Source organism: Spiroplasma endosymbiont of Eupeodes luniger (assembly GCF_964019525.1).
In the GTDB taxonomy this organism is placed as follows: Bacteria; Bacillota_I; Bacilli_A; order Mycoplasmatales; family Nriv7; genus Nriv7.
The window spans coordinates 980,412-1,095,754 of sequence record NZ_OZ026453.1 but is presented as its reverse complement, the minus strand read 5'-3'; the positions used below and the strand labels follow the sequence as shown (position 1 = coordinate 1,095,754).

The following is a 115,343-nucleotide window of genomic DNA, read 5'->3' as shown; positions in this document are numbered from 1 at the left end:
AAAACAGACCGTGAGTTAACCAACACGGACGGCGAATAAAAAGGTAGGTTTTTAAAATGTTTAAATTAATAATTTTATTTATTCTTGTTGCTGTTTTTTCTATTTTTGCTTTAAACGACTTTTTAGGTTTATGAGCCTATGTGCGTGAAGGTTTAGAATATTTTAATAAAGTTTTATCAAATAATATTAAAATTTTAGATTTGTTTAAACCAATGATAAGGTTATTTTCTCAACATCCAATTTTCCAAATTTTAGGAACGATTTGTATTTTATCAACAATATACTTTATTTTAAGAAGTTAAACGCAAAAGAAAGGACAAATAGATATGTATAAATTTATGTCGTGGTTAGTTATCGTTTTTATTGGTTTAGTCCCTCTAGGCGCCTTCTTTGATACAAAACAACCACCAAAACCTAATATGGAACATTCCTTTATGAAAAGACAAAAACGAGCCACCAATCCTAGTCAATGTGTCGATAATTGTAAATTAGAGTTTTCCGAAATTTCAAATAGTTATTTAACTATAGTTCCTAGTTTTAATTCAACCGCTATAGATATTAGCAATGTTAAAAATCAATTGCCCTCTGATATTGTTGTCCCTAATTCCGGTTTTGAAGGTTTTGAATATGGTTTTAGATATGATGATTCTTCAACTAAAAAAGCGGTTCAAGACTTTTATAAATCTAATGCAACAAAAGTTGTTAAGGGCAATGTTCCTGGCGGTTCTTATTATGAGAGATATAATATTGATAAACTCGTTGATGTTAAAATTACATTTTCTAATCAAAATTACTCACAGAGATGAAATATAATATCCTTTTCCGCAACAGTATATATTTCTCCTCCTCTACCTGAAAAACATAACGAACAACCATTACCAACTGAAATGACTAAAAAGGATGGTGAATATCAGTATAATCAGTTTCAAAATAAATTAGATTATTTAATGATACAACGGCGAGATTTTGATAAATTTAATTATAGTTATTTATATTGAGTTCCGATTTTTAATTTCTTTGATGATAATTTTAAATATATGAGTGAAATTTCAATTAAATTAAATGGTTTTAAACAAAATAGTAAATTTAATTTAAGTCGCAAAAATTCATATCCGCCCGGTTTCATTGAAGAAGTTATTTTTAGAGAGCTTTCCTTTTCCAGTTTTGGTGATGTTATTACTATAAAAACTGAGCATGGTAGCATTGTGGGTTATAATGAGTTTTTAGAAAATGGTAAATCACTTTGAAAATCTGGCTCACAAACAAGTTTTGGAATAGATTTTATTAACACCTTTTTTGGGCAAGTTAATTATTATGGTAATACCTTCCATTTTTTACGCTATGATGATAAATTAAAATCAGATTTTAAAGATTTTATGCTTTATTACCAAAAAGATTTAACTATTGATTTCATTAATGATTTATTTAATAAAATTTATAAAGTTTTAGGTGAGTTTTTTGTACAATTCTTTTATGCAAGTTTTGATATGGATGCTTCTACTTATGTAGAATTAGATTACAAAGGAACGCAACAAATTCCTAAAAATGTTTTACAAATGGGCTTTTTCTATCGCTCCTTAATTACTTTTTATCCCAAACAATATTTGATTAACTTTGGTTCAACAATCGAAAATAGTAAGAATATGATTTTTCGTTCTTATTTCTTTGTTAAAGATAAACAAACTGCCAATGGTTTTAAAACTGGTAAAAGTTCTTATCAAATAGATTTTAACGTTTTAAAAGCATATGATAACCAATTATGGAATGCTACTAGTAATAAACTGCATTTTTACAATGCTAAAGTTGATGTCATGTATGGGATTAATATTTTTACACTCACTTTTCCACTATATAAAAATAAAAATGAAAGTACTGAATATCATTATTCTTTATACGATTTTAACATTTTGAATTCAACAGCTTTTATTGGTGGTGGAATAAATGGTAATACCGATTTTAATTCCTACGCCCAACTGTTCTTATTGGGGCTTATTTAGTGCAATATCTTGTGGCATTCAGCACGCTTCTGTTAGTGTGTTAAATTGATTACTTGGTCTTTCGGGGATTAATCTTTTAATTCGCCCCCTTGCGGACATTGCCAAAACAACGATTAATTTTACCAAAACTGCCTTTCCGGTGTTTGAAGTTATTCCGGCATTTCAAATGCTATTTGAGTTTGTAGTGCCCTTAGCAATTTTATTAATGTTAATTAAAAAGTTCTCTTAAAATATTTTTAATATTCTTAGTATAATATAATCTCTTTGAAAGGAGGATTTTCTTTATGCGAAAATTTTTATCAGCTTTAAATTTAGTCTGTGTAATGCTTATTTCGGGATGCAATAAAAATAGCAGTAATTTTAAAAAATATGATTTCTCATTTTCTGAGATTTCAAATAGTTATTTAACTATAGTTCCTAGTTTTAATTCAACCGCTATAGATATTAGCAATGTTAAAAATCAATTGCCCTCTGATATTGTTGTCCCTAATTCCGGTTTTGAAGGTTTTGAATATGGTTTTAGATATGATAATTCTTCAACTAAAAAAGCGGTTCAAGACTTTTATAAATCTAATGCAACAAAAGTTGTTAAGGGCAATGTTCCTGGCGGTTCTTATTATGAGAGATATAATATTGATAAACTCGTTGATGTTAAAATTACATTTTCTAATCAAAATTACTCACAGAGATGAAATATAATATCCTTTTCCGCCGTTGTGTCTCATTAATTTAGTAATTTAATAAATATTCTTGAAAATCGTATTTTTTGTAATGCGATTTTCTTAATTTAAGGAGTTTAAAAATGAAATATATTATTTCCCAAGCTGATTTAGCAGATTTAAAAGCAAAAATCCAAAGTTGACTAAGTGCTAACTGCCGTAATCCTTATTACTATAAAACTAAAAAACGCATTACTGCATATTTAAATTTATGTACTTATTTCTATATTGAAGAAACCACCTTAACAAAACTTATTAAAAAATATTTTAAGAATGCAACGAAAAGCTTTTATCGTTGGGCACAAAAAATTATGACCGCTTATTATTCTGATAATTTAAATTTGTTATTGTTTAAAACTACAAAACCACAAAATCTTAATTATCAATATAGTTTAAATTCTCGCAAAAAAGTATGTGATTTATATTTTGATTACAAAAATCTTCAAGCCGGTGGAATTTGGTCTTTATTTAATAATTTAAAAATCGGTTTTCACCATGTTGAAAATTCAAAAATTCCAAAAAATATCAAAACTTTTTATCGCTGAATTAAATCTGACCCTCGTTGAAAAGAATTAAAACAACAAATCAAACAAACAAAACGCCATTTTAAGCGTTACGAAGTCTCCGAGATTGGTCTTTTACAAATGGATGCCAAAATTATTACCCCATCAAATTTTCCGGTTGATAAAAAATATTACATTTATGATTTCATTGACGAAATGACACGCATAGTATTTGGCTATGTTTATGATAGTTTAGGAACTAACAATGCCATTAATGCTGTGCAAAGAGCAATGAAAGATTTTCGTGAACTTGGCATAACTATTAAACGCCTTCGTACTGACAACGCTCCTGAATTTACTACTACTAATTGAAGCAATAAAAAATCGTACAAAGTAAAAGAAAGGCCTTTTACAACCTTTCTTTCGAGGAACGGAATTGTCCATGAAACCACACCAATTCGCTCGCCTCAATCCAATGGGAAGATTGAACGATTCCATCAACATTATAATAAATTATTTTATGCTAAGGATAATTAAACAAATATTATTACTTTTATAACTTTGAACGCCATCATTCATCTTTAAATAATAAAACTCCTTTTCAAACATTACAAGGATTTTCAATAAAATAATTTATTTACACTTTGTGTTATTTTCTTTTTACAATAAATTAAACTTATTGATTACAAAATCAATATTAACTATTTACAATAGAACAAACAGCAGAAGCAATTGCAAGAACATCATTACAACCCACTAAACTGGTTGATTTGTTCCAATTAAAGTGATTGTTACCAAAAAAATTAATTTCTTTTTTCATTACTTAATTAATTTATAAATTAAATATTTTGCACCCAGTTACAGTTATACTTTTTAAAACTCCTGTTATTGTTGAATATACTGGAATTGGAGAAAATACATCATTAACATCTCCCATTAGTTCATTCACTTCACACGTTTTAGATTGATTTTTATCTAATTCTTCTTTCGTTTTATCTATTCTTGCATTTAAGGAATCAATATTTTCATAAATTTTATTAATTTCATTTTTTAAATTTAAAATAATATTATTCATTTTGTTTATTTCATCGTGGTTTTTTATAATATTTAATTTATCCTTTAAAAGAGAAATTTGAGTTCTTAATTGAAAATTTTTATCATCTTTTCAAGTTCTTTTTTGTGCTTCAGTAAACTTTGGGACATCTTGTTCAATTTGCCGGTTAACATCATTTTCTCATTTGTTATAATCATTTTTTCATTCATTTAATAAATTTACAACATTATTATCATTTAAATATTTAATAAGAAAATAATCATAAACCTTGTTATCATCAATAATTAAAGAAAAATGATCTTCATAAATTTTATAATATAAGAAAGAAGAATTTATGTTAAAAAACAAATTATTTTTTCCGCTATTTAAATCATGTTCATAAATTTTTCCATCATTAGAAACTAAATAAATTTTTTCATCAAAGTAAAAAGAATCAATTATATTTTTATTATTAAATTCTGATAATTCTTTAAGATTTCTATCTTTTTCAACAATACCTTCAAAGCCTAGCCCTCCTCTTTCTAGTAAACCATGATAAACTTTATTGTTATTTGTAACTAAAATCACACCAGGAAAAGTTTTGTTATTTTTTTGGTATAAAAATATTTTTTTACTATTTAATAAATGAAAAGAAATTCCATTTATACCTATATATATTTTTGATCTACGATAATTCTTAATCTCGCCGTGAAAAAGTATATCACAGATATTTTGAATGGATCCTGAAAAATATCCCGAATTATATATTTCATTATCTGAATTATTCATAATCTCTCTTTTTTTAAAAATTCCATATTCATTTATAAAAATATTATCCGATATTTTTTCTCAATTTAATAATTCAATATCTGCACTATTTCTTTTATTTCTAATTAAATTTTCTAAATTATTTATTTGTTGATAATTAATATTATTTTTTGCTGGAGCTGGTGCATTGCCAACAAGTCCCGCCATTCCACTTCCAGCTATTGTGATTGTTCATAAGATTCCTAGTATTTTTTTCATATTAATTAATTTCCTTTTCATGAATTTTTAATAATAGACTTCTTGCGATACCTTTTTTATTAAAATATTCTTATAAAATATAATTTATGAGGATATCAAAATATGAAAAATAATAAATTTAATACTCTTAATGATAAAGAATGGTTAAGATTAACAGGAATAAAAAAATCCACTTTTAATAAAATGTTAGATATTTTACAAGTAGCTGAAATAGAAAAATTTAAAAAAGGTGGTAAAACTAATAAATTATCACTAGAAAATAGATTATTGATGACTTTATCATATTGACGAGAATATCAGACTTATTTTCATCTTGGTAAAAATTTCGGAATTAGTGAAGCTAATTGTTATCGGAATATCAAGTGAATTGAAGATATTTTAATTAAAAACTCTGATTTTCAACAACTTGCTGGTAAAAAAGCACTAATAAATGATTATTTTAATGATAAAACTATTATTATTGATGCTACCGAAACTCCAATCCAACGCCCAAAAAAAGACAAAAACAATCTTATTCTGGTAAAAAGAAAAAACACACCATTAAAACACAAGTAATTATCGAACAAGAAACCAGAAAAATTATTGCAACAAGTTTTTCACTTGGGAAAAAACATGATTATGCTTTATTTAAAGAATCAAAAATCTCAATTTTAAAAAATACCAAATTAATAGTTGATAGTGGTTATCAAGGAATACAAAAAATTCACAATAATGTTCTAATACCTACAAAGAAAACAAAGAAAAACCATTTAAATAAAGCACAAAAACAACATAATAGACTAGTTTCAAAAATGAGAATTATTATTGAAAATATTTTTGCTATTCTTAAAAAATTTAAAATTATGACAGAAAAATATCGTAATCGTAGAAAAAGATTTGGTTTAAGATTTAATTTAATTGCCTCAATTTATAATTTGCAATTATTAATTTAACATAAAAGATTTATTTAAAATTAAAGAATTTAAATAATAAATTCATTTTTTGTTGTGGCAAAATATTAATTTTTTAGATAAAAGACATAATTAATTAAAATTATATTTTTCTATTACTGTCTTTTTACAAATATTTGTAATTTTTTAATAGGTTATGCAAGAAGTCTAATTAATAAATTTTCTAAACAATCAAACATCCTTTCTTAAATTTATAAAGTTTAATTAATACAAAATAATTATAAATAATTAAATCAAGATGTCTACCAAAATTAAATCCTCCCGTAGTTGTTTATAAAAATTTTAAATAAAAAAATAAATTTACCCCTTTTTAAAAAAACTTCTTGTTCTTGTCATAAGTCTGTGGTATATTACATACTTTTGATAATGATGTAGAAACCATATACATATGACAAGATTTTGTTTTCTACAAACTTTTAGGGGGTGTTTTCTTTTGGCAGTAATATTTTGTATTGAATGCGACAACGAAAGTTATGTTGTTGGTAATAAAAATACAGTTGGAATCTGTAATTCTTGCGATGAAAAGGGTTTTTAAATTTTGAAAGGAACGATAGATTATAAAATATGTCGCTGGTGTTTACATCTATTTAGTGATAAACGACATTTGCATGTTGCTTGTGAGAAAAAAATTATTAATCATATTAAAAAAATTTTAAAAAATAAAAGTAAAAGGAATTTAAAAAATAATGTTTAAAGTTAAATTAGTTAGTATAAAAAGAAAAATATTTAAAAATAAAGATGGCTCTATGATGTCAGGTTATTCTGCCGAATTTTTGCGTTATGAAAATGACTTATTTGAGCCTACCGGCGAACAAAAGGCTTTATGAATTGATGATAACAATCTAGAACAACAAGAAATTTATAAACTGTTAAAAGAAAATGTTAAATCATTTTTTAGTTGCGAATTAACTTTTGAAAAAACCCCCAAAATAGTTAACTTGCAAAAAATTGAATTATCAAAAAATCAAAAAAACTTGTCCAGTTAATTGATAATCACTTCGGTCTGCGAAGCGGTGCGGAAGGCGTATGCCCCGCCCGCTAGCGGGTTAGTCGGCGAAGCCGACTATTACTTGATTAAATAACACAACTGGCGAAAATCTAAAACTGGAGCATAAAATATGAATTTACAACCTCAAAATCCGACTGATTTTTATATGAAAAACATTTATTACGGTCAATATATTCGCAATATTGTTATACCTTTAGAACGCATCAAAGCAAATAACCGCAATGCTAGCGGTTTAAAAAATAAGGGTAATTGTGATACAAAACTGCTTAATAGCAATATTCGTGCAAAATCTAATGTCATTCGGAAGGCATATCATAATTTTTGAGACTGTAAAAAACTTACATTCTTAACTCTTACTTATGCTGATGTTAATGAATTTGATATTAGAAAATGTAAGCGTGATTTAAATAAATTTTTTAAAAAATTAAAATACTGATTTAAAGTTAAAAATAAAAATATTAAGTACTTGTATACCTATGAATATCAGAAACGAGGCGTTATTCATTTTCATATTTTAATCACCGAAAAAATACCTCATAAAATTATTTTACAATTTTGACCTTATGGAATTAATAAAAATATTAGAGTTCGTGAAAACACTAATGAAATGGTTGTAAAATATTGCTCTAAATATATAACTAAAAATGTCCTGAACGAAAAATCATTAAACCAGTATGACTTAAATATCAAGGCTTATCAATTCTCATATAATTGTCAAAATCCCATTACTAGAAAACAAGTATTTACCGATACTTTGAATAATATTGTTAATCGAACTGTAAATTCTGAATTTGTAAAATACTTAAAATCAACAGTTAATAAATTTAAAACCAAAATGTGTGGAGCAATCTATGAATTTAAAAATACTAATTATATAGACTTTGAAAGTGCAAATTATGCTTCATTAGAAAGTTTAAGAATTAGAAATCAACTAAGAAAAATGAAACATTAGGAGTTAAAAAATGAAAGAAAAATTGCAATTTAAAATAAGAATTAAAAATTAAAAAATTAGAAAATTAAGGAGAAAAGAAAGATGAGTATATTTGGCCTAGTGTTCTTTACGATTTTAACATTATTACTAGCATACTATATTGCGGTTAATATTTATCGTTTTTTTAAAGATAAAAAGAAATATGGTAGTGAAGCAAAGCAGTTGCCAAAAGATTTTACTTATGCACAACGAATATTTATTGCAAAGTTTAAGCGAAATTTATTAGAACAAGATGAAAAAGAAATTAAAAAGTAGGTTTAGAAAATGTTTAAAAAAATAATTATTGAGTTAATTGAATTAATTTATCCAACAGCCGATTTACCACCCCAAGTTGTATTTTTGTTTTCAATTTTAATAATTGTAATGCTATTTTCGGCAATTATTTTTCTACTCTTTTGACCTTTTAAGCGGTAATTATTATGTTTTTAGTTGCTTGAAAAGATTTAGATTGAGAAATGACAAAATTGTATTTTTGAGATTTATTTATTCAAATTACAGTTATTCCAGCTCGTATTACTGGTGGTAAAGAAATTGATTTAACCCAGAAAACACTTTGACTTTTAATAGCGAATATTGCCTTTTGAATGATATTAGTATTCATTATCTTATTTATGGTTATTTTATTTTATAAGGTTAAATCATATTTTGTTTAGAAAGGGGGTGATTATATGTTTAGAACTTTTCTTGATGCAACAATACCACCAGTAGCAATTACTGGCGAACAAGCGGTTACTAACTTATGAAAAGCATTAATTAAAGCGTTCGGTAATATTTGAACTGACATTATTGGTGGTAATATGCCAAATGTCGTTAATTTCTTTGCTACATATTGAGTTTTCTTACTTGGTGTGATTATTGGTTTATTTTTAATCGCTTTCAAAATGTTTGAAAAATTAATGCCCGGCAGATAATAATAAAAATAAAGAAAGTGTGATTTAAGTGATGCTATTGTTTAAAAAAATAAATTTAAGATTATATGATTTTGTTGCTTTAAATCGCACTTTATTTATTATTGCGTGATTTTATGGTGCGATTTTGCATTATTATAATCCCCAAAGTTGACGAATGTTACTTGATATTATTTATTTATTAATTGCTTTGTATATTTTGTATACTAAAATTTCTCATTTCTTTGCACGGCGTAGTTTTATTAATTTCTTATTAAATTCGCCTTTAAATTTAGTAATTGGTGCCTTAGGAACTGGGAAAACTGCTTTAATGGTTTTGGCTTCTTACTTATTAAGTGGTTGAAAAACGACTTCTACTTTTCCGATTACAGATAAACAAATGCTTTCATTAGGGCATATGTCACTTTTAGATTATAATTATCCAATTTTAGATGAAAAACATTTACTGTTATGAGATGAAACTAACTTATTTTTAGAAGGAACTGATTATAAAGAAAATGATAGAGTAACCCAAGGTTTACAAGAATATTTCGCTTCGGCTCGCCAATTTACCCATATCGTATTAGCAAGCGGGCAACGAGCTGAACATATATGAGTTAAAGTTCGTGATATTGCGAATTCAATAATTGTTGGTATTAGAAAAAAACCAGTTAGTATTTTCCGACCCTATTTACAAGTTATTTACGGCACTTTTAAATCGGTAAGCGAATACGAACAATGACGATTAACGCTAATTAATGCAAAAAATGATAAAAAAGGTCGCAAAATCAAATATCGTAGCATTCCGGAATTAGACATTTATTTTTTTAAATTGAAAATTCCGATGTCAATTTTAAACCTTTATGATAATAAATATTTATCATTCTTGCGTGAATTAAGTAATCGTGCTTTGAATGATAATTATCAGCATAAATTTTGAAATGATAATGTAATGGATATTGAAGCATTAGAATATTTAAAAATGGAAAAATTTAGCAAGATACTTACTAAGTTAAAAAATAATTTGAATAAAAAAAATAAGTAAAGAAGTTTCTTCGGCGGTTGGACTATTTATCATATTTCACCTCCTTTCTAATATTGTCGCTACTAAAAACGCAATCAACCACAACATTATTTTACTCTATGAAAGGAACAATAAAAAATGGAAAACTTAGAAAAAATGGCTAGTTTGATTGGCGATATGTTTTATAAAGTTTTTGATTTAATTTGAACTTTAACCATTCCTGGAACAGATATTCGCATTATTATTTTTCCGCTAATTATGCTTGTGATAAATCTTGTAATTGGTGGCATTTTAGGTATTCATATTGAACGACCAAAAGTTGGTTTTCGTAAAAAATATCGAAAATCAGTTACTAATTGAGGAACTAAGAAACAATCATTTAGTGGTCCAATTAAGAAATTTAGTGGTAATAGCCCTAAAAACAGACCGTGAGTTAACCAACACGGACGGCGAATAAAAAGGTAGGTTTTAGAAAATGTTTAAATTAATAATTTTATTTATTCTTGTTGCTGTTTTTTCTATTTTTGCTTTAAATGACTTTTTAGGTTTATGAGCATATGTGCGTGAGGGTTTAGAATATTTTAATAAAGTTTTATCAAATAATATTAAAATTTTAGATTTGTTTAAACCAATGATAAGGTTATTTTCCCAACATCCGATTTTCCAAATTTTAGGAACGATTTGTATTTTATCAACAATATATTTAATTTTAAGGAGTTAAAAAATGAAAAAGTTAAAGAAAATATTAAGTATTAAATGATTTAAAAGCGTTTTAGGTTTTATGCATTTTTTTATTATATTTCATACTGTTATGGTTATGATTTGAGTGTTTTTAACAAGAATTAGAACTAATACAGATGAGTTTTTTAAAGATTTTATATTGTTTGATTTTCAAAATGTATTTTTTAAGGTGTATTTTTGATTATTAATGGTTTATTTGTTAATAACTGCTATTAAGTTATTTATTAGGGGTTATTACTTTAATAAAGTTTTTAGAAAGCATCAAATGCAAGTTACTAATTGTGAATGTCCACAACATAATCATTATAAATTTTCTGATGCTTTTAAAGCGATAAAAAATAGTTTTAAGGCGTGATGTGATGCATAAGATTATTTCTTGATTTATTGTAATGTTTATTGGTTTAGTCCCTCTAAGCGCCTTCTTTGATACAAAAAAATCACCAAAACCTAATATGGAACAATCTTTTATGAAACGACAAAAACGAGCTACTAATCCTAGTAATGGTGAAATTTATGAATTTTCTTTATCTAAAGCAACTATTAATTGAATGTGAGATGGATTTAGGCAAAACTTTAGCATAGCCCTAAGTGAATTTAATAAAAATGAAAGCGGATTAAGTAAATTGCCAATTGAATTTAAAAATACATTAGCTATGAAAAATAGTTATATTTATTTAGATGAAGAAGGAATCAGTACATTAAAAACTGGTAATTTTGCAAGAAGTGGTAATTTAGAAGTAGTGGATATCAAAGGTAAAATAATTAAAACGCATAGTTTTTATAATTGATTACAATTAATGTTTACTTCTCCCCCTTTGCCTGAAAAAGATAACGAACAACCATTACCTACCGAAATAACTAAAAATGATGGCGAATATCAATATAATCAGTTTCAAGATAAACTTGATTATTTAATGATACAACGCCGAGATTTTGATAAATTTAATTATAGCTATTTATATTGAGTCCCAATTTTTAATTTCTTTGATGATAATTTTAAATATATGAATGAAATATCAATTAAGTTAAATGGCTTTAAACAGAATAGCAAATTTAGTTTAAGTCGTAAAAATTTATATCCTGAACCTGATATGATGGAAAAAGTTATTTTTAGAGAACTTTCCTTTTCTAGTTTTGGTAATGTTATTACTATAAAAACTGAACATGGTAGCATTGTTGGCTATAATGAGTTTTTAGAAAATGGTAAATCACTTTGAAAATCTGGCTCGCAAACAAGTTTTGGAGGAAATTTTATTAATACCTTTTTTGGACAAGTTAATTATTATGGTAATACCTTCCATTTTTTACGCTATGATGACAAATTAAAGACTGATTTTAAAGATTTTATGCTTCATTATCAAAAAAATTTAACTATTGATTTCATTAATGATTTATTTAATAAACTTTATAAAGTTTTAGGTGGTTTTTTCGTACAATTCTTTTATGCCAGCTTTGATATGGATACTTCTACTTATGTAGAATTAGATTACAAAGGGATGCAACAAATTCCTAAAAATGTTTTACAAATGGGCTTTTTCTATCGCTCCTTAATTACTTTTTATCCTAAACAATATTTAATTAATTTTGATTCAACAATGGAAAATAGTAAAAATATAATTTTTCGTTCTTATTTTTTTGTTAAAGATAAACAAATTGTCAATGGTTTTAATGCCGGTAAAAGTTCTTATCAAATAAATTTTAATGTTTTAAAAGCATATGATAATCAGTTATGGAATGCTACTAGTAATAAACTGCATTTTTATAATGCTAAAGTTGATGTGATGTATGGAATTAATATTTTTACACTAACTTTTCCGCTATATAAAAAGAAAAATGAAAGCACTGAATATCATTATTTTTTATACGATTTTAACATTTTGAATTCAACGGCTTTTATTGGCGGCGGCATAAGCGGTAATATGGATGACTTAATTCCAACACCTAACTGTTCTTATTGGGGTTTATTTAGTGCCATATCTTGTGGTATTCAACACGCTTCTGTTAGCATGTTAAATTGATTACTTGGCCTTTCTGGAATTAATCTTTTAATTCGCCCCCTTGCGGATATTGCTAAAACAACAATTAACTTTACTAAAACTGCTTTTCCGGTGTTTGAAGTCATTCCGGCATTTCAGATGTTATTTGAATTTGTAGTTCCTTTAGCAATTTTATTAATGTTAATTAAAAAGTTTTCTTAAATTTGGTAGAATACTCTATTAAATGTATAATTTCTTCTTAAAGAAAGGAGGTTTTTTGTTATGTGAAAAAAGAGTTTATTAGTGTTAAGTTTAGCAAGCGTGATGTTTGCCCCGGCTTGTAAAAGTAATAATATTTCAATTGCTGATAATTTTAAAGAATATGAATTTTCTTTATCTAAAGCAACTATTAATTGAATGTGAGATGGATTTAGGCAAAACTTTAGTATAGCCTTAAGTGAATTTAATAAAAATGAAAGCGGATTAAGTAAATTGCCAATTGAATTTAAAAATACATTAGCTATGAAAAATAGTTATATTTATTTAGATGAAGAAGGAATCAGTACATTAAAAACTGGTAATTTTGCAAGAAGTGGTAATTTAAAAGTAGTGGATATCAAAGGTAAAATAATTAAAACGCATAGTTTTTATAATTGATTAGAATTAATGTTTACTTCTCCCCCTTTGCCTGAAAAAGATAATGAGCAAGCATTACTTAATCAATTAAAAAATTAATAAATATTTTTGAAAATCGTATTTTTTGTAATACGATTTTCTTAATTTAAGGAGTTAAAAAATGAAATATATTATTTCCCAAGCTGATTTAGCAGATTTAAAAGCAAAAGTCCAAAGTTGGCTAAGTGCTAATTGCCGTAATCCTTATTACTATAAAACTAAAAAACGCATTACTGCCTATTTAAATTTATGTACTTATTTTTATATTGAAGAAACAACTTTAACAAAACTTATTAAAAAATATTTTAAAAATGCAACGAAAACCTTTTATCGTTGGGCACAAAAAATTATGACCGCTTATTATTCTGACAATTTAGATTTGTTATTGTTTAAAACTACAAAACCACAAAATCTTAATTATCAATATAGTTTAAATTCTCGTGAAAAAATATGTGATTTATATTTTGATTACAAAAATCTTCAAGCCGGCGGAATGTGGTCTTTATTTAACAATTTAAAAATCGGTTTTAACGATGTCAACAATTCAGAAGTTCCTAAAAACATCAAAACTTTTTATCGTTGAATTAAATCTGACCCTCGCTGAAAAGAATTAAAACAGCAAATCAAACAAACAAAACGCCATTTTAAGCGTTACGAAGTCTCCGAGATTGGTCTTTTACAAATGGATGCTAAAATTATTACCCCATCAAATTTTCCGGTTGACAAAAAATATTATATTTATGATTTCATTGACGAAATGACACGCATAGTATTTGGTTATGTTTATGATAGTTTAGGAACTAACAATGCCCTTAATGCCGTACATAGAGCAATGAAAGATTTCGGCGAACTTGGCATAACCATTAAACGCCTTCGTACTGATAACGCACCAGAATTCACTACTACTAACTGAAGTAATAAAAAAGCATACAAAGTAAAAGAAAGGCCTTTTACAACCTTTCTTTCAAATAATGGGATTGTTCACGAAACTACACCTATTCGTTCGCCACAGAGTAACGGCAAAATCGAGCGATTTCATCAACATTATACCAAATTGTTTTATGCTAAGAATAAAAAATTAAATCAAAATGAACTACAACATTATTTAAATCAATATTATTATTTTTACAACTTTGAACGCCGTCATTCATCATTAAATACTAAAACCCCATTTCAAAAATTACAAAATTTTTAATCTTTTTAAAAATTTTGTAGAATTATAAAATTAACTAAGCTTTATTCCCTCACCAATCCATATTCAACTAGCACCACCAGAATTTGAATTTCAAATATCAACTCAAACAATAGAAGGAATTTGTATATGTCATTTTCTTGTGTTTTCGTTTCAATAAAATGTTATACCTACAGATTGAGTAAAACACATTCCAGCAATAAAATCTTTATCACATTTATCATTTAGTGTAGCTAATTTTATTTTATCTGATCATTCTCTTGCAGCGAAATCTCTTAAATTTTTATTTACAATATAATTTTTAAAATTTTTTCTTAAATCGCTTTGGTTTATTTTTGTTCCAGAATATGGATCATTACCCCAACTAAATTTAGTTAATTGTTCACCGAAAAAATCAATTTTATTATATTTTAAAGGGGAAATATCTCCTATTTCAGTTTCAGAAAAATCATAATGAAAAAAACCTTTTGAAGTATGAGCATTACCATCGATTCATTGATCAATATTGTGCTTTGAAACTTTATAATCATCTCTAAAATATACAATCTTTTCTGGGATATTAAAACAATATTCATCATTACCATTTAAATCTCTTACTTGTTTTCTATTACAACTATTTAAATGAGCATCCATTCTACCCGAAAACATTAAAATAGTAGCCGCTGCTAAAAATCCATTTAAAGTTCCATGTTGGTCCACATAAACAATAGCTTGATTAGTTAAATTATCTCAATTTGTTATGTGGTTATGAAAAAAACTTCATGTTGCCTCAGTTGGATTATAATTAATAATTGAACTTCTCACTACTCTAAATCTAATACTTTCAGATGTAGCTAAAATAACACGAGCTAATGCACCTCTAATTACTGAAACATTACCTGAAGAGCTGGGATTATCTCCATAGTTAATAATATCTCAAAATGCTTGAGTTATATTATTGTCTCATCTAACTACCGCTTCACCTGAATCGGGTATAGGCATAAGATTATTATAATTAGCAGAAAATCCAAAACTTCTAGAAAAATATCCACTTAATTCTGTTATAGTTGAGTCAGAAAAATGATAATACAAGTTTAAAGGAACTTCATTGTTTGTGACAACCGAAACCCCCTCTAAGTAAAAATCACTTGATCTAAAAACTAACTGAATGTCTCTTCCCTCAAACAAAATGGGTATAATAAAATATCTATAGTTTGAATTTGAATTTACAGAAAAATAATTTGAATTACAAACAGTTTCGTTCCCACTTAAAGAATCTGAAACATTCAGAATAATTCCTTTTTCTAATAAATCTTTTATAACTTTACATAAATTTTTAAAATATTCTTTAACATCAAAATCAAAATTTAATGTCCCTGTTGTAAATATATTATTATTTTGTCTTTTATTTCTTTTTAAAGTTTCTAAATTATTTTTTTGTTGATAAGGAGCTGCAGCAATGACCATCGGCATTGTTGCGCCACTAATTGTTAGTATACTCAATAAACTGAGTATTTTTTTCATATTAATTAAATTCCTTTTTGTGAATTTTTACTAAATTAATAAAATTTATTCAACAATCAACCAGTCTTTCTACCAAAAAAATAATCTGTAATCTTTTTCCCTTGGAATTTAATTATAAACTGCTTTTAAAAATTTTCTTAGAATTTGTCGTTATTTATAAAAATTTTAAATAAAAATTAAATTTGCCCCTTTTTTAAAAAACTTCTTGTTCCTGTCATAAGTCTGTGGTATATTACATACTTTTGATAATGATGTAGAAACCATATACATATGACAAGATTTTGTTTTCTACAAACTTTTAGGGGGTGTTTTCTTTTGGCAGTAATATTTTGTATTGAATGCGACAACGAAAGTTATGTTGTTGGTAATAAAAATACAGTTGGAATCTGTAATTCTTGCGATGAAAAGGGTTTTTAAATTTTGAAAGGAACGATAGATTATAAAATATGTCGCTGGTGTTTACATCTATTTAGTGATAAACGATATTTGCATGTTGCTTGTGAGAAAAAAATTATTAATCATATTAAAAAAATTTTAAAAAATAAAAGTAAAAGGAATTTAAAAAATAATGTTTAAAGTTAAATTAGTTAGTATAAAAAGAAAAATATTTAAAAATAAAGATGGCTCTATGATGTCAGGTTATTCTGCCGAATTTTTGCGTTATGAAAATGACTTATTTGAGCCTACCGGCGAACAAAAGGCTTTATGAATTGATGATAACAATCTAGAACAACAAGAAATTTATAAACTGTTAAAAGAAAATGTTAAATCATTTTTTAGTTGCGAATTAACTTTTGAAAAAACCCCCAAAATAGTTAACTTGCAAAAAATTGAATTATCAAAAAATCAAAAAAACTTGTCCAGTTAATTGATAATCACTTCGGTCTGCGAAGCGGTGCGGAAGGCGTATGCCCCGCCCGCTAGCGGGTTAGTCGGCGAAGCCGACTATTACTTGATTAAATAACACAACTGGCGAAAATCTAAAACGGGAGCATAAAATATGAATTTACAACCTCAAAATCCGACTGATTTTTATATGAAAACCATTTATTACGGGCAATATATTCGTAATATTGTTATGCCTTTAGAACGCATCAAAGCAAATAACCGCAATGTTAGCGGTTTAAAAAATAGAGGTAATTGCGATACAAAACTGCTTAATAGTAATATTCGTGCAAAATCTAATGTTATTCGGAAGGCATACCATAATTTTTGAGACTGTAAAAAACTTACATTCTTAACTCTTACTTATGCTGATGTTAATGAATTTGACATTAGAAAATGTAAGCGTGATTTAAATAAATTTTTTAAAAAATTAAAATATTGATTTAAAGTTAAAAATAAAAATATTAAGTATTTGTATACCTATGAATATCAGAAACGAGGCGTTATTCATTTTCATATTTTAATCACCGAAAAAATACCACATAAAATTATTTTACAATTTTGACCTTATGGAATTAATAAAAATATTAGAGTTCGTGAAAATACTAATGAAATGGTTGTAAAATATTGCTCCAAATATATAACTAAAAATGTCCTGAATGAAAAATCATTAAATCAATATGATTTAAATATCAAGGCTTATCAATTCTCTTATAACTGTCAAAACCCCATTATTAGAAAACAAATATTTACCGATACTTTGAATAATATTGTTAATAGAACCGTAAATTCTGAATTTGTAAAGTACTTAAAATCAACAGTTAATAACTTTAAAACTAAAATGTGCGGAGCAATCTATGAATTTAAAAATATTAATTATATAGAATTTGAAAGTGCAAATTATGCTTCCTTAGAAAGTTTAAGATTTAGAAATCAACTAAGAAAAATGAAACATTAGGAGTTAAAAAATGAAAGAAAAATTGCAATTTAAAATAAGAATTAAAAATTTAAAAATTAGAAAATTAAGGAGAAAAGAAAGATGAGTATATTTGGCCTAGTGTTCTTTATGATTTTAACATTATTAATAGCATACTATATTGCGGTTAATATTTATCGTTTTTTTAAAGATAAAAAGAAATATGGTAGTGAAGCAAAGCAGTTGCCAAAAGATTTTACTTATGCACAACGAATATTTATTGCAAAGTTTAAGCGAAATTTATTAGAACAAGATGAAAAAGAAATTAAAAAGTAGGTTTAGAAAATGTTTAAAAAAATAATTATTGAGTTAATTGAATTAATTTATCCAACTACCGATTTACCACCCCAAGTTGTATTTTTGTTTTCAATTTTAATAATTGTAATGCTCTTCTCGGCAATTATTTTTCTACTCTTTTGACCTTTTAAGCGGTAATTATTATGTTTTTAGTTGCTTGAAAAGATTTAGATTGAGAAATGACAAAATTATATTTTTGAGATTTATTTATTCAAATTAAAGTTATTCCGGCGTGAGTTTCTGGAAAAGAAATTGATTTAACCCAAGAACTACTTTGACTTTTAATAGCAAATATTGCGTTTTGAATGGTATTAGTATTCATTGTCTTATTTATGGTTATTTTATTTTATAAGGTTAAATCATATTTTGTTTAGAAAGGGGGTGATTATATGTTTAGAATTTTTCTTGATGGAGCAATAACACCGGTAGCAATTACTGGTGAACAAGCGGTTACTAACTTATGAAAAGCATTAATTAAAGCGTTCGGTAATATTTGAACTGATATTATTGGTGGTAATATGCCCAATGTTGTTAATTTCTTTGCTACATATTGAGTTTTCTTGCTTGGTGTGATTATTGGTTTATTTTTAATCGCTTTCAAAATGTTTGAAAAATTAATGCCCGGCAGATAATAATAAAAATAAAGAAAGTGTGATTTAAATGATGCTATTGTTTAAGAAAATAAATTTAAGATTATATGATTTTATCGCTTTAAATCGCACTTTATTTATTATTGCGTGAGTTTATGGTGCGATTTTGCATTATTATAATCCCCAAAGTTGACGAATGTTATTTGATATTATTTATTTATTAATTGTTTTGTATGTTTTATATACTAAAATTTCTCATTTCTTTGCTCGTCGTAGTTTTATTAATTTCCTATTAAATTCGCCCCTAAATTTAGTCATTGGTGCCTTAGGAACCGGGAAAACTGCTTTAATGGTTTTAGCTTCTTACTTATTAAGTGGTTGAAAAACGATGTCTACTTTTCCGATTACAGATAAACAAATGCTTTCGTTAGGGCATATGTCACTTTTAGATTATAATTATCCAATTTTAGATGAAAAACATTTACTGCTATGAGATGAAACTAACTTATTTCTCGAAGGTACTGACTACAAAGAAAATGATAGAGTAACCCAGGGTTTACAAGAATATTTCGCTTCGGCTCGACAATTTACCCATATCGTATTAGCAAGCGGACAACGAGCCGAACATATATGAGTTAAAGTTCGTGATATTGCGAATTCAATAATTGTTGGCATTAGAAAAAAACCAGTTAGTATTTTCCGACCCTATTTACAAGTTATTTATGGCACTTTTAAATCGGTAAGCGAATACGAGCAATGACGATTAACGCTAATTAATGCTAAAAATGATAAAAAAGGTCGCAAAATTAAGTATCGCAGCATTCCGGAATTAGACATTTATTTCTTTAAATTGAAAATTCCGATGTCAATTTTAAACCTTTATGATAATAAATATTTATCATTCTTGCGTGAATTAAGTAATCGTGCTTTGAATGATAATTATCAGCATAAATTTTGAAATGATAATGTGATGGATATTGAAGCATTAGAATATTTAAAAATGGAAAAATTTAGCAAGATACTTACTAAGTTAAAAAATAATTTGAATAAAAAAAATAAGTAAAGGAGTTTAAAAAATGGAAAACTTAGAAAAAATGGCTAGTTTGATTGGCGATATGTTTTATAAAGTTTTTGATTTAATTTGAACTTTAACCATTCCTGGAACAGATATTCGCATTATTATTTTTCCGCTAATTATGCTTGTGATAAATCTTGTAATTGGTGGTATTTTAGGTATTCATATTGAACGACCAAAAGTTGGTTTTCGTAAAAAATATCGAAAATCAGTTGCTAATTGGGGAGTTAAGAAAAAATCATCTAGTGGTCCAATTAAGAAATTTAGTGGTAATAGTCCTAAAAACAGACCGTGAGTTAACCAACACGGACGGCGAATAAAAAGGTAGGTTTAGAAAATGTTTAAATTAATAATATTATTTATTCTTGTTGCTGTTTTTTCTACTTTTGCTTTAAATGACTTTTTAGGTTTATGAGCCTATGTGCGTGAGGGTTTAGAATATTTTAATAAAGTTTTATCGAAAAATATTAAAATTTTAGATTTGTTTAAACCAATGATAAGGTTGTTTTCCCAACATCCGATTTTCCAAATTTTAGGAACGATTTGTATTTTATCAACAATATACTTTATTTTAAGAAGTTAAACACAAAAGAAAGGATAAATAGATATGTATAAATTTATGTCATGATTAGTTATCGCTTTTATTGGTTTAGTCCCTCTGGGTGCTTTCTTTGATACAAAACAATCACCAAAACCGAATATGCAAAAATCATTTATGAAACGAGAAAAACGAGCCACAAATCCTAGTCAATGTGGTAATAGTTGTGAGTTGGAGTTTTCTAGTATTTATAATAGTTTTTTAATTCCTAGTAAAATTGGTGGTGGTGCTAAAATTAAATTTCAAGATAACATAGATTTGCCCCTTGAAATTAAACGAACTCGCATTTTTGGCTTATCTCTTGGAAATAAAAATAAAGATTGAATTAATTTTTATAAAAATAACGGTGTTAAAAAAAATTATGATGATTTTAGTTATTTAGATTCAGATTTTGGTTATGAAATTTCTGAGATAATTAAGGTTAAGATAACATTTACTAAATCAATAGGATTATCTTATAGTATAACTTCTTTCTATGCCGAAATGCCCTCTTTACCAGAAAAAGAAAACGAGCAACCATTACCTACCGAAATAACTAAAAATGATGGTGAATATCAATATAATCAGTTTCAAGATAAACTTGATTATTTAATGATACAACGCCGAGATTTTGATAAATTTAATTATAGTTATTTATATTGAGTCCCCGTTTTTAATTTCTTTGATGATAATTTTAAATATATGAATGAAATATCAATTAAGTTAAATGGCTTTAAACAGAATAGTAAATTTAGTTTAAGTCGAAAGACTTTGTATGATGATTATATAGCACAAGCTATTATTTTTACAGAACTTTCTTTTTCTAGTTTTGGTGATGTTATTACTATAAAAACTAATGGTGTTGACCTTATAGGTGATATTGAGTTTTTAGAAAATGGTAAATCAATTTTAAAATTTGGGTCGCAAACAAGTTTTGGAAGAGATTTTATCAATACCTTTTTTGGACAAATTAATTATTATGGTAATACTTTCCATTTTTTACGCTATGATGATAAATTAAAGTCTGATTTTAAAGACTTTATACTTTATTATCAAAAAGATTTAACTATTAATTTTATTAATGGTTTATTTAACAAAATTTATAAAGTTTTAGGTGAGTTTTTTGTACAATTCTTTTATGCGAGTTTTGATACAGATGCCTCTACTTATTTAGAATTAGATTATAAAGGGATGCAACAAATTCCTAAAAATGTTTTACAAATGGGGTTTTTCTATCGTTCCTTAATTACTTTTTATCCCAAACGGTATTTAATTAACTTTGGTTCAATCATCGAAAATAGTAAAAATATGATTTTTCGTTCTTATTTCTTTGTTAAAGATAAACAAATTGCCAATGGTTTTAATACTGGTAAAAGTTATTATCAAATAGATTTTAATGTGTTAAAAGCATATGATAACCAATTATGAAACGCCACTAGTAATAAACTGCATTTTTATAATGCTAAAGTCGATGTAATGTATGGAATTAATATTTTTACACTGACTTTTCCATTATATAAAAAGAAAAGTGAAAGCACTGAATATCATTATTATTTATACGATTTTAACATTTTGAATTCAACGGCTTTTATTGGTGGTGGAATAAGTGGTGATATGGATGATTTAATTCCTACGCCCAATTGTTCTTATTGAGGTTTATTTAGTGCAATATCTTGTGGTATTCAGCACGCTTCTGTTAGTGTGTTGAATTGATTACTTGGTCTTTCTGGGATTAATCTTTTAATTCGCCCTATTGCTGACATTGCCAAAACGACGATTAATTTTACGAAAACGGCATTTCCGGTATTTGAAGTTATTCCGGCATTTCAGATGTTATTTGAATTTATAGTACCATTAGCAATATTACTAATGCTATTAAAAAAGTTCTCTTAAAATATTTTTAATATTTTTATATAATATAATTTCTTTGAAAGGAGGATTTTTTGTTATGTGAAAATTTTTATCAACTTTAAATTTAATAAGTGTAATGTTTATTTCTGGGTGCAATAAAAATAGCAGTGATTTAAAAAAATATGATTTAGAGTTTCCTGGCATTTATAATAGTTTTTTAATTCCTAGTAAAATTGGTGGTGGTGCTAAAATTAAATTTCAAGATAACATAGATTTGCCCCTTGAAATTAAACGAACTCGCATTTTTAGCTTATCTCTTGGAAATAAAAATAAAGATTGAATTAATTTTTATAAAAATAACGGTGTTAAAAAAAATTATGATGATTTTAGTTATTTAGATTCAGATTTTGGTTATGAAATTTCTGAGATAATTAAGGTTAAGATAACATTTACTAAATCAATAGGATTATCTTATATTATAACTTCTTTCTATGCCAAAATACCTAATTAATTAGCAATTTTAATAAATATGTTTGAAAATCGTATTTTTTGTAATACGGTTTTCTTAATTTAAGGAGTTGTAAAAAATGAAATATATTATTTCCCAAGCTGATTTAGCAGATCTAAAAGCAAAAATCCAAAGTTGATTAAGTGCTAATTGCCGTAATCCTTATTACTATAAAACTAAAAAACGCATTACTGCCTATTTAAATTTATGTACTTATTTCTATATTAGACTTCTTGCATAACCTATTAAAAAAATTACAAATATTTGTAAAAAGACAGTAATAGAAAAATATAATTTTAATTAATTATGTCTTTTATCTAAAAAATTAATATTTTGCCACAACAAAAAACGAATTTATTATTTAAATTCTTTAATTTTAAATAAATCTTTTATGTTAAATTAATAATTGCAAATTATAAATTGAGGCAATTAAATTAAATCTTAAACCAAATCTTTTTCTACGATTACGATATTTTTCTGTCATAAGTTTAAATTTTTTAAGAATAGCAAAAATATTTTCAATAATAATTCTCATTTTTGAAACTAGTCTATTATGTTGTTTTTGTGCTTTATTTAAATGGTTTTTCTTTGTTTTCTTTGTAGGTATTAGAACATTATTGTGAATTTTTTGTATTCCTTGATAACCACTATCAACTATTAATTTGGTATTTTTTAAAATTGGGATTTTTGATTCTTTAAATAAAGCATAATCATGTTTTTTCCCAAGTGAAAAACTTGTTGCAATAATTTTTCTGATTTCTTGTTCGATAATTACTTGTGTTTTAATGGTGTGTTTTTTCTTTTTACCAGAATAAGATTGTTTTTGTCTTTTTTTGGGCGTTGGATTGGAGTTTCGGTAGCATCAATAATAATAGTTTTATCATTAAAATAATCATTTATTAGTGCTTTTTTACCAGCAAGTTGTTGAAAATCAGAGTTTTTAATTAAAATATCTTCAATTCACTTGATATTCCGATAACAATTAGATTCACTAATTCCGAAATTTTTACCAAGATGAAAATAAGTCTGATATTCTCGTCAATATGATAAAGTCATCAATAATCTATTTTCTAGTGATAATTTATTAGTTTTACCACCTTTTTTAAATTTTTCTATTTCAGCTACTTGTAAAATATCTAACATTTTATTAAAAGTGGATTTTTTTATTCCTGTTAATCTTAACCATTCTTTATCATTAAGAGTATTAAATTTATTATTTTTCATATTTTGATATCCTCATAAATTATATTTTATAAGAATATTTTAATAAAAAAGGTATCGCAAGAAGTCTAATAAATATTTTTGAAAATCGTATTTTTTGTAATACGGTTTTCTTAATTTAAGGAGTTTAAAAAAATGAAATATATTATTTCCCAAGCTGATTTAGCGGATTTAAAAGCAAAAATCCAAAGTTGACTAAGTGCTAATTGCCGTAATCCTTATTACTATAAAACTAAAAAACGCATTACTGCCTATTTAAATTTATGCACTTATTTTTATATGAAAGAAACTACTTTAACAAAACTTATTAAAAAATATTTTAAGAATGCAACAAAAACTTTTTATCGTTGGGCACAAAAAATTATGACCGCTTATTATTCTGATAATTTAGATTTGTTATTGTTTAAAACTACAAAACCACAAAATCTTAATTATCAATATAGTTTAAATTCTCGCAAAAAAGTATGTGATTTATATTTTAATTACAAAAATATCAAAGCCGGTGGAATGTGATCTTTATTTAACAATTTAAAAATTGGTTTTCACGATGTTGAAAATTCAAAAATTCCAAAAAATATCAAAACCTTTTATCGCTGAATTAAATCTGACCCTCGTTGAAAAGAATTAAAACAACAAATCAAACAAACTAAACGCCATTTTAAGCGTTATGAAGTTTCTGAGATTGGTCTTTTACAAATGGATGCTAAAATTATTACCCCATTAAATTTTCCGGTGGATAAAAAATATTATATTTATGATTTCATTGACGAAATGACGCGAATAGTATTTGGCTATGTTTATGATAGTTTAGGAACTAATAACGCGATTAATGCCATTCAAAGAGCAATGAAAGATTTTCGTGAACTTGGCATAACTATTAAACGCCTTCGTACTGATAATGCTCCTGAATTTACTACTACTAATTGAAGCAATAAAAAAGCATACAAAGTAAAAGAAAGTCCTTTTACAACCTTTCTTTCGAGGAGCGGAATTGTTCACGAAACTACACCAATCCGTTCTCCGCAGAGTAACGGAAAAATTGAACGCTTTCATCAACACTATACCAAATTATTTTATGCTAAGGATAAAAAATTAAATCAGAATGAACCAATCATTGCCTACGCAAATAACTAAAAATAATGGCGAATGTCAATATACTCAGTTTCAAGATAAATTAGATTATTTAATGATACAACGCCGAGATTTTGATAAATTTAATTATAACTATTTATATTGAGTACCCATTTTTAATTTCTTTGACGATAATTTTAAATATATGAGTGAAATTTCAATTAAATTAAATGGTTTTAAGCAAAATAGTAAATTTAATTTAAGTCGAAAGACTTTGTATGATGATTATATAGCACAAGCTATTATTTTTACAGAACTTTCCTTTTCTAGTTTTGGCGATGTTATTACTATAAAAACTAATGGTATTGACCTTATGGGTGATATCGAGTTTTTAGAGAATGGTAAATCAATTTTAAAATTTGGTTCACGAACAAGTTTTGGAGAAGATTTTATTAATACCTTTTTTGGACAAGTTAATTATTATGGTAATACCTTCCATTTTTTACGCTATGATGATAAATTAAAGGATGATTTTAAAGATTTTATACTTTATTATCAAAAAGATTTATCTATTGATTTTATTAATGGTTTATTTAATAAAATTTATAAAGTTTTAGGTGAGTTTTTTGTCCAGTTCTTTTATGCAAGTTTTGATATGGATGTTTCTACTTATGTAGAATTAGATTACAAAGGGATGCAACAAATTCCTAAAAATGTTTTACAAATGGGTTTTTTCTACCGTTCCTTAATTACTTTTTATCCCAAACAATATTTAATTAACTTTGATTCAACAATTGAAAATAGTAAGAATATGACTTTTCGTTCTTATTTTTTTGTTAAAGATAAACAAATTGCCAATGGTTTTAGTTCTGGTAAAAGTTCTTATCAAATAGATTTTAATGTTTTAAAATCCTATGATAACCAATTATGGAATGCTACTAATAATAAACTGCATTTTTACAATGCCAAAGTTGATGTGATGTATGTAATTAATATTTTCACACTAACATTTCCACTATATAAAAAGCAAAATCAAAGTACTGAATACCATTATTCTTTATACGATTTTAACATTTTGAATTCAACGGTTTTTGTTGGTGGTGGAATAAGTAGTAATATGGATGACTTAATTCCTATGCCCAACTGTTCTTATTGAGGTTTATTTAGTGCTATATCTTGTGGTATTCAGCATGCTTCTCTGTTAGCGTGTTAAATTGATTACTTGGTCTTTCGGGGATTAATCTTTTAATTCGCCCTATTGCCGACATTGCCAAAACGACAATTAATTTTACGAAAACAGCATTTCCGGTGTTTGAAGTTATTCCAGCATTTCAGATGTTATTTGAATTTGTAGTGCCGTTAGCAATCTTATTAATGATATTAAAAAAATTTTCTTAAATAGTTCCAAATATTATTATATAATATAGTTTCTTTTTTGAAAGGAGGACTTTTCTTTATGAAAAAATTTTTATCAGCTTTAAATTTAATATGTGTAATGTTTATTTTTGGATGTAGTAAAAATAGTAATGATTTAAAAACATATAAATTACAATTTTTTAAAATTGATAAAAGTGCTTGAGTAATTAGTGATTACGGCCAGGGTTCATATCATTTAGAAATTGATGCTACTGATTTAAAGCTTTCTAGTGATTTTGATATTCAAATAGGTAATGGCGATTTTGTTCAAAGACCAGCCCTTCAATTATTTGTTGATAAAGACAGTGCTGGTTATAATCAAATTAATAACTTTTATCGTTTTAATGGTTCTTATAAGTCCAAGCCTTTTAGAGAATTTTATTTTATTGATAATTTAATTAATTTTAAAATATTTCTTATTAAGAAAGTTCCACAAGGTCTTAACACAAAAATGTTTCATATCACTTCATTCTCAGGTGAAATACCTAATAAAAAAAATTAGTAATTTAATAAATATTTTTGAAAATCGTATTTTTTATAATGCGATTTTCTTAATTTAAGGAGTTTAAAAAAATGAAGTATATTATTTCCCAAGCTGATTTAGCTGATTTAAAAGCAAAAATCCAAAGTTGATTAAGTGCTAATTGCCGTAATCCTTATTACTATAAAACTAAAAAACGCATCACTGCCTATTTAAATTTATGTACTTATTTTTATATTGAAGAGACAATTTTAACAAAACTTATTAAAAAATATTTTAAAAATGCAACGAAAACCTTTTATCGTTGGGCAGAAAAAATTATGACCGCTTATTATTCTGACAATTTAGATTTGTTATTGTTTAAAACTACAAAACCACAAAATCTTAATTATCAATATAGTTTAAATTCTCGCGAAAAAGTATGTGATTTATATTTTGATTACAAAAATCTTCAAGCCGGCGGAATGTGGTCTTTATTTAACAATTTAAAAATCGGTTTTCACGATGTCAAAAATTCAGAAGTTCAGAAAAATATCAAAACTTTTTATCGTTGAATTAAATCCGACCCTCGTTGAAAAGAATTAAAACAACAAATAAAACAAACAAAACGCCATTTTAAGCGTTATGAAGTCTCCGAGATTGGTCTTTTGCAAATGGATGCAAAAATCATTACCCCATCAAATTTTCCGGTTGATAAAAAATATTACATTTATGATTTCATTGACGAAATGACGCGAATAGTATTTGGCTATGTTTATGATAGTTTAGGAACTAATAACGCGATTAATGCCATTCAAAGAGCAATGAAAGATTTTAGTGAACTTGGCATAACCATTAAACGCCTTCGTACTGATAATGCTCCGGAATTTACTACTACTAACTGAAGTAATAAAAAAGCATACAAAGTAAAAGAAAGGCCTTTTACAACCTTTCTTTCGAAGAACGGAATCGTTCACGAAACTACGCCAATTCGTTCACCACAAAGTAACGGTAAAATTGAGCGATTTCATCAACATTATACTAAATTATTTTATGCTAAGGACAAAAAATTAAATCAAAATGAACTTCAACATTATTTAAATAAATATTAGACTTCTTGCGATACCTTTTTTATTAAAATATTCTTATAAAATATAATTTATGAGGATATCAAAATATTAACAATAGACTTCTTGCGATACCTTTTTTATTAAAATATTCTTATAAAATATAATTTATGAGGATATCAAAATATGAACAATAATAAATTTAATACTCTTAATGATAAAGAATGGTTAAGATTAACAGGAATAAAAAAATCCACTTTTAATAAAATGTTAGATATTTTACAAGTAGCTGAAATAGAAAAATTTAAAAAAGGTGGTAAAACTAATAAATTATCACTAGAAAATAGATTATTGATGACTTTATCATATTGACGAGAATATCAGACTTATTTTCATCTTGGTAAAAATTTCGGAATTAGTGAAGCTAATTGTTATCGCAATATCAAGTGAATTGAAGATATTTTAATTAAAAACTCTGATTTTCAACAACTTGCTGGTAAAAAAGCACTAATAAATGATTATTTTAATGATAAAACTATTATTATTGATGCTACCGAAACTCCAATCCAACGCCCAAAAAAAGACAAAAACAATCTTATTCTGGTAAAAAGAAAAAACACACCATTAAAACACAAGTAATTATCGAACAAGAAACCAGAAAAATTATTGCAACAAGTTTTTAACTTGGGAAAAAACATGATTATGCTTTATTTAAAGAATCAAAAATCCCAATTTTAAAAAATACCAAATTAATAGTTGATAGTGGTTATCAAGGAATACAAAAAATTCACAATAATGTTCTAATACCTACAAAGAAAACAAAGAAAAACCATTTAAATAAAGCACAAAAACAACATAATAGACTAGTTTCAAAAATGAGAATTATTATTGAAAATATTTTTGCTATTCTTAAAAAATTTAAAATTATGACAGAAAAATATCGTAATCGTAGAAAAAGATTTGGTTTAAGATTTAATTTAATTGCCTCAATTTATAATTTGCAATTATTAATTTAACATAAAAGATTTATTTAAAATTAAAGAATTTAAATAATAAATTCGTTTTTTGTTGTGACAAAATATTAATTTTTTAGATAAAAGACATAATTAATTAAAATTATATTTTTCTATTACTGTCTTTTTACAAATATTTGTAATTTTTTTAATAGGTTATGCAAGAAGTCTAATAATAAATTTAATACTCTTAATGATAAAGAATGGTTAAGATTAACAGGAATAAAAAAATCCACTTTTAATAAAATGTTAGATATTTTACAAGTAGCTGAAATAGAAAAATTTAAAAAAGGTGGTAAAACTAATAAATTATCACTAGAAAATAGATTATTGATGACTTTATCATATTGACGAGAATATCAGACTTATTTTCATCTTGGTAAAAATTTCGGAATTAGTGAAGCTAATTGTTATCGGAATATCAAGTGAATTGAAGATATTTTAATTAAAAACTCTGATTTTCAACAACTTGCTGGTAAAAAAGCACTAATAAATGATTATTTTAATGATAAAACTATTATTATTGATGCTACCGAAACTCCAATCCAACGCCCAAAAAAAGACAAAAACAATCTTATTCTGGTAAAAAGAAAAAACACACCATTAAAACACAAGTAATTATCGAACAAGAAACCAGAAAAATTATTGCAACAAGTTTTTCACTTGGGAAAAAACATGATTATGCTTTATTTAAAGAATCAAAAATCCCAATTTTAAAAAATACCAAATTAATAGTTGATAGTGGTTATCAAGGAATACAAAAAATTCACAATAATGTTCTAATACCTACAAAGAAAACAAAGAAAAACCATTTAAATAAAGCACAAAAACAACATAATAGACTAGTTTCAAAAATGAGAATTATTATTGAAAATATTTTTGCTATTCTTAAAAAATTTAAAATTATGACAGAAAAATATCGTAATCGTAGAAAAAGATTTGGTTTAAGATTTAATTTAATTGCCTCAATTTATAATTTGCAATTATTAATTTAACATAAAAGATTTATTTAAAATTAAAGAATTTAAATAATAAATTCATTTTTTGTTGTGGCAAAATATTAATTTTTTAGATAAAAGACATAATTAATTAAAATTATATTTTTCTATTACTGTCTTTTTACAAATATTTGTAATTTTTTTAATAGGTTATGCAAGAAGTCTATTATTACTTTTATAACTTTGAACGCCATCATTCATCATTAAACACTAAAACTCCTTTTCAAAAATTACGAGAACTTTTAACAAAGTAATTTTAATAGTTAACTATATTCACCCGGTCACAAATAAGTAGTGTTACTTCTTCCACTAAAGAAAACAACTAAATCGCCTTCATATCGGTTATTTCCTGCTGGAACATAAAGTCTTGCACTACTATTTGTTATATCTCGAACTCTTAAAATATTTATCAGTTCATTTGGCAAATGTTGATTATTAAACATAAATGTTTGAATAATGCGTTCTTCACTTGTACCGAGAATATTACCTAAATTTCTATTTAAATTCGGTAAAGTAGATAAACTTAATCTACTACCTCAATTTGAAGGCAGACCAAATGAATAATTATCTTGTGTTGGTGTTTGTCCACCATTAAAAGTTACTTGAACACTACCCGTATATGAAGTTCCTGAGTGAACATCAATAATAGCTCTATCCCCATAATTTACTGAAACATATATTATTCTGTTTCTTCCGGCTGTAGCTCTTAATTCGTTTGGTAAATTTGGATTTGCTCTTACAAATGCATTTAAAATCCTCAAATCAGATATTCTCCCCCCAGAACTGCTTCCTGGACGGATTGTTCCCAAATCAGTTTGTGTAACATAAGTAGAAATATCTGTTTGATATTGTCTTTTTACTCTGCTAAATTTTTTTAAATTACTTGTTTGTTGATAAATAATATTATTTTTTGCTGGGGCATTGCCAAGAAGTCCCGCCATTCCGCTTCCTGCTATTGTTATTGTTCCTAAAATTGATAGTAATTGTTTCATACTAATTAATTTCCTTTTCATAAATTTTTTAGTAATTAATAATAGACTTCTTGCGATACCTTTTTTATTAAAATATTCTTATAAAATATAATTTATGAGGATATCAAAATATGAAAAATAATAAATTTAATACTCTTAATGATAAAGAATGGTTAAGATTAACAGGAATAAAAAAATCCACTTTTAATAAAATGTTAGATATTTTACAAGTAGCTGAAATAGAAAAATTTAAAAAAGGTGGTAAAACTAATAAATTATCACTAGAAAATAGATTATTGATGACTTTATCATATTGACGAGAATATCAGACTTATTTTCATCTTGGTAAAAATTTCGGAATTAGTGAAGCTAATTGTTATCGGAATATCAAGTGAATTGAAGATATTTTAATTAAAAACTCTGATTTTCAACAACTTGCTGGTAAAAAAGCACTAATAAATGATTATTTTAATGATAAAACTATTATTATTGATGCTACCGAAACTCCAATCCAACGCCCAAAAAAAGACAAAAACAATCTTATTCTGGTAAAAAGAAAAAACACACCATTAAAACACAAGTAATTATTGAACAAGAAACCAGAAAAATTATTGCAACAAGTTTTTCACTTGGGAAAAAACATGATTATGCTTTATTTAAAGAATCAAAAATCCCAATTTTAAAAAATACCAAATTAATAGTTGATAGTGGTTATCAAGGAATACAAAAAATTCACAATAATGTTCTAATACCTACAAAGAAAACAAAGAAAAACCATTTAAATAAAGCACAAAAACAACATAATAGACTAGTTTCAAAAATGAGAATTATTATTGAAAATATTTTTGCTATTCTTAAAAAATTTAAAATTATGACAGAAAAATATCGTAATCGTAGAAAAAGATTTGGTTTAAGATTTAATTTAATTGCCTCAATTTATAATTTGCAATTATTAATTTAACATAAAAGATTTATTTAAAATTAAAGAATTTAAATAATAAATTCATTTTTTGTTGTGGCAAAATATTAATTTTTTAGATAAAAGACATAATTAATTAAAATTATATTTTTCTATTACTGTCTTTTTACAAATATTTGTAATTTTTTTAATAGGTTATGCAAGAAGTCTAATAAAATTTATTCAATAATCAACAGCCTCTCTACCAAAAAACAATCTATAATCTTTTTGTCTTGGAATTTAATTATAAACTATTTTTAAAAACTTCCTTAGAATTTGTCGTTATTTATAAAAATTTTAAATAAAAAATTAAATCCACCCCTTTTTTAAAAATCCTCTTGTTCTTGTCATAAGTCTATGGTATATTACATATTTTTGTAGAAACTGTGTAAAGCACACACTTATGTTAGTTTTACACAAAATCAATAAATAAATATGAGCTCATTTATTTATTGCAAGAAATATAAGGTTAAATTAACACTTATTATTTTTAATTATGTCTTATATTTTTTTGCACCCATAAAATCAAACTAAGTTAATTAGTAAACGAAGTTTACTAACAAAACTTGTTAAACATTCAAATCTGCGATATATAAATGTTTAAAAAACTTAGTTAAATAACTTATTTTATAGAAAGGTAATTTACTATGAAAAACATTGAAAACATTTTCTTAAATACTAAAAAATATCTCTTAAAAGAAACTCAAAACGCCATTTTAATCAAAGCACCAAAAATTCCCTGATTTAATAAACAAATCGGTATTTGATTTCCAAAGCGATTTGTTTATAAAGGAAAATATGAAAATTCCATTTGCATCGGAATAATCAAGAATAATGAATACCAAGTAATTTCAATTAATCAATCTGAGCAAGAAACCAAGTTAATTAAAGGACAAGAATTATTAAGTTTCTTCATTACCGAAAAAGAAAACAACAAAAAAGATACAAATTATAACTATTTTAAAGGAGTTTAAAAATGAATACTACAATTGGACTAATATTTATAATCATTTGCATAATGTTACGGGCATATTTTGCTTATAAAATTTATGCAAAAATAAAAACGCGAATTAAATACAAAAATGCCATTAAAAATAATACTGGTAATTTTACAAAAGACGAAAAAGTATTTATTGCTCGCTTTGAAGAATGAGTTAAAGCTCCTAATTCAAAAGAAAATAATGAGAACAAAAAATAATGTTTTGAGAAATTATTATGGAATTCTTAAAACTGTTTGTTCCGATAGAAAAAATGCCTGCACAAGTGGCGTTTATTGCCGGATTAATTATTATCATTACTTTTCTTTTCACATTAATTTCAATTATGTATTTACCAATAAAAATGATTTTTGGGAGATAAAAAATGACAGTAAATTTAAAAGAATTTAATTGAGAACAAATTAAACAAACTTTCTGAGATTTATTTATTCAAATTACAACTATTCCGGCTCATATTAGTGGTGGTAAAGAAATTGATTTAACCCAAGAAACACTTTGACTTTTAATAGTAAACATTGCCTTTTGATTACTAACAGCGATTATAGTGTGATTTATTCTAATGTTATTTTGAAAAACCATATCAGTATTTAGATAGAGACAAAATTAATGTCAAGAAGTTATATTGTGATGCATTTCCAAAGAAATTCAAAATTAATTAGGAAAAAATACAGTCGTGTTAAGGTTAACCGTGGTTTTAACAAATTTAAGAAAAACTTTGAATATAAATGATGAATGCTTTAAAAAGAAAGGGGGTGATTATATGTTTGGAACTTTCTTGGCCGATACACCAGTAACAGTAGAAAAAATAACAGCTAGTGACGCAATGACTAAATTGTGAAATGCAATTATAACGGCGTTTACTAAAATGTGAGAAATTATTGCTGTTAATATGCCACAAGTCGGTAACTTCTTTGCTGACTACTGAATATTCATTTTTCCATTTATTTTGGCAATATTCTTTATTTGCTTTAAAATGTTTGAAAAATTACTTGGAGCAGTCCGCTAATAAAAAAATAAAGTGAGGTGAAAGATGAAATTTTGCAAATGAATAATAGAAAAAAATAACCATTTTATTGAATTAAATCGCACCTCATTTTTAATTTTATGACATTGGGGAGCAATTTGATATATTTACAACGGTTATTTTAAAAACATTGTGAGCTATTTATTTTTAGCGGGTTGTATTTTAATTTTTCTTTTTAAAATCAGTAATTTAACACAAATTAACAAAGTTATTAACTTCTTAAAAAACTCACCATTAAATATTGTTATTGGTTCATTAGGAACTGGAAAAACTGCTTTTCTAGTATATGCATCAAAATTACTAAAAAAGAAGAAATATCACATCGCCTCAACCTTTCCATTGCTAGAAACCCAAAAATTAAGTTTAGGGCATATGGGATTATTAGACTTTGATTATCCGGTATTGCCAGACAAAACCTTACTTTTATGAGATGAAACCAATTTATTTTTAGAAGGAACCGATTGAGAAAAAAATAATGCCAAAAACGAAGAAACCGGTATCCAAGAATATTTTGCCTTAGCACGCCATTTTGGTCATATTGTGCTCGCTAGCGGTCAAAGAGATAAACATATTTGAGTTAAAGTTCGTGATATTGCCAATAATGTGATTGTGGGCATTCGTAAAAAGCCCGTTAATATTTTTCGCCCCTACTTAAAAGTCATCTATGGTACCTTTACGAGCATTGAAGAATATGAACGCTGACGAAACACCTTAATTGATGCTAAAAATAGTAAAAAGGGTCGTCGTATTAAATATCGTGATATTCCTGAACTTGATATTTATTTTTTTAAACTAAAAATTCCTCTACCAATACTTAACACTTACAATTCTTTTTACTTAGCATTTTTAAGAGATTACTTAAATTCAAAAGTAAATCCTGACTATAAAGACAAATACTATAATGACACCGCAATTGATTTAGAAGACTTAGAATACTTAAAAATGGATAAATTTAGCAAATTTTTAAGAAAAATGAAAGAAAAGGAACAATAAAAAATGGCAAATCTTGCAAAAATGGCTGACTTTCTCGCTCAAATGCTTTATAAAGTTTTTGACTTAATTTGAAGTTTAGAAGTTCCGGGAACGAATATTCAACTGATATTTCCTTTATTCTTAACGCTGGCTGTAGAATTTCTTATGGCAATTATTCTTGGATTTGGTAGTCAACAAGTTAATTTAGAAAAACAACGCCAATATGCGGTTAAAAATAGTGGTCGTTTAAGTGCATGAGGAAAAGTCAAAAAACAAATAAAACCAATAAAAACAAAACAAGGTAACTAACAATGTTTAAACTAATTATTATTTTTATCTTAATAACTGTTCTTGGACTTTTAGCTGGTAGCCATTTTGAAACTTTAACTAACTATATTAGCGAAGGCCTTGCCAATTTCCAAAAATTTATTACTAGCAATTTAAAAATTTTAGAACTATTTAAACCAATGGCTCGGACATTTTCTCAACATCCAATCTTTACCATTCTTGGTGTTACTTGTGTACTTATTGCTTTATTTATTGTGATTAAAGGACGGTAAAAAATATGAAAGGAGAATTAAAATGAAAAAACTTTTAAGAAAATTATTTAAAAAAGATAATTCAAAAGAAAAATTGCCGTTAAAATTAAGAATTAAAAATTCTTTTAAAAAACAGTGGTTAAAGATAGCATTAAGTATCATTTTCATTTTTATAAGCTTATTAATTTGTGCATTAACAGCAATCAATACTAAATGAATAACCGGAACAAGTGAAGAATTTAATAAATTTATGAATGAAGAGATGGTTAAATTCTTTGGCAAATTTAATAGTGGCATTATGCTCGCAGGAATATTTATTTTCTGATGAGGCGGAGCAATATATTTTGCAATTAAATTTGAAAAATTAATCCGCTTGATTATTCAGAAAGTTAAAGCAAAAAGAGCCTTAAAAAATGAAAATAAACAAGTTAATTAATTTTTTAAAAAGATATTGATGAATAATACTTAATTACATTATATTCATATCTTTAAGTATAGTTTTATTATTACATACAGATATTGAAAATTTGCAACAATTTATTAAAAATTTTGGAGCAATTGGTAAGTTAATGATTATAGGTTATTCATTAGTATTAGTAACCATATCAGAAATAGTAAACTGCTTAATTCGTTTTATATTAAAAAAGATTAAAAATAAAATAATAATGAAAAATAAAATATTTTAAAAAGGAATGATAAAAATGTTTATGAAAATATTTACCGTGTTAATTATTAGTTTCAATAACATTTTTACTATTCCCCAAAACATTAACAATGACGAAATAACAACACAATCATTAATTAGAAATAAAAGACAAGGTAATAAAGTTTATGATTTTGAAATTAGAAACTTAGAAAAAGTAAGATTTTTAACAGAAAGGCAAGACCATGACCTTTTAAAAGTTGAGATAAGAACAGAAGAAAATATAAATGCAAATATAGATAAACAATTACCAAATTTAAAAAATGTAAAAACTTTTAGTTTAGAGTTTAATGCAGAGCTTGTAAATAATATAATTAAACAAAAAGACTTTCAAAAAATAACAAATACTTATGGAACAAAAATAGATACTTCGGGTTTAAATTTTTATACCTGAATGATTAATATACCCAATAAAACAATTAGAATTAAAGCACAAGGAACAGAATTATTAACTTTTGAACATGATGATACTAACAATTATAGATTAAACAAAACAAATAATTTTGAAATTGAAATTGAAAAAGATAGTACTGATATTGAATTGCCAACAACAAACACCAAATTTGACGGTAACCATAACTATAACGATGTTATTGATAATCTTGACTATTTAATGATTCACCGTGGTGATTTTGATAAATTTAATTACTCCTACCTCTATTGAACGCCGGTATTTAATTTCATTGACACCTTAGAAAAAGGTTACTATAAAGAATTTATGATTAAAAATCACGGCTTTAAAGATGAAAGCTATTTTTATCATAAGACCTCTAGTGATAAAAATGTAGTAAATGAGAATGTTTTGAAAATTAAGGCATTTAACAAAACTTTAATTGCAGGTAATAACTATTTACAATTATTACATGGTGAAAAGAAAATCTGAAAATATGACCCTGCGAGCGCTAACGATTATTACTTAATTAAGTATCTTTTTGGTACCTTAAATTACCTCAATGTTAGATTTAGTTTTTTGAGATACGACCCTGACTTGCGGAATGACATTTACATTTATTTTAAAAACAACATTCCTAGTATTAACAACAGCGATTACAAAAATATTTTTGACGAAATCTATGAAATCCTTGGTAACTTCTTTGCTAGTTTATTTTATGCCACTTTCGATATGGATGAAAAAACTTACACTGAAATTGTTTTTAAAGGAGTAGACAACTATAACAAAGATTACTTTATTCAAATTGGTTTCTTTTATCGCTCGTTAATTACCTTTTATCCCAAAAAATACTTAGTAAATATTAGACTTCTTGCATAACCTATTAAAAAAATTACAAATATTTGTAAAAAGACAGTAATAGAAAAATATAATTTTAATTAATTATGTCTTTTATCTAAAAAATTAATATTTTGCCACAACAAAAAATGAATTTATTATTTAAATTCTTTAATTTTAAATAAATCTTTTATGTTAAATTAATAATTGCAAATTATAAATTGAGGCAATTAAATTAAATCTTAAACCAAATCTTTTTCTACGATTACGATATTTTTCTGTCATAATTTTAAATTTTTTAAGAATAGCAAAAATATTTTCAATAATAATTCTCATTTTTGAAACTAGTCTATTATGTTGTTTTTGTGCTTTATTTAAATGGTTTTTCTTTGTTTTCTTTGTAGGTATTAGAACATTATTGTGAATTTTTTGTATTCCTTGATAACCACTATCAACTATTAATTTGGTATTTTTTAAAATTGAGATTTTTGATTCTTTAAATAGACTTCTTGCGATACCTTTTTTATTAAAATATTCTTATAAAATATAATTTATGAGGATATCAAAATATGAACAATAATAAATTTAATACTCTTAATGATAAAGAATGGTTAAGATTAACAAGAATAAAAAAATCCACTTTTAATAAAATGTTAGATATTTTACAAGTAGCTGAAATAGAAAAATTTAAAAAAGGTGGTAAAACTAATAAATTATCACTAGAAAATAGATTATTGATGACTTTATCATATTGACGAGAATATCAGACTTATTTTCATCTTGGTAAAAATTTCGGAATTAGTGAAGCTAATTGTTATCGGAATATCAAGTGAATTGAAGATATTTTAATTAAAAACTCTGATTTTCAACAACTTGCTGGTAAAAAAGCACTAATAAATGATTATTTTAATGATAAAACTATTATTATTGATGCTACCGAAACTCCAATCCAACGCCCAAAAAAAGACAAAAACAATCTTATTCTGGTAAAAAGAAAAAACACACCATTAAAACACAAGTAATTATCGAACAAGAAACCAGAAAAATTATTGCAACAAGTTTTTCACTTGGGAAAAAACATGATTATGCTTTATTTAAAGAATCAAAAATCTCAATTTTAAAAAATACCAAATTAATAGTTGATAGTGGTTATCAAGGAATACAAAAAATTCACAATAATGTTCTAATACCTACAAAGAAAACAAAGAAAAACCATTTAAATAAAGCACAAAAACAACATAATAGACTAGTTTCAAAAATGAGAATTATTATTGAAAATATTTTTGCTATTCTTAAAAAATTTAAAATTATGACAGAAAAATATCGTAATCGTAGAAAAAGATTTGGTTTAAGATTTAATTTAATTGCCTCAATTTATAATTTGCAATTATTAATTTAACATAAAAGATTTATTTAAAATTAAAGAATTTAAATAATAAATTCATTTTTTGTTGTGGCAAAATATTAATTTTTTAGATAAAAGACATAATTAATTAAAATTATATTTTTCTATTACTGTCTTTTTACAAATATTTGTAATTTTTTTAATAGGTTATGCAAGAAGTCTATTCAAATTAAAATTATTCCGGCGTGAGTTTCTGGAAAAGAAATTGATTTAACCCAAGAACTACTTTGACTTTTAATAGCGAATATTGCCTTTTGAATGGTATTAGTATTCATTGTCTTATTTATGGTTATTTTATTTTATAAGGTTAAATCATATTTTGTTTAGAAAGGGGGTGATTATATGATTAGAATTTTTCTTGATGGAGCAATAACACCGGTAGCAATTACTGGTGAACAAGCGGTTACTAACTTATGAAAAGCATTAATTAAAGCGTTTGGTAATATTTGAACTGATATTATTGGTGGTAATATGCCAAATGTTGTTAATTTCTTTGCTACATATTGAGTTTTCTTGCTTGGGGTGATTATTGGTTTATTTTTAATCGCTTTCAAAATGTTTGAAAAATTAATGCCCGGCAGATAGTAATAAAAATAAAGAAAGTGTGATTTAAGTGATGCCATTGTTTAAGAAAATAAATTTAAGATTATATGATTTTGTTGCTTTAAATCGCACTTTATTTATTATTGCGTGATTTTATGGTGCGATTTTCCATTATTATAATCCCCAAAGTTGACGAATGTTATTTGATATTATTTATTTATTAATTGCTTTGTATGTTTTATATACTAAAATTTCTCATTTCTTTGCTCGTCGTAGTTTTATTAATTTCTTATTAAATTCACCCTTAAATTTAGTAATTGGTGCTTTAGGGACTGGAAAAACCGCTTTAATGGTTTTAGCTTCTTACTTATTAAGTGGTTGAAAAACGATTTCTACTTTTCCAATTACCAATAAACAAATGCTTTCATTAGGTCATATGTCTTTATTAGATTATAATTATCCAATTTTAGATGAAAAACATTTACTGTTATGAGATGAAACTAACTTATTTTTAGAAGGAACTGATTATAAAGAAAATGATAGAGTAACCCAAGGTTTACAAGAATATTTCGCTTCGGCTCGCCAATTTACCCATATCGTATTAGCAAGCGGACAACGAGCTGAACATATATGAGTTAAAGTTCGTGATATTGCGAATTCAATAATTGTTGGTATTAGAAAAAAACCAGTTAGTATTTTTCGACCCTATTTACAAGTTATTTACGGCACTTTTAAATCGGTAAGCGAATACGAACAATGACGATTAACTCTAATTAATGCAAAAAATGATAAAAAGGGTCGCAAAATCAAGTATCGTAGCATTCCAGAATTAGACATTTATTTCTTTAAATTGAAAATTCCGATGTCAATTTTAAACCTTTATGATAATAAATATTTATCATTCTTGCGTGAATTAAGTAATCGTGCTTTGAATGATAATTATCAGCATAAATTTTGAAATGATAATGCAATGGATATTGAAGCGTTAGAATATTTAAAAATGGAAAAATTCAGTAAAATACTTACTAAGTTAAAAAATAATCTAAATAAGAAAAATAAGTAAAGGAGTTTAAAAATGGAAAACTTAGAAAAAATGGCTAGTTTGATTGGCGATATGTTTTATAAAGTTTTTGATTTAATTTGAACTTTAACCATTCCCGGAACAGATATTCGCATTATTATTTTTCCACTAATTATGCTTGTGATAAATCTTGTAATTGGTGGCATTTTAGGTATTCATATTGAACGACCAAAAGTTGGTTTTCGTAAAAAATACCAAAAATCAGTTGCTAATTGAGGAACTAAGAAAAAATCATCTAGTGGCCCAATTAAGAAATTTAGTGGTAATAGTGCTAAAAACAGACCGCGAGTTAACCAACACGGACAGCGAGTAAAAAGGTAGGTTTTTAAAATGTTTAAATTAATAATTTTATTTATTCTTATCGCTGTTTTTTCTATTTTTGCTTTAAACGACTTTTTAGGTTTATGAGCTTATGTGCGTGAGGGTTTAGAATATTTTAATAAAGTTCTATCAAGTAATATTAAAATTTTAGAACTCTTTAAACCAATGATAAGGTTGTTTTCTCAACATCCAATTTTCCAAATCTTAGGGACTATTTGCATTTTATCAACAATATACTTTATTTTAAGAAGTTAAATACAGAAGAAAGGATAAATAGATATGTATAAATTTATGTCGTGGTTAGTTATTGCTTTTATTGGTTTAGTCCCTCTAGGTGTTTTCTTTGATATAAAACAACCACCAAAACCTAATATGGAACAATCCTTTATGAAACGAGAAAAACGAGCTACTAATCCTAGTAACGGTGAAATTTATGAATTTTCTTTATCTAAAGCAACTATTAATTGACAAGATAGTAGTTCCAAAAGATATCTTGTCGGATTTTCAAATTTTAATAAGGCCGAATTAGTAAACTTGCCAGAGAATATGATTTATAGTATTACTTGATATCCATCTTTTAGGTTTACGAAAAAAACTATTAGTGATTTGTTAACTAATGTTTATGATTTAACAAAACCGGGTAAGATTGACGCAATTAATATTAAAGGTAAAATTCATAGCTATAATACCGGGACAAGTGAGACCGGCATTGGAGCTGATTGACAATATGATTGATTAGAATTAATGTTTATTTCTTCCCCTTTGCCAGAAAAAGATAACGAGCAACCATTACCGACTGCAATAACTAAAAATGATGGTGAATATCAGTATAATCAGTTTCAAGATAAACTTGATTATTTAATGATACAACGTCGAGATTTTGATAAATTTAATTATAGCTATTTATATTGAGTCCCAATTTTTAATTTCTTTGACGATAATTTTAAATATATGAGCGAAATTTCAATTAAATTAAATGGTTTTAAACAAAATAGTAAATTTAATTTAAGTCGAAAGACTTTGTATGATGATTATATAGCACAAGCTATTATTTTTACAGAACTTTCCTTTTCTAGTTTTGGTGATGTTATTACTATAAAAACTAATGGTTTTGACCTTATGGGTGGGGTGATATTGAGTTTTTAGAGAATGGTAAATCAATTTTAAAATTTGGGTCACGAACAAGTTTTGGAATAGATTTTATTAATACCTTTTTTGGACAAGTTAATTATTATGGTAATACTTTCCATTTTTTACGCTATGATGACAAATTAAAAACTGATTTTAAAGATTTTATGCTTTATTACCAAAAAGATTTAACCATTGATTTTATTAATGGGTTATTTAATAAACTTTATAAAGTTTTAGGTGAGTTTTTTGTACAATTCTTTTATGCCAGTTTTGATATGGATGCTTCTACTTATGTAGAATTAGATTACAAAGGGATGCAACAAATTCCTAAAAATGTTTTACAAATGGGGTTTTTCTATCGCTCCTTAATTACTTTTTATCCCAAACAGTATTTAATTAACTTTGGTTCAACAACGGAAAATAGTAAGAATATGATTTTTCGTTCTTATTTCTTTGTTAAAGATAAACAAATTGCCAATGGTTTTAATACTCGTAAAAGTTCTTATCAAATAGATTTTAATGTTTTAAAAGCATATGATAAACCAATTATGAAATGCCACCAGTAATAAATTGCATTTTTACAATGCAAAAGTTGATGTCATGTATGGAATTAATATTTTTACACTGACTTTTCCACTATATAAAAAGAAAAATGAAAGTACTGAATATCATTATTCTTTATACGATTTTAACATTTTGAATTCAACAGCTTTTATTGGTGGCGGAATAAGTAAGTGTTAATATGAATGACTTAATTCCTACGCCCAACTGTTCTTATTGAGGTTTATTTAGTGCAATATCTTGTGGTATTCAACACGCTTCTGTTAGTGTGTTGAATTGATTACTTAGTCTTTCTGGGATTAATCTTTTAATTCGCCCTATTGCTGACATTGCTAAAACAACGATTAATTTTACCAAAACTGCCTTTCCGGTGTTTGAAGTTATCCCGGCATTTCAGATGTTGTTTGAGTTTATAGTGCCTCTAGCAATTTTACTAATAATAATTAAAAAGTTTTCTTAAATTTGGTAGAATACTCTATTAAATGTATAATTTCTTCTTAAAGAAAGGAGGTTTTTTGTTATGTGAAAAAAGAGTTTATTAGTGTCAAGTTTAGCAAGTGTGATGTTTGCCTCGGCTTGTAAAAGTAATGATTTTCGGTTTGTCAAAAGTAGAATTTATGAATTTTCTTTATCTAAAGCAACTATTAATTGAGAAAATAGTAGTTCCAAAAGATATCTTGTCGGATTTTCAAATTTTAATAAGGCCGAATTAGTAAACTTGCCAGAGAATATGATTTATAGTATTACTTGATATCCATCTTTTAGATTTACGAAAAAAACTATTAGTGATTTGTTAACTAATGTTTATGATTTAACAAAACCGGGTAAGATTAACGCAATTAATATTAAAGGTAAAATTCATAGCTATAATACCGGGACAAGCGAGACCGGCATTGGAGCTGATTGACAATATGATTGATTAGAATTAATGTTTACTTCTTCCCCTTTGCCAGAAAAAGATAATAAACAACCATTATCTAATCAATTAAAAATTTAATAAATATTCTTGAAAATCGTATTACAAAAAATACGGTTTTCTTAATTTAAGGAGTTTAAAAAATGAAATATATTATTTCCCAAGTTGATTTAGCAGATTTAAAAGCAAAAATCCAAAGTTGGCTAAGTGCTAATTGCCGTAATCCTTATTACTATAAAACTAAAAAACGCACTACTGCCTATTTAAATTTATGTACTTATTTCTATATTAGACTTCTTGCATAACCTATTAAAAAAATTACAAATATTTGTAAAAAGACAGTAATAGAAAAATATAATTTTAATTAATTATGTCTTTTATCTAAAAAATTAATATTTTGCCACAACAAAAAACGAATTTATTATTTAAATTCTTTAATTTTAAATAAATCTTTTATGTTAAATTAATAATTGCAAATTATAAATTGAGGCAATTAAATTAAATCTTAAACCAAATCTTTTTCTACGATTACGATATTTTTCTGTCATAATTTTAAATTTTTTAAGAATAGCAAAAATATTTTCAATAGACTTCTTGCATAACCTATTAAAAAAATTACAAATATTTGTAAAAAGACAGTAATAGAAAAATATAATTTTAATTAATTATATCTTTTATCTAAAAAATTAATATTTTGCCACAACAAAAAATGAATTTATTATTTAAATTCTTTAATTTTAAATAAATCTTTTATGTTAAATTAATAATTGCAAATTATAAATTGAGGCAATTAAATTAAATCTTAAACCAAATCTTTTTCTACGATTACGATATTTTTCTGTCATAATTTTAAATTTTTTAAGAATAGCAAAAATATTTTCAATAATAATTCTCATTTTTGAAACTAGTCTATTATGTTGTTTTTGTGCTTTATTTAAATGGTTTTTCTTTGTTTTCTTTGTAGGTATTAGAACATTATTGTGAATTTTTTGTATTCCTTGATAACCACTATCAACTATTAATTTGGTATTTTTTAAAATTGGGATTTTTGATTCTTTAAATAAAGCATAATCATGTTTTTTCCCAAGTGAAAAACTTGTTGCAATAATTTTTCTGGTTTCTTGTTCGATAATTACTTGTGTTTTAATGGTGTGTTTTTTCTTTTTACCATAATAAGATTGTTTTTGTCTTTTTTTGGGCGTTGGATTGGAGTTTCGGTAGCATCAATAATAATAGTTTTATCATTAAAATAATCATTTATTAGTGCTTTTTTACCAGCAAGTTGTTGAAAATCAGAGTTTTTAATTAAAATATCTTCAATTCACTTGATATTGCGATAACAATTAGCTTCACTAATTCCGAAATTTTTACCAAGATGAAAATAAGTCTGATATTCTCGTCAATATGATAAAGTCATCAATAATCTATTTTCTAGTGATAATTTATTAGTTTTACCACCTTTTTTAAATTTTTCTATTTCAGCTACTTGTAAAATATCTAACATTTTATTAAAAGTGGATTTTTTTATTCCTGTTAATCTTAACCATTCTTTATCATTAAGAGTATTAAATTTATTATTGTTCATATTTTGATATCCTCATAAATTATATTTTATAAGAATATTTTAATAAAAAAGGTATCGCAAGAAGTCTAATTAATTAAAATTATATTTTTCTATTACTGTCTTTTTACAAATATTTGTAATTTTTTTAATAGGTTATGCAAGAAGTCTATTGTTCTACTTTTAAAGGTTCATTATCATTAGAAGTTATTGTTCATAATTTACCTTCTGCTTTTGCTTCACCATTAAGGCCTTCATCATCAAATGTTTTAATAACCTTTATTGTTTGACCAATTAATAAATCAACATTAGTTTTTGTTATTTGAATTTTTTTCATTGTTTTACTAATTAATGGTTTTAAACTAAGCAAACAAATAACACTAATAACAGCAAAAACAAAAATTTGTCAATAAAATGGAATTTGAAAGGCAGCACTAAATAAACTTGCCATCGCACGAATAGAAAATCAAATTGATGTTAAGTCTAATGATACTAGTTCAAAAACTAAAAATGAAATTGCAATTATTAATCATCCCACCATAAAGATACTATTTATAATTTCCATATTAGTTTCCTCCATTTGCTTTTCTATAATTTGAATTATATCATTATTTTTAAAAATCTATAATTATATAAGGTACCTAATTATTATTAATAAATATTCTAACTATTAAATACCTGTATTTTAGTTATCATATATATAACAAGAAAATAATAACTTTATGTTATAATGGTTTTGATTTTATTTTTATAGAGGTGAATTAAATGCAATTTAAAAAAATATTGAGTATTAAAAGCAGTTTTATTTTAACAATATTACCTATAATATCTGTTACTGCGTGTAATAGCAATTATGATGAAATAATATTAAAAATTAAAAATAAAGAAACATTTATTGGTTATATTGGATCAGAAAATTGTCCAGGATGTCAAACATTATCAAAACAATGAGATCTTTGAATGCAAGAAAAAGATTGAGACAAAGATATTTTGGATTTAAAAGATGAAAATTTAAAAATTAATCGTTATGCTTTTGTTAGTGATTATGACTTTAAAGGTGCTAATGATAATACTTGAAATAAAACTTTTTTTGAAACTAAGTGAGTTAAGAATACTTTTGAATGATTAAAAAAATCACAAAAAAACTTATGAGCAACCAACGAAAACATTAAGAACGGATTTGAACCAGATTATCTCCCTGGAAATGGTATTCCCACAATATTTTTTGTTAAAAATGGTGAATATCGCTGATTTATTAATAAATGAGGTGACGCTGTTGATGGTATTAATGATATGTTAACTAGCAACAGCGATTTTAAACAAAAACCAGCATATAACCGTAGTACTTTAATACGACTAACTCGTGACTTTATAATTAATGATTTTAAAGATTTTTATACATTAAATTAAACAAAAAACTGGTAATTCAATTACCAGTTTTTTTAATTTTGTAAATAATCTTTACCTTTCTGAATTTCATTTAAAGATAAATCCAAATAATCTAATTGCCGTAAAACCTCATAACTTACAGTACAAACAACATTAGCGACATTAAGACTGCGAGTATTAATACTCATTGGTAAATGAAAACATTGATGCAAATGCTCTTGTAATATCGTTTTTGGAATACCAGACGATTCTTTACCAAATACTAAATAGACTTCTTGCGATACCTTTTTTATTAAAATATTCTTATAAAATATAATTTATGAGGATATCAAAATATGAACAATAATAAATTTAATACTCTTAATGATAAAGAATGGTTAAGATTAACAGGAATAAAAAAATCCACTTTTAATAAAATGTTAGATATTTTACAAGTAGCTGAAATAGAAAAATTTAAAAAAGGTGGTAAAACTAATAAATTATCACTAGAAAATAGATTATTGATGACTTTATCATATTGACGATAATATCAGACTTATTTTCATCTTGGTAAAAATTTCGGAATTAGTGAAGCTAATTGTTATCGCAATATCAAGTGAATTGAAGATATTTTAATTAAAAACTCTGATTTTCAACAACTTGCTGGTAAAAAAGCACTAATAAATGATTATTTTAATGATAAAACTATTATTATTGATGCTACCGAAACTCCAATCCAACGCCCAAAAAAAGACAAAAACAATCTTATTCTGGTAAAAAGAAAAAACACACCATTAAAACACAAGTAATTATCGAACAAGAAACCAGAAAAATTATTGCAACAAGTTTTTCACTTGGGAAAAAACATGATTATGCTTTATTTAAAGAATCAAAAATCCCAATTTTAAAAAATACCAAATTAATAGTTGATAGTGGTTATCAAGGAATACAAAAAATTCACAATAATGTTCTAATACCTACAAAGAAAACAAAGAAAAACCATTTAAATAAAGCACAAAAACAACATAATAGACTAGTTTCAAAAATGAGAATTATTATTGAAAATATTTTTGCTATTCTTAAAAAATTTAAAATTATGACAGAAAAATATCGTAATCGTAGAAAAAGATTTGGTTTAAGATTTAATTTAATTGCCTCAATTTATAATTTGCAATTATTAATTTAATATAAAAGATTTATTTAAAATTAAAGAATTTAAATAATAAATTCATTTTTTGTTGTGGCAAAATATTAATTTTTTAGATAAAAGACATAATTAATTAAAATTATATTTTTCTATTACTGTCTTTTTACAAATATTTGTAATTTTTTTAATAGGTTATGCAAGAAGTCTATTAAATTACTAATTTTTATTAGGCATTTCCGCTGAGAATGAAGTAATTTCATATCCATAACTGCCATAGTCAATTTTATTAAGAGAAATTTCTAATTTAAGTAGTTTTTCAATCATTAAAATCTCACCATTTTTAACACCATTATCTCTATAAAAAGAATAAATTGTTTCAAAAAGAACAAAATCATTTATGTTAAAAACACTACTATGAACATCACTAGGAAAATTTAAATTTGGCAAAGAAAGAGACCCGGAAAACACAGAACCATTAACAAAATCTAAAACAAGCGAACTATTTAAAACTTCAGAAAATGATAAATCATATTTTTTAAAATTACTGCTATTTTTATTGCATCCCGAAATAAAAATTACACAAACTAAATTTAAAGCTGATAAAAATTTTCGCATAAAGAAAAATCCCCCTTTCAAAGGAATTATATTAGACTTCTTGCATAACCTATTAAAAAAATTACAAATATTTGTAAAAAGACAGTAATAGAAAAATATAATTTTAATTAATTATGTCTTTTATCTAAAAAATTAATATTTTGCCACAACAAAAAATGAATTTATTATTTAAATTCTTTAATTTTAAATAAATCTTTTATGTTAAATTAATAATTGCAAATTATAAATTGAGGCAATTAAATTAAATCTTAAACCAAATCTTTTTCTACGATTACGATATTTTTCTGTCATAATTTTAAATTTTTTAAGAATAGCAAAAATATTTTCAATAATAATTCTCATTTTTGAAACTAGTCTATTATGTTGTTTTTGTGCTTTATTTAAATGGTTTTTCTTTGTTTTCTTTGTAGGTATTAGAACATTATTGTGAATTTTTTGTATTCCTTGATAACCACTATCAACTATTAATTTGGTATTTTTTAAAATTGGGATTTTTGATTCTTTAAATAAAGCATAATCATGTTTTTTCCCAAGTGAAAAACTTGTTGCAATAATTTTTCTGGTTTCTTGTTCGATAATTACTTGTGTTTTAATGGTGTGTTTTTTCTTTTTACCAGAATAAGATTGTTTTTGTCTTTTTTTGGGCGTTGGATTGGAGTTTCGGTAGCATCAATAATAATAGTTTTATCATTAAAATAATCATTTATTAGTGCTTTTTTACCAGCAAGTTGTTGAAAATCAGAGTTTTTAATTAAAATATCTTCAATTCACTTGATATTGCGATAACAATTAGCTTCACTAATTCCGAAATTTTTACCAAGATGAAAATAAGTCTGATATTCTCGTCAATATGATAAAGTCATCAATAATCTATTTTCTAGTGATAATTTATTAGTTTTACCACCTTTTTTAAATTTTTCTATTTCAGCTACTTGTAAAATATCTAACATTTTATTAAAAGTGGACTTTTTTATTCCTGTTAATCTTAACCATTCTTTATCATTAAGAGTATTAAATTTATTATTGTTCATATTTTGATATCCTCATAAATTATATTTTATAAGAATATTTTAATAAAAAAGGTATCGCAAGAAGTCTATTATTCAAAGTGTCGGTAAATACCTGTTTTCTAGTAATGGGATTTTGACAGTTATATGAGAATTGATAAGCCTTGATATTTAAGTCATACTGGTTTAATGATTTTTCGTTCAGGACATTTTTAGTTATATATTTAGAGCAATATTTTACAACCATTTCATTAGTGTTTTCACGAACTCTAATATTTTTATTAATTCCATAAGGTCAAAATTGTAAAATAATTTTATGAGGTATTTTTTCGGTAATTAAAATATGAAAATGAATAACGCCTCGTTTCTGATATTCGTAGGTATACAAGTACTTAATATTTTTATTTTTAACTTTAAATCAGTAGTTTAATTTTTTAAAAAATTTATTTAAATCACGCTTACATTTTCTAATATCAAATTCATTAACATCAGCATAAGTAAGCGTTAAGAATGTAAGTTTTTTACAGTCTCAAAAATTATGATATGCCTTCCGAATAACATTAGATTTTGCAGGAATATTGCTATTAAGTAGTTTTGTATCACAATTACCCTTATTTTTAAATCCATTAGCATTACGAGTATTTGCTTTGATGCGTTCTAAAGGCATAACAATATTGCGAATATATTGACCGTAATAAATGGTTTTCATATAAAAATCAGTCGGATTTTGAGGTTTTAAATTCATATTTTATGCTCCAGTTTTAGATTTTCGCCAGTTGTGTTATTTAATCAAGTAATAGTCGGCTTCGCCGACTAACCCGCTAGCGGGCGGGGCATACGCCTTCCGCACCGCTTCGCAGACCGAAGTGATTATCAATTAACTGGACAAGTTTTTTTGATTTTTTGATAATTCAATTTTTTGCAAGTTAACTATTTTGGGGGTTTTTTCAAAAGTTAATTCGCAACTAAAAAATGATTTAACGTTTTCTTTTAACAGTTTATAAATTTCTTGTTGTTCTAGATTGTTATCATCAATTCATAAAGCCTTTTGTTGGCCGGTAGGCTCAAATAAGTCATTTTCATAACGCAAAAATTCGGCAGAATAACCTGACATCATAGAGCCATCTTTATTTTTAAATATTTTTCTTTTTATACTAACTAATTTAACTTTAAACATTATTTTTTAAATTCCTTTTACTTTTATTTTTTAAAATTTTTTTAATATGATTAATAAATTTTTTCTCACAAGCAACATGCAAATATCGTTTATCACTAAATAGATGTAAACACCAGCGACATATTTTATAATCTATCGTTCCTTTCAAAATTTAAAAACACTTTTCATCGCAAGAATTACAGATTCCAACTGTATTTTTATTACCAACAACATAACTTTCGTTGTCGCATTCAATACAAAATATTACTGCCAAAAGAAAACATCCCCTAAAAGTTTGTAGAAAACAAAATCTTGTCATATGTATATGATTTCTACAGGTTATGCAAGAAGTGTAATATACCACATACTTATGACAAGTACAAGAAGTTTTTTTAAAAGGGATGGATTTATTTTTTTATTTAAAATTTTTATAAATAACGACAAAATTATAAGGAAGTTTTTAAAAATTGTTTATAATTAAATTCCCAGGTAAAAAGATTGTATATTAGACTTCTTGCATAACCTATTAAAAAAATTACAAATATTTGTAAAAAGACAGTAATAGAAAAATATAATTTTAATTAATTATGTCTTTTATCTAAAAAATTAATATTTTGCCACAACAAAAAACGAATTTATTATTTAAATTCTTTAATTTTAAATAAATCTTTTATGTTAAATTAATAATTGCAAATTATAAATTGAGGCAATTAAATTAAATCTTAAACCAAATCTTTTTCTACGATTACGATATTTTTCTGTCATAATTTTAAATTTTTTAAGAATAGCAAAAATATTTTCAATAATAATTCTCATTTTTGAAACTAGTCTATTATGTTGTTTTTGTGCTTTATTTAAATGGTTTTTCTTTGTTTTCTTTGTAGGTATTAGAACATTATTGTGAATTTTTTGTATTCCTTGATAACCACTATCAACTATTAATTTGGTATTTTTTAAAATTGGGATTTTTGATTCTTTAAATAAAGCATAATCATGTTTTTTCCCAAGTGAAAAACTTGTTGCAATAATTTTTCTGGTTTCTTGTTCGATAATTACTTGTGTTTTAATGGTGTGTTTTTTCTTTTTACCAGAATAAGATTGTTTTTGTCTTTTTTTGGGCGTTGGATTGGAGTTTCGGTAGCATCAATAATAATAGTTTTATCATTAAAATAATCATTTATTAGTGCTTTTTTACCAGCAAGTTGTTGAAAATCAGAGTTTTTAATTAAAATATCTTCAATTCACTTGATATTGCGATAACAATTAGCTTCACTAATTCCGAAATTTTTACCAAGATGAAAATAAGTCTGATATTCTCGTCAATATGATAAAGTCATCAATAATCTATTTTCTAGTGATAATTTATTAGTTTTACCACCTTTTTTAAATTTTTCTATTTCAGCTACTTGTAAAATATCTAACATTTTATTAAAAGTGGATTTTTTTATTCCTGTTAATCTTAACCATTCTTTATCATTAAGAGTATTAAATTTATTATTGTTCATATTTTGATATCCTCATAAATTATATTTTATAAGAATATTTTAATAAAAAAGGTATCGCAAGAAGTCTATTGTTTCTTGGTAGAGAGGTTGTTGATTTTTGAATAAATTTTATTATTAATTACTAAAAATTCACGAAAAGGAAATTAATTAATATGAAAAAATTACTATCAATTTTAGGAACAATAACAATAGCAGGAAGTGGTATGGCAGGACTTGTTGGTAATGCCCCAGCAAAAAATGAAATTAATTATTCACAAACAAATAATTTAGAAACTTTAAAAAGAAAGAAAAGAAGTAAAATTACTATGTCAAAAGATTTAATTTTTACTTCTGGGAAAAAAAGAACTATTGATAAAGTTGAAAATAATTATTGTTTTTTATGCCCTAATCGTTTAATTTTACAAATTGATAAAATTGAATTAGAAGATATAGTTTTTTTCAAAGATACTCATCCAAATGATAAAGATGCTTTACATAATAAAATTTTTAGAACAATAAATCAATTTGAAAAAGAAAATCATTCGGCAGTAGGAGACGATGATTATATAAGTAATAGTGATATATCAATTATTACAAATGTTATGATTAATCATTTTAAAGAAATTAGAGAAACTTTTGAAAAAGATACAACAAAAGGAGTAACAATTCGTACTAATAGAAATTCATATTGGGTAGAAAATAATAGTGATGATTGATGAGGGGTTCATACACAAAAATAGTTAATGAATCTCATAATAATAGTTTAATTTTTTAAAAATTAAAAATTAAATGAAAGGAAAAATAAAAAATGAAGAAACTTTTAAGTTTATTAAGTGTAGTAACAATTACTGGAACGGCGATGCCGATAGTCGTTGCCACAGCACCTCATTAAAAAGAAGAAATTAATTTAGAAAAATTAATTAGAAGTAAAAGAGATAATCATGAAATAGTAATTGATATAGAAGGTCATGATGATTTACTTTTTCAATCAAATGATATTAATGTTCAATGATATTCAAGTTATGGTTTAAATTGAATATTAAAGATTGGTGCAAATTCATGTAATACTATTTTAAATTTATGAAAAAATGACCCCAGTTCTCCTGAAAATAAAATTAATAAATTTGCAATAATTTTAGGAATTCTTGTTAGTGCGGCAGGGACAGATTATCTTTCACAATTAGGTTACCAGTGGCCAACTTTAACTGCTACAACGGTGGGGCTTACCACGGGAGCTTTATGAACTAAAGCATCAGAAAAACAAGTATTAAGAAAAATTATTGATTTAATAGTACTATCAGGAACTATTGCGACAAGAAATGTTGGAGTTTGAATTTCATTTAATTCAGTTTATCCTGTTTTTAATATTGGAAATTTAAATTCTGATAATGCTAAAACTGGTTTAATTGTAAGACCATAATATATTTTTTTATATTAGACTTCTTGCGATACCTTTTTTATTAAAATATTCTTATAAAATATAATTTATGAGGATATCAAAATATGAACAATAATAAATTTAATACTCTTAATGATAAAGAATGGTTAAGATTAACAGGAATAAAAAAATCCACTTTTAATAAAATGTTAGATATTTTACAAGTAGCTGAAATAGAAAAATTTAAAAAAGGTGGTAAAACTAATAAATTATCACTAGAAAATAGATTATTGATGACTTTATCATATTGACGAGAATATCAGACTTATTTTCATCTTGGTAAAAATTTCGGAATTAGTGAAGCTAATTGTTATCGGAATATCAAGTGAATTGAAGATATTTTAATTAAAAACTCTGATTTTCAACAACTTGCTGGTAAAAAAGCACTAATAAATGATTATTTTAATGATAAAACTATTATTATTGATGCTACCGAAACTCCAATCCAACGCCCAAAAAAAGACAAAAACAATCTTATTCTGGTAAAAAGAAAAAACACACCATTAAAACACAAGTAATTATCGAACAAGAAACCAGAAAAATTATTGCAACAAGTTTTTCACTTGGGAAAAAACATGATTATGCTTTATTTAAAGAATCAAAAATCCCAATTTTAAAAAATACCAAATTAATAGTTGATAGTGGTTATCAAGGAATACAAAAAATTCACAATAATGTTCTAATACCTACAAAGAAAACAAAGAAAAACCATTTAAATAAAGCACAAAAACAACATAATAGACTAGTTTCAAAAATGAGAATTATTATTGAAAATATTTTTGCTATTCTTAAAAAATTTAAAATTATGACAGAAAAATATCGTAATCGTAGAAAAAGATTTGGTTTAAGATTTAATTTAATTGCCTCAATTTATAATTTGCAATTATTAATTTAACATAAAAGATTTATTTAAAATTAAAGAATTTAAATAATAAATTCATTTTTTGTTGTGGCAAAATATTAATTTTTTAGATAAAAGACATAATTAATTAAAATTATATTTTTCTATTACTGTCTTTTTACAAGTATTTGTAATTTTTTTAATAGGTTATGCAAGAAGTCTAATAAAGCATAATCATGTTTTTTCCCAAGTGAAAAACTTGTTGCAATAATTTTTCTGGTTTCTTGTTCGATAATTACTTGTGTTTTAATGGTGTGTTTTTTCTTTTTACCAGAATAAGATTGTTTTTGTCTTTTTTTGGGCGTTGGATTGGAGTTTCGGTAGCATCAATAATAATAGTTTTATCATTAAAATAATCATTTATTAGTGCTTTTTTACCAGCAAGTTGTTGAAAATCAGAGTTTTTAATTAAAATATCTTCAATTCACTTGATATTCCGATAACAATTAGCTTCACTAATTCCGAAATTTTTACCAAGATGAAAATAAGTCTGATATTCTCGTCAATATGATAAAGTCATCAATAATCTATTTTCTAGTGATAATTTATTAGTTTTACCATCTTTTTTAAATTTTTCTATTTCAGCTACTTGTAAAATATCTAACATTTTATTAAAAGTGGATTTTTTTATTCCTGTTAATCTTAACCATTCTTTATCATTAAGAGTATTAAAATTATTATTGTTTATATTTTGATATCCTCATAAATTATGTTTTATAAGAATATTTTAATAAAAAAGGTATCGCAAGAAGTCTATTATCATATTTATATAAATAATTATTCTCTGGTTCAATAATAGTTAAGTATAGTATTTTACTACCAACAGTTGTTGATTTAGAAATCCGTATGCAGTTCAAGTTAATTTTTGTTTCCCTATGTAAGAGCAAAAAATAAATCTTTTAAAATTTAATAAAGAGAATTATATAAAAAATAATTATTCAAACTTCTAGAAATTACTTTGTTAAAAATTTTTGTAATTTTTGAAAAGGAGTTTTAGTGTTTAATGACGAATGACGGCGTTCGAAGTTATAAAAGTAATAATATTTGTTTAAATAATGTTGAAGTTCGTTTTGATTTAATTTTTTATCATTATCATAAAATAATTTGGTATAATGTTGATGGAATCGTTCAATCTTCCCGTTACTCTGCGGAGAACGGATTGGTGTGGTTTCATGGACAATTCCGTTCCTCGAAAGAAAGGTTGTAAAAGGCCTTTCTTTTACTTTGTATGATTTTTTATTACTTCAATTAGTAGTGGTAAATTCCGGAGCATTATCAGTGCGAAGGCGTTTAATGGGTATACCAAGTTCACCAAAATCTTTCATTGCTCTTTGTACGGCATTAACTGCATTATTAGTTCCTAAACTATCATAAACATACCCAAATACTATGCGTGTCATTTCGTCAATGAAATCATAAATATAATATTTTTTATCAACCGGAAAATTTGATGGGGTAATAATTTTGGCATCCATTTGTAAAAGACCAATCTCAGAAACTTCATAACGCTTAAACTGGCGTTTTGTTTGTTTGATTTGTTGTTTTAATTCTTTTCAACGAGGGTCGGATTTAATTCAACGATAAAAGGTTTTGATATTTTTTGGAACTTCTGAATTTTTAACATCATGGAAACCAATTTTTAAATTGTTAAACAAAGACCATATTCCACCGGCTTTGATATTTTTGTAATCAAAATATAAATCACATACCTTTTCACGAGAATTTAAACTATATTGATAATTAAGATTTTGTGGTTTTGTGGTTTTAAACAATAACAAATCTAAATTATCAGAATAATAAGCGGTCATAATTTTTTGTGCCCAACGATAAAAGGTTTTCGTTGCATTCTTAAAATATTTTTTAATAAGTTTTGTTAAGGTAGTTTCTTCAACATAAAAATAAGTACATAAATTTAAATAGGCAGTAATGCGTTTTTTAGTTTTATAGTAATAACGATTATGGCAATTAGCACTTAATCAACTTTGGATTTTTGCTTTTAAATCTGCTAAATCAGCTTGGGAAATAATATATTTCATTTTTAAACTCCTTAAATTAAGAAAATCGCATTACAAAAAATACGATTTTCAAAAATATTTATTAAATTACTAATTTTTTTTATTAAGTATTTCCGCCGAGAATGAAGTGATATGAAACATTTTCGTGTTAAGGCCTTGTGGAACTTTCTTATTAAGAAATACTTTAAAATTAATTAAATTATCAATAAAATAAAATTCTTTAAAAGGCCTGGACTTATAAGAACCATTAGAACGATAAAAGTTATTAATTTGATTATAACCAGCACTATCTTTGTCAACAAATAATTGAAGGGCTGGTCTTTGAACAAAATCGCCATTACCTATTTGAATATCAAAATCACTAGAAAGTTTTAAATCAGTAGCATTAATTTCTAAATGATATGAACCCTGGCCATAACCACTAATTACTAAAGCACTTTTACCAATTTTAGAAAATTGTAATTTATATATTTTTAAATCATTGTTATTTTTACTACATCCAAAAATAAACATTACACACACTAAATTTAAAGCTGATAAAAATTTTCGCATAAAGAAAAATCCTCCTTTCAAAGGAATTATATTATAAAAAATATTGGTAATATTTAAGAGAACTTTTTTAATATCATTAATAAGATTGCTAATGGAACTACAAATTCAAATAACATCTGAAACGCCGGAATAACTTCAAATACCGGAAAGGCAGTTTTGGTAAAATTAATCGTTGTTTTAGCAATATCGGCAAGGGGGCGAATTAAAAGATTAATCCCTGAAAGACCAAGTAATCAATTCAACACACTAACAGAGGCGTGCTGAATACCACACGATATTGCACTAAATAAACCTCAATAAGAACAGGTGGGTGTTGGAATTAAGTCGTCCATATTACCATTTATTCCACCGCCAATAAAAGCCGTTGAATTCAAAATGTTAAAATCGTATAAAGAATAATGATATTCAGTACTTTCATTTTTCTTTTTATATAGCGGAAAAGTCAGTGTAAAAATATTAATCCCATACATCACATCAACTTTAGCGTTATAAAAATGCAGTTTATTACTAGCAGCATTTCATAATTGGTTATCATACGATTTTAAAACATTAAAATCTATTTGATAAGAACTTTTACCAGTATTAAAACCATTGATAATTTGTTTATCTTTAACAAAGAAATAAGAACGAAAAATCATATTCTTACTATTTTCGATTGTTGAACCAAAGTTAATTAAATACTGTTTGGGATAAAAGGTAATTAAGGAGCGATAGAAAAAACCCATTTGTAAAACATTTTTAGGAATTTGTTGCATTCCTTTGTAATCTAATTCTACATAAGTAAAGGCATCCATATCAAAACTCGCATAAAAGAATTGTACAAAAAAATCACCTAAAACTTTATAAAGTTTATTAAATAACCCATTAATAAAATCAATGGTTAAATCTTTTTGATAATGAAGCATAAAATCTTTAAAATCAGTCTTTAATTTGTCATCATAGCGTAAAAAATGGAAAGTATTACCATAATAATTAATTTGTCCAAAAAAGGTATTGATAAAATCTATTCCAAAACTTGTTCGCGAGCCAGATTTTCAAAGCGATTTACCATTTTCTAAAAACTCATTATTGCCCACAATGCTACCATGCTCAGTTTTTATAGTAATAACATCACCAAAACTAGAAAAGGAAAGTTCTCTAAAAATAACTTTTTCAATAAAACCGGCCGGGTATGAATTTTTGCGACTTAAATTAAATTTACTATTTTGTTTAAAACCATTTAATTTAATTGAAATTTCACTCATATATTTAAAATTATCGTCAAAGAAATTAAAAATTGGGACTCAATATAAATAACTATAATTAAATTTATCAAAATCTCGGCGTTGTATCATTAAATAATCTAGCTTATCTTGAAACTGAGTATATTGATATTCGCCATCATTTTTAGTTATTTCCGTAGGTAATGGTTGTTCGTTATCTTTTTCTGGTAAAGGAGGCATTTCCGCCGAGAATGAAGTTATATGAAACATTTTCGTGTTAAGACCTTGTGGAACTTTCTTATTAAGAAATACTTTAAAATTAATTAAATTATCAATAAAATAAAATTCTTTAAAAGGCTTGGACTTATAAGAACCATTAGAACGATAAAAGTTATTAATTTGATTATAACCAGCAGTATCTTTGTCAACAAATAATTGAAGGGCTGGTCTTTGAACAAAATCGCCATTACCTATTTGAATATCAAAATCACTAGAAAGTTTTAAATCAGTAGCATTAATTTCTAAATGATATGAACCCTGGCCATAACCACTAATTACTCAAGCACTTTTACCAATCTTGGAAAACTCTAATTCACAACTTTCACCACATTGACTAGAATTTGTGGCTCGTTTTTCTCGTTTCATAAAAGATTGTTCCATATTAGGTTTTGGTGGTTGTTTTGTATCAAAGAAAGCGCCTAACGGTACCAAACTAATAAACATTATAATAAATCAAGAAATAATCTTATCCATCTCATCACGCCTTAAAACTCTTTTTTATCGCTTTAAAAGCATCAGAAAATTTATATTGATTATGTTGTGGACATTCACAATTAACAACTTGCATTTGATGCTTTCTAAAAATTTTATTAAAGTAGTAACCCCTAATAATTAACTTAATACCAGTTATTAAGAAATAAATAATTAATAATCAAATATAAACATTAAAAAATACACTTTGAAAATTTAATGGTATAAAATCTTTAAAAAATTTATCCCCTTTAATTTGAAGGACCGTTAAAAATATTCAAATTATAACCATAACAGAACAGTATGAAGTATAATAAAAAAATGTATAAAACCTAAAACGCTTTTAAATCATTTAATACCTAATATTTTCTTTAATTTTTTCATTTTTAACTCCTTAAAATTAAATATATTGTTGATAAAATACAAATCGTTCCTAAAATTTGGAAAATCGGATGTTGAGAAAATAACCTTATCATTGGTTTAAATAAATCTAAAATTTTAATATTACTTGATAGAACTTTATTAAAATATTCTAAACCCTCACGCACATATGCTCATAAACCCAAAAAGTCATTTAAAGCAAAAATAGAAAAAACAGCAACAAGAATAAATAAAATTATTAATTTAAACATTTTAAAAACCTACCTTTTTATTCGCCGTCCGTGTTGGTTAATTCACGGTCTGTTTTTAGAGCTATTACCACTAAATTTCTTAATTGGACCACTAGATGATTGTTTCTTAGTTCCTCAATTAGCAACTGATTTTCGATATTTTTTACGAAAACCAACTTTTGGTCGTTCAATATGAATCCCTAAAATGCCACCAATTACAAGATTTATCACAAGCATAATTAGAGGAAAAATAATAATACGAATATCTGTTCCGGGAATGGTTAAAGTTCAAATTAAATCAAAAACTTTATAAAACATATCGCCAATCAAACTAGCCATTTTTTCTAAGTTTTCCATTTTTTAAACTCCTTTACTTATTTTTTTTTATTCAAATTATTTTTTAACTTAGTAAGTATCTTGCTAAATTTTTCCATTTTTAAATATTCTAATGCTTCAATATCCATTACATTATCATTTCAAAATTTATGTTGATAATTATCATTCAAAGCACGATTACTTAATTCACGCAAGAATGATAAATATTTATTATCGTAAAGATTTAAGATTGACATTGGGATTTTCAATTTAAAGAAATAAATATCTAATTCCGGAATGCTGCGATACTTAATTTTGCGACCTTTTTTATCATTTTTAGCATTAATTAGCGTTAATCGTCATTGCTCGTATTCGCTTACCGATTTAAAAGTGCCATAAATAACTTGTAAATAGGGTCGAAAGATACTAACGGGTTTTTTTCTAATGCCAACAATTATTGAATTCGCAATATCACGAACTTTAACTCATATATGTTCGGCTCGTTGTCCGCTTGCTAATACGATATGGGTAAATTGTCGAGCCGAAGCGAAATATTCTTGTAAACCTTGGGTTACTCTATCATTTTCTTTATAATCAGTTCCTTCTAAAAATAAGTTAGTTTCATCTCATAACAGTAAATGTTTTTCATCTAAAATTGGATAATTATAATCTAATAAAGACATATGCCCTAATGAAAGCATTTGTTTATCCGCAATCGGAAAAGTAGAAATCGTTTTTCAACCACTTAATAAGTAAGAAGCTAAAACCATTAAAGCGGTTTTTCCCGTCCCTAAAGCACCAATGACTAAATTTAAGGGTGAATTTAATAAGAAATTAATAAAACTACGACGAGCAAAGAAATGAGAAATTTTAGTATATAAAATATACAAAGCAATTAATAAATAAATAATATCAAATAGCATTCGTCAACTCTGAGGATTATAATAATGCAAAATCGCACCATAGAATCACGTAATAATAAATAAAGTGCGATTTAAAGCAACAAAATCATATAATCTTAAATTTATTTTTTTAAACAATAGCATCACTTAAATCACACTTTCTTTATTTTTATTATTATCTGCCGGGCATTAATTTTTCAAACATTTTGAAAGCGATTAAAAATAAACCAATAATCACCCCAAGCAAGAAAACTCAATATGTAGCAAAGAAATTAACGACATTTGGCATATTACCACCAATAATGTCAGTTCAAATATTACCGAACGCTTTAATTAATGCTTTTCATAAGTTAGTAACCGCTTGTTCACCAGTAACAGCTACTGGCGTAACCACTTCTGTTAAGAAAGTTCTAATCATATAATCACCCCCTTTCTAAACAAAATATGATTTAACCTTATAAAATAAAATAACCATAAATAAGATAATGAATACTAATACCATTCAAAAGGCAATATTCGCTATTAAAAGTCAAAGTAGTTCTTTAGTTAAATCAATTTCTTTACCAGAAACTCACGCTGGAATAATTTTAATTTGAATAAATAAATCTCAAAAATACAATTTTGTCATTTCTCAATCTAAATCTTTTCAAGCAACTAAAAACATAATAATTACCCCTTAAAAGGTCAAAAGAGTAGAAAAATAATGGCCGAGAACAGCATTACAATTATTAAAATTGAAAACAAAAATACAACTTGGGGTGGTAAATCGGCAGATGGATAAATTAATTCAATTAACTCAATAATTATTTTTTTAAACATTTTCTAAACCTACTTTTTAATTTCTTTTTCATCTTGTTCTAATAAATTTCGCTTAAATTTTGCAATAAATATTCGTTGTGCATAAGTAAAATCTTTTGGCAACTGTTTTGCTTCGCTACCATATTTCTTTTTATCTTTAAAAAACCGATAAATATTAACCGCAATATAGTATGCTAGTAATAATGTTAAAATCGTAAAGAACACTAGCCCAAATATACTCATTTTTCTTTTCTCCTTAATTTTCTAATTTTTAATTCTTATTTTAAATTGCAATTTTTCTTTTATTTTTTAACTCCTAATGTTTCATTTTTCTTAGTTGATTTCTAAATCTTAAACTTTCTAATGAAGCATAATTTGCACTTTCAAAGTCTATATAATTAATATTTTTAAATTCATAGATTGCTCCGCACATTTTGGTTTTAAAGTTATTAACTGTTGATTTTAAGTATTTTACAAATTCAGAATTTACAGTTCGATTAACAATATTATTCAAAGTATCGGTAAATACTTGTTTTCTAGTAATAGGATTTTGACAGTTATATGAGAATTGATAAGCCTTGATATTTAAGTCATACTGGTTTAATGACTTTTCGTTCAGGACATTTTTAGTTATATATTTAGAGCAATATTTTACGACCATTTCATTAGTGTTTTCACGAACTCTAATATTTTTATTAATTCCATAAGGTCAAAATTGTAAAATAACTTTATAAGGTATTTTTTCGGTGATTAAAATATGAAAATGAATAACACCTCGTTTTTGATATTCATAGGTATACAAGTATTTAATATTTTTATTTTTAACTTTAAATCAATATTTTAATTTTTTAAAAAACTTATTTAAATCACGCTTACATTTTTTAATATCAAATTCATTAACATCAGCATAAGTAAGAGTTAAGAATGTAAGTTTTTTGCAGTCTCAAAAATTATGATATGCCTTCCGAATAACATTAGATTTTGCACGAATATTGCTATTAAGCAGTTTTGTATCACAATTACCCTTATTTTTTAAACCGCTAGCATTACGAGTATTTGCTTTGATGCGTTCTAAGGGTATAACAACATTACGAATATATTGACCGTAATAAATGGTTTTCATATAAAAATCAGTCGGATTTTGAGGTTGTAAATTCATATTTTATGCTCCCATTTTAGTTTTTCGCCAGTTGTGTTATTTAATCAAGTAATAGTCGGCTTCGCCGACTAACCCGCTAGCGGGCGGGGCATACGCCTTCCGCACCGCTTCGCAGACCGAAGTGATTATCAATTAACTGGACAAGTTTTTTTGATTTTTTGATAATTCAATTTTTTGCAAGTTAACTATTTTGGGGGTTTTTTCAAAAGTTAATTCGCAACTAAAAAATGATTTAACATTTTCTTTTAACAGTTTATAAATTTCTTGTTGTTCTAGATTGTTATCATCAATTCATAAAGCCTTTTGTTCGCCGGTAGGCTCAAATAAGTCATTTTCATAACGCAAAAATTCGGCAGAATAACCTGACATCATAGAGCCATCTTTATTTTTAAATATTTTTCTTTTTATACTAACTAATTTAACTTTAAACATTATTTTTTAAATTCCTTTTACTTTTATTTTTTAAAATTTTTTTAATATGATTAATAAATTTTTTCTCACAAGCAACATGCAAATATCGTTTATCACTAAATAGATGTAAACACCAGCGACATATTTTATAATCTATCGTTCCTTTCAAAATTTAAAAACCCTTTTCATCGCAAGAATTACAGATTCCAACTGTATTTTTATTACCAACAACATAACTTTCGTTGTCGCATTCAATACAAAATATTACTGCCAAAAGAAAACACCCCCTAAAAGTTTGTAGAAAACAAAATCTTGTCATATGTATATGGTTTCTACAGGTTATGCAAGAAGTCTATTGAAAAATAAATTTTATATACTATAATTAATGTGATTATCTAAATTTAAAAAGGAGGATTTAAGTTGATGTTTAATCAAAAAAAAGCTAACTTCCTATCACTAGATCTGGGAACGGCTAATTCATTAGCATACGTATCTGGACAAGGTGTTATTTATAACGAACCTTCAGTAATGGCATATGATGTTCGTACTAATAAATTAATTGCTGTTGGAAGTGCCGCATACGAAATGGTGGGAAAAACTCATAGCAATATTCGTATGGTAACACCATTAGTTGATGGTGTTATTTCTGATTTAGGAGCAACAACAGATTTACTGCGCTACATCTTTGATCGCATTCGTTTAACTAATGTTTGAAAAAATTCTATTGTCCTATTGGCTTGTCCATCTGGCGTTACTGAATTAGAACGAGCAGCTTTAAGAAAAGTTGCATCGGAAATGGGAGCAAGTCATGTTCTTGTTGAAGAAGAAGTAAAAATGGCGGCCATTGGTGCTGGAATAAATATTCATTTACCTGTTGGTAATTTAGTATTAGATATTGGTGGGGGAACTACTGATATTGCCGTTATTGCCTCTGGTGACATTATTGTTTCTGGTTCTATTAAAGTTGCTGGCAGATACATTGATGAAGAAATTCAAAAATATTTAAGATCAGAACAAAATGTTGTTATTGGTGAAAAAACTGCTGAAGAAATCAAATGTGAAATTGGCTCTTTAATTAAATTTCCTAATGAAAAGAAAACTGAAAAATATGGTCGTGATATTGTTTCTGGTTTACCGAAAAGAATTCTTGTTAATCCTGAAGAAATTCGCAATGTAATGTTACATGTTTTTTCTAAAGTTATTGATTTAACAATTAATGTTTTAGAAAGTGCCCCTCCTGGGTTAGCTGGCGATATTATTAAAAATGGTATTACGATTTGTGGCGGTGGAGCATTAATCAAAGGCATTGATAAATACTTTGAAAGTATTTTTGAATTTCCTGTAAGAATTTCTAATGATCCATTAATGTCGGTAATCAATGGCACAAAAAGTTTTGAAAAAAAACTTACTGATACTTTAGCAAGAGCAATTATTGAAGAAAACCAAAATGATAATGAATTTCAAGTATCACAAAAAAGAAATCGTCGTTTTGGTTAAAAATATCAAAATAATTGATATTTCTAATTTATTATTACAATAACAAAATTATTAATAATGTCTAAAAAGTTTTGAATGTCCTATTTTATAAAATAGGACGTTTCTTCGTTAGAATTACTTTAAAATTTGATAAAATAAATTCAGAAGAAAAGGAGTATCCATATGACAAACATTTTAGAAAAATTTAAGCGCTTCTTTAAAAGCACAAAGCGTAATTATATTGCTTTAGACTTAGGAACAGCAAATACATTAGTTTATATAGCAGGACAAGGAATTGTTTATAACGAACCTTCAATGATTGCTTATGATTTATCAAAAAATAACCAATTATTTGCTTTAGGACACAAAGCCTTTGAAATTATTGGTAAAACTAATGACAATATTAAAATTATTGAACCACTAGTTGATGGGGTTATTAGTGATTTAGACGCAGCTTTAGATTTACTACAAGCTATTTTTAAAAAATTGCAATTATCAAATATGTGAAAAAATGCCATTGTTGTTTTAGCTTGCCCATCAGGGGTTACACAATTAGAGCGCGATGGTTTAAAAAAAGTTGCTTACAATATGGGAGCAAAAATTGTTATTGTTGAAGAAGAAGTAAAAATGGCGGCCATTGGAGCTGACATTAATATTAATTTGCCAAGTGGTAACTTAGTATTAGATATTGGTGGCGGAACTACTGATATTGCCGTTATTGCATCAAAAGGCGTTATTATTTCTCGCAGTATTAAAGTAGCAGGTAACTTATTAGATGATGAAATTAAAAAATATATTCGTGGTCAATATAATATTTCTATTGGTATTAAAAGTATTATTGAATTAAAACATGCAATTAGTTCTTTAAGTGAAACGAAAGAAAATAAAAAATTCATTGCTTATGGTCGTAATGTTCTTTCGGGAAGACCCGAAGAAATTAATATTACTGCTGACGAAATTAGACCTGTAATTATTACCCAATTTAATCGCATTTCAGAAGTTTTAACTGAAGTTTTAGAATCAACCCCACCAGAATTAGCTGGTGATATTATTAAAAATGGCATTACAATTTGTGGTGGTGGTGCCCTAATAGCAGGGATTGATGAATATTTTAGTAGTAAGTTTAATATTAAAGTTAAAGTTGCTAATGACCCCTTAAAATGTGTTATTGAGGGTACAAAACGGATTGAAAAAGAAATTTATCAAGGGTTATAAATAGTTTTTACAAAAATATATACTTAATTTTATTTAATGATAAAATTAAAAAATAAGTAAAAAAGGAGAATTGTATGATTAAAAACTATGTATCAATTGATCTCGGCACAGAAAACCTTATCATATATTCATCAAACCGTGGAATTGTTTTTAACGAACCCTCAGTAATGGCATATGACATTAAAAAGAAATCCTTAGTCGCTTTAGGAAATGATGCTTATAGTTTAATTGGTAAGGAACATAAAAATATTCGCTTAGTGCGTCCGATTAGTGATGGGGTTATTAGTGATTTAAAAGCAACTCAAGAACTATTAAAGGCGATTTTTGAGAAAATTAAATTATTTAAAATATGAAAAAATGCCATTATTTTATTAGCAGCTCCATCATCAGTTACAGAATTAGAACATAATTCTTTAAAAGAAATGGCAAATAAATTAGGTGCTAAAAGTGTCTTTATTGAAGAAGAAATAAAAATGGCAGCTGTTGGTGCTGGTATTAATATTAGTAATCCCGAAGGTAATCTTGTTGTTGACATTGGTGGGGGGACTACTGATTGTGCTGTTCTTTCATCAGGAGATATCGCTGTTTCTAGTTCAATTAAAGTTGCTGGCAGACATATGACAACTGAAATTCAAAAATATTTACGAGCTCGCCATAATATTATTATTGGTGAAAAAACTGGTGAAACCTTAAAAAGAGCCTTAGGCACATTAGATAAAAATGCTACTGAAGTTTATTTAGAAGTTTATGGCCGCGGTATGGTTGACGGAATGCCAAAACAAATTCGTGTAAATAATAGTGAAATCAGAGAAATCTTACTGCCATTTTTTAACAATATTGCTAACTTAATTGCTGAAGTATTAGAAAAAACTGATCCAGAATTAGTTGGTGACATTTTCCGCAATGGGATTTACTTTTGTGGTGGGGGTGCTTTAATCCCAGGAATTGAAAACCATTTTAAAGCTTTATTTACTATTCCTGTTAATATTGCTAATAATCCATTACTATGTGTTATTGAAGGTACTAAAGCTTGAGAAAATTCAATTCGTGAAGAAATTGCATTTCAAGGGCGAAAGTGTCGTTTTGGTTAAAAAATATCAAAATAATTGACATTTTCAATTTATTATTACAAAATTAAAATAGTAATAATAGACTTCTTGCATAACCTATTAAAAAAATTACAAATATTTGTAAAAAGACAGTAATAGAAAAATATAATTTTAATTAATTATGTCTTTTATCTAAAAAATTAATATTTTGCCACAACAAAAAATGAATTTATTATTTAAATTCATTAATTTTAAATAAATCTTTTATGTTAAATTAATAATTGCAAATTATAAATTGAGGCAATTAAATTAAATCTTAAACCAAATCTTTTTCTACGATTACGATATTTTTCTGTCATAATTTTAAATTTTTTAAGAATAGCAAAAATATTTTCAATAATAATTCTCATTTTTGAAACTAGTCTATTATGTTGTTTTTGTGCTTTATTTAAATGGTTTTTCTTTGTTTTCTTTGTAGGTATTATTAGAACATTATTGTGAATTTTTTGTATTCCTTGATAACCACTATCAACTATTAATTTGTTATTTTTTAAAATTGGGATTTTTGATTCTTTAAATAAAGCATAATCATGTTTTTTCCCAAGTGAAAAACTTGTTGCAATAATTTTTCTGGTTTCTTGTTCGATAATTACTTGTGTTTTAATGGTGTGTTTTTTCTTTTTACCAGAATAAGATTGTTTTTGTCTTTTTTTGGGCGTTGGATTGGATTTTCGGTAGCATCAATAATAATAGTTTTATCATTAAAATAATCATTTATTAGTGCTTTTTTACCAGCAAGTTGTTGAAAATCAGAGTTTTTAATTAAAGTATCTTCAATTCACTTGATATTGCGATAACAATTAGCTTCACTAATTCCAAAATTTTTACCAAGATGAAAATAAGTCTGATATTCTCGTCAATATGATAAAGTCATCAATAATCTATTTTCTAGTGATAATTTATTAGTTTTACCACCTTTTTTAAATTTTTCTATTTCAGCTACTTGTAAAATATCTAACATTTTATTAAAAGTGGATTTTTTTATTCCTGTTAATCTTAACCATTCTTTATCATTAAGAGTATTAAATTTATTATTGTTCATATTTTGATATCCTCATAAATTATATTTTATAAGAATATTTTAATAAAAAAGGTATCGCAAGAAGTCTAATAAATATTTACTAGTAGCAGTTTAAACTTGATATTTTAAATTAGTTAATTTTTAAAAAGGCAATGAGTTACAACTTATTGCCTTCATTTATTTATCAGTTTAATTATAAAAAATTATTATTCGCGGTAACTTACCTTTAAAAATAAAATACTACTATAAGTGTACTATAATAATACCCTTGTTAGTAATATCACAAATCTAATAGCATATTACTAAATACTTTGTTAAAATGTATTTAGGTTAAAATGCTATTAAATAGCATTTTAGTTTTAATAGAAAATGGATCGTAAGAAAGGAAATAAATCGTATGAACATACTTAGTTTCAAAGGAAAAAGGCAAAAACCTAAATATATTTCAATTGATTTAGGCACAGCAAATACATTAATTTATATTTCAGGAGAAGGCATTGTTTATAATGAACCTTCAATCATTGCATACAATATTAATCGTAATGAAATTATTGCAGTAGGCGAAGATGCTAGAAAAATGGTAGGAAAAGGTAATAAAAATATTCGTGTTATCAAACCAATGATCAATGGGGTTATTAGTGATGTTAAAGCTACAGAAGCCCAATTACAATATATTTTTATGAATTTAAAAATTTTAAACCGTATTAATGACGCCGCATTATTACTGGCTTGTCCTTCAGCGGTTACTGATTTAGAAAAGAAAGCTTTAAAACAAATTGGTCACAATTTAGGTGCTAAAAAAGTATTTATTGAAGAAGAAATAAAAATGGCAGCTATTGGTGGTGGAGTAAATATTAATAATCCTCATGGACAACTAATTATTGATATGGGGGGTGGAACGACTGATATTGCGGTTATTGCCTCTGGTGACATTGTATTATCTAAATCTATTAAAGTTGCAGGAAACTATTTTAATAATGAAATTCAAAAATATGTTCGTACTCAATATGAAATTGAAATTGGTAGCACGACAGCAGAAAATATTAAAATTAAAATTGGTTCTTTAACCCAATATGATGATGAAAATAATTTTGAAATTTATGGTCGGCACTATGTTAATGGTAGACCCCAAGCAGCAATCTTAAAACCAGAAGAAATTCGGCAAGTTTTACAACAAACTATGCTACCAGTTATTGAAGTAATTACGCAAACATTAGAAATAACTCCAGCGGAACTATCTGGTGATATTTATAAAAATGGCATTACGATTTGTGGTGGTGGGGCATTATTAAAAGGAATGGCTAAATACATTACAGAAAAGTTACAATTACCGGCTAAAATTGGTGAATATCCTTTATTAGCAGTTATTAATGGTACTAAAAAATTTGAAACTGATATTTTTGAACAAATTCAAAATTCTTACTAAGATTTTTATAAAAAAATAAAACTACAAATATAAAAAATTCTCTTATAAAATTTAAGAGCATTTTTTATTTAATTCCTAAAATTCGTTTCGCATTATTTGTTGTTGTCATAATAACATCATTTAAGGATATTTTTTTTAAACTTGCTAATTTTTTAGCAGTAAAAATAATATTTTTTGGATAATTTTTTGTTCCTCGATAAGGAACAGGTGTTAAATACGGAGCATCAGTTTCTAAAACAATTTTATTTAAGGGAATCTCTTTAGCAACTTGTTGCAAATCTTTAGCATTTTCAAAAGTAAGAATTCCTGAAAAAGAAATATAATATCCTAATTCAATAAACTTATTAGCAGTTTTTGTATTTGCTGAAAAGCAATGCATAATGCCAACAACATCATATTGTTTTAAAATTTCATAAGCATCATCAAAAGCATCACGAATGTGAACTAAAATTGGTAATTGATATTTTTTAGCTAATTTAATTTGTTTAATAAATCATTCTTTTTGTAAATCGCTACTATCTTGATTGCGATAGTAATCTAATCCAATTTCACCAATAGCACAAACACTTCCTGTTTTAATTAGTTCTTCCAATTCATAAAGATCGTGTTCTTGATGATTACTAACATCGTTAGGATGAATGCCAACAGCGGCAAATACATCGGGTGAAGAAAATGCTTGGTCAACTGCTAATTTACTAGTTTTTAAATCATAACCAACATTACAAATTAAATTAACACCAATTAATTTTGCTTCTTCTAAAATATTATTTATATCTTCATCTTGATATGAATCTGAGACTAAATGACAATGCGTATCAAATAAACCATTCACTAATTAAACTCCTTATTTACCTAGACAAAAGCGACTAAACATTTCATCTAAGAGATTATCTTTAATTATTTTACCATTAATTTCTTGTAAATAATCTCACGCTTCTTGAAAATGAAGGACTACTAAATCTAACGGCATACTATTGTTTAAAGCTTGAATTGCTTCATCAATTGTCATTGTAATTTTATCTAATAACATTTGATGATGGGTTGATGTCAAAATTAAATTATTATGATAATTAATTTTTTCTTGTAAAAACATCTCTTTAATTTTATCTATTAAGGGATTAAAATCATTGTTTAAAGCACTTATGGGTACTGAACTTAATGGCAAAAGCGAAAGAGATAGTTTTTGTTGTAAATCAACTTTATTAATAACAATAATACAATTTTTATCTTTAACTATTTCTAATAATACCATATCATTATCATCTAAAATATTGCTACCATCAAGCACTAATAAAATTAACTGGGCTTTTTCTAAATACTGTTTTGATTTTTGAATTCCTAATTGTTCAATAATATCATTAGTATTTCTAATTCCCGCAGTATCAATTAGGTTTAATGAAATATTATCAATATTTATTTTTCCCATAACTATATCTCTAGTTGTTCCGGCAATTGTTGAAGTAATCGCGCGATTTTCTTTTAATAAAGCATTTAATAAAGTTGATTTTCCTACATTAGGTTTACCAATAATTACAGTATCAATGCCATCATTAATAACCTGAGCAATTCTACTTTGTTTAGTAATCGTTAATAAATCACTATAAAGTTCATTTGTACGAGTTAAAACTAATTTTTGAGTTAAGTTTTCAACGCCATCATATTCAGGATAATCAATATTAACACTAATATTAGCTATTAATTCTAATAATCTTGTTTCAAGTTCTTTTAATAATTTGCTATTATTACCATTTAAACTGTTCATTGCCAATGCTAACGCTTCATCATTAGGCGCATTAATTAAATCATTAACCGCTTGCGCTTGTAATAAATCAATTTTTCCATTTAAAAATGCTCTTTTTGTAAATTCACCCGCAGTTGCTAACCGAATATTATCATTTTTCATAATTGTTAATAATAAATGAATAATTTTATTAACAATTAACATACTGCCATGACAATTAATTTCAATAGTATCTTCACCAGTAAATGAACTACTTTTATAGTAGCAAACTAAAACTACTTCATCAATAATTATCTTTGTATTAGGATTAATAATCCTTCCGAAATATTTTTCTTTTGAAGAATTTAAAATATTTCTACTAAATACTTTATTAATAAGTGAAAATGTTTCTGGACCACTAACTCTAATAATAGCAATGGCTTGTTTAAGGGGAGCACTTGCTAAAGCAATAATCGTATCATTAATCATAAATATCACCAAATTTCTTTTTTTAAAATAAAAATCTAGACATTAACGACTAGATTTCACTGCTTTCAAGATATTTAATAACAATATGTCTTTTATTACCTGAACCCTGAGATTCACTAATAACCTTATCGAATTTTTTTAATTCATTATGAATAATTCTTCGCTGATTATTAGGCATTGGTAATAATGCCATATCATTTTTAGTAAACAATACTTTTTTAGCAGTGATTTTTGCTAAATTAATTAAATTACTCTCTTGTCTTTGAAAATAGTCATTAACATCAACTTTAACAATATAACGACGATGAAACTTACTTGATAAATAACAGTTAGATAAGTTTTGTAAAGAACTTAATACATAACCATTTTTACCAATTAATAACGCATTATTATCACAATTAATATTAACTTTAATCATTTCATAGTTAATTTGTGAAATTTTAATTTCAATATCATTAAAGTCTAACTCTGTTAAAAGTCCTTGCAAAACAACAACTAAATAGGTTTTAACATCACTCATATTATATATTAAGGCAATTACTTGTTTTTTTAAAAATGTTTTAATTTCTTCTTTAATAATGTAAAAATGGGGTTCATCTTGTTGCTCAATAAAAGTTTTTAAATCTTCGCGTTTCTTAAATATTTTTTTTTCCATTTAATTCAACTCCAACTTTATTTTTTCTTTTTATACTTAGCATTCTTATTTATATAATGAAATAAAACTGTTTGTCCAATTTGCAATGCCCCAGAAAAAATTCAATATATTGCAACTCCTGAACCAATTGTAAAGACCAGTAACATAAACACCCCCGTCATAATTAACTGTGTAATTAATTGTTTCTTTTGCGCTGCTTTCGATTCTTTAGTAAAAACTTTTTTCTTACCACGATTTAAATACATTGGTAATAACATTGAAATAATTTGAATTGGTAAATAAACAAAAACAATTGCTAAATATGATCAGTCTCCTGCTTTTAATCCTTCTCACGGCGTTATTGTAAAAGAAATTGCTCCAAACTCTTGTTCTTTCAAAATTCTCATTGAACGAACAACCATAAACATCGCATATAAAAATGGCATTGATAAAAATAAACTTGCAAATGATGCTAAAGGTTTAACCCCTTCTTTTTTATATAATCCCATTAATTCTAATTGCATTTTTTGTCTTGCTTGAGGATCAGTTGAACCTTTATATTTGGCTTGAATCTCGCCTTGTTTTAATTGAATTGCTTGCATTTTCTCCTGATTTTTTTGGGATTTTCAAGAAAAGGCTAAAGTAATTAATTTAATTATTAAAGCGGTAACAAACATTGCTCCAATTGCTGCCGCTGCTGTTGGTTCAGCAGCAATTCCACCACTAAAACCTTTTAGTAATACTCATAATAATGCAGCAATTGGATAAACAAATAAACCAAAAAATGGTGATTTAGTAACCGTTCAAGCTTCACTTCAACTAGAAATACCATTAAAAGGTAATTCTTCTTCACCATTTATAAAATGTGTCTTATTGCCATCACCAGCGAAAAGTAATTCAAAATAAGTACCAAATATTGAACCTGTACCCGTAGTTTTTCCACTTGTTGACACATTAGGATCAAACATCTGTCCACAACCTCATAAAAAGGTAACAATAAAAAAGGTATAAATGAAAATTTTACCAAATTTTCAAACTTGTTTTCACCATGGAGTTTGTGGCTTATTAGGTGCAAATAAATATTTTTTATAGTCCATAATTTTTCTCCATTATTTAATAATTTTTTTTAATAAAATATCTAAAAGATTTTGATTTTTACTATATTCCTTTTTTAAATAAGGCGCTCTTACTAAAATAATAATATCCTTATTATTATTTTTTAAGCATCAAACCTTTTGTAACATTGAGCGAATTTGGCGACGAATCCGATTACGATTAACAGCATTCGCATTTTTTTTACTAACTGATATTCCAAAACGACAATGATCTAATGAATTATTTGCATAATAAATAACAAATGAATTATTATGAATTTTTTGTTTTCCATTAATAATTCTTTGAAAATCATAATTCTTTTTTAAACGAAATTTCTTTTGCAAGGTGTATTTAAATCCTTTTATACTGTTAACTTAGCGCGTTGTTTCCTGCGTCGGTTTTGTAAAACTTTTCTTCCTGCAACTGTTGCCATTCTTGAACGGAAACCATGAACTTTTTTTGTCTTTTCTTTTGATGGTTGGTAGGTTCTTTTCATTGTCATTCTCCTCTTTAAAAATAAGTTACTGTTTTTAAACTAAAATAAAAAAACTTTAAAAAAGTAATTATAGTTCCAATTAATTTTACAGACATATCCTTATTAAGTCAAACTAAATAACAAGATAGGTCGCGTTTAGTTTTCTTAGGTATTTTTAAAAAAAGAAAAAATAATTGTTTACTATAAATTATTTCAATAGACTTCTTGCATAACCTATTAAAAAAATTACAAATATTTGTAAAAAGACAGTAATAGAAAAATATAATTTTAATTAATTATGTCTTTTATCTAAAAAATTAATATTTTGCCACAACAAAAAATGAATTTATTATTTAAATTCTTTAATTTTAAAAAAATCTTTTATGTTAAATTAATAATTGCAAATTATAAATTGAGGCAATTAAATTAAATCTTAAACCAAATCTTTTTCTACGATTACGATATTTTTCTGTCATAATTTTAAATTTTTTAAGAATAGCAAAAATATTTTCAATAATAATTCTCATTTTTGAAACTAGTCTATTATGTTGTTTTTGTGCTTTATTTAAATGGTTTTTCTTTGTTTTCTTTGTAGGTATTAGAACATTATTGTGAATTTTTTGTATTCCTTGATAACCACTATCAACTATTAATTTGGTATTTTTTAAAATTGAGATTTTTGATTCTTTAAATAAAGCATAATCATGTTTTTCCCCAAGTGAAAAACTTGTTGCAATAATTTTTCTGGTTTCTTGTTCGATAATTACTTGTGTTTTAATGGTGTGTTTTTTCTTTTTACCAGAATAAGATTGTTTTTGTCTTTTTTTGGGCGTTGGATTGGAGTTTCGGTAGCATCAATAATAATAGTTTTATCATTAAAATAATCATTTATTAGTGCTTTTTTACCAGCAAGTTGTTGAAAATCAGAGTTTTTAATTAAAGTATCTTCAATTCACTTGATATTGCGATAACAATTAGCTTCACTAATTCCGAAATTTTTACCAAGATGAAAATAAGTCTGATATTCTCGTCAATATGATAAAGTCATCAATAATCTATTTTCTAGTGATAATTTATTAGTTTTACCACCTTTTTTAAATAGACTTCTTGCATAACCTATTAAAAAAATTACAAATATTTGTAAAAAGACAGTAATAGAAAAATATAATTTTAATTAATTATGTCTTTTATCTAAAAAATTAATATTTTGCCACAACAAAAAATGAATTTATTATTTAAATTCTTTAATTTTAAATAAATCTTTTATGTTAAATTAATAATTGCAAATTATAAATTGAGGCAATTAAATTAAATCTTAAACCAAATCTTTTTCTACGATTACGATATTTTTCTGTCATAATTTTAAATTTTTTAAGAATAGCAAAAATATTTTCAATAATAATTCTCATTTTTGAAACTAGTCTATTATGTTGTTTTTGTGCTTTATTTAAATGGTTTTTCTTTTTTTTCTTTGTAGGTATTAGAACATTATTGTGAATTTTTTGTATTCCTTGATAACCACTATCAACTATTAATTTGGTATTTTTTAAAATTGGGATTTTTGATTCTTTAAATAAAGCATAATCATGTTTTTTCCCAAGTGAAAAACTTGTTGCAATAATTTTTCTGGTTTCTTGTTCGATAATTACTTGTGTTTTAATGGTGTGTTTTTTTCTTTTTACCAGAATAAGATTGTTTTTGTCTTTTTTTGGGCGTTGGATTGGAGTTTCGGTAGCATCAATAATAATAGTTTTATCATTAAAATAATCATTTATTAGTGCTTTTTTACCAGCAAGTTGTTGAAAATCAGAGTTTTTAATTAAAATATCTTCAATTCACTTGATATTGCGATAACAATTAGCTTCACTAATTCCGAAATTTTTACCAAGATGAAAATAAGTCTGATATTCTCGTCAATATGATAAAATCATCAATAATCTATTTTCTAGTGATAATTTATTAGTTTTACCACCTTTTTTAAATTTTTCTATTTCAGCTACTTGTAAAATATCTAACATTTTATTAAAAGTGGATTTTTTTATTCCTGTTAATCTTAACCATTCTTTATCATTAAGAGTATTAAATTTATTATTGTTCATATTTTGATATCCTCATAAATTATATTTTATAAGAATATTTTAATAAAAAAGGTATCGCAAGAAGTCTATTGAAGCATTAGAATATTTAAAAATGGAAAAATTCAGTAAGATACTTACTAAGTTAAAAAATAATCTGAAGAAGAAAAACAAGTAAAGGAGTTTAAAAAATAGAAAACTTAGAAAAAATGGCTAGTTTGATCAGCGATATGTTTTATAAAGTTTTTGATTTAATTTGAACTTTAACCATTCCTGGAACAGATATTCGTATTATTATTTTTCCACTAATTATGCTTGTGATAAATCTTGTAATTGGTGGTATTTTAGGTATTCATATTGAACGACCAAAAGTTGGTTTTCGTAAAAAATATCGAAAATCAGTTGCTAATTGAGGAACTAAGAAACAATCATCTAGTGGTCCAATTAAAAAATTTAGTGGTAATAGTCCTAAAAATAGACCGTGAGTTGACCAACATGGACGGCGAATAAAAAGGTAGGTTTAGAAAATGTTTAAATTAATAATTTTATTTATTAGACTTCTTGCGATACCTTTTTTATTAAAATATTCTTATAAAATATAATTTATGAGGATATCAAAATATGAACAATAATAAATTTAATACTCTTAATGATAAAGAATGATTAAGATTAACAGGAATAAAAAAATCCACTTTTAATAAAATGTTAGATATTTTACAAGTAGCTGAAATAGAAAAATTTAAAAAAGGTGGTAAAACTAATAAATTATCACTAGAAAATAGATTATTGATGACTTTATCATATTGACGAGAATATCAGACTTATTTTCATCTTGGTAAAAATTTCGGAATTAGTGAAGCTAATTGTTATCGCAATATCAAGTGAATTGAAGATATTTTAATTAAAAACTCTGATTTTCAACAACTTGCTGGTAAAAAAGCACTAATAAATGATTATTTTAATGATAAAACTATTATTATTGATGCTACCGAAACTCCAATCCAACGCCCAAAAAAAGACAAAAACAATCTTATTCTGGTAAAAAGAAAAAACACACCATTAAAACACAAGTAATTATCGAACAAGAAACCAGAAAAATTATTGCAACAAGTTTTTCACTTGGGAAAAAACATGATTATGCTTTATTTAAAGAATCAAAAATCCCAATTTTAAAAAATACCAAATTAATAGTTGATAGTGGTTATCAAGGAATACAAAAAATTCACAATAATGTTCTAATACCTACAAAGAAAACAAAGAAAAACCATTTAAATAAAGCACAAAAACAACATAATAGACTAGTTTCAAAAATGAGAATTATTATTGAAAATATTTTTGCTATTCTTAAAAAATTTAAAATTATGACAGAAAAATATCGTAATCGTAGAAAAAGATTTGGTTTAAGATTTAATTTAATTGCCTCAATTTATAATTTGCAATTATTAATTTAACATAAAAGATTTATTTAAAATTAAAGAATTTAAATAATAAATTCGTTTTTTGTTGTGGCAAAATATTAATTTTTTAGATAAAAGACATAATTAATTAAAATTATATTTTTCTATTTCAGCTACTTGTAAAATATCTAACATTTTATTAAAAGTGGATTTTTTTATTCCTGTTAATCTTAACCATTCTTTATCATTAAGAGTATTAAATTTATTATTGTTCATATTTTGATATCCTCATAAATTATATTTTATAAGAATATTTTAATAAAAAAAGTATCGCAAGAAGTCTATTATCATTTACGATTAAAGAAGGTGAAAAATGATTGGTGCAAGGTTATAATGGGATTGGAAAAACAACATTACTAGAAACTTTAACTGGTAATATTAAACCAATATCAGGGATAATTACGATTGGTGATAATGTTACGATTGGTTATTTTAAGCAGTTTTATAATTTTCCTGAATTATCGCCAATACAATATTTAAAATCATTAAATCCGGAAATGGATGATGCTGAAATTAGGAAAATATTAGCTAGTTTTGGAATTAAGCGCGAGTTAGCGATGCAATCCCTTAATAAATTATCAGGGGGAGAACAAACTAAAGTTCGGTTAGCAGTTTTATCTTTAGTTCCTTGTAGTTTGTTAATTTTGGATGAACCAACTAATAATTTAGATGATTTAGCTAAGGATTCATTATTAGAAGCAATAACCAATTATTCTGGAACAGTATTATTGACTAGTCATGATATTAAATTTAATACTTCTTGAGTTGATAAAACATTAAATTTTGTAGATTTTATGATAAAATAAAGTAATTAAAATAATTGATAATTAGGGAGGATAACAATGATTAAAAAAACACCATTAGTTGTTAATATTATTATCATATTGTTTTTATTAGTAGGATGTAACGCTTTTAATTTTTATGATTATCAATTATCTAATGATAATGATTCGTTAATTAATTATAATTGTGCTTTTGAGGGTAAGAATGCTAATCTTAAAAGTAAACTGTTAAAGTTAGAAGATACTTTGCATCGTTGGAGTTTAGATTTTGAATCACCATTTGATGATGGTGATTCACAATATATGAAATATTTAGCAACTATTAATAGAAAGAAAAACAATATTGCTGAAAAAACAGCATTACAATCTTGTTATAATGAGATTTTAAAAGTTTCTAATAAAAGTAGAGAGCAATATAATAAGTATGAACAAAGTTCATTATTGTTAAGAGATTATTATTCAAGTTATGATGATTTAGTAAAAAATCTTGAAAATACTGACTTAAGAGATGGACAAAAACCAATGCTTGATTTGAAACTATTGGAACAAAAAATTGGTAATAATTCAAAGTATTTGTTAGCAATGTATAATTATTTAAGTAAATATTATGGTAAAAAAAATGTTGCTAAGTTATTAGTTGCCCTTTTGGTTACTAATAGTTTTGATCCACAGATTGATTCAGAAAGTACCTTAGGGGTTACGGTTTTAAATTGAAAATATGGTTATCAGTTTATTGCTTTGCGACCAAGTATTGTTGATGAAGATCATATTAAACCCCAATATTTTAATGGTCAACTTTCAACTATTAATGTTACTACTGGTGTTATTCATGAGTATGGCCATGCGTTAGAAAACTTGTTAAATTTTTTTCCTGAACAGTTAAATACTAATATTTTACCAGATAAAATTAATGGTGCTGATGAGGTTCGTTTAGATAAATGATTTAAAAATGGATTACAAAAATCTACTAATAAAAATCAAGCGTGATATAAAATGGGGTGAAAATTAAATAAAACAAAAATTTCTGCATCCGAAGAATTTGTTCGTTTTATTGCTAGTAAATTGGGGTATCTTCCAAGTAAGATTAAATTTATTGATAAAAATGACAAAATATATTTTTCTAATTCAGAAACAAAAATTAGTGTTTTAGTATCAAAATTATTTGTTGATAGTAACTATGGTAAGTTTGTTAGTTTAAAAGAACAGTTTGCGGAGTTATTTAGTCAATGGTTGTTACAACCGATTAGTATGTCAAGGGATCAATTATCAGTTCGCTGAACAATACTCAATGAGTTTTTCTTGGAATACTTACCTAATAAGTATTATCAGGTTATTGGAACAAAATTGCTTGCGTAAGCGATAATGTTGTTGCCAAAAAGATAGGTTAAAAAATACTTTCGCCGATTTTGTAATTAACATAATATATGTTATTATTTTATAGTGAAAATATTTTAGAGGTGAAATAATGAATAAAAAAGGTCAAGAGAATGATATTAACTATTATGAAGCAGAAATTACTTGTATAACATGTTCTAATGTCTTTACTGTTGGTTCAACTAAGGGAAAAGAAATTAGAGTAGATGCTTGTTCAAAATGCCATCCTTTTTATACTGGTCAACAACAATCAATGCGTGCTGATGGCCAAGTAGAAAAGTTTGCTAAGCAACAAGCAAAACAACAAGAAATTTTAAAGCAACAAATTGCAGATGCTAAAAATCAAAAACCAATCGTTAAAAATGCAAGTAAAAAAAGTGATAAGTTAAAAGAGGTATCATTAGAAGACTTGAAAAATTCTTTAAACAAATAGTTTAAAACTCACTATAATTTGTTTTAGTGAGTTTTTTCCTATTATTTTTACTTTATCGTATAATGTAATGAGACTAAGAAATAGGTGATTTTGTGATATTAGAACTTAGGGATATTGTTGTTAAACAAAAAGATATTGTTATTTTGAAAAATATTTCCTTTAATATTTCTAATAATGATGTTTGTGTTTTACTTACTAATTCTTATGAAGAAAAAAGTGCTTTATTTAAAGCTTTTAAAGATGGTAAGAATTTAGAAACTGGGCAAATAATTTTTAATGAAGAAAATATTACAACACAATTACCAAAAAAACGCCCGTTAGCATTAATTTTTCCACAAAAATTTCTTTTTTCAATTTTTTCAATTCCTTGAAAATTAACTAGTTTATATTTAAAAAATAAAAATTTTTATTTACAAGCTAAACAAGATTATTGTGATGCTAAACATCATTTAAATGATTTAATTGATAATGGTATTAATCTTGATAAGAAAAAATATAAAGACCAGTTACGAGATTTTAATGAGAATTTTCTTAAAAATAGTCGGATTCTTGAAGAAACACGGATTAATAAATATTATGAGTTTATTAACAAATTTCATCAAACAGCAATTAAACAAATTATGAATGATGTTAATGCTAATAATACTTCAATTTTAATGCAGAGATTTCAAAGTTGAGTTGTAGAAGAGGAAAAATTAACTATTTTAAATAGTCGGTTAACTTTTTTACAAGCTTTATGAGATAAAATTTTTATTTTAACAAGAATGGAAAAAAGTTGTCATTGTCATCAAGGGCATAAGGAAAATAAGCGTTCATTTAAGATGAAAGAAGTAACATTTGTTGCTAATGAGTTTTTAGAAACTTTAGATGGGGAAATTACTGAGTTAAGAAAAAATATTTTACAAGCGGAAATTGATACGAAAGCATATGCGAAAAACTTTTTAAAGTTAGTTAAAAGCATTGAATATCAACATAAAAATGCTGATTTTATTCGGTTAAAAAAAAGTAATAAGTTTAAGCAGTGAAAACAGGCAACAAGAGAATATCGCAATGAATTTTATTTTCAACAAGGACAAATTATTAGTGAAATTTTAGTTTCAGAAATTAAGATGCTTCAAGGAAAAATTATGAATGAAACTTATATTTATCATCAATTGCTTTTAAATGGTTTTGATAAAATTAGTGTAAAAAAGTTTAAAAATGAAGTTCATACTGCTAGTAGAGCAGTTATTAGGGTTCGTCAGCAAGCTTGATTACAAGTAAAGAATATTATTGATGATATTGAGTTAAAAGGCTTAAAGTTTAGTTTTATTTGACAATTTACGGGTTGAGATCGCATTAAGTTGCAAATTGCTATTGCTCTTATTCAACAAAAACGGTTACTTATTATTGATGATACTTTAGCTAAACAATCTAAACAGTATAAAAATGAGTTTGGTCATTTAATTGAAAAACTTCAAAAGAATTATAATTTAACGATTGTTATTATTAGTAAATATGGTTATCGTGTTATTGATGTTGCTCAAAAAGTTATTATTTTACAAAATGGTGATATTGTTCAGCAAGATACAAAAGAAAATATTATTGTTCAACCTTTTAATAAGGATGTTTTACAGGCGATTAGTTCACCACATTTAAATTGGTTTGCGTATTTTAATTATACTGAATCATGATTATTAATTAATAATATTAATATTGTCAGTTTGAAGACACTTTATATGGAAAATAAAAATTTTAGTTTTAATGTTGCTATTTTACCAGAAAAAATTGTTCCTGATTTTTACAAACATAAAGTAAAAGTTATTAATAAGCAACCCCTTTATGGATGAGTTATTAAGTTAAAAAAAATGCGTAAAGGTGATTGATTACTTGATGTAATTTTAAATGATAATAAAATTATTAAAGTAATAATTCCACCATCAAATAATAAAAAATTTTTAAAAGAAGAAATTAAATTTGATATTTTGTTAGGGGGTATTTATTTATTTGATAGTAAAACCGATCAATTAATTAAGAGATGATAGAGGAGATTAATAAAAAATGACAAAGCAAATCTGAGATAAGATAAAAGAATATTCCACGGTAATAATTTTACGCCATATTAGTCCTGATGGTGATGCGTATGGTGTCCAATTTGGTTTAAAACATTTAATTGTTGCTAATTTGCCTCATATTAGAGTTTTAACTGGGGGTGTTAGCTTATTAGACTTGAATTATATTGGTATCTGTGATGATGTTAAGGAAGAAGACTATCGTGATGCTTTAGTAATTATTGGTGATTGTGCTAATGCCGAGCGAATTGATGGTGTTGGTTGAGAAAAAGGAAAATATAAGATTAAAATTGATCATCATCCATTTTATGAACAATATGGCGATTTAGAGTGAATTGATGATGTGGCACCATCAGCAAGTGAAATGGTAGCAAAGTTAGCTTTAGATAATAACTTGCAAGTTACAAAGGAAGCTGCTAAAGCGATATTTCATGGAATGGTAACTGATACGGGAAGGTTTCTTTATGGTAATTTACGACCAGAAACTTTTTTATTGGCAAATTTTTTAATGACAACGGGTTTTAATATTGAACAACTTTATAATAATTTGTATCAACGGCCAATGAATATTATTAAATTTCAAGCATTTGCTTTGAGTAATTTTACGGTTACTGATAATGGTGTTGCTTTTTTAAAGTTAACACCAGATATTTTGAAAGAATTTTTAATTACTAAAGAAAAAGCTAATAATTTAGTTAATCTCTTAGGGAGGATTTTGGGAATACATATATGAGCATTTTGTAGTCAAGATGAAAATGATGAGTTTATTAAAATTAGTATTCGGAGTACTGGTTTGAAAATTAATGATTTAGCAGCACAATATGGTGGTGGGGGTCATCATCGTGCAGCGGGTGTAAAAACTAATTCTTGACATACTGTTGATGCCTTATTAAATGATTTAAATTTGTTAGCAAAAAATATTAATCAAAGTGAGGGGAAATAATGTATGTGCGTTATAAAGATGGATGAATTGAAGTAATTAGTGGTTGTATGTTTGCTGGTAAAACTGAGGAATTAATTCGTCGAATAAATATGTTATCATTTGCTAATAAAAAAATTCAAATATTTAAACCATTAATTGATAATCGTTATGAAGAAGAAGAAATTGTTAGTCATAATAATAGAAAAATTAAAGCAATAAGAATTTGTAATGCGCAACAATTAATTGAATTTTTGGATAATGATACCGAGGTTATTGCGATTGATGAAATTCAGTTTTTTACAAGTGATATTTTAATAGTTTTAGAACAATTAGCAGATCAGGGCAAGAGGATTATTGTTGCTGGTTTAGATAAAGATTTTCGTGGTGAACCTTTTAAATGTATGCCAGAACTATTAACGCGAGCTGAATTTGTTACTAAATTAGAAGCAATATGTGTTAAATGTCATTCGCCGGCAACAAGAACTCAAAGAATAATTAATGGGTTGCCTGCTAGTTATTATGACCCGATTGTTTTAATTGGTGCTAATGAATTTTATGAGGCGCGTTGTCGTCATTGTCATATTGTTAATGATTATCCACAAACTAATATTAAGGAGAATAAAAATGAATGCCAAAACCCGAGAACGATTGGAAACAATGAAACATCGTTATAATGAAATTAATAGTTTACTAAGTCAATCCGATATTAATAATAATATTGAATTATTAACTAGGTTATCTAAAGAAAGAGCTAAACTTAATGATACAGTATTGCTATATATGAAATATCTTAGTATTGAAAGCAATCTTCAAGAAATTAAAAATATTTTTCAAAATGAAAAAGATGCTGATTTGCTAAGTTTAGCAAAAGAAGAATTAAAAGGTAATGAAGAATCATTATTATTTGTTGAACAGCAGTTAACAGTTGCATTATTGCCGGCGAACCCTAATGATGATAAAAATGTTATTATTGAAATTCGTGGTGCTGCTGGTGGTGATGAAGCTAATATTTTTGCTGGTGATTTATATCGGATGTATTTACGATATTGTGAATCACAAAATTGAAAAACAGAACTTTTGGATGCACGAATATCAAATTCTGGTGGTTTTTCGCAAATTTCATTTTTGATTAAAGGTGAAAAAGTCTATGCAAAAATGAAATTTGAAGCTGGTAGTCATCGAGTGCAAAGAATTCCTAAAACCGAATCACAAGGAAGAGTTCATACTTCTACAGCTACGGTTGTTGTCTTACCCGAAGCTAGTGCTTTAGATGTTGATGTTAAACCGTCAGAATTAAAAATTGATACTTATCGGGCTTCTGGTGCTGGGGGGCAACATGTTAATACTACTGATTCAGCAGTCCGTATTACTCATTTACCAACTGGAATTGTGGCAACTTCACAAGATGGTCGTAGTCAACATGATAATAAGGATAAGGCTTTAAAAGTGTTACTTGCTAAAATTTATGAAGCTAAACTTGAAACTCAACAAAGTGAAATGGGCACATTACGAAAAAGTGCTGTCGGTAGTGGCGTGCGGGCAGAAAAAATTCGAACATATAATTATCCTCAAAATCGTGTTAGTGACCATCGGATTAATTTGACATTAAATAAACTTGATCGAATTATGTTGGGTGAACTTAATGAGATTATTAATGCTTTAATTGATGATGAGCAAAAAAGAAAAATGGGAATGGAAGATTAGTTGTGACCTATCATCAGTTATTACAAAAGGGTGAAAAATTATATGCTGATTATCGTAGTCACCATTGTAAATGATTATTAGCTCATTTAGCACACTATTCATTGCAAGAATTATATGCCAATTTAGATGTTGAAAGTAAAGTTAGCGAAGAAGACTTTTATGCTTTAATTAATATTAATTTAAAGGGAAAACCGTTGGCATATATTTTAGGTTATCAAAATTTTTTGGGGCGTGATTTCATTGTTAACCCCAATGTTTTTATTCCGCGTACTGAAACGCAAGAATTAGTAGAAAATCTTTTGTATTATGTTGATGACTATTTTCAAGATGTAAAGCAAATTAAAGTACTTGATGTTGCTACGGGTAGTGGTGCGATTGCTATTAGTTTAGCGTTAGAAGAAGCAAAAGTTTTTGTTGTTGCTAGTGATATTAGTAGTGAAGCTTTAAAAGTTGCAAAAGCTAATGCGCTAAATCTTAATTGTCAAAATATTAAATTTGTTAATAGTAATTTGTTAGCGTCCTTTGTTAATAATGATGATAAGTTTGATATTTTAGTATGTAATCCCCCTTATATTGGAATTGATGAACAGATTGAAAATATGGTTAAAGACTATGAACCGCATTTAGCATTATTTGCTACTGATAATGGTTTATTTTTCTATAAATTAATTTTTAAACAAGTAAAAACAATAATGAATAATAAATATTTATTAGCCTTTGAATTTGGTTATTCACAAAAAGCGACTTTAGAAGTATTAGTAAAGGAATATTTTGCAACTAGTGAATATGAATTTATTAAAGATATTAGTGGTCGATGAAGAATGCTTTTTATTTACAATGAATAATAAATAATTTTATAGTAAAATAATGACATTAGAAAATAAAGAATTGGGTGAAATGAAATGAAGGGTAAAGCAACAAAACCATTGTTAATATCACTTTTTTTAATTCTTTTGTTAGCACCGGGAATTGCTTTTCTTATTGTCTTGGTTAATGATTCATTAGTTACAACTTTTACTAATGATCTTAATGTTTTTACAAGAGAAGAATATTACTTACAATATTTTCAACACGATTATAATTTTTCTTTGGAAAATACTAAAATCCTTTTGCAATATTTATCTGATTTTTATGATTTTAAAATAATTTCCAGTATAAATGCGCAACTTGCTTATACAATTACGGGAACTTCATTAGTATTTTTAGGAATTTTTATTATTTTAGGGGGAGCATTTTTTTTAAATAAAAAGTGAAAAACCACAAGGGCATTAGTAGTTGTTTTATTAATTTTTTGAATTATAACAATTGTTGGTTTTGGATTATTAGCTTTGGGGCAATATAAATATCAATGAACTAATGAAACAACTTTAAATTCGCTAGTAAAAGTTAAGGATGCTAAAGATATTAGCATTATTCCCAATTCTTATCATTTTGCGATTGAAGAATTTCATGAATTTTTAGTGGTGTTATCGGGTAAAAAAATTCATTCTGAAGCTATTGAGTGATTTAAAAATTTTCTTTTTAAAGAATTTTATCAAAAGTTAATTAATTTAAAAGGAAATACTAATGATTGAATTAGTGAAGTTGGTATTTGATGAGTTTTTCTTATTCAAGCAACATTAGTTTCTTTAATTGTTGCTTTTGATTATACTAGTTATGCTAGTCATTTAGTGAAACCGGTTTTTGTTTTTAATAAACGGGAAAAAATTTTATTATTTGGTCAAAATTGGTTTCGAAAAACTTGGGTTTCTTTTAAACAACCAACAATTTGAAATGTTTTGCGAATTTCAATTTTTTTAATTTCAATATTTATTTTAATTGAAGTTATTTTAATTATTGCTAATTTTCTGAATAAAGATTTAGTAAATCTTTATGATTTGTTATCAAAATTTCCTTATGGTCATAATAATCCTGGAAATATTCTTGAAATTCCTGAACAACCACAAGAAATTATTCGTAAGACTTTTTTGATTGAAATTTTAGCACCAATTTATTATTATCCTAATTTACCAACTGTTTTTGTTGTGCAATTTGTGCCAATTTTAGGTTTAACATTTTTAATAATTATTTGAAGTGTATCTTTTGTTCTTATTAAAAGGATATCTTATTTATCTCGTGGTTCAATAATTTTATTTTATACTTTTTTTCTGCCAATTCTTTTTGCTGGTTTATTTCTTTTTACATATTCACAAACTAATAATAATAATTTAATTGCTGTTGCTAATGATATGCTTTATAAACTTAAAGAAAAATATCCTGATTTTCATATATCATATTATAAATCATCATTATTTGGGGGCGCTATTTCTAATACTGGTGAGTGAATTGTGTTTAGTGTTGAAATTATTGTTCTTGTTGTGTTTTCAATTATTATTTCAATTTTGTTATGGAAAATTTATCAACAAGATAATTTAAAAATAAAAATGACAATTCCTAATTTTATTTTAGAAAAGAAAAAAAGAGTTAAGAAAGTAAAAAAAATATCTAAAAAATAAAGGGGAAAATAAAATGTTTTTTGCATATAATCGTTCAATGTTAATTTGATTTTTGACTAATATATTAGACTTCTTGCGATACCTTTTTTATTAAAATATTCTTATAAAATATAATTTATGAGGATATCAAAATATGAACAATAATAAATTTAATACTCTTAATGATAAAGAATGGTTAAGATTAACAGGAATAAAAAAATCCACTTTTAATAAAATGTTAGATATTTTACAAGTAGCTGAAATAGAAAAATTTAAAAAAGGTGGTAAAACTAATAAATTATCACTAGAAAATAGATTATTGATGACTTTATCATATTGACGAGAATATCAGACTTATTTTCATCTTGGTAAAAATTTCGGAATTAGTGAAGCTAATTGTTATCGCAATATCAAATGAATTGAAGATATTTTAATTAAAAACTCTGATTTTCAACAACTTGCTGGTAAAAAAGCACTAATAAATGATTATTTTAATGATAAAACTATTATTATTGATGCTACCGAAACTCCAATCCAACGCCCAAAAAAAGACAAAAACAATCTTATTCTGGTAAAAAGAAAAAACACACCATTAAAACACAAGTAATTATCGAACAAGAAACCAGAAAAATTATTGCAACAAGTTTTTCACTTGGGAAAAAACATGATTATGCTTTATTTAAAGAATCAAAAATCTCAATTTTAAAAAATACCAAATTAATAGTTGATAGTGGTTATCAAGGAATACAAAAAATTCACAATAATGTTCTAATACCTACAAAGAAAACAAAGAAAAACCATTTAAATAAAGCACAAAAACAACATAATAGACTAGTTTCAAAAATGAGAATTATTATTGAAAATATTTTTGCTATTCTTAAAAAATTTAAAATTATGACAGAAAAATATCGTAATCGTAGAAAAAGATTTGGTTTAAGATTTAATTTAATTGCCTCAATTTATAATTTGCAATTATTAATTTAACATAAAAGATTTATTTAAAATTAAAGAATTTAAATAATAAATTCATTTTTTGTTGTGGCAAAATATTAATTTTTTAGATAAAAGACATAATTAATTAAAATTATATTTTTCTATTACTGTCTTTTTACAAATATTTGTAATTTTTTAATAGGTTATGCAAGAAGTCTATTATTGTTTTTTAGTCATTTGAACACTTTATTATTTTACATATAGATTATAAAGCAGCCCCATTGGAGTTTTCAGCGTTAATTTGAGCTATTGGTATTAGCATTGTTGCTGTTCTTTATTTAAGTGAAGTATTATTTATTATGATTAAGTTTTATCGGCTGTGGAACCGGCCATTTTTAACTGTTAGTGATTATTATCAATGATATCTTTTGAATCGTTTTCTTATTTATACTACTTTTATTTTGTTAATGATAACGACTTTTTTTAGTTTAAGAAAATTGCCGATTAGTGTGGGAAATGCTGTTTATCAGAATGAGGATTATTTAGTTTTTTTAATATTTATTCCGATCTTAATATTTAATGCAATTGTTGTGTGATATAATTACAAATATAAAAAAATTATTAGAACGCGAAAAAAAGCATCTAATAAAGTAGAATTAGTTTCTAGTGTGAGGTAGAGATAATATGATTAGAAAAGAAAAATGGTTTTATTTAATTGCTAATGTAATATTAATATGAAACCTTGTATATTTTATTATTGCTAATTACCTAAGTAGTGAATTTGTTCTTTGAAGTGATGTTTTTAAAGATTCTTTATTATTGTCTTCAACAAAAATTCTTTTGTTACCATTGTTATCGCTACTTATTAGTTTAATAAGTATTGCTGTTGCTTTATTTTTAAATTTTAAAAATTATAAAACTAAACAAAGTAAATATCTTATTGCTTGAATTTTTTTATTATCATTATCAATGGTAATATCTTTAATGTTATCTTTTTATTCGCAAATATCATTAGCAATGGATGGTGGTAATAGTGGTTTAAGTATTTCGTGGTTAAATAGTTGTTCAATTTGAATTATCGGCGGAGTAATAATCCTTGCTAAAATTATTGCTATTATTGATTTTGCAATGAATTATAATTCATTATTAAAATATAACTTGCTATTAAAAAATAGTTTTGAGGATGGAACACCGTTTAGTTTAAATTCTAATTTACAAAATATGAAATATAATAATAAAGAACCAAAAACGGAATATATTCCTAATATTAATAATGTTTATGCTGGTTATGTAAATCATCCGAGTTATAATGATAGTTTAAGTGCCACAATGAATATTAAAAACGAAGATATTAATGACTTTTATGCTAAAGAAAATTTATTACAGGATAATAATATTAAATCATTAATAAAAGAAAATGAAGAATTTAATAGTTTGGGAGTTGTCAATCCGTTACCAACTATTACACCAGCAACAATGGGATTTACACAGCAAATTAAAAATGAATATGAAAAGGATTTTGTTTTAGTTCAGGAATTGCATCGTATTAATATGGCACAAAGTAATTCTCGCGTTGCCAAGTTAATTAATATTTTTTATAATCGCTATGACCATGGTTTTGATCTTGAGATTGATCAGATAATGCTTTTAATCTATCCTGTGGCGTTAGAACACGAACCGCTTTTTGGATATTTAAAAGATGCTATTTTATATAAATTAGATAGTAAATTTATTTCTGATTTAGCTCGTAAATGATTTAATTCTTATGCTAATAATGTAAATAAGTTTTATAGTACTAATCGTTCTGCTTTTAAGAAAAGTCTTAATGAAGGAATAACTATTATGAATAATGATATTAAAAAGTATTTGCAAGAAACGGCGTTGAGATAGTTTTATTAGTTTATGCAAATATTATCATTAGAACAAAAAAATCTTGTTATTCATAATTTATTAAACGAACAAGTTGGTATTGTTCCTACCGATACAGTATATGGTTTAGTGGGAATTTATTCTTCGCAATTTGTCGCTAAAAGAATTTCGCATTTAAAATTAAGAGATAAAAATAAACCATTGGCAGTTATTGTTAGTGATATTGCAATGGCAAAAGATATTGGGGTTATTACTTCGCAAGTTGAACAGTTATATGAATTGTATCCTCAGGGGAAAATAACAATTATTGTTAAACAAAAAGTGAATGCCACAGAAACGATAGCGATTAGAATTACCAATTATCGCTGGTTACAAGATATTATTTATCAAACAGGACCACTATTTGCCACTAGTGCTAATATTCATAATGAAAATCCAATTATAACTGTTAATGAGAATAAACTTGAAGTTGATTTTATTGTTGATCGGGGTATTATTGACCAAAAGGCTTCAACAATTATTGATGCTACAAGTAGCGAGATTGTTATTATTCGTTCATAAGTTATATTAGGTGTTATTGTATTAATATTTTTTATATATTAATTTAATTAATAATAGACTTCTTGCATAACATATTAAAAAAATTACAAATATTTGTAAAAAGACAGTAATAGAAAAATATAATTTTAATTAATTATGTCTTTTATCTAAAAAATTAATATTTTGCCACAACAAAAAATGAATTTATTATTTAAATTCTTTAATTTTAAATAAATCTTTTATGTTAAATTAATAATTGCAAATTATAAATTGAGGCAATTAAATTAAATCTTAAACCAAATCTTTTTCTACGATTACGATATTTTTCTGTCATAATTTTAAATTTTTTAAGAATAGCAAAAATATTTTCAATAATAATTCTCATTTTTGAAACTAGTCTATTATGTTGTTTTTGTGCTTTATTTAAATGGTTTTTCTTTGTTTTCTTTGTAGGTATTAGAACATTATTGTGAATTTTTTGTATTCCTTGATAACCACTATCAACTATTAATTTGGTATTTTTTAAAATTGGGATTTTTGATTCTTTAAATAAAGCATAATCATGTTTTTTCCCAAGTGAAAAACTTGTTGCAATAATTTTTCTGGTTTCTTGTTCGATAATTACTTGTGTTTTAATGGTGTGTTTTTTCTTTTTACCAGAATAAGATTGTTTTTGTCTTTTTTTGGGCGTTGGATTGGAGTTTCGGTAGCATCAATAATAATAGTTTTATCATTAAAATAATCATTTATTAGTGCTTTTTTACCAGCAAGTTGTTGAAAATCAGAGTTTTTAATTAAAATATCTTCAATTCACTTGATATTCCGATAACAATTAGCTTCACTAATTCCGAAATTTTTACCAAGATGAAAATAAGTCTGATATTCTCGTCAATATGATAAAGTCATCAATAATCTATTTTCTAGTGATAATTTATTAGTTTTACCACCTTTTTTAAATTTTTCTATTTCAGCTACTTGTAAAATATCTAACATTTTATTAAAAGTGGATTTTTTTATTCCTGTTAATCTTAACCATTCTTTATCATTAAGAGTATTAAATTTATTATTGTTCATATTTTGATATCCTCATAAATTATATTTTATAAGAATATTTTAATAAAAAAGGTATCGCAAGAAGTCTAATAATTTTTTTATAAAATGGTGTATAATTTAATAAAATAAAAGGAAAATAATGGTTTATTTCTTGAATTTAAGTAAATGTATATTAAGGGGAGAAAAGCAATGACATTAATGATTATGGGAGCAATAATGATATTTTTAGCTACGCTTTTAGGGATATTTTTATTAGTGTTATCAATGCCAATTATTTTTAATTTTATTACTAACGAGATTTGGTTAGAAAAATTATTTTTAAGATTTGGTAAAGAAAATTTTTCTTTTGCATTAATTAAATTAAAAGATAATTTAATGAGTAATCTTGTAATTTATGTATTTTTTGGAATTTTAATTACTCTATTTTTTGTTTTAGTAACAATAGTAATATCACAAATTCGTCATCGTAAAAATTATAAAGTGGCAATTAGACTATTTTATACAAATTTTGCTTTAACGGGAATTATTTTTACTATTTTGATTTTAATGATTATTTTTACGGGAATATGATGATTTTCATTTATTTTAGCAGTTTTAGCAATGGGGTTATTTTTTTTACAAAATTCTTTCTTATCATTAATTAAAAATTCTATTAATCATAAAGAATACCAAATTGGTAATATTGTTACTGTGGGTGCTAGAGAAATTAGTAATGAAGATCATTTAGATATTAATAACGAAATTGCAAATATTAGAAAAAATAATATTCAAGCACAACAATCATTGTTTTTAGTAAAAGAAAAGTTACATTCAGAGCTTTTAAATGATAAAGACTATGAAACTAATGAAATTGATAGCAATAAGTTGGTGGTAAACTCAAAAGCGTCCTTACCAGATATTTTAAATCCAATGTTGTTAAAAGAGAATAAAGATGATGGTGAGGTTCGTAAAATAATTGCAGAACCGATTTATGAAGAAATTAAAACAGATGAGGTGTTATTTAGCTCATTAGTTACTGAGGAGCAGGGAGTTGCGAGTAATGAGCAACAACAGTTAGATTCAAAAAATAATGTGATATCATCAGATGAACAAAAGGAAGCTGATGATAAGAACCACGGGGATATTAATAATCAAAATCTACAAGTTGAGCAATCGCAGTATTCATATGTTGCTCCAAGTGAATTGGAGTATGGTGATGTTAAACAACCAATAATGAGTAATAGTGTTCAAACTGGTAATGGAGAATATGGTTGTGGGAAGCAATTATTTACTAATGGGTATTATCAAGGACAACAATATTCACAAGTTCAGGAACAAATGGTGGCATTAGGTGAGCAAAAGGAAGCTGATGATAAGAACCAAGGGGATATTAATAATCAAAATCTACAAGTTGAGCAATCGCAGTATTCATATGTTGCTCCAAGTGAATTGGAGTATGGTGATGTTAAACAACCAATAATGAGTAATAGTGTTCAAACTGGTAATGGAGAATATGGTTGTGGGAAGCAATTATTTACTAATGGGTATTATCAAGGACAGCAATATTCACAAGTTCAGGAACAAATGGTGGCATTAGGTGAGCAAAAGGAAGCTGATGATAAGAACCAAGGGGATATTAATAATCAAAATCTACAAGTTGAGCAATCGCAGTATTCATATGTTGCTCCAAGTGAATTGGAGTATGGTGATGTTAAACAACCAATAATGAGTAATAGTGTTCAAACTGGTAATGGAGAATATGGTTGTGGGAAGCAATTATTTACTAATGGGTATTATCAAGGACAGCAATATTCACAAGTTCAGGAACAAATGGTGGCATTAGGTGAGCAAAAGGAAGCTGATGATAAGAACCAAGGGGATATTAATAATCAAAATCTACAAGTTGAGCAATCGCAGTATTCATATGTTGCTCCAAGTGAATTGGAGTATGGTGATGTTAAACAACCAATAATGAGTAATAGTGTTCAAACTAGTAATGGAGAATATGGTTGTGGGAAGCAATTATTTACTAATGGGTATTATCAAGGACAGCAATATTCACAAGTTCAGGAACAAATGGTGGCATTAGGTGAGCAAAAGGAAGCTGATGATAAGAACCAAGGGGATATTAATAATCAAAATCTACAAGTTGAGCAATCGCAGTATTCATATGTTGCTCCAAGTGAATTGGAGTATGGTGATGTTAAACAACCAATAATGAGTAATAGTGTTCAAACTGGTAATGGAGAATATGGTTGTGGGAAGCAATTATTTACTAATGGGTATTATCAAGGACAGCAATATTCACAAGTTCAGGAACAAATGGTGGCATTAGGTGAGCAAAAGGAAGCTGATGATAAGAACCAAGGGGATATTAATAATCAAAATCTACAAGTTGAGCAATCGCAGTATTCATATGTTGCTCCAAGTGAATTGGAGTATGGTGATGTTAAACAACCAATAATGAGTAATAGTGTTCAAACTGGTAATGGAGAATATGGTTGTGGGAAGCAATTATTTACTAATGGGTATTATCAAGGACAGCAATATTCACAAGTTCAGGAACAAATGGTGGCATTAGGTGAGCAAAAGGAAGCTGATGATAAGAACCAAGGGGATATTAATAATCAAAATCTACAAGTTGAGCAATCGCAGTATTCATATGTTGCTCCAAGTGAATTGGAGTATGGTGATGTTAAACAACCAATAATGAGTAATAGTGTTCAAACTGGTAATGGAGAATATGGTTGTGGGAAGCAATTATTTACTAATGGGTATTATCAAGGACAGCAATATTCACAAGTTCAGGAACAAATGGTGGCATTAGGTGAGCAAAAGGAAGCTGATGATAAGAACCAAGGGGATATTAATAATCAAAATCTACAAGTTGAGCAATCGCAGTATTCATATGTTGCTCCAAGTGAATTGGAGTATGGTGATGTTAAACAACCAATAATGAGTAATAGTGTTCAAACTGGTAATGGAGAATATGGTTGTGGGAAGCAATTATTTGCTAGTGAAAGTCATCAAAATCCAAATCTTTATGTCAATACAGTTTTAAATAATTCAGGAAATTGATTTAATCAAGATGATGAAGTGGATACAAAGATTGATCCTAATAAAATTTATTATCATTCACCGATGACAGGAAAAACTGTTGAAATTGATCCACAAGAGACAAAAAAATTTTTATTTGCTAATCTTCCAGGAAAACCAGATGAGTTAGAAAGTCCGGTGTATGAATATAATCCGATTGAAGAAGATAAGAAATCAAAAAATAACAAAAAGAAAAATCATGAAAGTCGTTCTTATGGAATTTTTGACCAAACAATGCAACGCCAAGCTAATCCAGTAGGAATACAAGAAGCAGTTTCCTATCCACAAGGGTATGTGCAAGCAAGATATCAAACAAAATCTAATTATTATGAACAACCAGCATTAAATATTAATTTGCCAAAGCAAGAAACATATAATAAATCTGTTGTTAATCAACAATTTGATGCATCAGCAATTGCAGAGCATTATCATTCGCAATATCCAAATTATATATTTACTAATGATAGTTGTCCTATTTGTTATCAAGGTAGTTAGTTATTCTAAAATCTAGAACTTAATTATATATAAGTTCTAGATTTTATTTTGGGGATATGTTGCATTTTTATAATAAATTAGTTATTATTATAAAGGACTTTATTTAGATACGCACGGTATCGTGTGTATAAAATAATAACACGATGAAAGAATGAAAGGAGTATTAATTATGCCAACAATTAATCAATTGATTCGCAATTCAAGAAATAAAAAGGATCGTAAGTCAAATTCACCGTCATTAGGACTAGGATATAATTCATTAGAAAAAGAGGAAACTACTGATTTTTCTCCCCAAAAACGAGGAGTATGTAAAAAGGTGCTAACAAAAACGCCAAAGAAACCTAACTCGGCTTTAAGAAAGATTACTCGTGTTCGACTAACTAATGGTGAAGAAGTAACAGTATATATTCCTGGTGAAGGACATAACTTGCAGGAGCATTCAGTGGTACTTATTCAAGGCGGAAGAACGAAGGATTTACCAGGAGTGCGCTATCGAGTTATTCGTGGTGTTTTAGATGCGGCTGGTGTTGAAGGGCGAAAACAAGGTCGTTCAATTTATGGAACAAAGAAACCTAAAAAGTAATACTTTAAGAAAGGAGTTATTATATGCGTAAAAGAGGAGCAGAAAAACGAGATGTTTTACCAGATCCAATATATAATTCAAAGTTGGTTACGAGAGCAATTAATAAAATTATGGTTGATGGTAAAAGAGGAATTGCCCAAGCAATTCTTTATAAAGCTTTTGATATTATTAAAGAAAAAACAAATGATGATCCATTGGATATTTTTAATAAAGCATTAAATAATGTTTCACCCCAATTGGAGTTGAAAGTAAGAAGAATTGGTGGTGCTAATTATCAAGTACCTATTGAGGTATATGAAGGGCGAAAAATGACATTGGCTCTTAGATGATTAATTAATTATTCACATACTCGTAATGGAAAATGTATGGAAGAAAAGATAGCAGCAGAAATTATTGATGCATCAAATGGTACAGGCGGCGCTGTTAAGAAAAAAGAGGACACCGAAAAAATGGCAGATGCGAACAAAGCCTTTGCTAATTATCGTTGATAATTTAAGAGGAGTAGATAGAGGATGCCAAGAGAATATAGTTTAAAAAAAATTCGCAATATGGGTGTTATAGCCCATATTGATGCTGGTAAGACTACGGTTACTGAAAGAATTTTGGTACATACTAAAAGAATTCGTAAAGCTAGAGAAACCCATGATGGTGGTTCACAAATGGATTGAATGGCTCAAGAACAAGAACGCGGCATTACGATTACTTCAGCGGCAACAACAGCGGTTTGAAGAGAATTCAGACTTAATCTTATTGATACGCCAGGGCATGTTGATTTTACTGTTGAAGTAGAGCGGTCATTACGAGTATTAGATGGTGCAGTTGTGGTTTTAGATGCGCAGTCAGGTGTGGAACCACAAACAGAAACAGTTTGAAGGCAAGCAAATACTTACAAGGTACCAAGAATTGTGTTTATTAATAAAATGGATAAAATTGGTGCTGACTTCTTATATTCTATTAATACAATTTATGACCGTTTACAAGGTAATGCTCATCCAATTCAATTGCCAATTGGTAGTGAAGATAATTTTGATGGTATTATTGATTTGATTGAAATGAAAGCATATCATTATAATCAAAATGATGCTAATGAAACAGTAGAGGAAATTCAGATCCCTAATGAATTACAAGAATTAGTTAAAGAAAAGCGCAGTAGTTTAATTGAAACACTTGCTAAACTTGATGATGAGTTAGCGATGCAATATTTAGAAGGCGAAGCGATTGGTGTTGAACAAATTAAACGAGCGATTCGTAATGCTACTTTAACAGCTGAATTCTTTCCTGTTGTTTGTGGATCAGCGTTTAAAAATAAAGGGGTTAAGTTGTTATTAGATGCGGTTGTTGATTATTTACCATCGCCATTAGATATCCCAGCTATTAAAGGAGTGCTTCGTAATGGTGAAGAAGCAGAAAGAAAAGCATCTGATGATGAACCTTTTGCTGCCTTAGCATTTAAAATTATGACTGACCCTTATGTCGGAAAGTTAACTTTCTTTCGTGTTTATTCAGGCGTATTAAACTCAGGTTCTTATATCTTGAATGCTACTAAAGATAAACAACAACGCATTGGAAGATTATTAAAAATGCATGCTAATAATCGTGAAGAAATTCAAGAAGTATATGCTGGTGATATTGCAGCGGCTGTTGGTTTGAAAGATACAACAACTGGTGATACTTTGTGTGATGAGAAGCATGCGATTGTTTTAGAATCAATGATTTTTCCCGAACCAGTTATTTCTTTAGCATTAGAACCAAAAACTAAAGCTGATCAAGATAAAATGAGTTTAGCGCTATCAAAACTTGCTGAGGAGGATCCAACATTTAAAACATGAACTGATAATGAAACTGGACAAACAATTGTTGCGGGAATGGGTGAATTACATCTTGATATTATTGTTGATCGCATGAAACGAGAATTTAAAGTTGAAGTAAATGTTGGAAATCCACAAGTATCATATCGTGAAACTATTAAAGCCTCATCTGATTGTGAAGGTAAATATATTAAACAATCAGGTGGTCGTGGACAATATGGGCATGTATGAATTAAATTTGAACCTAATCCAGATAAAGGATTTGAATTTATTGATAAGATTGTTGGTGGTAGAGTTCCCCGCGAATATATTGGTTCTGTTAAAGCGGGACTAGAAGCTAGTTTATCTGGTGGTGTTTTAGCGGGCTATCCATTAATTAATATTAAAGCAACATTATTTGATGGGTCATATCATGATGTTGATTCATCAGAGATGGCATTTAAGATTGCGGCTTCAATGTCTTTAAAAGAAATTAAGAAGCATTCGCAGCCAGTATTGTTAGAACCAATTATGACTGTTGAAGTTGTAGCACCAGAAGCATATTATGGTGATGTGATCGGAAATCTTTCTTCAAGAAGAGGTCAGATTGAAGGCAGTGAGCAAAGAGGTAATATTCAAGTTATTAAAGCTAAAGTACCGTTAGCAGAAATGTTTGGGTATGCAACTGATCTGAGGACCTTTACACAAGGGCGAGCAAGTTATACAATGCAGTTTTCTAACTATCAAGAAACACCAAAATCGGTTAGTGAAAAAATTGTTGCTCAAAATTCAAAACAAGGATAATAATTTTATTGTTAGCAACTTGAATTTTAAGATAAATTTAAGATAAAATATAAATATCTTTTTTAAAAAAAGTAGTAATAAAAATGAAAGGGAGAAATGAAATGGCAAAAGCAGCATTTTCAAGAAATAAACCGCATGTTAATATTGGAACAATTGGTCATGTTGACCATGGTAAAACAACTTTAACAGCAGCGATTACTTCAGTATTAGCAAAACAAGGTGGAGCAACAGCAAGAAAATATGATGAGATTGATGCTGCACCAGAAGAGAAAGCAAGAGGGATTACAATTAATATTGCCCATGTTGATTATGAAACTGAAGCAAGACATTATGGACATATTGATGCTCCAGGGCATGCTGATTATGTAAAAAATATGATTACGGGTGCAAAACAGATGGATGGAGCAATTTTAGTGGTTGCTGCAACTGATGGTGCGATGCCCCAAACTAATGAGCATGTTTTATTGGCTAAAAATGTGGGGATTAAAAAATTAGTTGTTTATTTAAATAAAGTTGATTTACTTGATGATCCTGATATGTTAATCTTAGCAGAAGAAGATATTAGAGAATTATTAACTAAACATGGTTTTGATGGTGGCAATACACCAATTATTGAAGGTTCAGCATTAAAAGCATTAAATGGTGATCCCGAACAAGAAGCAAAAATTCTTGAATTAATGAAAGCTATTGATGAATATATTCCAACGCCAGAGCGAGATTTAGATAAGCCATTTATGATGTCAGTTGGAAGTGTTGTAAGTGTTCCAGGTCGTGGAACAGTTGCTACTGGTCTTGTTGATCGGGGAATATTAAAACCTGGTGAAGCGGTAGAAATTGTTGGGTTTGGTGATAAGGTAATTAAAAGTATTGCTACAAGTATTGAAACTGGTCACAAAACACTAGATGAAGCTAGAGCTGGTGATAATGTTGGAATCTTGTTACGAGGTGTTGAAAAAGATGCCGTACGAAGAGGACAAGTTTTATGTAAACCAGGAACAGTTACGCCTCATAGTAAATTTCAAGCAGAAATTTACTTATTGACAAAAGCTGAAGGTGGTCGTCATACGGCAACTAAAAGTAATTATCAACCACAATTTTACTTACATTCTTCAGATGTAACAGGAACAGTTACCTTACCTGCTGGTGTTGACTTTGTGATGCCTGGTGATAATACTGAAATAACTGTTGAGTTAAATACTAAAGTTGCTTTAGAAGAGGGAACACAATTTGCTATTCGTGAAGGTGGTAAAACCGTAGCTTCAGGAATAATTAATAAGATTTTAGAATAAAAATTTTAAAAAAACAAACAAAAAAACAAAAAAAGAAAAGAAAAAGTTATCTATTAATTTAATAGATAACTTTTTAATTTTACAAATTATTATTAGTATTTAATTCTACTTAAAAGTTCAATTAGTGTTTTAACCATAACCCCACTGCCACGAGAATCGCTATCAGCTGTTCCCGCAATATCTAAGTGAATGAAAGGTTTTTCTTCAACAAATTCTTGTAAGAAAGCAGCAGCTTGTGAAGAACCCATATCCCGAATTTTTCCAATATTTGCTAAGTCAGCTATTTGTGAGCATTGCATTTCTTCAATATTTTCTTTGTATATTGGCATTCTTCAAATGCATTCTTTACTTAAATTACTTGCTTGTTCAAATTGGTGGTAAAAATCATTATTATTACTAAATACACCTGTAGCGTGCTTTCCTAGCGATACTACGATTGCTCCGGTTAAAGTAGCAACATCAATAATTTTAGTAGCGTTGTTATTTCTAATGGCATAAGTAATTCCGTCAGCTAAAACTAAGCGTCCTTCAGCATCAGTATTTAAGATTTCAACGGTTTTACCGTTCATTGCGGTTGCCACAGTTTCAACTAAGGTGGCGTGACCTCCAATGCGATTTTCTGTTAAACAGGCAACAGCAACAACATTAATTGCGGGTTTAATTTTAGCAATGGCTAACAATGTTGAACAAACAATCGCTGCTCCCGACATATCAAATTTCATATTAATCATTGAAGCTGCTGGTTTTAATGAATAACCACCAGAATCAAAGGTAATTCCTTTGCCGACTAAACCAATTTTTTCTTTGCTATTAGGATTTCCTGTGTATTCAATTATAACAACTCGGGGGTCGTTGTGGCTACCATTAGCAACAGCTAGTAAAAGACCCATTTTATTTTCAATAATTGCTTTTTTATCTAAAATACTAATTTTAACATTATCAATGCCTTCAAAAACTTTTTGAATATCTTGGGCAAAGATTTCTGGGTACATTAAGTTTGGCGGTGTATCTTGTAAGTTTCTTGTTAAATTAACACTATCTAGTTTAATTTGAGCAATGTTAAAAATTTCGGTGCTATCACTAATATTAGTAATTAGATGATAGTTTGCTTTTTCTTGCTTTTTTTCTTGTTTATAAGATATTACTTGATGTTGGGTATATAAAATGGCTTCACTAATGGCTTGTAATGCCAATTGTTCATTAAAATCATCAGTTGTAAAACTAGCAACATCAATATTTAATTCCCGAGTGTTGGTGCTGCTAAATTTTTTCATTCATTGCTGTAATTTACAAAATGTCATTTTCTTTTCTTTAAAGTAAACGAAAAGGATTTTTTCTGAGTCGATTAAGGTTGTATTTCCTTCAGATTTTTCGACGGCGTCCTTAATTGTTGCGCCTTCAAAAATCGCTTTTAAAGTTACAATGTTTTGTTGTGATTCTTTTGTTAAGTTAATCATATTTTTCCTCCTAATAATAAAATTATATAAATTATAACACTTTTGATTGCACAAATGCCGTAATATATTGATATAATCATAAAATAGATTAATAAGGGAAGAGGATATAACTAATGAAACGAATTAATGCTGATAAGAAGTATCAATGAGATTTAAGTTATTTATTTACTAGTGATGATGAATGAACGAAGGCGTTACAAAATTATATTAGTCATTATAGTAAATTGTATAATTTAAAAGGAAAATTACATCAACAAGAAAATTTTAAGCAATATGTTTTATTGTCAGAGGCGGGAGAAATTTTAGGTGCAAAACTTTCGCAATATTTACATTATGGTAGTTTAGATACTACTGATGAACGATTTATTAATTTAAGTAATTTAATGATGAATGAGTCATTAAAAATTCAAACTAAGATGTCATTTGTTGAACCGGAATTAAAACAAATTGGTGCGGAAAAAATTATGCAAATGTTAGCAAATGATGCGGAATTAAAAAATTTTGAATATGATTTTCGGTCATTTTTTGAAAAAGTAAAATATTTATTAACAGAAGAACAAGAGGAATTATTAAACAATGTTGCTAAAACGCGAAGTACTAGTTATCAACTTTATGATTTATTAGCATATGCCGATAAGGAAAAACAATATCTTGATTATGATGGTAAAAAACAGGAATTAACAGAATCATTAGCAACTTCAATAGCACAATTATCGCGCCCCAAAGAAGATCAAAAATTACGACAAGAAACTAGTATCTTATTAAACAAACATTTAATTACAAAGAAGCATTCATTAGCTAAAGTGTATGAAGATATTATTCAATATAGTGTTGAAGAAGTTAAATTAAGAAACTATGAAAGTTCATTGCAAGCATCATTATTAGGTGACAAGGTATTGCCAGATATGTATTTAACTTTATTAGAAGTTGGAAAAGCATATATTCATTTATATCGGCGTTTTATTAAAATTAAACAAAAATATTTTCAATTAGATAAATTTTATGTGACTGATAATCATTTATTAATGAATAAAACAGAAACTAATAAGTATGATGTGATGCAGGGGATTTTGATGGTAAAAGCAGCTTTTCAACCATTGGGGGAAGAATATTTAACGATGTTAGATATTGCTTTATTACCAGGGCGGATTGATTATTTTGAAGATACTAACAAACGCGGGGGTGCATATTCATCATCAGGCAAAGGTGTTGAACCAATTATTTTAATGAATTGGGATGATTCATTACGATCTGTTGCTACTTTAGCACATGAATTAGGTCATTCCGTGCATACATTATTTTCTAATAAATATCAACCGCCTAATTTAGCACAATATCCAATTATTTTAGCAGAAGTGGCATCAACTTTTAATGAGCATCTTTTATTCAAATATCTGTATACGCAAGCTAAAGAAAAAGATGAACAAATTTATTTATTGGAAACAAGAATTAATGATTTAATGGCTACTTTCTTTCGTCAAATTCAGTTTGCTAAGTTTGAATGGGAAGCTCATAAATTAGTTGAACAAGAGCAACCGATTAATGCTAGTATTTTAGCAAAACTGTTTAAAGATGTTGCAATTGAGTATGGTTATGATGTTTATGATGAAATTGCTGGTGATGGCATTTATGCTTGACCGCGAATTTTACATTTCTTTAATTCCACTTATTATGTTTATAAATATGCTACTTCGGTCACAGCTTCGTTTAAGTTATATGATGATTTTGAAAAGGGCAATAAGGATAACATTTTGAATTTTCTTAAAGCAGGGGGTCATAAAGAACCAATGTTAATTTTGCAAGATATTGGTATTGATTTAGCACTGGAAGCAACCTATGTGCCGTTAATGGAGCATTTAGAGCAGTTATTGGATGAATTGGAAAAATTATTACAGCTTTAAAATAATAACTAAATTAACTTGTATAAATATAGATGTTAAAAGTCAGAAGTTTACTTCTCACTTTTTTAAATTAGTTTTTAAAATGGGTCACAATATCATTTTTAGAAAATAGTTTCAATGGAAATCATTTAATTTTAGATATAATAATGTCATTATAAGGTTAAGAAAAATGTTTATATTTTAAGGAGTTGATAGTTTTTGAATTTATCAAGGAAAGTTTAATAAATATAAGTAATTAAAAATAGAGAGGTAGTTGCTAAATGCTTAGTCTAAAATCAGGAGAGAGACTTATACAAAAACCAGTTTTAAAAAATATTTTTTTTAAAACTAGCAATATATTTATTATTATATATTAGACTTCTTGCATAACCTATTAAAAAAATTACAAATATTTGTAAAAAGACAGTAATAGAAAAATATAATTTTAATTAATTATGTCTTTTATCTAAAAAATTAATATTTTGCCACAACAAAAAATGAATTTATTATTTAAATTCTTTAATTTTAAATAAATCTTTTATGTTAAATTAATAATTGCAAATTATAAATTGAGGCAATTAAATTAAATCTTAAACCAAATCTTTTTCTACGATTACGATATTTTTCTGTCATAATTTTAAATTTTTTAAGAATAGCAAAAATATTTTCAATAATAATTCTCATTTTTGAAACTAGTCTATTATGTTGTTTTTGTGCTTTATTTAAATGGTTTTTCTTTGTTTTCTTTGTAGGTATTAGAACATTATTGTGAATTTTTTGTATTCCTTGATAACCACTATCAACTATTAATTTGGTATTTTTTAAAATTGAGATTTTTGATTCTTTAAATAAAGCATAATCATGTTTTTCCCCAAGTGAAAAACTTGTTGCAATAATTTTTCTGGTTTCTTGTTCGATAATTACTTGTGTTTTAATGGTGTGTTTTTTCTTTTTACCAGAATAAGATTGTTTTTGTCTTTTTTTGGGCGTTGGATTGGAGTTTCGGTAGCATCAATAATAATAGTTTTATCATTAAAATAATCATTTATTAGTGCTTTTTTACCAGCAAGTTGTTGAAAATCAGAGTTTTTAATTAAAGTATCTTCAATTCACTTGATATTCCGATAACAATTAGCTTCACTAATTCCGAAATTTTTACCAAGATGAAAATAAGTCTGATATTCTCGTCAATATGATAAAGTCATCAATAATCTATTTTCTAGTGATAATTTATTAGTTTTACCACCTTTTTTAAATTTTTCTATTTCAGCTACTTGTAAAATATCTAACATTTTATTAAAAGTGGATTTTTTTATTCCTGTTAATCTTAACCATTCTTTATCATTAAGAGTATTAAATTTATTATTGTTCATATTTTGATATCCTCATAAATTATATTTTATAAGAATATTTTAATAAAAAAAGTATCGCAAGAAGTCTAATGTCTTTTGTTTCTAATTAAAGTTTCTAAATTATTTTTTTGTAAAGAATTAATATTATTTTTTGCTGAAGCTGGTGCATTTCCCACAAGTCCTGCTGTTCCGCTTCCAGCTATTGTTATTGTTACTAAGATTCCTAGTAATTTTTTCATATTAATCAAATTCTTTATATAAATTTTTCCTAATTAATAATAAAATTTATTCAACAGCCTTCCTCCAAAAAACAATCTGCAATCTTTTTACATTGGAATTTAATTATAAACTATTTTTAAAAACTTCCTTATAATTTTGTCGTTATTTATAAAAATTTTAAATAAAAAAATAAATCCATCCCTTTTTTAAAAACCTTCTTGTTCTTGTCATAAGTCTATGGCATATTACACTTCTTGCATAACCTATTAAAAAAATTACAAATATTTGTAAAAAGACATAATTAATTAAAATTATATTTTTCTATTACTGTCTTTTTACAAATATTTGTAATTTTTTTAATAGGTTATGCAAGAAGTCTATTTTTAAAGTATCTTAATATTTCATTTTCTTTGATGATTTGAGCATCGCTATTATTTTTATTAGGTTGCAAATTTGGTTTATTTATAGTTAAACTATTTTTTTTTATTTTCACAAGAAATTAAACTTACTGTTCCAGCTACTGTTAAGATAGTTTCTCCTAAAATTATCAAACATTTTTTCATATTTTATTATCCTTTATTTTATTTTTTACTTGATATTGTAACAAGAGTAATGCTGATTTGTTGCAAGACTTTAAACTTTCATTATGCTTTATTTGATTTTAATTAATTATAAATTGCATTTTTAACACTAATATTATTTTTTTCATCAACTTGTTTTAAAAATTGATATTAATAATACCCTACCACGAAGTTTTGAGAAGGTACAAGTCTTTTTATAAAAATGGTCAAGGCAGATTTTAATGGTGATTTTAATATTTTTTTAATTGTGTAAAGTATCGGGAGGGTAAATTTTTAGTAAAAATTTAATTTTAAAATATTTCATTAATTATGTGTTATAATTATATAATATGAAAAACTATTATAAGATTTGAAAATGAAACCACAAGCAGTACTTTTAAAATATAATTTACATCCGATGAAAAAATGAGGGCAGAATTTTTTAAATAATGAACAAATCGTTAATCAAATTACGAATACTTTTAGATGTGAGAATACTGATGGTATTTTAGAAATTGGAACCGGATTAGGAATAATGACAGTTAGTCTTTTAAAAAAGGCGCAAAAAGTAGTTAGCATTGAAATTGATAAAAAATTAATTCCAATTTTAAATGAACAATTTAAAAATGAAGCAAATTTTAAACTTATTAATAATGATTTTTTAAATGTTAATTTACCATTATTAATTAAAGAACATTTTGTTAATATTAAACGAATTCATATTGTTGCTAATTTACCATATTATTTAACTTCACCAATTTTATTTAAATTATTAGATAATGTTGAATATTTTACGAGTTTTACATTAATGATGCAAAAGGAAGTAGCTCAAAGAATTATTAGTTTACCAGATAATAAAGCATATAGTAATTTAAGTGTAATTTGTCAGTATTATAGTAAAGTGAGTATTCCTTTAAAAGTAAGTCGTCATAATTTTTTTCCTGAACCTAATGTTGATAGTTGAATTGTTCATTTTGATTTACAAAAAAAATATCAAGTTGATAATGAAAGAGAATTTAATGATTTTGTTCGCAAATTATTTGCTATGAAAAGAAAAACTTTACTTAATAATTTAAATGTGATTACTAATAATAAACAAATTTCTGAATCATTAATTTTAAAATTAAATTTACCTTTAACCATTAGAAGCGAACAGTTAACAATTGAACAGTTTATCAATTTATACCATTTTGTTAAAGATAATGGTAATATAATATTAACGAGGAGGTCATTTAATGATAAATAATAGTTATGAGCATGTTGCTTTTTTTGGATTGAATGCCAGTAAAAAATTAGCACAAGAAATTTGTAATATTCTTAAAGTTCCTTTACAGGAAGCAAAAGTAAATAATTTTGCGGATGGTGAAATTTCTGTTGAATCTTTAATGTCAGTTCGTGGTAAAGATGTTTATGTAATTCAATCAACATCATTTCCAGTTAATGAAAATTTAATGCAATTATTAATTTTTATTGATGCTTTAAAACGAGCATCAGCTAATAAAATTAATGTTGTAATTCCATATTTTGGTTATGCACGACAAGATCGGAAAGCAAAAGGGCGTCAACCAATTACTGCCAAATTAGTAGCTAATATGTTAACGGGTGCTGGTGCTGATCGGATTATGTTAGTAGACATTCATTCATCACAAATTCAAGGTTTTTTTGATATTCCTGTTGATGATTTACGATCAAGTCATGATTTTGCGGAATATTTTTTAGAAAAAAAACTTAATAATGTTGTTGTAGTATCGCCAGATCATGGTGGTGTTACCCGAGCGCGACATTTAACAACTTATTTACCTGGCGAATTAGCAGTTGTTGTTAAAAAACGCCCTGAACCTAATGTTACTGAAGTTGAATTTGTGCTTGGTGATATTAAAGATAAAAACTGTATTATTATTGATGATATGATTGATACGGGTGGTACCATTGTTAATGCAGCAAAAGCATTAAAAGATGCTGGTGCCAAAACTGTATATATTGCTGCCACGCATCCAATATTTAGTGGTAAAGCTGTGGAACGATTAAAAAATGCGGTTGCTAGTGGTATTGTTAATGAAGTTGTTGTTACTAATTCAATTGAATTGTTAGAAGCAAAAAAATTTACTGGTTTAAAAATAATTTCTATTGCTGGTTTTTTAGCGAAGATGATTAATGCTTCTATTAATTGTGAATCATTGTCAGAAATATATGCTACTGGTTCAAAAAAATTATCAAATTTACAGGAGTAATAATTAATTAACTCGCATTCTAGCGAGTTTTGTTTATTTAATGAATTTTTTGCGAAAGGTTAAAAAAATGAAATTAATTGTAGGTCTAGGAAACCCTGATAAAGAATATGTCCATACGCGACATAATATTGGTTTTCAAATTATTGATGCTTTAGTTAAAAAATGAAATATTAAGTTAGATAGCAAAAAAATGGATGGTCAATATAGTAAAACGATTAAAAATAATGAAAGTATTATTTTGTTAAAGCCATTAACATATATGAATTTATCAGGATATAGTGTTTCATCAATAACCAATTATTTTAAAATTGCAATATCCGATATCATTGTTATTTATGATGATGTTGATTTACAACTTGGAGTTATAAAATTACGGCATGGCGGTAGTAGCGGTGGTCATAACGGTATTAATAGCATTATTAATAGTTTAAATAGTAATAAAATTAAACGGATTAAAATTGGTATTGGTAAAGATAATGCTTATGATACTAGTTCTTGGGTTTTAGGTAAATTTACTAATAAAGAAAAACCAATCATTGATGACACAGTTAATAAAGTTTTAAATATTATTGATGATTTTGTTGTTGATTTTAATTTTGAAAGAGTTATGAATATTTATAATTAAGTTTTGTAGTAAAATACAAGTAATAATAAAATAATTAAAGGAAGTAATGAAATGAAAAATACATTAGCAATTATTGGTAGTCAATGAGGTGATGAAGGAAAAGGCAAAATAAGTGATTATTTTGCGCAAAATAGTGCCGTTATTGTTCGCTGAGCTGGTGGTGATAATGCTGGTCATACAATAGTTTTTAATAATGAAAAATATAAGTTAAATTTAGTTCCGTCAGGGATATTTAATGAGCAAGCAATTAATATTATTGCTAATGGTTGTGTTATTAATTTAGAAAAGTTAATTATAGAAATTAAAAGCTTACAAGATAAGGGTTTTTCATGTCGTAATTTAAAAATTTCAAATCGTGCCCATATCATTATGCCATATCATTTAAAAATTGATGAATATCAAGAAGCAAAGCGAAAAAATATTGTTGGGACAACTAAAAGAGGCATTGGTCCCACATATGAAGATAAAATCACAAGAGTAGGCATTAGAATTTGTGATTTAGAAAATCCATTAACATTAAAAGCAAAATTAGAAAATGTTATTGCGATTAAAGAAGATATTTTAAAAAAAATATATCAAGATAATTTGAATATTATAGTAGATGATTTATTAAAACAATGTCAAGAGTGATATGCGGTAATTAAACAATATGTTTGTGATACTTCATTATTATTAAATAATTTAATTAAAGCAAATCAAAAAGTATTATTTGAAGGTGCCCAAGGGGTAATGCTAGATATTGACCACGGAACATATCCTTTTGTTACTAGTTCTAATCCATCAGCATCATCAATTGCTGTTGGGGCGGGAATTGCTCCGTGAATGGTTAATAATATATTAGCAATTAGTAAACCATATAATACTCGTGTTGGTAATGGTGTGTTAATTACGGAAATAAATGTTGAAATGGCCCATACAATTAGAGAAGTTGGTAAAGAATATGGTACGGTATCATTACGACCACGCCGGATTGGTTGATTAGATATTGTTGTTTTACAACATGCAAGTCGTGTTAATGGATTTACATCATTAGCAATTATGCTTTTAGATGTTTTAAGCAATATTAAATTATTAAAATTATGTGTTGCTTATATTTATAAGGGTGAAAAAATTAATTATATTCCCGCTGATATTGAAGAGTATGAAAAATGTCAACCAGTTTATAAAGAATTAGCTGGTTGAGAAGCGGATATTACAAAAGTAAAATCGTGAGCAGAATTACCTGAAAATGCTAAAATTTATTTACAAACAATTAGTAAATTAGTTGATTTACCATTGGCATTATTTTCTGTTGGTCCAGATCGTGAACAAACAATTTTATTAACTGAAATATTTTAAGAAAAAAGAGGTTTTAATTAATGGCAACAGTAGCAATTTTTTTAGCAACTGGTTATGAAGAAATTGAAGCAATAACTGTTATTGATATTTTACGAAGAGCAAAAATTAATATTGATATTATTAGTAGTGAAAATAAAGATTTTATTGTGGGTGCTAATAATATTACTATTAAAAGTGATTATTATTTTAGTCAAATGCCTAATGATTATGCGATGCTAATTTTACCTGGTGGAGCGACGGGTGTTAATAATTTACAAAAAAATGAACATTTAATGAACTTATTAAAAACATTTAATAAACAAAATAAATTTATTGCTGCGATTTGTGCTGCCCCGCAAATTTTAGGATTGTTAGGTATTGCTAATAATAAGAATATTAGTGTTTATCCTGAGTGTTTCAATGGTTTAGAAACTGCTAAAATTATTAGCAATGAAGCGGTTGTTATTGATGGTCATATTATTACGGCATCATCAGCTGGTGTTGCAATTAAGTTTGCTTTACAACTAGTCGCGATATTAACTAATGATAATATTAAAGAAATGATTACAAAGCAGTTAGTAATTTTATAAATCTATTTCTATAAAGGAGGAACAAAGATGATTAAGCGTTATCAAACAAAAGAAATGAAAGTGATTTGAAGTGAAGAAAAGAAATATGATACTTGATTAAAAGTAGAATTATTAGTGTGTGATGCCTGAGGCAATTTAGGATTAATTGATAAATCTGATTTAAAAAAATTGAAAAAAGTTAAAGTTGATTTAAAATTAATGAATAGTTTAGAAAAGCAAACACAACATGATATGATTGCTTTTACAAGAATGTTGTCACATAGTTTAGAAAATGAAAAGCGCTGAATTCATTTAGGATTAACTTCAACTGATGTTGTTGATACCGCTCAAAATTATTTAATTAAGCAAGCAAACGATGTTATTGCTAAAGAACTGCAAAAATTATTAGATAATTTAAAACTGAAAGCGTTAAAATATCGGAATTTAATTTGTATTGGCAGAACACACGGCATATTTGCCGAACCGACTTCTTTTGGTTTAAAATTTGTTTTATGGTATGAAGAAATTAATAGGCAAGTGGAAAGATTTTTGTTAGCGCGCAAGCAAATTGAAGTTATTAAAATTTCTGGTTCGGTTGGTAATTATGCAAATGTTGAACCAGTTGTGGAAGATTTTGTCAGACAAGAGTTAGGATTAGGCATTGATAATATTTCAACACAAGTAACCCAAAGAGATCGGCATGCGTTTCTTTTTAGTGTTTTTGCAAATATTGCTTCCACATTAGAAAAAATTGCTCTTGAAATTCGTCATAGTCAACGAAGTGAAGTTGATGAAATCCGCGAAGGATTTTCATTAAACCAAAAAGGTTCTAGTGCGATGCCTCATAAGCAAAATCCAATTGGGAGTGAAAATATTTGTGGGTTAGCGCGTCTGATTCGTGCTAATAGTGTTGTTGCTTATGAAAATAATTTGTTATGAAATGAAAGAGATATTTCGCATAGTTCTAATGAAAGAATAATTATTAGTGGAACATTTTCATTATTACATTTTATTTTAAAGCGGATGAATGCGATTCTTAATCTTTTAGAAGTTAATGAAAAAAATATTGCTTTAAATATTGAAAAAACATTTAATACTTTTTTTAGTCAAAGATTATTATTAGAAATTATTAAGAAAACTCAATTTTCTCGTGAAGAAATTTATGATTTTTTACAAGAGTGTACTTTTGCTAGTTTAAAAGAAAAACGAGATTTTAAGGAAGTTGTTAAAGAATATAAAGTTTCTAAATATTTAGATGATGAGCAATTAGAAAAATGTTTTGATATTAATTATTTTGTTCGTAATGTTAATATTATTTATGAACGGGTTTTTCCTAAAAGAGAATAGGATAAGATAATAATGATTCAGAAAAGTTTTCGTAATGAGCGACCATCGTTATATTTAGTAGCAACACCAATTGGCAATTTAAAAGAGTTAAATAGTCGGATTGCAGAAACTTTACAACTGGTTGTTGTAATTTTTTGTGAAGATACAAGAGTAAGTAAGAAAATATTACAACATTTTAATATTAAGAAAAAACTTATTTCGTTACATCAACATAATGAAAAAGAACGAATTGATTTAGTATTACAATTTTTAAATAATAATCAATCAGTTGCTTTGCTAAGTGATGCTGGCTATCCATTAATATCGGATCCCGGATATCAATTAGTCCAAGCAGTAATTGCTAAGGAATATAATGTTGTTAGTATTAGTGGTTCTAGTGCGTTATTAAATGCTTTAGTTTGTTCGGGATTACCACCATATCCGTTTTCCTTTTGAGGTTTTTTAGACCACAAAGTAGGAAAACTTAAACAACAAGTTGAACAATTAAAATATCATTCTGAATCGTTAATTTTTTATGTTGGTGTGCATCATTTAGAAAAAACATTAAGAGTGATGCAAGAAATTTTAGGTAATCGTGATGTTTGTTTAGCAAGAGAGTTAACAAAGATGTATGAAACTATTTATCGAATGTCATTAAATGATATTATTAACCTTGATTTAGCTTCATTAAAGGGTGAATTTGTGTTAATTGTTAAAGGATATGAAGCGGTGGTTGATTATCATTCTTTAACTATTAAAGACCACATTATCTTAGTAGCTAAAAAGCAAAATATTACTATTAAAGAAGCAATTAAGGAAGTAGCAAATATGCGAAATCTTCCTAAAAGTCTTGTATATCAAGTCTATCATCAAGAGTAACCCTAGGAGCAGAAATGTTGACATTTTCCTATTTTTACTGTATAATTAACGACTTAAGGTATAAAATAGGAAAAGAAAGTTTCAGTTTATACTGAACAAATTATTAAAAAAAGAGGGAAAAATATGAATATGAATGGAACAAAGCGTTTATTAATGGTTTTAACTAGTATTACATTAGGTTTAGGAACAGCGACAATTGGTTTAGTTGCTTGTTCAACAGGGACAGTTACTTTTGATAAAATCACAAGTCAAGAAGCAATTGCTCAACTTAAAACAAATTTTGCTAATACTGTTAATACTTTAAAGACAAGAATTAAAACTTTTGAAAATCAATATGATGCACAAAAACAAGCATTTAAAGCAGTAAAAGGTAAGATTGATAACCTAATTAGTAGTGTAAAAACTATTGGAGAAAATAATGATGCATTATTACTAGAACTTAAAACGCAATATGATGCGATTAAATCAAATGATACAGTTGTTGTAATTAAAGAGTTAACTGAATTTAATAGTGAAAAAACTACTGCTTTAAAGTATGTTAAGGCTCTTGAAGACTACCGATTTGAAAAAGAAAAATCTTTAAATGCTAAATTAGTTAAGAAGGATGAACAAATTGAATCATATGAACAACAAGTTAAGTTAATTACTGATTTAGTTGCTAATTTTGGTAAAGAAGGTAGTTTAAAAAAACTTAAAAAAGTAAAAGAAGAAGCAAAATTTGAAGAACAAGTTGATCATATTAAAGCTGAGTTTGAAAGAATAATTAAAGAAAAAACTAAGCTTAATACTGAAAATTAAGCAAATAAGCAAGAAATTAAGGATGCTAATGAGACTTTTAGATGCTTTACAAATAGCGATTGATACTGGTAAAGCCGTTAAAACTGAATTAGAAACTGCTGTTGACAACTTAGAAAATTTAATTAACGACTTCAAATAATAAGAGGCAATATTATGATGTTTAAAAATCTTTTAAACCTTTTAATTGTAGCTAGTTTGACAGTTGGGGTAGGGGTTACTTTAACAGTCTGTGCTGATAAAGCACCAATTCCTACGGAACAAAACTTAATTGTTAACGATAGTATTTTTGATGAAATTGTTAATAACACTTTATTTCGTGTTGAAAAACAAAGTTTAGTGAATAAAATTAATGATTTTACTAATCAAATAAAAAATCTTGATAAAAATATTTATTTATGTATTATACCACATACTTATGACAAAAACAAGAATTTTTTTAAAAAGGGTGAATTTATTTTTTATTTAAAATTTTTATAAATAACGACAAATTCTAAGAAAATTGTTAAAAATAGTTTACAATTAAATTCCAAGGTAAAAAGATTACAGATTAATTTTTTGGAGAAAGGCTGTTGATCGTTGAATAAATTTTTATTAATTAGTAAAAATTCACGAAAAGGAAGTTAATTTAATATGAAAAAATTACTGGGAATCTTAGGAACAATAACAATTGCAGGAAGTGGAATGGCAGGACTTGTTGGCAATGCCCCAGCAAAAAAAGAAATTAATTAAAAACAAGCAAGTAATCTAGAAACTTTAAATAGAAATAAAAGAGAAATTAAAAAAAATATTAGTTTTTTAAAGACAATTTCAATTTCTTCTGATACTAATCAACTTTTATATAAACCTTTAGTTTATAACGAAAATATAATTTATTTTATTACTTTTCAAAAAGTAATTGAATATAATTTAAAAAATATGGCATCGCGGGTTGTTTTAGAATCAGATAAAAACTTAAAATTTGGAGTAATTTTACATAATAAATTATATTTTATAAGAATATTTTAATAAAAAAGGTATCGCAAGAAGTCTAATTTATAATTTGCAATTATTAATTTAACATAAAAGACTTATTTAAAATTAAAGAATTTAAATAATAAATTCATTTTTTGTTGTGGCAAAATATTAATTTTTTAGATAAAAGACATAATTAATTAAAATTATATTTTTCTATTACTGTCTTTTTACAAATATTTGTAATTTTTTTAATAGGTTATGCAAGAAGTCTATTTTATAAGAATATTTTAATAAAAAAGGTATCGCAAGAAGTCTAATGAAAAAACTTTTAAGAAAATTATTTAAAAAAGATAATTCAAAAGAAAAAATGCCGTTAAAATTAAGAATTAAAAATTCTTTTAAAAAACAGGGGTTAAAGGTAGTATTAAGTATCATTTTTATTTTTATAAGCTTATTAATTTGTGCATTAACAGCAATCGATACTAAATGAATAACCGGAACAAGTGAAGAATTTAATAAATTTATGAATGAAGAGATGGTTAAGTTCTTTGGCAAATTTAATAGTGGCATTATGCTCGCAGGAATATTTATTTTCTGATCAGGCGGATCGATATATTTTGCACTTAAATTTGAAAAATTAATCCGCTTTATTATTCAGAAAATTAAAGCAAAAAGAGTTCTAAAAAATGAAACTAAACAAGTTAATTAATTTTTTAAAAAGATATTGATGAATAATACTTAATTACATTAGACTTCTTGCATAACCTATTAAAAAAATTACAAATATTTGTAAAAAGACAGTAATAGAAAAATATAATTTTAATTAATTATGTCTTTTATCTAAAAAATTAATATTTTGCCACAACAAAAAATGAATTTATTATTTAAATTCTTTAATTTTAAATAAATCTTTTATGTTAAATTAATAATTGCAAATTATAAATTGAGGCAATTAAATTAAATCTTAAACCAAATCTTTTTCTACGATTACGATATTTTTCTGTCATAATTTTAAATTTTTTAAGAATAGCAAAAATATTTTCAATAATAATTCTCATTTTTGAAACTAGTCTATTATGTTGTTTTTGTGCTTTATTTAAATGGTTTTTCTTTGTAGGTATTAGAACATTATTGTGAATTTTTTGTATTCCTTGATAACCACTATCAACTATTAATTTGGTATTTTTTAAAATTGGGATTTTTGATTCTTTAAATAAAGCATAATCATGTTTTTTCCCAAGTGAAAAACTTGTTGCAATAATTTTTCTGGTTTCTTGTTCGATAATTACTTGTGTTTTAATGGTGTGTTTTTTCTTTTTACCAGAATAAGATTGTTTTTGTCTTTTTTGGGCGTTGGATTGGAGTTTCGGTAGCATCAATAATAATAGTTTTATCATTAAAATAATCATTTATTAGTGCTTTTTTACCAGCAAGTTGTTGAAAATCAGAGTTTTTAATTAAAATATCTTCAATTCACTTGATATTCCGATAACAATTAGCTTCACTAATTCCGAAATTTTTACCAAGATGAAAATAAGTCTGATATTCTCGTCAATATGATAAAGTCATCAATAATCTATTTTCTAGTGATAATTTATTAGTTTTACCACCTTTTTTAAATTTTTCTATTTCAGCTACTTGTAAAATATCTAACATTTTATTAAAAGTGGATTTTTTTATTCCTGTTAATCTTAACCATTCTTTATCATTAAGAGTATTAAATTTATTATTGTTCATATTTTGATATCCTCATAAATTATATTTTATAAGAATATTTTAATAAAAAAGGTATCGCAAGAAGTCTAATAATTTTTTATTGTGTAAAAATTCAATAATATGATA

The 115,343-nt window shown here is 26.1% G+C and carries 153 protein-coding genes and 3 pseudogenes (1 of these 156 only partly in view); 108 read left to right on the top strand and 48 right to left on the bottom strand.

Translation table 4 applies throughout. The features are described 5' to 3' along the window. The 6 genes from AACK86_RS06450 to AACK86_RS06425 all read left to right on the top strand — a co-directional run. Window positions 1-47 carry the end of a hypothetical protein gene (locus AACK86_RS06450; RefSeq protein WP_338981939.1) on the top strand. Its footprint begins 280 nt before the window's first position, so only the last 47 of its 327 coding nucleotides appear in the window; the start codon falls outside the window, past its left edge; its stop codon occupies window positions 45-47. Between the two features lie 9 nt (window positions 48-56). Beyond that, a complete protein-coding gene (locus AACK86_RS06445; RefSeq protein WP_338968042.1) occupies window positions 57-302 on the top strand; it encodes a hypothetical protein in 246 nt (81 codons plus the stop codon). Window positions 303-338: 36 nt separating this feature from the next. Further along, window positions 339-1,997, top strand: coding sequence for a hypothetical protein (locus AACK86_RS06440; RefSeq protein ID WP_338981938.1), 1,659 nt, complete (start codon window positions 339-341; stop codon window positions 1,995-1,997). Beyond that, a complete protein-coding gene (locus AACK86_RS06435) occupies window positions 1,942-2,226 on the top strand; it encodes a hypothetical protein (RefSeq protein ID WP_338981937.1) in 285 nt (94 codons plus the stop codon). The genes AACK86_RS06440 and AACK86_RS06435 overlap by 56 nt, the downstream gene beginning before the upstream one ends. A 55-nt stretch (window positions 2,227-2,281) precedes the next feature. Then, window positions 2,282-2,725 (top strand): hypothetical protein, encoded by a 444-nt coding sequence (locus tag AACK86_RS06430; RefSeq protein WP_338981936.1) that lies wholly within the window; start codon window positions 2,282-2,284, stop codon window positions 2,723-2,725. A 74-nt stretch (window positions 2,726-2,799) separates the two neighbouring features. After that, window positions 2,800-3,756 (top strand): DDE-type integrase/transposase/recombinase, encoded by a 957-nt coding sequence (locus tag AACK86_RS06425; RefSeq protein ID WP_338981935.1) that lies wholly within the window; start codon window positions 2,800-2,802, stop codon window positions 3,754-3,756. A gap of 295 nt (window positions 3,757-4,051) precedes the next feature. Here the strand turns inward: AACK86_RS06425 and AACK86_RS06420 are convergent, their stop codons facing one another. After that, window positions 4,052-5,278: a hypothetical protein gene (locus tag AACK86_RS06420; protein ID WP_338981934.1), complete on the bottom strand. Its 1,227-nt coding sequence runs from the start codon at window positions 5,276-5,278 to the stop codon at window positions 4,052-4,054. A 102-nt stretch (window positions 5,279-5,380) separates the two neighbouring features. On the opposite strand from AACK86_RS06420, the gene AACK86_RS08155 reads away from it, so the two are divergent. From AACK86_RS08155 to AACK86_RS06355, 14 genes are all read left to right on the top strand, one after another. Then, on the top strand, window positions 5,381-5,833 hold the full coding sequence (locus AACK86_RS08155) for a transposase family protein (protein WP_422398243.1): 453 nt from the start codon (window positions 5,381-5,383) through the stop codon (window positions 5,831-5,833). Further along, entirely contained in the window at window positions 5,818-6,210 is a 393-nt protein-coding gene (locus tag AACK86_RS08150; protein ID WP_338982644.1) for a transposase family protein, read from the top strand. Before AACK86_RS08155 ends, AACK86_RS08150 begins: the two co-directional genes overlap by 16 nt. Before the next feature lie 704 nt (window positions 6,211-6,914). Then, a complete protein-coding gene (locus AACK86_RS06410) occupies window positions 6,915-7,214 on the top strand; it encodes a hypothetical protein (protein ID WP_338966992.1) in 300 nt (99 codons plus the stop codon). Window positions 7,215-7,346: 132 nt separating this feature from the next. Then, window positions 7,347-8,189: a rolling circle replication-associated protein gene (locus AACK86_RS06405; protein WP_338981932.1), complete on the top strand. Its 843-nt coding sequence runs from the start codon at window positions 7,347-7,349 to the stop codon at window positions 8,187-8,189. Window positions 8,190-8,270: 81 nt separating this feature from the next. Beyond that, a complete protein-coding gene (locus AACK86_RS06400) occupies window positions 8,271-8,483 on the top strand; it encodes a hypothetical protein (protein ID WP_215826178.1) in 213 nt (70 codons plus the stop codon). A gap of 164 nt (window positions 8,484-8,647) precedes the next feature. Beyond that, window positions 8,648-8,881 carry a hypothetical protein gene (locus AACK86_RS06395; protein ID WP_338981931.1) on the top strand — a complete coding sequence of 78 codons (234 nt, stop codon included), beginning with the start codon at window positions 8,648-8,650 and terminating at the stop codon, window positions 8,879-8,881. Window positions 8,882-8,896: 15 nt separating this feature from the next. After that, on the top strand, window positions 8,897-9,139 hold the full coding sequence (locus tag AACK86_RS06390) for a hypothetical protein (protein WP_338981930.1): 243 nt from the start codon (window positions 8,897-8,899) through the stop codon (window positions 9,137-9,139). A 31-nt stretch (window positions 9,140-9,170) separates the two neighbouring features. After that, the gene (locus AACK86_RS06385; protein WP_338981929.1) at window positions 9,171-10,160 is read left to right on the top strand and encodes a hypothetical protein; all 990 of its coding nucleotides are present in this window, start codon (window positions 9,171-9,173) and stop codon (window positions 10,158-10,160) included. Window positions 10,161-10,277: 117 nt separating this feature from the next. Continuing rightward, complete coding sequence (locus AACK86_RS06380; RefSeq protein ID WP_338981928.1) at window positions 10,278-10,604, top strand: hypothetical protein; 327 nt, start codon at window positions 10,278-10,280, stop codon at window positions 10,602-10,604. Between the two features lie 10 nt (window positions 10,605-10,614). Then, the gene (locus AACK86_RS06375) at window positions 10,615-10,860 is read left to right on the top strand and encodes a hypothetical protein (protein WP_338967003.1); all 246 of its coding nucleotides are present in this window, start codon (window positions 10,615-10,617) and stop codon (window positions 10,858-10,860) included. A 3-nt stretch (window positions 10,861-10,863) separates the two neighbouring features. After that, complete coding sequence (locus tag AACK86_RS06370) at window positions 10,864-11,247, top strand: hypothetical protein (RefSeq protein WP_338981927.1); 384 nt, start codon at window positions 10,864-10,866, stop codon at window positions 11,245-11,247. Then, window positions 11,240-13,078, top strand: a complete 1,839-nt coding sequence (locus AACK86_RS06365; RefSeq protein WP_338981926.1) for a hypothetical protein — start codon at window positions 11,240-11,242, stop codon at window positions 13,076-13,078. The genes AACK86_RS06370 and AACK86_RS06365 overlap by 8 nt, the downstream gene beginning before the upstream one ends. 60 nt (window positions 13,079-13,138) lie before the next feature. Continuing rightward, window positions 13,139-13,591 (top strand): hypothetical protein, encoded by a 453-nt coding sequence (locus AACK86_RS06360; protein ID WP_338981925.1) that lies wholly within the window; start codon window positions 13,139-13,141, stop codon window positions 13,589-13,591. A 61-nt stretch (window positions 13,592-13,652) separates the two neighbouring features. Then, complete coding sequence (locus AACK86_RS06355) at window positions 13,653-14,726, top strand: integrase core domain-containing protein (RefSeq protein WP_338981924.1); 1,074 nt, start codon at window positions 13,653-13,655, stop codon at window positions 14,724-14,726. Between the two features lie 30 nt (window positions 14,727-14,756). Here the strand turns inward: AACK86_RS06355 and AACK86_RS06350 are convergent, their stop codons facing one another. Next, on the bottom strand, window positions 14,757-16,226 hold the full coding sequence (locus AACK86_RS06350) for a ribosome-inactivating family protein (RefSeq protein WP_338981923.1): 1,470 nt from the start codon (window positions 16,224-16,226) through the stop codon (window positions 14,757-14,759). Between the two features lie 568 nt (window positions 16,227-16,794). Here AACK86_RS06350 and AACK86_RS06345 point away from each other — a divergent pair. The 11 genes from AACK86_RS06345 (at window position 16,795) to AACK86_RS06295 (ending at window position 23,226) form a co-directional block, all read left to right on the top strand. After that, on the top strand, window positions 16,795-17,094 hold the full coding sequence (locus AACK86_RS06345; RefSeq protein ID WP_338966992.1) for a hypothetical protein: 300 nt from the start codon (window positions 16,795-16,797) through the stop codon (window positions 17,092-17,094). Window positions 17,095-17,226: 132 nt separating this feature from the next. Further along, on the top strand, window positions 17,227-18,069 hold the full coding sequence (locus tag AACK86_RS06340; RefSeq protein WP_338981922.1) for a rolling circle replication-associated protein: 843 nt from the start codon (window positions 17,227-17,229) through the stop codon (window positions 18,067-18,069). A gap of 81 nt (window positions 18,070-18,150) precedes the next feature. Beyond that, window positions 18,151-18,363: a hypothetical protein gene (locus AACK86_RS06335; RefSeq protein ID WP_338981921.1), complete on the top strand. Its 213-nt coding sequence runs from the start codon at window positions 18,151-18,153 to the stop codon at window positions 18,361-18,363. A gap of 164 nt (window positions 18,364-18,527) precedes the next feature. Further along, the gene (locus tag AACK86_RS06330; protein ID WP_338966950.1) at window positions 18,528-18,758 is read left to right on the top strand and encodes a hypothetical protein; all 231 of its coding nucleotides are present in this window, start codon (window positions 18,528-18,530) and stop codon (window positions 18,756-18,758) included. A 15-nt stretch (window positions 18,759-18,773) separates the two neighbouring features. Continuing rightward, on the top strand, window positions 18,774-19,016 hold the full coding sequence (locus AACK86_RS06325; protein WP_338981349.1) for a hypothetical protein: 243 nt from the start codon (window positions 18,774-18,776) through the stop codon (window positions 19,014-19,016). A gap of 31 nt (window positions 19,017-19,047) precedes the next feature. Then, complete coding sequence (locus AACK86_RS06320) at window positions 19,048-20,037, top strand: hypothetical protein (RefSeq protein WP_338981920.1); 990 nt, start codon at window positions 19,048-19,050, stop codon at window positions 20,035-20,037. A gap of 13 nt (window positions 20,038-20,050) precedes the next feature. Continuing rightward, window positions 20,051-20,377, top strand: a complete 327-nt coding sequence (locus AACK86_RS06315; protein ID WP_338966980.1) for a hypothetical protein — start codon at window positions 20,051-20,053, stop codon at window positions 20,375-20,377. 9 nt (window positions 20,378-20,386) lie between these two features. Then, the gene (locus tag AACK86_RS06310) at window positions 20,387-20,632 is read left to right on the top strand and encodes a hypothetical protein (RefSeq protein WP_338981919.1); all 246 of its coding nucleotides are present in this window, start codon (window positions 20,387-20,389) and stop codon (window positions 20,630-20,632) included. A gap of 24 nt (window positions 20,633-20,656) precedes the next feature. Continuing rightward, on the top strand, window positions 20,657-22,519 hold the full coding sequence (locus tag AACK86_RS06305) for a hypothetical protein (protein WP_338981918.1): 1,863 nt from the start codon (window positions 20,657-20,659) through the stop codon (window positions 22,517-22,519). A gap of 55 nt (window positions 22,520-22,574) precedes the next feature. Beyond that, window positions 22,575-22,988, top strand: a complete 414-nt coding sequence (locus AACK86_RS06300) for a hypothetical protein (protein ID WP_338981917.1) — start codon at window positions 22,575-22,577, stop codon at window positions 22,986-22,988. A gap of 76 nt (window positions 22,989-23,064) precedes the next feature. Further along, complete coding sequence (locus AACK86_RS06295; RefSeq protein WP_338981916.1) at window positions 23,065-23,226, top strand: hypothetical protein; 162 nt, start codon at window positions 23,065-23,067, stop codon at window positions 23,224-23,226. Between the two features lie 153 nt (window positions 23,227-23,379). Here AACK86_RS06295 and AACK86_RS06290 read toward each other — a convergent pair. Next, window positions 23,380-24,209 (bottom strand): IS5 family transposase gene (locus AACK86_RS06290; protein ID WP_338981915.1). Its coding sequence is split into 2 segments (ribosomal slippage): window positions 23,380-23,813 and window positions 23,813-24,209, totalling 831 coding nucleotides; the frame shifts between segments, so codons are not numbered across the junction. A 132-nt stretch (window positions 24,210-24,341) separates the two neighbouring features. Here AACK86_RS06290 and AACK86_RS06285 point away from each other — a divergent pair. From AACK86_RS06285 to AACK86_RS08130, 9 genes are all read left to right on the top strand, one after another. Next, a complete protein-coding gene (locus AACK86_RS06285; protein ID WP_338981913.1) occupies window positions 24,342-25,340 on the top strand; it encodes a DDE-type integrase/transposase/recombinase in 999 nt (332 codons plus the stop codon). Continuing rightward, the gene (locus AACK86_RS06280) at window positions 25,309-26,490 is read left to right on the top strand and encodes a hypothetical protein (protein WP_338981912.1); all 1,182 of its coding nucleotides are present in this window, start codon (window positions 25,309-25,311) and stop codon (window positions 26,488-26,490) included. The genes AACK86_RS06285 and AACK86_RS06280 overlap by 32 nt, the downstream gene beginning before the upstream one ends. Next, entirely contained in the window at window positions 26,484-26,675 is a 192-nt protein-coding gene (locus tag AACK86_RS06275; protein WP_338981911.1) for a hypothetical protein, read from the top strand. The genes AACK86_RS06280 and AACK86_RS06275 overlap by 7 nt, the downstream gene beginning before the upstream one ends. Window positions 26,676-26,733: 58 nt before the next feature. Beyond that, complete coding sequence (locus AACK86_RS06270; RefSeq protein ID WP_338981910.1) at window positions 26,734-27,195, top strand: hypothetical protein; 462 nt, start codon at window positions 26,734-26,736, stop codon at window positions 27,193-27,195. Window positions 27,196-27,266: 71 nt separating this feature from the next. Further along, a complete protein-coding gene (locus AACK86_RS06265) occupies window positions 27,267-28,265 on the top strand; it encodes a DDE-type integrase/transposase/recombinase (RefSeq protein WP_338981909.1) in 999 nt (332 codons plus the stop codon). Between the two features lie 141 nt (window positions 28,266-28,406). Next, complete coding sequence (locus AACK86_RS08145) at window positions 28,407-28,859, top strand: transposase family protein (protein ID WP_338982632.1); 453 nt, start codon at window positions 28,407-28,409, stop codon at window positions 28,857-28,859. A gap of 68 nt (window positions 28,860-28,927) precedes the next feature. Next, entirely contained in the window at window positions 28,928-29,236 is a 309-nt protein-coding gene (locus AACK86_RS08140; RefSeq protein ID WP_422398305.1) for a transposase family protein, read from the top strand. A gap of 243 nt (window positions 29,237-29,479) precedes the next feature. Beyond that, the gene (locus tag AACK86_RS08135; RefSeq protein WP_422398244.1) at window positions 29,480-29,851 is read left to right on the top strand and encodes a helix-turn-helix domain-containing protein; all 372 of its coding nucleotides are present in this window, start codon (window positions 29,480-29,482) and stop codon (window positions 29,849-29,851) included. Continuing rightward, window positions 29,836-30,228 carry a transposase family protein gene (locus AACK86_RS08130; protein WP_422398306.1) on the top strand — a complete coding sequence of 131 codons (393 nt, stop codon included), beginning with the start codon at window positions 29,836-29,838 and terminating at the stop codon, window positions 30,226-30,228. The genes AACK86_RS08135 and AACK86_RS08130 overlap by 16 nt, the downstream gene beginning before the upstream one ends. Window positions 30,229-30,494: 266 nt before the next feature. Here the strand turns inward: AACK86_RS08130 and AACK86_RS06250 are convergent, their stop codons facing one another. Beyond that, window positions 30,495-31,223 carry a hypothetical protein gene (locus AACK86_RS06250; RefSeq protein ID WP_338981908.1) on the bottom strand — a complete coding sequence of 243 codons (729 nt, stop codon included), beginning with the start codon at window positions 31,221-31,223 and terminating at the stop codon, window positions 30,495-30,497. 110 nt (window positions 31,224-31,333) lie between these two features. On the opposite strand from AACK86_RS06250, the gene AACK86_RS08125 reads away from it, so the two are divergent. From AACK86_RS08125 to AACK86_RS06195, 12 genes are all read left to right on the top strand, one after another. After that, entirely contained in the window at window positions 31,334-31,786 is a 453-nt protein-coding gene (locus AACK86_RS08125) for a transposase family protein (RefSeq protein ID WP_422398243.1), read from the top strand. Then, window positions 31,771-32,163 carry a transposase family protein gene (locus tag AACK86_RS08120; RefSeq protein WP_422398306.1) on the top strand — a complete coding sequence of 131 codons (393 nt, stop codon included), beginning with the start codon at window positions 31,771-31,773 and terminating at the stop codon, window positions 32,161-32,163. Before AACK86_RS08125 ends, AACK86_RS08120 begins: the two co-directional genes overlap by 16 nt. Window positions 32,164-32,807: 644 nt before the next feature. Then, window positions 32,808-33,134, top strand: a complete 327-nt coding sequence (locus tag AACK86_RS06240; protein WP_338981773.1) for a hypothetical protein — start codon at window positions 32,808-32,810, stop codon at window positions 33,132-33,134. A gap of 2 nt (window positions 33,135-33,136) precedes the next feature. Further along, window positions 33,137-33,358 (top strand): hypothetical protein, encoded by a 222-nt coding sequence (locus AACK86_RS06235; RefSeq protein WP_338981906.1) that lies wholly within the window; start codon window positions 33,137-33,139, stop codon window positions 33,356-33,358. Next, the gene (locus AACK86_RS06230; protein ID WP_338981905.1) at window positions 33,358-33,519 is read left to right on the top strand and encodes a hypothetical protein; all 162 of its coding nucleotides are present in this window, start codon (window positions 33,358-33,360) and stop codon (window positions 33,517-33,519) included. Before AACK86_RS06235 ends, AACK86_RS06230 begins: the two co-directional genes overlap by 1 nt. 3 nt (window positions 33,520-33,522) lie before the next feature. Beyond that, the gene (locus tag AACK86_RS06225; RefSeq protein WP_338981904.1) at window positions 33,523-33,753 is read left to right on the top strand and encodes a hypothetical protein; all 231 of its coding nucleotides are present in this window, start codon (window positions 33,523-33,525) and stop codon (window positions 33,751-33,753) included. A 165-nt stretch (window positions 33,754-33,918) separates the two neighbouring features. Beyond that, window positions 33,919-34,164 (top strand): hypothetical protein, encoded by a 246-nt coding sequence (locus AACK86_RS06220; protein ID WP_338981903.1) that lies wholly within the window; start codon window positions 33,919-33,921, stop codon window positions 34,162-34,164. Window positions 34,165-34,188: 24 nt separating this feature from the next. Then, window positions 34,189-35,175 carry a hypothetical protein gene (locus AACK86_RS06215; protein ID WP_338981902.1) on the top strand — a complete coding sequence of 329 codons (987 nt, stop codon included), beginning with the start codon at window positions 34,189-34,191 and terminating at the stop codon, window positions 35,173-35,175. A gap of 3 nt (window positions 35,176-35,178) precedes the next feature. Further along, window positions 35,179-35,463, top strand: a complete 285-nt coding sequence (locus AACK86_RS06210; protein WP_338981901.1) for a hypothetical protein — start codon at window positions 35,179-35,181, stop codon at window positions 35,461-35,463. 2 nt (window positions 35,464-35,465) lie between these two features. Beyond that, entirely contained in the window at window positions 35,466-35,714 is a 249-nt protein-coding gene (locus AACK86_RS06205) for a hypothetical protein (protein ID WP_338981900.1), read from the top strand. Between the two features lie 22 nt (window positions 35,715-35,736). Further along, entirely contained in the window at window positions 35,737-36,129 is a 393-nt protein-coding gene (locus tag AACK86_RS06200) for a hypothetical protein (protein WP_338981899.1), read from the top strand. Window positions 36,130-36,400: 271 nt separating this feature from the next. Next, entirely contained in the window at window positions 36,401-37,666 is a 1,266-nt protein-coding gene (locus AACK86_RS06195; RefSeq protein WP_338981898.1) for a hypothetical protein, read from the top strand. Window positions 37,667-37,819: 153 nt separating this feature from the next. Here the strand turns inward: AACK86_RS06195 and AACK86_RS06190 are convergent, their stop codons facing one another. Next, entirely contained in the window at window positions 37,820-38,059 is a 240-nt protein-coding gene (locus AACK86_RS06190; protein ID WP_422398388.1) for a transposase family protein, read from the bottom strand. 134 nt (window positions 38,060-38,193) lie between these two features. Between AACK86_RS06190 and AACK86_RS08115 the strand changes: the two genes are divergently transcribed. The 12 genes from AACK86_RS08115 to AACK86_RS06135 all read left to right on the top strand — a co-directional run bounded on the left by AACK86_RS08115 (window position 38,194) and on the right by AACK86_RS06135 (window position 43,887). Continuing rightward, a complete protein-coding gene (locus AACK86_RS08115) occupies window positions 38,194-38,646 on the top strand; it encodes a helix-turn-helix domain-containing protein (protein WP_422398242.1) in 453 nt (150 codons plus the stop codon). Beyond that, entirely contained in the window at window positions 38,631-39,023 is a 393-nt protein-coding gene (locus tag AACK86_RS08110) for a transposase family protein (RefSeq protein WP_338982644.1), read from the top strand. The genes AACK86_RS08115 and AACK86_RS08110 overlap by 16 nt, the downstream gene beginning before the upstream one ends. Before the next feature lie 348 nt (window positions 39,024-39,371). Next, window positions 39,372-39,614 (top strand): hypothetical protein, encoded by a 243-nt coding sequence (locus AACK86_RS06180; protein ID WP_338981895.1) that lies wholly within the window; start codon window positions 39,372-39,374, stop codon window positions 39,612-39,614. Between the two features lie 31 nt (window positions 39,615-39,645). Beyond that, window positions 39,646-40,635 carry a hypothetical protein gene (locus AACK86_RS06175; protein WP_338981894.1) on the top strand — a complete coding sequence of 330 codons (990 nt, stop codon included), beginning with the start codon at window positions 39,646-39,648 and terminating at the stop codon, window positions 40,633-40,635. Window positions 40,636-40,647: 12 nt separating this feature from the next. Then, window positions 40,648-40,974, top strand: coding sequence for a hypothetical protein (locus tag AACK86_RS06170; protein WP_338981893.1), 327 nt, complete (start codon window positions 40,648-40,650; stop codon window positions 40,972-40,974). A 9-nt stretch (window positions 40,975-40,983) separates the two neighbouring features. Beyond that, window positions 40,984-41,229 (top strand): hypothetical protein, encoded by a 246-nt coding sequence (locus tag AACK86_RS06165; protein WP_338981892.1) that lies wholly within the window; start codon window positions 40,984-40,986, stop codon window positions 41,227-41,229. 36 nt (window positions 41,230-41,265) lie between these two features. Continuing rightward, the gene (locus AACK86_RS06160; RefSeq protein ID WP_338981891.1) at window positions 41,266-42,120 is read left to right on the top strand and encodes a hypothetical protein; all 855 of its coding nucleotides are present in this window, start codon (window positions 41,266-41,268) and stop codon (window positions 42,118-42,120) included. 149 nt (window positions 42,121-42,269) lie between these two features. Then, entirely contained in the window at window positions 42,270-42,671 is a 402-nt protein-coding gene (locus AACK86_RS06155; RefSeq protein WP_338981889.1) for a hypothetical protein, read from the top strand. A 4-nt stretch (window positions 42,672-42,675) separates the two neighbouring features. Next, window positions 42,676-42,846, top strand: a complete 171-nt coding sequence (locus AACK86_RS06150; protein ID WP_338981888.1) for a hypothetical protein — start codon at window positions 42,676-42,678, stop codon at window positions 42,844-42,846. Between the two features lies 1 nt (window position 42,847). After that, window positions 42,848-43,126 carry a hypothetical protein gene (locus AACK86_RS06145; protein ID WP_338981887.1) on the top strand — a complete coding sequence of 93 codons (279 nt, stop codon included), beginning with the start codon at window positions 42,848-42,850 and terminating at the stop codon, window positions 43,124-43,126. A gap of 60 nt (window positions 43,127-43,186) precedes the next feature. Beyond that, window positions 43,187-43,663 carry a hypothetical protein gene (locus AACK86_RS06140; RefSeq protein ID WP_338981886.1) on the top strand — a complete coding sequence of 159 codons (477 nt, stop codon included), beginning with the start codon at window positions 43,187-43,189 and terminating at the stop codon, window positions 43,661-43,663. A 62-nt stretch (window positions 43,664-43,725) separates the two neighbouring features. Further along, entirely contained in the window at window positions 43,726-43,887 is a 162-nt protein-coding gene (locus AACK86_RS06135) for a hypothetical protein (protein WP_338981885.1), read from the top strand. A 450-nt stretch (window positions 43,888-44,337) separates the two neighbouring features. Here the strand turns inward: AACK86_RS06135 and AACK86_RS08105 are convergent, their stop codons facing one another. The 3 genes from AACK86_RS08105 to AACK86_RS06120 all read right to left on the bottom strand — a co-directional run bounded on the left by AACK86_RS08105 (window position 44,338) and on the right by AACK86_RS06120 (window position 45,708). Continuing rightward, window positions 44,338-44,730 carry a transposase family protein gene (locus AACK86_RS08105; protein WP_422398306.1) on the bottom strand — a complete coding sequence of 131 codons (393 nt, stop codon included), beginning with the start codon at window positions 44,728-44,730 and terminating at the stop codon, window positions 44,338-44,340. Continuing rightward, window positions 44,715-45,167, bottom strand: a complete 453-nt coding sequence (locus AACK86_RS08100) for a transposase family protein (RefSeq protein ID WP_422398241.1) — start codon at window positions 45,165-45,167, stop codon at window positions 44,715-44,717. Before AACK86_RS08100 ends, AACK86_RS08105 begins: the two co-directional genes overlap by 16 nt. A gap of 145 nt (window positions 45,168-45,312) precedes the next feature. Continuing rightward, a complete protein-coding gene (locus AACK86_RS06120; RefSeq protein WP_338981883.1) occupies window positions 45,313-45,708 on the bottom strand; it encodes an NfeD family protein in 396 nt (131 codons plus the stop codon). 200 nt (window positions 45,709-45,908) lie between these two features. Between AACK86_RS06120 and AACK86_RS06115 the strand changes: the two genes are divergently transcribed. After that, window positions 45,909-46,553 (top strand): hypothetical protein, encoded by a 645-nt coding sequence (locus AACK86_RS06115; RefSeq protein WP_338981882.1) that lies wholly within the window; start codon window positions 45,909-45,911, stop codon window positions 46,551-46,553. 32 nt (window positions 46,554-46,585) lie between these two features. Here AACK86_RS06115 and AACK86_RS06110 read toward each other — a convergent pair whose 3' ends face one another. Then, a complete protein-coding gene (locus AACK86_RS06110) occupies window positions 46,586-46,720 on the bottom strand; it encodes a hypothetical protein (protein ID WP_338981880.1) in 135 nt (44 codons plus the stop codon). A gap of 147 nt (window positions 46,721-46,867) precedes the next feature. Here AACK86_RS06110 and AACK86_RS08095 point away from each other — a divergent pair, with 147 nt between their 5' ends. Both AACK86_RS08095 and AACK86_RS08090 read left to right on the top strand, forming a co-directional pair. Beyond that, complete coding sequence (locus AACK86_RS08095; RefSeq protein WP_422398205.1) at window positions 46,868-47,059, top strand: hypothetical protein; 192 nt, start codon at window positions 46,868-46,870, stop codon at window positions 47,057-47,059. 245 nt (window positions 47,060-47,304) lie between these two features. Beyond that, on the top strand, window positions 47,305-47,697 hold the full coding sequence (locus AACK86_RS08090) for a transposase family protein (protein WP_422398306.1): 393 nt from the start codon (window positions 47,305-47,307) through the stop codon (window positions 47,695-47,697). Window positions 47,698-47,874: 177 nt separating this feature from the next. Here AACK86_RS08090 and AACK86_RS06100 read toward each other — a convergent pair whose 3' ends face one another. The 6 genes and pseudogenes from AACK86_RS06100 to AACK86_RS08080 form a co-directional block, all read right to left on the bottom strand. Further along, window positions 47,875-48,273: a hypothetical protein gene (locus AACK86_RS06100; RefSeq protein ID WP_338981879.1), complete on the bottom strand. Its 399-nt coding sequence runs from the start codon at window positions 48,271-48,273 to the stop codon at window positions 47,875-47,877. A gap of 201 nt (window positions 48,274-48,474) precedes the next feature. Then, window positions 48,475-49,304: pseudogene (locus tag AACK86_RS06095) on the bottom strand (IS5 family transposase). A 19-nt stretch (window positions 49,305-49,323) separates the two neighbouring features. Beyond that, window positions 49,324-50,025, bottom strand: a complete 702-nt coding sequence (locus AACK86_RS06090) for a rolling circle replication-associated protein (protein WP_338981878.1) — start codon at window positions 50,023-50,025, stop codon at window positions 49,324-49,326. Between the two features lie 132 nt (window positions 50,026-50,157). Then, entirely contained in the window at window positions 50,158-50,457 is a 300-nt protein-coding gene (locus AACK86_RS06085) for a hypothetical protein (RefSeq protein ID WP_338981877.1), read from the bottom strand. Window positions 50,458-51,111: 654 nt separating this feature from the next. Further along, complete coding sequence (locus AACK86_RS08085; protein ID WP_422398306.1) at window positions 51,112-51,504, bottom strand: transposase family protein; 393 nt, start codon at window positions 51,502-51,504, stop codon at window positions 51,112-51,114. Continuing rightward, window positions 51,489-51,941 carry a transposase family protein gene (locus AACK86_RS08080; RefSeq protein WP_338982632.1) on the bottom strand — a complete coding sequence of 151 codons (453 nt, stop codon included), beginning with the start codon at window positions 51,939-51,941 and terminating at the stop codon, window positions 51,489-51,491. Before AACK86_RS08080 ends, AACK86_RS08085 begins: the two co-directional genes overlap by 16 nt. 152 nt (window positions 51,942-52,093) lie before the next feature. On the opposite strand from AACK86_RS08080, the gene AACK86_RS06075 reads away from it, so the two are divergent. The 5 genes from AACK86_RS06075 to AACK86_RS08065 all read left to right on the top strand — a co-directional run bounded on the left by AACK86_RS06075 (window position 52,094) and on the right by AACK86_RS08065 (window position 54,253). After that, window positions 52,094-52,660, top strand: coding sequence for a hypothetical protein (locus AACK86_RS06075; RefSeq protein WP_338981876.1), 567 nt, complete (start codon window positions 52,094-52,096; stop codon window positions 52,658-52,660). Window positions 52,661-52,728: 68 nt separating this feature from the next. After that, complete coding sequence (locus AACK86_RS08075) at window positions 52,729-52,812, top strand: lipoprotein (protein ID WP_422398387.1); 84 nt, start codon at window positions 52,729-52,731, stop codon at window positions 52,810-52,812. 324 nt (window positions 52,813-53,136) lie between these two features. Further along, on the top strand, window positions 53,137-53,340 hold the full coding sequence (locus AACK86_RS06070) for a hypothetical protein (protein WP_338981875.1): 204 nt from the start codon (window positions 53,137-53,139) through the stop codon (window positions 53,338-53,340). A gap of 83 nt (window positions 53,341-53,423) precedes the next feature. Beyond that, window positions 53,424-53,876 (top strand): transposase family protein, encoded by a 453-nt coding sequence (locus AACK86_RS08070; RefSeq protein WP_338982632.1) that lies wholly within the window; start codon window positions 53,424-53,426, stop codon window positions 53,874-53,876. After that, window positions 53,861-54,253 carry a transposase family protein gene (locus tag AACK86_RS08065; protein ID WP_422398306.1) on the top strand — a complete coding sequence of 131 codons (393 nt, stop codon included), beginning with the start codon at window positions 53,861-53,863 and terminating at the stop codon, window positions 54,251-54,253. Before AACK86_RS08070 ends, AACK86_RS08065 begins: the two co-directional genes overlap by 16 nt. 113 nt (window positions 54,254-54,366) lie before the next feature. Here the strand turns inward: AACK86_RS08065 and AACK86_RS08060 are convergent, their stop codons facing one another. From AACK86_RS08060 to AACK86_RS06005, 13 genes are all read right to left on the bottom strand, one after another. After that, window positions 54,367-54,510: a hypothetical protein gene (locus tag AACK86_RS08060; protein WP_422398351.1), complete on the bottom strand. Its 144-nt coding sequence runs from the start codon at window positions 54,508-54,510 to the stop codon at window positions 54,367-54,369. Further along, window positions 54,495-54,866 carry a transposase family protein gene (locus tag AACK86_RS06060; protein WP_338981874.1) on the bottom strand — a complete coding sequence of 124 codons (372 nt, stop codon included), beginning with the start codon at window positions 54,864-54,866 and terminating at the stop codon, window positions 54,495-54,497. The genes AACK86_RS08060 and AACK86_RS06060 overlap by 16 nt, the downstream gene beginning before the upstream one ends. 346 nt (window positions 54,867-55,212) lie before the next feature. Beyond that, window positions 55,213-56,295, bottom strand: coding sequence for a DDE-type integrase/transposase/recombinase (locus tag AACK86_RS06055; protein WP_338981738.1), 1,083 nt, complete (start codon window positions 56,293-56,295; stop codon window positions 55,213-55,215). Window positions 56,296-56,364: 69 nt separating this feature from the next. Then, window positions 56,365-56,826, bottom strand: coding sequence for a hypothetical protein (locus tag AACK86_RS06050; RefSeq protein ID WP_338981737.1), 462 nt, complete (start codon window positions 56,824-56,826; stop codon window positions 56,365-56,367). A gap of 53 nt (window positions 56,827-56,879) precedes the next feature. Beyond that, a complete protein-coding gene (locus tag AACK86_RS06045) occupies window positions 56,880-58,781 on the bottom strand; it encodes a hypothetical protein (protein ID WP_338981736.1) in 1,902 nt (633 codons plus the stop codon). Window positions 58,782-59,164: 383 nt separating this feature from the next. After that, the gene (locus AACK86_RS06040) at window positions 59,165-59,410 is read right to left on the bottom strand and encodes a hypothetical protein (RefSeq protein WP_338968823.1); all 246 of its coding nucleotides are present in this window, start codon (window positions 59,408-59,410) and stop codon (window positions 59,165-59,167) included. Between the two features lie 9 nt (window positions 59,411-59,419). After that, the gene (locus tag AACK86_RS06035) at window positions 59,420-59,746 is read right to left on the bottom strand and encodes a hypothetical protein (protein WP_338981735.1); all 327 of its coding nucleotides are present in this window, start codon (window positions 59,744-59,746) and stop codon (window positions 59,420-59,422) included. Window positions 59,747-59,763: 17 nt separating this feature from the next. Beyond that, window positions 59,764-60,750 carry a hypothetical protein gene (locus AACK86_RS06030; RefSeq protein ID WP_338981734.1) on the bottom strand — a complete coding sequence of 329 codons (987 nt, stop codon included), beginning with the start codon at window positions 60,748-60,750 and terminating at the stop codon, window positions 59,764-59,766. Window positions 60,751-60,781: 31 nt separating this feature from the next. Further along, window positions 60,782-61,024, bottom strand: coding sequence for a hypothetical protein (locus AACK86_RS06025; protein WP_338968818.1), 243 nt, complete (start codon window positions 61,022-61,024; stop codon window positions 60,782-60,784). 15 nt (window positions 61,025-61,039) lie between these two features. Continuing rightward, on the bottom strand, window positions 61,040-61,270 hold the full coding sequence (locus AACK86_RS06020; protein WP_338981733.1) for a hypothetical protein: 231 nt from the start codon (window positions 61,268-61,270) through the stop codon (window positions 61,040-61,042). Between the two features lie 164 nt (window positions 61,271-61,434). Continuing rightward, the gene (locus AACK86_RS06015; RefSeq protein ID WP_215826178.1) at window positions 61,435-61,647 is read right to left on the bottom strand and encodes a hypothetical protein; all 213 of its coding nucleotides are present in this window, start codon (window positions 61,645-61,647) and stop codon (window positions 61,435-61,437) included. 73 nt (window positions 61,648-61,720) lie between these two features. Next, a complete protein-coding gene (locus AACK86_RS06010; protein ID WP_338981732.1) occupies window positions 61,721-62,563 on the bottom strand; it encodes a rolling circle replication-associated protein in 843 nt (280 codons plus the stop codon). Between the two features lie 132 nt (window positions 62,564-62,695). Then, window positions 62,696-62,995 (bottom strand): hypothetical protein, encoded by a 300-nt coding sequence (locus tag AACK86_RS06005; protein WP_338966992.1) that lies wholly within the window; start codon window positions 62,993-62,995, stop codon window positions 62,696-62,698. A 402-nt stretch (window positions 62,996-63,397) separates the two neighbouring features. Between AACK86_RS06005 and AACK86_RS06000 the strand changes: the two genes are divergently transcribed. The 3 genes from AACK86_RS06000 to AACK86_RS05990 all read left to right on the top strand — a co-directional run bounded on the left by AACK86_RS06000 (window position 63,398) and on the right by AACK86_RS05990 (window position 66,756). Further along, window positions 63,398-64,471 (top strand): rod shape-determining protein, encoded by a 1,074-nt coding sequence (locus AACK86_RS06000; RefSeq protein ID WP_338981873.1) that lies wholly within the window; start codon window positions 63,398-63,400, stop codon window positions 64,469-64,471. Between the two features lie 162 nt (window positions 64,472-64,633). Then, window positions 64,634-65,665 (top strand): rod shape-determining protein, encoded by a 1,032-nt coding sequence (locus AACK86_RS05995; RefSeq protein ID WP_338981872.1) that lies wholly within the window; start codon window positions 64,634-64,636, stop codon window positions 65,663-65,665. Between the two features lie 74 nt (window positions 65,666-65,739). Further along, the gene (locus AACK86_RS05990) at window positions 65,740-66,756 is read left to right on the top strand and encodes a rod shape-determining protein (protein ID WP_338981871.1); all 1,017 of its coding nucleotides are present in this window, start codon (window positions 65,740-65,742) and stop codon (window positions 66,754-66,756) included. 227 nt (window positions 66,757-66,983) lie between these two features. Here the strand turns inward: AACK86_RS05990 and AACK86_RS08055 are convergent, their stop codons facing one another. Both AACK86_RS08055 and AACK86_RS08050 read right to left on the bottom strand, forming a co-directional pair. Further along, window positions 66,984-67,379, bottom strand: coding sequence for a transposase family protein (locus AACK86_RS08055; protein WP_422398386.1), 396 nt, complete (start codon window positions 67,377-67,379; stop codon window positions 66,984-66,986). Further along, window positions 67,364-67,816: a transposase family protein gene (locus AACK86_RS08050; RefSeq protein WP_422398240.1), complete on the bottom strand. Its 453-nt coding sequence runs from the start codon at window positions 67,814-67,816 to the stop codon at window positions 67,364-67,366. The genes AACK86_RS08055 and AACK86_RS08050 overlap by 16 nt, the downstream gene beginning before the upstream one ends. A gap of 376 nt (window positions 67,817-68,192) precedes the next feature. On the opposite strand from AACK86_RS08050, the gene AACK86_RS05980 reads away from it, so the two are divergent. Beyond that, entirely contained in the window at window positions 68,193-69,221 is a 1,029-nt protein-coding gene (locus AACK86_RS05980) for a rod shape-determining protein (protein ID WP_338981869.1), read from the top strand. A 64-nt stretch (window positions 69,222-69,285) separates the two neighbouring features. On the opposite strand, the gene AACK86_RS05975 is transcribed toward AACK86_RS05980, so the two are convergent. From AACK86_RS05975 to AACK86_RS05935, 9 genes are all read right to left on the bottom strand, one after another. Next, on the bottom strand, window positions 69,286-70,053 hold the full coding sequence (locus AACK86_RS05975; RefSeq protein ID WP_338981868.1) for a TatD family hydrolase: 768 nt from the start codon (window positions 70,051-70,053) through the stop codon (window positions 69,286-69,288). Between the two features lie 12 nt (window positions 70,054-70,065). Continuing rightward, a complete protein-coding gene (gene mnmE / locus AACK86_RS05970; protein WP_338981867.1) occupies window positions 70,066-71,430 on the bottom strand; it encodes a tRNA uridine-5-carboxymethylaminomethyl(34) synthesis GTPase MnmE in 1,365 nt (454 codons plus the stop codon). A 49-nt stretch (window positions 71,431-71,479) separates the two neighbouring features. After that, window positions 71,480-72,085 carry a protein jag gene (locus AACK86_RS05965; RefSeq protein WP_338981866.1) on the bottom strand — a complete coding sequence of 202 codons (606 nt, stop codon included), beginning with the start codon at window positions 72,083-72,085 and terminating at the stop codon, window positions 71,480-71,482. A gap of 17 nt (window positions 72,086-72,102) precedes the next feature. Then, on the bottom strand, window positions 72,103-73,032 hold the full coding sequence (yidC, locus tag AACK86_RS05960; RefSeq protein WP_338981865.1) for a membrane protein insertase YidC: 930 nt from the start codon (window positions 73,030-73,032) through the stop codon (window positions 72,103-72,105). Between the two features lie 141 nt (window positions 73,033-73,173). After that, entirely contained in the window at window positions 73,174-73,503 is a 330-nt protein-coding gene (gene rnpA, locus AACK86_RS05955; protein ID WP_338981864.1) for a ribonuclease P protein component, read from the bottom strand. Window positions 73,504-73,520: 17 nt separating this feature from the next. Further along, window positions 73,521-73,655, bottom strand: a complete 135-nt coding sequence (gene rpmH, locus AACK86_RS05950) for a 50S ribosomal protein L34 (protein ID WP_215826699.1) — start codon at window positions 73,653-73,655, stop codon at window positions 73,521-73,523. A 365-nt stretch (window positions 73,656-74,020) separates the two neighbouring features. Then, window positions 74,021-74,413 carry a transposase family protein gene (locus AACK86_RS05945; RefSeq protein WP_338982695.1) on the bottom strand — a complete coding sequence of 131 codons (393 nt, stop codon included), beginning with the start codon at window positions 74,411-74,413 and terminating at the stop codon, window positions 74,021-74,023. Next, complete coding sequence (locus AACK86_RS05940; protein ID WP_338981863.1) at window positions 74,398-74,682, bottom strand: transposase family protein; 285 nt, start codon at window positions 74,680-74,682, stop codon at window positions 74,398-74,400. The genes AACK86_RS05945 and AACK86_RS05940 overlap by 16 nt, the downstream gene beginning before the upstream one ends. Window positions 74,683-74,902: 220 nt before the next feature. Then, complete coding sequence (locus AACK86_RS05935; protein ID WP_338981641.1) at window positions 74,903-75,733, bottom strand: IS5 family transposase; 831 nt, start codon at window positions 75,731-75,733, stop codon at window positions 74,903-74,905. A 206-nt stretch (window positions 75,734-75,939) separates the two neighbouring features. On the opposite strand from AACK86_RS05935, the gene AACK86_RS05930 reads away from it, so the two are divergent. Both AACK86_RS05930 and AACK86_RS05925 read left to right on the top strand, forming a co-directional pair. Further along, the gene (locus tag AACK86_RS05930; protein ID WP_338981642.1) at window positions 75,940-76,227 is read left to right on the top strand and encodes a hypothetical protein; all 288 of its coding nucleotides are present in this window, start codon (window positions 75,940-75,942) and stop codon (window positions 76,225-76,227) included. Window positions 76,228-76,330: 103 nt separating this feature from the next. Next, a pseudogene (locus AACK86_RS05925) lies at window positions 76,331-77,160 on the top strand (IS5 family transposase). Window positions 77,161-77,250: 90 nt separating this feature from the next. Here AACK86_RS05925 and AACK86_RS05920 read toward each other — a convergent pair. Beyond that, window positions 77,251-77,382 carry a hypothetical protein gene (locus tag AACK86_RS05920; protein ID WP_338981862.1) on the bottom strand — a complete coding sequence of 44 codons (132 nt, stop codon included), beginning with the start codon at window positions 77,380-77,382 and terminating at the stop codon, window positions 77,251-77,253. Between the two features lie 104 nt (window positions 77,383-77,486). On the opposite strand from AACK86_RS05920, the gene AACK86_RS05915 reads away from it, so the two are divergent. The 14 genes and pseudogenes from AACK86_RS05915 to AACK86_RS05855 all read left to right on the top strand — a co-directional run bounded on the left by AACK86_RS05915 (window position 77,487) and on the right by AACK86_RS05855 (window position 90,269). Next, window positions 77,487-77,972: an ATP-binding cassette domain-containing protein gene (locus tag AACK86_RS05915; protein ID WP_338981861.1), complete on the top strand. Its 486-nt coding sequence runs from the start codon at window positions 77,487-77,489 to the stop codon at window positions 77,970-77,972. 36 nt (window positions 77,973-78,008) lie between these two features. Next, window positions 78,009-79,304 carry a hypothetical protein gene (locus AACK86_RS05910; RefSeq protein ID WP_338981860.1) on the top strand — a complete coding sequence of 432 codons (1,296 nt, stop codon included), beginning with the start codon at window positions 78,009-78,011 and terminating at the stop codon, window positions 79,302-79,304. 109 nt (window positions 79,305-79,413) lie between these two features. Beyond that, a pseudogene (gene rpmE, locus AACK86_RS08045) lies at window positions 79,414-79,626 on the top strand (50S ribosomal protein L31); the annotation flags it as partial. A 221-nt stretch (window positions 79,627-79,847) separates the two neighbouring features. Beyond that, window positions 79,848-81,779 carry a hypothetical protein gene (locus AACK86_RS05900; RefSeq protein ID WP_338981858.1) on the top strand — a complete coding sequence of 644 codons (1,932 nt, stop codon included), beginning with the start codon at window positions 79,848-79,850 and terminating at the stop codon, window positions 81,777-81,779. Between the two features lie 16 nt (window positions 81,780-81,795). Continuing rightward, window positions 81,796-82,749 carry a bifunctional oligoribonuclease/PAP phosphatase NrnA gene (locus AACK86_RS05895; protein ID WP_338981856.1) on the top strand — a complete coding sequence of 318 codons (954 nt, stop codon included), beginning with the start codon at window positions 81,796-81,798 and terminating at the stop codon, window positions 82,747-82,749. Further along, window positions 82,749-83,402 carry a thymidine kinase gene (locus tag AACK86_RS05890; RefSeq protein ID WP_338981854.1) on the top strand — a complete coding sequence of 218 codons (654 nt, stop codon included), beginning with the start codon at window positions 82,749-82,751 and terminating at the stop codon, window positions 83,400-83,402. The genes AACK86_RS05895 and AACK86_RS05890 overlap by 1 nt, the downstream gene beginning before the upstream one ends. Beyond that, the gene (prfA, locus tag AACK86_RS05885) at window positions 83,353-84,432 is read left to right on the top strand and encodes a peptide chain release factor 1 (RefSeq protein WP_338981853.1); all 1,080 of its coding nucleotides are present in this window, start codon (window positions 83,353-83,355) and stop codon (window positions 84,430-84,432) included. Before AACK86_RS05890 ends, prfA begins: the two co-directional genes overlap by 50 nt. 2 nt (window positions 84,433-84,434) lie before the next feature. Continuing rightward, window positions 84,435-85,277 carry a peptide chain release factor N(5)-glutamine methyltransferase gene (prmC, locus tag AACK86_RS05880; RefSeq protein WP_338981852.1) on the top strand — a complete coding sequence of 281 codons (843 nt, stop codon included), beginning with the start codon at window positions 84,435-84,437 and terminating at the stop codon, window positions 85,275-85,277. A gap of 57 nt (window positions 85,278-85,334) precedes the next feature. After that, window positions 85,335-86,927 (top strand): hypothetical protein, encoded by a 1,593-nt coding sequence (locus AACK86_RS05875; RefSeq protein ID WP_338981851.1) that lies wholly within the window; start codon window positions 85,335-85,337, stop codon window positions 86,925-86,927. A gap of 133 nt (window positions 86,928-87,060) precedes the next feature. Continuing rightward, window positions 87,061-87,513 carry a transposase family protein gene (locus AACK86_RS08040; RefSeq protein ID WP_338982632.1) on the top strand — a complete coding sequence of 151 codons (453 nt, stop codon included), beginning with the start codon at window positions 87,061-87,063 and terminating at the stop codon, window positions 87,511-87,513. Beyond that, window positions 87,498-87,890 carry a transposase family protein gene (locus tag AACK86_RS08035; protein ID WP_338982644.1) on the top strand — a complete coding sequence of 131 codons (393 nt, stop codon included), beginning with the start codon at window positions 87,498-87,500 and terminating at the stop codon, window positions 87,888-87,890. Before AACK86_RS08040 ends, AACK86_RS08035 begins: the two co-directional genes overlap by 16 nt. Window positions 87,891-88,120: 230 nt before the next feature. Continuing rightward, a complete protein-coding gene (locus AACK86_RS05865; protein ID WP_338981849.1) occupies window positions 88,121-88,516 on the top strand; it encodes a hypothetical protein in 396 nt (131 codons plus the stop codon). Window positions 88,517-88,523: 7 nt separating this feature from the next. Further along, a complete protein-coding gene (locus AACK86_RS05860) occupies window positions 88,524-89,729 on the top strand; it encodes a hypothetical protein (protein WP_338981847.1) in 1,206 nt (401 codons plus the stop codon). Between the two features lie 12 nt (window positions 89,730-89,741). Beyond that, complete coding sequence (locus tag AACK86_RS05855; RefSeq protein ID WP_338981845.1) at window positions 89,742-90,269, top strand: L-threonylcarbamoyladenylate synthase; 528 nt, start codon at window positions 89,742-89,744, stop codon at window positions 90,267-90,269. 223 nt (window positions 90,270-90,492) lie between these two features. Here AACK86_RS05855 and AACK86_RS08030 read toward each other — a convergent pair whose 3' ends face one another. Both AACK86_RS08030 and AACK86_RS08025 read right to left on the bottom strand, forming a co-directional pair. After that, window positions 90,493-90,885, bottom strand: a complete 393-nt coding sequence (locus AACK86_RS08030; RefSeq protein ID WP_422398306.1) for a transposase family protein — start codon at window positions 90,883-90,885, stop codon at window positions 90,493-90,495. Beyond that, the gene (locus tag AACK86_RS08025; protein WP_338982632.1) at window positions 90,870-91,322 is read right to left on the bottom strand and encodes a transposase family protein; all 453 of its coding nucleotides are present in this window, start codon (window positions 91,320-91,322) and stop codon (window positions 90,870-90,872) included. Before AACK86_RS08025 ends, AACK86_RS08030 begins: the two co-directional genes overlap by 16 nt. Window positions 91,323-91,490: 168 nt before the next feature. On the opposite strand from AACK86_RS08025, the gene AACK86_RS05845 reads away from it, so the two are divergent. The 5 genes from AACK86_RS05845 to tuf all read left to right on the top strand — a co-directional run bounded on the left by AACK86_RS05845 (window position 91,491) and on the right by tuf (window position 99,334). Then, a complete protein-coding gene (locus AACK86_RS05845) occupies window positions 91,491-94,871 on the top strand; it encodes an ABC transporter permease (protein WP_338981843.1) in 3,381 nt (1,126 codons plus the stop codon). Between the two features lie 169 nt (window positions 94,872-95,040). Beyond that, window positions 95,041-95,454, top strand: a complete 414-nt coding sequence (rpsL, locus tag AACK86_RS05840; protein ID WP_338982693.1) for a 30S ribosomal protein S12 — start codon at window positions 95,041-95,043, stop codon at window positions 95,452-95,454. A 23-nt stretch (window positions 95,455-95,477) separates the two neighbouring features. Next, window positions 95,478-95,945 (top strand): 30S ribosomal protein S7, encoded by a 468-nt coding sequence (rpsG, locus tag AACK86_RS05835; protein ID WP_338981842.1) that lies wholly within the window; start codon window positions 95,478-95,480, stop codon window positions 95,943-95,945. 21 nt (window positions 95,946-95,966) lie between these two features. Further along, window positions 95,967-98,045 carry an elongation factor G gene (gene fusA, locus AACK86_RS05830; protein ID WP_338981841.1) on the top strand — a complete coding sequence of 693 codons (2,079 nt, stop codon included), beginning with the start codon at window positions 95,967-95,969 and terminating at the stop codon, window positions 98,043-98,045. 101 nt (window positions 98,046-98,146) lie between these two features. Then, the gene (tuf, locus tag AACK86_RS05825; RefSeq protein ID WP_338982691.1) at window positions 98,147-99,334 is read left to right on the top strand and encodes an elongation factor Tu; all 1,188 of its coding nucleotides are present in this window, start codon (window positions 98,147-98,149) and stop codon (window positions 99,332-99,334) included. A gap of 92 nt (window positions 99,335-99,426) precedes the next feature. On the opposite strand, the gene AACK86_RS05820 is transcribed toward tuf, so the two are convergent. Next, complete coding sequence (locus tag AACK86_RS05820; RefSeq protein ID WP_338981840.1) at window positions 99,427-100,791, bottom strand: M17 family metallopeptidase; 1,365 nt, start codon at window positions 100,789-100,791, stop codon at window positions 99,427-99,429. Between the two features lie 113 nt (window positions 100,792-100,904). Between AACK86_RS05820 and pepF the strand changes: the two genes are divergently transcribed. Then, complete coding sequence (gene pepF, locus AACK86_RS05815; RefSeq protein ID WP_338981839.1) at window positions 100,905-102,692, top strand: oligoendopeptidase F; 1,788 nt, start codon at window positions 100,905-100,907, stop codon at window positions 102,690-102,692. A 522-nt stretch (window positions 102,693-103,214) separates the two neighbouring features. Here the strand turns inward: pepF and AACK86_RS08020 are convergent. From AACK86_RS08020 to AACK86_RS05805, 3 genes are all read right to left on the bottom strand, one after another. Continuing rightward, complete coding sequence (locus tag AACK86_RS08020) at window positions 103,215-103,607, bottom strand: transposase family protein (RefSeq protein ID WP_338982695.1); 393 nt, start codon at window positions 103,605-103,607, stop codon at window positions 103,215-103,217. Further along, window positions 103,592-104,044, bottom strand: coding sequence for a transposase family protein (locus AACK86_RS08015; protein ID WP_422398239.1), 453 nt, complete (start codon window positions 104,042-104,044; stop codon window positions 103,592-103,594). The genes AACK86_RS08020 and AACK86_RS08015 overlap by 16 nt, the downstream gene beginning before the upstream one ends. Before the next feature lie 65 nt (window positions 104,045-104,109). Continuing rightward, window positions 104,110-104,262 (bottom strand): hypothetical protein, encoded by a 153-nt coding sequence (locus AACK86_RS05805; protein ID WP_338981837.1) that lies wholly within the window; start codon window positions 104,260-104,262, stop codon window positions 104,110-104,112. A gap of 916 nt (window positions 104,263-105,178) precedes the next feature. Here AACK86_RS05805 and rsmA point away from each other — a divergent pair. The 10 genes from rsmA (at window position 105,179) to AACK86_RS05755 (ending at window position 114,210) form a co-directional block, all read left to right on the top strand. Further along, window positions 105,179-106,048, top strand: a complete 870-nt coding sequence (rsmA, locus tag AACK86_RS05800; RefSeq protein WP_338981836.1) for a 16S rRNA (adenine(1518)-N(6)/adenine(1519)-N(6))-dimethyltransferase RsmA — start codon at window positions 105,179-105,181, stop codon at window positions 106,046-106,048. Then, a complete protein-coding gene (locus tag AACK86_RS05795) occupies window positions 106,038-107,033 on the top strand; it encodes a ribose-phosphate pyrophosphokinase (RefSeq protein ID WP_338981835.1) in 996 nt (331 codons plus the stop codon). The genes rsmA and AACK86_RS05795 overlap by 11 nt, the downstream gene beginning before the upstream one ends. A gap of 67 nt (window positions 107,034-107,100) precedes the next feature. Then, the gene (pth, locus tag AACK86_RS05790; RefSeq protein WP_338981834.1) at window positions 107,101-107,658 is read left to right on the top strand and encodes an aminoacyl-tRNA hydrolase; all 558 of its coding nucleotides are present in this window, start codon (window positions 107,101-107,103) and stop codon (window positions 107,656-107,658) included. A gap of 51 nt (window positions 107,659-107,709) precedes the next feature. Then, a complete protein-coding gene (locus tag AACK86_RS05785) occupies window positions 107,710-108,996 on the top strand; it encodes an adenylosuccinate synthase (protein WP_338981833.1) in 1,287 nt (428 codons plus the stop codon). Window positions 108,997-109,016: 20 nt separating this feature from the next. Then, on the top strand, window positions 109,017-109,565 hold the full coding sequence (locus AACK86_RS05780; protein WP_338981832.1) for a DJ-1 family glyoxalase III: 549 nt from the start codon (window positions 109,017-109,019) through the stop codon (window positions 109,563-109,565). Between the two features lie 27 nt (window positions 109,566-109,592). Further along, on the top strand, window positions 109,593-110,891 hold the full coding sequence (purB, locus tag AACK86_RS05775) for an adenylosuccinate lyase (protein WP_338981831.1): 1,299 nt from the start codon (window positions 109,593-109,595) through the stop codon (window positions 110,889-110,891). A 12-nt stretch (window positions 110,892-110,903) separates the two neighbouring features. After that, window positions 110,904-111,749 (top strand): 16S rRNA (cytidine(1402)-2'-O)-methyltransferase, encoded by an 846-nt coding sequence (gene rsmI / locus AACK86_RS05770; RefSeq protein ID WP_338981830.1) that lies wholly within the window; start codon window positions 110,904-110,906, stop codon window positions 111,747-111,749. A 129-nt stretch (window positions 111,750-111,878) separates the two neighbouring features. Next, window positions 111,879-112,547: a hypothetical protein gene (locus AACK86_RS05765; protein ID WP_338981829.1), complete on the top strand. Its 669-nt coding sequence runs from the start codon at window positions 111,879-111,881 to the stop codon at window positions 112,545-112,547. A 156-nt stretch (window positions 112,548-112,703) separates the two neighbouring features. Further along, window positions 112,704-113,024, top strand: a complete 321-nt coding sequence (locus tag AACK86_RS05760; RefSeq protein WP_338981828.1) for a hypothetical protein — start codon at window positions 112,704-112,706, stop codon at window positions 113,022-113,024. Window positions 113,025-113,817: 793 nt separating this feature from the next. Next, on the top strand, window positions 113,818-114,210 hold the full coding sequence (locus AACK86_RS05755; protein WP_338981827.1) for a hypothetical protein: 393 nt from the start codon (window positions 113,818-113,820) through the stop codon (window positions 114,208-114,210). A 208-nt stretch (window positions 114,211-114,418) separates the two neighbouring features. Here the strand turns inward: AACK86_RS05755 and AACK86_RS08010 are convergent, their stop codons facing one another. Then, the gene (locus tag AACK86_RS08010) at window positions 114,419-114,877 is read right to left on the bottom strand and encodes a transposase family protein (RefSeq protein ID WP_422398237.1); all 459 of its coding nucleotides are present in this window, start codon (window positions 114,875-114,877) and stop codon (window positions 114,419-114,421) included. Continuing rightward, window positions 114,819-115,238, bottom strand: coding sequence for a transposase family protein (locus AACK86_RS08005; protein ID WP_422398214.1), 420 nt, complete (start codon window positions 115,236-115,238; stop codon window positions 114,819-114,821). Before AACK86_RS08005 ends, AACK86_RS08010 begins: the two co-directional genes overlap by 59 nt. Between the last annotated feature and the right edge of the window lie 105 nt (window positions 115,239-115,343).